The following is a 113,171-nucleotide window of genomic DNA, read 5'->3' on the forward strand; positions in this document are numbered from 1 at the left end:
CTTTGCCAAGCATGGCGATATCGCCCCTTTTCTTTTTAGTATACGACCCTTCGGGGCGCTTGCCTACAAAAAAACTGCCGAGAAAGGAGACTTTCTCGACAGCCTGAAGAAGGCTTTCCATTTCGGAAAGCCTTCTCTGTTTATACTTCTTTGTTACGGCCGGCTCCCATACCGGCTCCCACCTGCAGAACGGATACAATCATTAAAATAAGCAGCGCAGGCATCCATGTTTCCCAGGCATCAAAGGAAGCACCTACCAGAATCGGCCCAAGGGCAGCCATAAAATAACCCACCGACTGGGCCATGCCCGATAAATCTGCTGCCCGCTGCGGAGTGGAAGCACGGATGCTCAACAAAGCAAGCGCCAGGCTGATGCTTCCGCCCTGTGCAAGGCCGATGAACAGTACCGCAATCGTAAGCATAAACGGCGCTGTGTTTGTCATAAGCAGTACCAGGCCGAGCACCGCCACCACACCGATCACGGCAATAATACCCTGCTGATTACGGAATCTGCCGGCAAGAATTGGCGTTAAAAAGGTAGCCGGAAGACTTGCGACCTGCATAAGTGCCACAAGCCATCCCGCAGCTGCAAGCGGCATGTTTCCAAGATTATTTAAAATATCCGGCAGCCAGGTGATAGTCACGTAAAATCCGATGGACTGCAGGCCCATAAATAACGTTACCTGCCAGGCGAGCGGAGACTTCCAAATTGAGCCTTCGGGCCTGCTTCGCTCCACCGCTCTCACGCGGCCCGGCAGCTGCAGCTGCCTGTTTTTCAGCACAAATCCCCAGCACAATACTGCTGCTGCCGCGGGAACGACCCAGAACAGGAGCGACCACTGCCATCCCAGGCCGGCGCTGGCCGCAAGCGGCACCGAAACTCCTGAACCGACTGCCGCCATTAATACCATCGTAGTCGTATAAATACTGGTCATCACGCCGACATTATGAGGAAAGGACTCTTTAATGACACCCGGGAGGAGCACATTGAGCATCGCAATGCCCGCTCCGACAAGCAGACTGCCGGCAAACAAAAACAGGGCTTCGGGGACGTAGCGCATAACAATGCCCACAATGAGTACGATAACACCAACCATTAAAGCCCGCTGGTGCCCGATTTTTGCTCCGATTTTTGGCGCCACCGGCGAAACTGCCGCAAACGTCAGCAGTGACAGAGTTGTAATCAAACCAGCCGTCCCTCTTGTCAGCGAAATATCTTCCCGGATTAACGGAATTAACGGACCGACGCTTGTTAACGCCGGCCGGAGATTGACTGCGAGCATGATGATTCCGGCAAACAGCAGGGCAAGCTGTGCTGTTGATAGATGCTGCCCCCGCTGCCGCAGCCTTTCTCCTGTCTGTTTATTCTGCATACTTCTCTCTCCTACGATCGCTTTTCATATTGGTTTACTCTACATTCTTTTTCATTGTACAACAACCTTTCTCTGCTTTTCTTCCTGCTGTCACTTTGATTCTCAATTTCAGAACAAGGGAGTCTTTAGGTTAAAAATAGCGCCGGATGTCTTCCCAGTGATCAACTCTTGTATGAGCCGTATCATAAACGTTGTGAGGAGCGGTATATAAAATTCCTTTGCCGGCAAAGCGTTCAAAGTGTCTGGCATTATCATCTATCAAATAATCTGCATGAATAATGCTTTTATCGCCACAGAATACAAAATTCATGTCTCCCAAAAAAGATAAATTGTCTTTCAGCCACTCGTATTTTGCCGCAAACGAGGGCGGGAATTCCATAGCTGCTGTTGTAATAAACACTTCATATTGTTTGGCAAGCTGCCCGATTACCTCCGGCGCACCGTCCATGACCTGCAGATGACGAAAAAAAGACGGCTCGTAGAAATAAGCTTTAATCTCATCATGAAGCTCCGGGTGCAGAGCCTCCAGCTTCATCCCTCTAAGATTCTCAGCTGTAACACTGTATCCGTAATCACTGTTAAACCTATGTAGCAGCGTTGGCAGCGTATTTACCGTGACTTCATCCATATCAATCGCTATCCGTTCCATGTGAAACCTCCCTTTTTACATTAAGAAGAAGCCGCGCAAATATGCGCAGCTTCCATCTGCTATTCAAATGTAATTACTGGTTTGATCGTTTTGCCCGCTTTCATATCTTCAAGGGCCTGCTCCAGATCTTCAAATGGATACATGGTAATCAATTTATCAAAAGGAAATTTGCCCTGCTTGTAATATTCCACAAGCATCGGAATAAACAGCTTCGGCACGACGTCTCCCTCTACGACACCTGACATAGTGGCGTTTGGCACGATGAAGTTCTGATGCACGTGAAATTCGGTATCTGCGCCAGCACCGACGACGGCCGACTCCCCTTTATAACGGAGCACCTCCATCGCCTGTTTTGCCAGGGCCGCCACTCCGGTGGATTCAAGCGCATAATCGGCCCCGCCATCGGTCCATCCCTTCACTTTTTCAACCACATCTTCCTTTTTACCATTGATCGTATGCGTAGCTCCGAGTTCTTTCGCAAGCTCCAGACGCTCTTCATTAACGTCGACAGCGATGACCTGCAGGGCGCCGGCGAGGTGGGCCGCCATAACGGCACTCATGCCGACTCCTCCGCAGCCAAAAACGACGATCGTATCGCCAACGCCTACGTTCAAACGGCTGAGAACTGTGCCTGCACCAGTCTGAACCCCGCAGGCTAAAGGACCGAGCAGACGGATATCTACGTCTCGACGGACTTTTACTACATTATTGACAGGTGTCACAGCGTAGGTGGCAAGTGACCCCTGGCCGAACAAAGAAGACACTTCACTGTCTTCACTGTGAAGACGCCGGGTGCCGTCGTTCATGGTGCCGCCAAAATTCAGGGCATTAAAATTTTCACATGCCCCTGGATGTCCTTCCAGGCAGTTACGGCACGTTCCGCAGTGCGAAAATGTGATAACCACATGATCGCCGGGCTCTACATCCTCGACCCCATCGCCGACCTTCTCCACCACACCTGCTCCTTCATGCCCTAAAGCAATCGGAAGCGGCGTCGGAATCTCCTGCTGCTGCACGCCGAGGTCGGTATGACAAATACCGGCTGCAGCAATTTTCACTCTCACTTCTCCTGTTTTCGGTTCATCGAGTTCTGCTTCTGTATGCTGAATGGCGCCAGCTTGTTCACTGACTACCGCTGCTTGAATTTTCATTGTTATCCCTCCTGCTTGGTTCTTCCCGATAGAACGCAAAGGAAAACCGAGTCTAGAAGTGAACATTCATCCAATTTTTACCTTCCAAATACCTTGCTACAAGCATACTTGAAACGTTATCACCCGCAACGTTTACAGTTGTCGCAGGAGGATCAACAACAATCCCGATAGCAGTAATAATAGGCAGGGCTTCAATAGGCAGGCCGTAGAGCGTAATAATCATAATTTCTCCAATAAACCCTCCGCCGGGCACCCCGCTCATCACCATTCCACTGAGCAGCGCAATGCCGATCGCAGTTAAATATGTATCTAACCCGGTAAATTCCATTTGAAAAACACCGAATACAAAAGCTATTTTTAATATAGCTGATAAGCAGGAACCATCCATATGTATAGTAGCTCCGATAGGAAGTATCGTTTCTCTTATATCTTTAGGTACTCCGGCATTTCTGGCTGCGTTTAAGTTCACCGGCAGAGATGCTACGCTGCTGGCTGTACCAAGTGAAGTTACCGCCGGTGCAAAGATATTTTTCCAAAAGCGGCTGAATCCCTGCTTTCCTCCGGCCACCCAGGCATAAAAAGAAAAACCAAGAATAAAATACAAAATAGCTACCGGGTAATAAACTGCTACTGCTTTAGCGTATTCTCCGATCAATTGTGGGCCGTATTCCCCTACCAGAGCTGCAAAATAAGCACCTAGCCCAATTGGGGCGTAATAAAGAACCAGAGCCACTATTTTCATAAATACTTCCGACCCGCTCTGTAAAAACCGTGCAAAGGGCTTTCCAGCTTCCCCCGATAAACCTGTAGCTACGCCGACAAGCATCGCAAAAACAATAAGAGCGAGCATATTTTCAGTTGAAAAGATGTCTATAAAATCAGAAACTGTGAATGTCTCTACAAGCTGATCAGCAAACGAACCCTCTTCCTCCTGCTGAGATGGCTGCTCTTCGCTTACACTTACGTTTTCTGCAGGCGGAAAAACTACAACAGCCGCCAGCATAAGGCAGGAAGAAATAATGCCGGTTATTATAAAAACAATCATCATTGAACCCAGAATACGACCAAGCCGCTTCACCGAATCCATGACCGCTACGGCTGAAGCAATAGAAAAAAACACCAATGGTACTACAATAGTAAACATCATATTTAAAAATAAATCACCGAGAGGCTGAACCACCATGGCGTCTTCGCCCCAAATAAAACCCGCTATGCTTCCAATGATAATAGCAATAAGCATAATTACCGGAAACCGATATGCTTTCCAGGATCCCATGCTTTCACTTCCTTTCCTTTTAAACTTTAAGATAATAAATAATATTATTTATTATACGGAAAGCTGAAGTGGAAAACTATGGAACTTTAAACATTTTTTATTTTTTTAAAAAACAAACCATCCAGTGCTCGTCATCGTATCCTTCTTCTGTTTTCATCGCTTCTTTTTCTGTCGAAAAAACAGAAAATCCGCAGGCTTCGTACAGGCGGACCGCAGGCTTATTTTTACTCACTACGGTTAACTGCACCTGTTCCACCCCGTCTTTATCTGCCTGCTTCAAAGCAGCCTCTACGAGCCTGCCTCCAAACCCGTATCCCCTGAACACTGGCTTTACATACATAGCGAGAATCGTCGCTTTATGCTGAAGCTTCTGCATTTGCATCGGGAGCAGAGTGATGACACCCGCAAGCTCGCTTCCGACCTCTATGCCCCATGTAAAAGACCGGCTTTCTTCCAGCCTTTCTTTATATTTTCTGACCAGGTCCGGGTTCTGTCTTTCCTCTTCCAGGGTGGAAGCAAAGGCCTCCGGGCTCTCCTCCAGAGCCTTCATCCGAAGCTCTGCGTATGCTTCAGCGTCTCCGCCTCCTAAGGCCTTCAATTCTGCTTCCTGCACTCGTCTCACCTCCCGTTCTCTTTTCCGAAGTCCTTCGCTGTAAAGTCTCCTCCTTTTTTCGGATGGCCCCCTGCCTCTACTTCACCAGCGTAGTCTTCTGCATTCTCCCGTGGCTCGTAGCCAATCTCTTTTGCCCGTTTGTTTTCAAACCTTGCCCGGGTGTTATTTGAAATGCCGTAAACAATCAGATACTCAGGCACTGAGCACGTGAGCGCTGCTTCAAATAATCGCTCTGCATCACGGGGGCTGAACCAGTTTTCCAAATCGTGTTCGGATGCCGGCCGGTCCTGAAAATTACAGATGCGCACTCCAATGCCTTTTAAACCAAATTTGTCGTGATAATAACGACCGAGCGCTTCCCCGTAAGCCTTACTAACCCCGTAAAGTGTGTCAGGGCGCACTGGTGAGGCTTCGTCCACCCATTCATCCGCCGGATAAAAGCCGACTGCATGGATACTGCTTGCAAAAATCAACCGTTCCACGCCGGCCTCCGCCGCCGCCTCCATCACATGAAACGTACCTTTTATATTCGCCTGCTCAATGGATTCAAAGTCCACCTCAACTGGTACGCCTCCCAGATGGATGACCGCATCCACCCCCTGCATCAGATCGCGGACCTCTGCTTTATTCGTAAAATCCGCTTCCATGAATGTTTCTTCGCTTGTTAAATCCTCCGGAGTTTTCATGTCTGTCAGTACAAGATCAAAACGCTTTGACAGGTAGTTTCTCAGCACAGTGCCGATTGTACCCGCAGCTCCCGTAAGCAATACCTTCTTCATATGTAAGTCTCCCCTTTCATGTCATATTCTTTTATAAACCTTTTCCTTTTATTTGAAACCTATGGCAGGCACTTTTTTTGCTTTTCCTTTGTTTATTTTTTATCCTCAAGGAAAGACTTTATATAAAGAAGGGATACGTTATGGCTATCGAACACTTCCATTTAACGGCGGAGTGGCCCGGCGGCCGCAATGCCGTCGGCTCTATTGATGCCGGCCAATTGAAAACGAATATTTCCATTCCCGAAGAAATGGACGGACCGGGCGTTGGCACTAATCCAGATGAAATGCTCCTGGGCGCCGCAGCTACATGCTACATCATCACACTCGGTGCCATGCTTGAACGGGCAGAGCTTCCGGTCGACTCCATGGCGCATACGAGCGAAGGCCGCGTAGATGTCACAAACGGCGTGTTTACGTATAAAGAAATTATCCATCGCCCGGTGATCACCCTCGAAGCCGGCGCTTCCGACAAACAGATGGAAAAAGCGCAGAAGCTGATTGAAAAAGCAGAAGCAGGCTGTATGATTTCCCGGGCCATCCAGGGGAACGTGGAGCTTACGCTCGAACCAACGCTCCGCCGCACAGATAAAGCCCGTACCTGAAAAGGCACGGGCTTTTTTATGCGAGCTCTCAGCACTGCTCGAGCAGATTGGTGAGTTCGTATACGACCAGCCGCTGATAGTCTGCGTCATCGCCGTATCTGGAAAAAATACTTTCGTATGCTGCCGAGCGTTCATCTGCGTACGTTTCATCATTTTCTGTCAGTCCGAGACTTTTGAAATGCTTCATCGGCTCCTGAATAAAAGCGGGCCTCGGTCCCCAGCTGAAATAAACCTTTCCGTGTTCATCAGAAACTACCACTTTTGGCACTGACGTGCCGCCAAGCGTCCGGAATTGATCTATAAAATCCGGGTGTTCCTCCTGAATAAACACTTCCACCGGAATACCTGCTTTCCGCATCACTTCCACGATTACCGGAAAGTTCCGGTGCACATCCCCGCACCAGTCGGATACAAGAATAGCACAGTGCAGATCATCCCGTGACTGCAGGGCGAGCAGCTTATCCTCCGGGTGATGCTTCCAAGAAAAAGCAGCCTGCCACGGCTCCATTTTCTCCCGGTACGTGGGGCGCATGTGTTCAACAAAATCATCTACGGCCAAACCACGGCCTGTTTTATCTGAAATATCAAATGCGGATGGCATAATTATCGTCCTCCTTGATAGTTCTCTACCTCAGCCGCCGTTTCTTTAAACAAATGTATTCTGGATGTAATTCATGCTTATCTGCACACTTTCAAGCGGCTTACGCCTCGAAGCATCCTGCTCCACGATCTGCCAGGAAGCCCCGGCTTCCTCTGCTTTTTTCATAATTGCTTCAATATCCATTTTCCCTTCGCCCAGCTCAGCAAAAAACTCCTCGCCGTCTGCCGTCATATCTTTAATATGCACAAGCGAAAGCCGCTCCCTCAGCTGTTCCATCCAGGCAAAAGGGTCTTCCCCCGCCTTCTGCACCCAGTATGTATCAAGCTCTACCTGCACGTGCTCCGGTTTCATTTCCTCCAGCATCACTTCAAACGGCAGTCGCCCTTCGAGCGGAAGCAGTTCAAAATCATGGTTATGATACGAAAATGTGATTCCTTCCTTCCGGCATGCTTTTCCGATCCTGTTCAGCTCCTTTGCCGTCTGCTTATAAGCTTTCAGACTCGAACGTTTTTCTTCTTCGAGATATGGACACACAATGTGGCGGCACCCAAGCGCCAGGTGCTTTTGTATTACGCCGTCCAGGTCATCCTGCAGCTGTTCGAGCGGTACATGGCTCGAGACTATCTGAAGGCCAATATTCTTCATTGTCCCAGCGAGCTCCTCCGTACCGAAGCCGCCGCTTTGACCGGCCAGCTCCACCGCTTTGTATCCCATGGTTCTCACCTGCTGAAGCGTTCCGATAAAATCCTCTTCAAGCTCATTTCGAAGCGTGTAAAGCTGCAGTGCAATGTTCATAGATTCATCTCCTTTTGGTAAACGTTTACATATAGTATATACGGTTTTGCCGCTCTATACAAAAAAGCCTCCGGAACAGAGTCCGGAGACCTTTCTCATTACGCTTTTTTTGCTTTCGATAAACCGTTTCTAAGGCCTGTCTTTTCACAGAACGACTCGTATTCCGTATTCCAGGCAGTATGCTCATTCGGAGAAAAAGCGTTTACCTTCACTGCTTCACGGATATACTTCCGCGCTTCGTGGCGGTCCTTGATTTTTCCGGCAGCGGTCAGCTGCACGGTAACATTACCGAGGGCACTTGCTTCCTTCGGCCCGGCCCACACGTTACGCCCAAGCGCATTTGCTGTAAACTGGGACAGATGTGTATTTTTAATGCCGCCTCCTACCATGTGAAGCCCGGAAAAAGACTGGCCGGAAAGCTGTTCCGTACGTTCGAGCACGTAACGGTATTTCATGGCCAGACTCTCCATAATGCACCGAACAATTTCTCCCTTCGTTTCAGGGATTTCTTGGCCGGTCTCCCGGCAGTAATGCTGGATTTGGGAAGGCATGTCTGCCGGATGCAAAAACTGGAGATCATCCGGATCGATAAATGACTGAAAGGCCGGGGCTTCTTCCATTTGGGCAAGCAGTGCTTCATGGGAAACATCATCGCCGCGCCAGACACGCCGGCATTCTTCGAAAATCCACAGCCCCATAATGTTTTTCAGCAGCCGGAAGGTCCGCTCCACGCCGCCTTCGTTGGTGAAATTCCATTCAAACGCTTCCGGAGTCGTAGCAGGCTCTTCAATCTCGGTGCCCATCAGCGACCATGTGCCGCAGCTCAAATAGGCAAAGGAGGAGGATTCAGCCGGAACTCCGGCTACCGCTGCCCCCGTATCATGTTCGGCGCTTGTGTAGACAGGTATTGCCGGCACCTGCAGCTCCTGCTGCAGATCCTCACGCAGCTCTCCCACCCGGGTACCCGGCATCACTACATCAGGCATCCACTCCTGCGGCACGCCGATAGCCTTTAACAGCTCCTCGTCCCAGTCCATTTTCCGGGGGTTAAACAGCTGGGTCGTGGTCGCATTTGTAAATTCACTTTTCATTTCTCCCGTTAAAAAGTAGCGAAGCAGGTCAGGGATCATTAAGAGCGTCCGCGTTTCCTTTAAAACTGGGGAATCGGTCTTCACCATCGCTTCAAGCTGATAAATAGTGTTAAATGGCAGAAACTGAATGCCGGTGCGTTCAAAAATAAATTTTTTGCCGAGACGCTCCGTTACCTGCTCCATTACTCCGTCTGTATGAGGATCGCGGTAATGATACGGGTGGCGCAAAAGTTCCCCGTCCTTTCCTACACAACCGAAGTCGACCGCCCAGCTGTCGATGGCGATGCTTTCAATGTCCTGGCGCTCCTCGTAAGCAGCACGAATGCCTTCTTTTAATTCATGAAAAATGCGGTAAATATCCCAGTGAAAACGGCCATTCACCCGCACCGGTTCATTTTTAAAGCGGTGCACATCCATGGTTTCAAGCCGTCCGGCTTCGATCCAGCCAAGCACAGCTCTTCCGCTGCCTGCCCCTAAATCGAACGCGAGTACACTCACCAGCTGGCACCACCTTTGCCGCGGGAGAGAATTTTTTCCCCATAGCCGCTGGCGTGATAAGCATCCATCGGCTTTACCGAAGCTCCCGCTTCTTCGCGAAACGCTTCGAGCAGTGGTGTAACGTCGGCTTCAAAGGCAGACCGGATCGCGCGTTCAGCACCGAGAACGTCCTGCTTCTCCTGGGCTTTTCTCAGCTCCTCCAAATTAACCAGGCACGCCTTGGCATACATCGTCTGAACGTTCTCAATCGAACGGATCATGGCCGGGATTTTTGGTTCCAGGTTATGGCACTGGTCGAGCATATACGCGATGTTCTCTGCGTTTTGACGAACCGCCGGATCCGGGTCCTCCTCAGCCTGCACAATCTGCTGTAGAATTAAAAATACTTCATACGGGTCATGCGCGCCGACAATAAGATCATCATCTGCATACTTGCGGCTGTTAAAGTGAAAGCCGCCCAGCTTCTGTTCGTCGAGCAGGTACGCCACAATGTGCTCGATATTAGTAGCCTGCGGATGGTGTCCGGTGTCCACCAGCACTTCCGCTTTGCTGCCAAGCTTGTTGGCTGCGTTAAATGCCATGCCCCAGTCTGCAAAATCAGTGTGATAAAATCCCGGTTCGAAAAATTTGTATTCAATCAGCATACGCATCGAATCGTCCAGTGCATCATACGTGCTTTTCAGTCCTTCAAGCATCCAGTTTTTCCGCTTTCGAAAGTCCGCCTGCCCCGGGTAGTTGGTACCATCGGCAAACCAGAGGCTTAACACATTGGAATTTACTTCCCGGGCAATGTCAATGCATTCAAGCAGATGATCGAGCGCCTTCCGGCGGATCGCCGGGTCCGTATTGGTTAAGCTGCCGAATTTATAATCGTCATCCTGAAACAGATTCGGATTCACAGCTCCAATACTCACGCCAAGACCTTCTGCGTGCGCTTTCAATTCCTTGTAATTATCTACTTTATCCCACGGAATATGAATCGCAACTGAAGGGCTTGAACCGGTGTGCTTGTGCACCTGAGCGGCGTCCTCTAATTTTTCAAAAGGATCTCTCGGTATGCCTTCCTGCTGAAATACTTTAAAACGGGTGCCGGAATCTCCAAAGCCCCAGGAAGGAGTTTCGACCTGCAGCTTCTGCAGCTTCTTTTTCACCGCTTCGAGGTCAATGCCTCTTGCCTGCTGCTGTTCTTCGAATAATGTATAATGACGATCACTCATGTGTCATCCTCCTATCTCTATTTCAAAAGCGGGCCGCACTGATGCCGTACCGCTGTCTGTCTGCTTTATTCAGGAGGGGCACGCCCGCCGGGGAGCGGCAGGCAGCTCCTTTTTTTCGTTTAGCGTGTAAAGGCCGCTGGCACACCGCCGTCTACGGTTAGCATGCATCCAGTCGTTTTTTCTGATTTTGATGAAGCGAAGAAAGCAATCGCCTCTGCAATATCCTCCGGATAAATATTAACCAGCAGCGTTGTACGTTTACGGTAGTGTTCATCCAGTTCGTCAGCTTCAATACCGTAGGCCGCCGCCCGTTCCTCCTTCCACGAAGAGGTCCAGATTTTCGATCCCTGCAGCACTGCGTCCGGCAGAACAGAGTTCACACGGATGCCGTACTCGCCGCCTTCTGCTGCAATGCAGCGTGCAAGGTGGGTTTCAAGCGCTTTTGCCGAGCTGTATGCTGCCACATTCTTTCCGGCGTATACCGAGTTTTTAGAGCCAACAAAGACCATGTTTCCTCCAGCTCCCTGCGCTTTCATCTGAGTGAACGCTTCACGGGCCACCAGGAAGTAGCCGGTACCGAGCACGTCCATATTCAGCTGCCATTGCTTCAGCGTCGTTTCGTCGAGCGGGCTTGAAGAAGCCAGGCCGGCGTTGTTCACGATGATATCCACGCCCCCGTACTGCAGAGCCGCTTCTTTAAAGGAAGCCGCGACAGCTTCTTCAGAAGTAACATCCATCGCCACGGCGCAGGCTCTTTCTTCTCCGTATGCCTGCGTATATTCCTCCGCTTTTTCCTGCGCGCCCTCGGCGTTTAAGTCGGCAATCACTACATGGGCGCCGTCGCCGAGCAGTTCTCTGCAGGCTGCTGATCCGATACCGCCGGCTCCTCCGGTAATAAATGCCACCTGTCTCGAGAACTCTGCTTCCGGCGGAGCGAGAGAAAGCTTATACAGCTCAAGCGGCCAGTACTCCACGTTATAGGATTCATTTTCCGACAGGGAAACGAAAGAACCGAGAGCGGTGCTTCCTTTCATTACAGCAATCGCCCGGTGGTAAAGTGCTCCACTTACGTTGGCCATCCGCTTATCCTTGCCGGTATTAACCATACCTACGCCCGGAATTAAAATGACGCGCGGCGCCGGCTCAAACATCGTGTCGCCTTCATTTTTGTTTCTTTCAAAGTACTTGGTGTATTCCTGCTTGTATGTCTCGATGCCTGCTTTTACTTTTTCAACCAGAGCATCTTGTCCCTCGGATGGCTTCCAGTCAACAAACAGAGGTGTGCGTTTCGTGTGCACGAGGTGGTCCGGGCAGGCAGCTCCCACCTGGGAAAGCTCAGGCGCGTCTTTACTGTTCACGAATTCAAGCACTGCTTCGTCATCGGAGTAAGAAAGGATCATTTTTTTATGGCCGCTCACTGCTCCGCGGATAACCGGCATGACTCCGGCAAGCAGTTCTTTGCGTTCTTCTTCCGGCAGCGCTTTTGTATGTTCGCCTCCAAACACCGTTTGCTGATTTTCCTGAGTTTTTACAATGTAGTCCTCTGCTTTCTGAATTACTTCGATGGTCTGATCGTAGCTTTCTTTCGATGTTTCTCCCCATGTGACCAAACCGTGTTTTTCCATCAGTACCATTTCTGCCTTCGGATTATTTTGTACGCCTTCGGCGATCATTTTGGATAGTGTAAAGCCCGGACGTACATACGGCACCCAGACAAACCGGTCCCCGAATATTTCCCGGGCAATATCCTTGCCATTGTCTGCGCAGCAGATACTGATAATGGCATCCGGATGCGTATGATCCACATGCTTAAAAGGCAGAAAAGCGTGGAGAAGCGTTTCAATGGATGAACGCGGATGGCCCGGGTCGATCATGCAGTGACGCAGGTAGGCTACCATTTCCTCGTCAGGCATTTCTTCGCGCTCCATTAACGGACGGATATCTTCCATACTCAAAGCGGTAAAGTGTTTTTCTTCCATGGTCGCAAGGTCCGAGCCGCTTCCCTTTACCCACATTACTTCAATGTCCCGGCCCCGGAAATCTTTTTCCGTGGTCTTCAAAGACGTATTTCCTCCGCCCCAGTTACATACCGAACGGTCCTGCCCCAACAGGTTGGAACGATAGCGAAGCTGTTCTACGCCGGTCTTGAACCTGGATGCTTCATTTTCATTCCAGAGGTTTTTCACCTTTTTAACGTTTGTAATCATTCTTCACCCTCCATTAATCTTCTTTAAGCGTTTTCATACACCTATCCTATCACAAACTACGGCAAAAACAAACATAAAACAAAATAAAACAAATAAAATTCACTATAATTTTCGTCGTTTTCACTTTCAATTTTTAAAACTTATTTTATTAGTAAAGCAGCCCTGCTTTACGCAGAACTGCTTTACACACCGTCACTCAACCAGGCCGAACAGCCTTGGCAGGAACAAACTGATTTCTGGAATAAATGCCACTAAGACCAGTGCTGCCACAAGCGGCACATAGAACATCATCAGCTTTGGTATAATCTTTTCAATTGATACTTTGCTGACACTGCTGCCGATAAATAGTACAGTTCCGATTGGAGGCGTCGTAACCCCGATCGCAAGTGCCATTGCCATAATCATTCCAAAGTGTACCGGATGAATCCCCATCTCTGTGGCCACCGGGAACATAATTGGGGTGAAAATCAGCAGGGCTGGAGCGACGTCCATAAACGTGCCGACAACTAACAAAATTAAAAGCATAATAAGTAATAAAATAATGGTGTTATTGGTAACCGACAGCATCGCATTAGTGATCGACTGTGGAATTTCCGCATACGCAAGCACCCAGCTCATCGCCGTCGATGCACCGATCAAAAGCAGAATAATGCCCGAATAGGAAACAGTCTCTTTCAAAATCTTTGGAAAATCAGAAAGTGAAAGACTTCGGTAAATCAGGCAAAGCAGAAGTGCATAAAATACTGCTACCGCCGCACCTTCCGTTGCTGTGAATATTCCGCCGGCAATACCACCGATGACGACTACAATCAGAAACAGACTAGGAACAGCCTGCCAAATAATTTTTAACGCTTCCCCGCCCCCTGTTTTCTCAGCGACAGGGTATTTCGCCCGCTTGGCAAGAATGTAGGCAACAATTATTAACAGTCCGACCATCAGGAGCCCCGGCAGATACCCGGCGATAAACAAAGCTCCGATCGACGTTCCGCCAGTTAACAGCGAATAAATAATCGGCATACCACTTGGCGGGATAATCAACCCAGTCGGTGCCGAAGCAATGTTAACCGCCGCAGAATAAGAAGAAGAATAGCCTTCTTTTTCCTGCTGGGGATGCATGATTCTTCCCATCGAGGCAGCAGCAGCGATCGCTGAGCCCGAAATAGCGCCAAACAGTGTGTTACCGATAATGTTCGTATGCGCAAGCGATCCGGACATCCTCCCGCCGATCAGCTTTGCCAGGTTAATCAGCCTAAGAGCAATACCACCATTGTTCATAATGCTTCCCGCAAGCATAAAGAATACAAGCGCGAGAAGCACGGTGCTGTCCACCCCGGTAATTAACTGCTGGGACACCGCAAGAAGCGACGCGTCCACGGATAAAATCAGCAGAGCCGCTGCGAATGTTGCGGCTGCGATACTTACCGCGATTGGTACGCCAATAAATAAGAATAGGAAAAACAATCCAAATAGTATAACGCCAGTCCAAACAGCTACATCCATTTATGATCCCCCTTTTCTTCAATACGGGGCGTGTCCACTTCCCGGCGGTTCATCATGTTGTAAATTTGATAGAAAATAACGATGACCCCGCTTACCGGAAGTATGCCGTAAATCAATCCCATTGGAATTCTCAAAATAGGTGAAAGCTCGGCCATAGTCGCGCTTGCGATCGTATAGCCGCCAATCACCAGAACAAACAATGCAAAACCGATGACAATCAGATCAATCAGCCACCGGAGCCCCAGGTGGGCTTTTCCGGTGATTTTGTCTCTTAAAAAGGAGATGGCTAAATGCTCGTCCTGACCAAATGCATATGCTCCTCCTAAAAAAGCGATCCAGATTAATGAAAAACGCAGTACTTCTTCTGTAATAATACTCGGATCTCCAAGTACAAATCTCGTAAATACCTGCCATATCGCTGCTACAGTCAGAAATATAACCAGGACACTTGTAATAACTAAAAGCACCATGTCGATACTCTTTTTTACTGCCTGCATGTTCCTCACCCCTTACCTGTCCACTTATTCTTCCATTGCTTCAATTTCACTGATCACGTTATCAACGTCCGGATTTTCCGATCGTCGTTCCTCAATAAGAGGCTCCACCTTTTCCCGGAATGGTTCCTGATCAGGATAAGAGAACTCCACGCCCATTTCCTCTTCCGCCTGCTGCATGCTTTCTTCAATCATGTCATCCCAGCGTTCGTTGTGCGTTTCCGTCGTTTCCTCCCCGGCTTCCTGAATGGCTGTACGTTCTTCCTCGCTTAACTCCTGCCATGTCTCATCACTCATAATGAGAAAGTCTGGTATACGTGTATGCTCATCAAACGAAAACTGTTTTGCCACTTCACCGTGATTGGCGTCGGTCAGGGCAATCGGACTGCTTTCTGCTCCGTCGATGACCCCTTGCTGCAGGGAAGTGTAAACTTCAGTTGCTGCTAATGGTGTCGGTGACGCACCGAGCATTTCCATCGTTTCAATCGAAGTAACGTTCGTCATCGTCCGGATTTTCAGCCCCTGGAGGTCCTCCGGGCTTTCTACTTTCGTATTCCGCGTATAAAAGCTCCGTGCCCCTGCATCGTAATAAGTGATGCCGCGAAGCTGGGCTTCCGATAAATCATTGTACATTTCATCAATTGTATCCGTTTCCATAAATGAGCGGAATTGTTCGTTACTCGAAAATATATACGGCAGACTGAAAACAGAGAACTGCTGATCAAAGCTTTCGACGACCCCACCGTTCACCTTGGCGAAATCAATCACTCCGTTCTGCACCAGCTCCATTACCTTCGTTTCCCCGCCAAGAACGCCCTCTGCGTAAATATCCACCTGTACGCTTCCGTCAGTCTTTTCTTCCACTTTATCGGCAAAGTCTTCAAGGCTTTGGTATACAGGACTTGCATCGTTGTGAATGTGTGCAAGTGTTAATGTTTGTGTTTCTTCTGCATTCGCTTCTGTTGCTTCTGAGGAATTACTTCCACTTCCACCGCAGCCCGCGAGTGTCAGCAGTGCCGAAGAAGTTAATGCTATCGTTCCGGCCCGTGCCCATTTCCACTTTTTCATATAAGAAACCCCTTTCTATTTTGTCAGCAAGGAAACATCTGATCTCTACTACTTTGTTATTATTTTAAGCGCTTTCAAACTATAAGTCTTATTAAATTAAGAAATTCACTCCCGATTTCAGAACAAAACAAAGTAAGTATGCTTAAATTCATTAAAAAACAACTCTAATAGAGTTGTTTTTTCTTGGTTATTATATGTGCAATCGAAAGGTCGTAGAACTTTGAAATTGTTTTTCTGCCTTCAGATATGCAGTCGGTTTTCCTAAATGAGCAAAATCCACCGGCAGCTGCTGGGTCTCGATGCAAATCCCGCGGTGCTTTTCTTTAGGTCCCGCTTCAAAATCCTGTTCAGGCACGTTGTTTGATGTATACACGACAGCTCCAGGGGCGCTTGTAATAATATCAAGCCGCCGTCCTGAAGCCTCATCCCATAGGCTTGCCTGCGGTTCTTTTTCTTCTTTGAGAATGAAGAAATGGTCAATGCCGCCAGCTACATCACGCACCTGCTCATGGGAGCTGTCGATATATTCGCCAAGCGGCTTACTTCCGTTTAGTTCAAAGGGCGTTCCTGCCGTTGGCAGCAGTTCCCCTGTAGGAATCAGCTCACTGTCAAGCTCCAGCACATCCGATGCGTGAACCTCAGCATACTGTTCTGTGACCGGAAGCTTGTTATTTCCACTCAGATTTATGTACATATGCTGGGTCGGACTGAACCAGGTATCGGTATCTGACTCTCCCTCGTATTCGACGGTAAAATCGCCGCCGGCCTCCACAGTATATGTGACAGATGCTTTCACGTTCCCGGGGTAGCCATCGGTGCTGTCTGTTCTGCTAATCGAAAGACGCACCCATGCCTGCTGTTCATTTTCGCCGGTGTCTGCTTCCCAGTAAACATTGCCAAAGCCGCCGTCTCCTCCGTGCAGATGATGCCTGCCTTCATTTCTAGTCAGGGCGTGCTTTCTGTCCGCTGCAGTCATCTGCCCTTCCTTGACGCGTCCGGCAACCGGACCGACGACTGCGCCAAGAAAAATACTGTCCCGCTCGTACTGTTCCGGTCCTGCATAGCTGAGCAGAATATTTTCTTCGATGCCGTTACGGTCCTTCGCCCATATTCGTTGAATTCTTGCTCCGAAGTTCAGCAATTCGACCCGTGGGCTTTTTCCTTTTTGGATTATCCATTTCCGCATTTTCTGGTGCTCTAGCTCTTCTTCCTGAATCATGCTTTTGTCCCCCTTATATAATGCATATTCAATACGGATAGCGGATGGGGTTAATGCTCATCATTTTCTTTCCCCGTGCCCAGGAGGCTGGAGTTTCCCCTGGAAGCTTCCGCTCAGCGTAGCAGGTTTCAAGCACCTCTGCGAGTCCCGGAACATACGTTAAACCGAGGGAGACGTCTACCTGTTTATCCTCCTCCGCAAATGCATAGCTTTCCGGAAATGCCTGATGCACGCTTTCGATGGTCAGCAGATGAGAGTAAGAGGCCTCCAGGCCGCAGCGGATATCCTGGGAATCTCCAAGCACCGCATCGATACACACATCAAGTTTATGCATATGCTCACTCTCAGGATCATTATAGCTTTTTTCTGCCCCGCTGTGCCACAATGCTTTCATCGGGCTGCCCCATTCATAGGAAACTACCGCCTCCTCAAACTCCATATAAAAAGAGGGGTTCACTTCTTTTTCAACCGCATGTGAAGCGAAGAATGTCAGATCTACATCTTCATCAGTTACCGCCCGTAGTGCACAAGTATCAAATGTCTCAATCGGGTTGGCACGGTACACTTCCATCTCCAGCGTGTTTATTTTTGCGCTTTCGTTTTTCGTACTCCCAAGCACGTAAAATAAATTGTGCATAAAGTGAGCTGTCGCGTTATTTGCCACGCTGTCAAAAATCGGGGCGCCGCCTCCGCCAAGCTTTTTCCCCGCCCAGCTGGAGCGGCCGTAATAGGCATCGTTCCGCGGCCAGAGCACCAGGGCGCTTCCGTGCAGCGGCCGGCCGAATTTACCCGTCTGAATATCTTCCTTGAACTCGAGCACAGCGTCACTAAACGACCAGTTAAAGCCGACTGCTAAAAATTTTCCGGTTTCGTCGCGCACCCGGCGCATTTCTTCCGCTTCCTCCCAAGACGCCGACGCCGGTTTTTCGCAGAGTACGTGACTTCCCGCCCTCATTGCTGTCACTGCCTGGCCGGCATGAAGATGAATAGGTGTCGCAATTACTGCCAGTTCAGCTTCCTTTTCGGCGTAAAAAGCCTCAAGTGATTCATACACCGGTATGCCTGCTGCCTGAATATCCGGATAAAAGGAGCTGTTTTCCGGAAAAATGTCGACCACGCCTACGAGCCAGGAAAGGCGGTTTTGTTCTTTTAATGTCTGCAAATATAATTCCCCGTATCCTGCTGTTCCTGCCAGGACAATCCGGCATGACTGTTTCATTTTTACCACTCTCCTGCTACCGCTTAATCTGTACTGCCTGCTTTTGTGCCTTCAGGCTTAGCTCCGCCGCTTTAAACGCATGTTCCTGCGGCATGGCTGTAGCTGTTCCGCGCACAACGTCCTTTGCCAGCCGGAAAAAGTAAGGAAATCCCACTTTTCCTTCTACATCGTATTTTCTTTCACCGCCCTGATTAACCAGGTACAGCCGCTCGCCACGCGAGCTGTCTGTAAGGTCCACGTATTTTCTGAGCTCTATATACCCTTCTGTGCCCAGAATAATTGTCCGTCCATCCCCCCAGTTGCTCAGGCCGTCCGGGGTAAACCAGTCCACTCGAAAATAGTGTACCGCTCCGTTATCTCCCCGGAAATGGGCGTCGCCGTAATCCTCAAATTCCGGATGCTCCGGGTGCGCCATATTCGCTGCTGTACTGCTGAGCACCTCTGCGTCACGGGCACCGCTAAACCAGAGAAACTGTTCAATTTGGTGGCTCCCAATGTCGCATACAATGCCTCCGGTCGGCTCTTTCTGAAAAAACCATTCCGGGCGTGAATTTATATTCAACCGGTGCGGCCCAGTGCCAAGTACCTGAATGACTTTCCCGATCGCCCCACTTTCAATCAGCTGTTCGGCAAAGCCGGCGCATTCCACCTGCAGCCGTTCGCTGTAAAAAACGGCCCAGTTTAGCCCTGTGGCTTTCGTTTTCTCCTCCGCCTGCTGCAGCTGTTCGAGGGTCGTAAACGGGGCCTTAGCGGAAAAGTAATGTTTGCCGTGATCCATCACCTTGAGGCCAAACGGTCCTCTTTCTGCAGGAATGGCGGCGCTTGCCACCAGATGCACCTCCCCGTCCTCCAGAATCTGTGAAAGTGATTCTGCAATTTTGACTTCCGGAAAACTCTGTTGAAATACACGTACCTTTTCCGGGTCATTGTCCCAGACCCATTTGATTTCCGCACCAGCGCTTTTCATTCCATGGCACATGGCATAAATATGACCGTGCTCAAGACCAGCAGCGGCCATCGTCAACGCTCCTTCTTCCACAGCACTCTCTTCGTGGTGCATCGGCTCAAAATTCGTGTGTTCAGACGGCTTCGACATTAAAATATCTCTCCTTCTACGCTGTAACATACGACAATAGCGGCAAGCCTTACGGCCCCGCTATTATCGGTTTAAACATAGATATGATAAGCTTCTTTCATCTGCTTTAAGGTTTGCTCCCCGGGCTGGTCCCAGATGGCCTGATTAATAATTTCCACTTCTATCGGTCCATTGTAGCCCTGTTTTTCAACCGCCTTGCGGATGCGCGGAATATCAATGACGCCTTCCCCCATCATACTGCGGCCCTTGAACATATCCGGCAGTGGCACACTCCAGTCCGACACGTGAAAGCCCAAAATAGTTTCACCGGCGCGTTCAATTTCACCGTACAAAAATGGATCCCACCAGACGTGGAATACGTCTACGACGACGCCAAGATGGCTGCTGCCCACCTGCCGTTGCAGCTGATGGGCCTCGCCAAGGGTAGTAATTACCGAACGGTCTGCCGCATACATAGGATGGAGCGGTTCAATACCAAGCTTTACCCCGTACTGCTCTGCAACTGGAAGGACTGCTTCAATTCCTTCGCGCACCCATTCCCTGCTCTGGATAAGATCTTTATCCGGAGAGGGCCCGCATACGAGAACCAATACGTCAGTTCCGAGTTCGGCAGCCTCTTCCACCGCCCGTTTATTGTCATCGATGCGCCGACTGCGTTCTTCCTTATCAGCGGCTGGAAACATTCCACCCCGGCAAACGCTTGAGACCTGCAGGCCATTGGCGTCGATAATTTTTTTACTTTCCTTTAAGCCTATTTCCTGTATTTTGTGCCGCCATACGGAAATCCAGGGGATGTCCTGACTGGCGCATCCTTCGGCGGCCTCCTTCAGCGACCAGTTTTCCGTAGTGATCTGATTCAGGCTTAGACGATTCATATCAGGAGATGCCATTATTTATAAACCTCCTTTGCCTGAAGCCCGGCAAGCTCAAGTACCGGCTTCATGCGTGCTGCAGCAAGCTCCGGATCCCGGAAGACCCTGGCTTCGTCGGCCAGGCGGAATAATTCGCTGAAATGAAACACGGAGCGGGCACTTTCAGCACCGGCAATCATACGGAAGTGCGGCTGATGGCCATTCAAATAAGCCAGGAACACCACGCCGGTTTTATACGCAAATGTCGGGTGCTGAAAAATGTGACGGGCAAGCGGAACAGTCGGATCCATAATTTCGTGATATTTCTTCATATTACCTGCATCGAGTTCCTTCAGTGCAGACGCTGCTGCCGGTGCGATCGCATCAAAAATACCAAGCAGCGCATGGCTGTATCCCTGCTCGTCTCCTTCAATCAGACTCGGATAATTAAAGTCATCACCAGTATACATTCTAACGCTTTCCGGCAGCCTCCGACGCATCTCGATTTCTTTTTGATCATCCAGAAGCGAAATTTTGATGCCTTCGATTTTGTCTGCATGCGTATGAAGCACACGCAAGCACACTTCCATTGCTTCATCGACATTGTCTGAGCCCCAGTAGCCAGCAAGATTCGGATCAAACATATCTCCGAGCCAGTGCAATATTACCGGTTCCTTTACCTGCCCCAGAATTTTACCGTAGACGTATTCATAATCCTCTGCTGACGAGGCCGCTCTGGCAAGAGCCCGGCTGGCCATCATAATAATTTTGCTTCCGGCCTGCTCCACAAAGGAGCACTGCTCTTCGTATGCTTTCACCACGTCGTCAATGGTAACATCCGGCCCGGGCTCCAGATGATCGGTTCCGGCTCCGCTGGCCATGTTCCCGCCCACACTCTTAGCTTCCCGGACCGAGCGGGTGATCAGTTCTTTAGCGTCTTCCCAGACCAGACCCATGCCCCTTTGAGCGGTGTCCATCGCTTCTGCCACCGATAGACCGAGAGACCAAAGGTAATGGCGGTATTCCATCGTTTTATCCCAGTCAATTGCAGGATGGCGGACCGGATCGCTGCTTCCAAACGGATCCGCTGTTACGTGCACGGCGGAGTAAGCTACTCTGGAAGTGAATTCGTTTTTCGAAGGAGCCGGCAGCGCTTCTGTCTGCCTCAATTCATACCGATACGTACTACCGTCTGCCTTCGGTAAATAAATATAGTTAGTCATCAGCTGCGCCTCCTTATATATTCAGCTCCGGTACATCCAGCCAGCGTCGCTCTTGAGATGACTGCAGGCCAAGATCGGCCAGCTGCATCCCTTTCGCTCCTTCAAGAAGATCCCACGGGAAAGCTTCGTCCTGATGAACGTGCTTTAAAAACATTTCCCACTGGATTTTAAACGCATTTTCAAACAGCTGGTTGTCCGGTACTTCTTCCCACTGATTCTGAAAATCGATCGTGTTTTCAAGGTCAGGATTCCATACAGGCTTTGGTGTATTCACCCGGTGCTGGGTCTTACAGTTTCTAAGACCGGCTACAGCGCTGCCTTCGGTCCCATCCACCTGAATTGTCAGCAGGTCATCACGGTCGACCCGCACTGCCCACGAGGAGTTGATTTGAGCTGTGATGCCGCCTTCAAGCTCCATCGTTGCATAGGCAGCGTCATCCGCCGTTGCTTTATACGTATTACCTTCCTCATCCACACGCTCCGGAATATGCGTTTTAACCGAAGCAGAAACCGATTGTACCGAGCCGAATAATTCATCAAGCACGTAGCGCCAGTGCGGGAACATGTCTACTACGATACCGCCGTCTTCTTCTTTTTTATAGTTCCAGGACGGGCGCTGGGACTCCTGCCAGCCGCCTTCAAATACCCAGTAGCCGAACTCCATGCGGACCGAGAGTATTTCCCCGAAAAATCCGGAATCGATCAGCCTTTTCAGCTTCAATACGCCCGGCAGAAAGAGCTTGTCCTGCACGACCCCGTTTTTAACTCCTGCTTCTTTAGCCAGACGAGCCAATTCAAGTGCACCTTCCATCGAAGTGGCTGTCGGTTTTTCACAGTAAATGTGTTTGCCGGCCTCAATCGCCCGTTTAATGCCTTCAGCACGTCTGGAAGTCGTCTGCGAATCAAAGTAAATAACATTATGTTCGTCTGCAAGTGCTTCATCCAGGCTGGTCGTCCATCGTGCAATACCATGCTCTTCCGCAAGCGCTTTCAATTTTTCTTCGTTTCTGCCTACTAAAATAGGGTCCGGCATGATGTATTCACCCTTATCAATCTCGACGCCTCCCTGTGCGCGGATAGCTGCAATCGAGCGGATAAGGTGCTGCCTCGTCCCCATTCTTCCGGTTACCCCGTTCATAATAATCCCAATAGTATGTTCTGCCATCTTGATCCTGCTCCTCTCTTAACTGATTACTACCCAGTCTAGAGAGAAATGTATGCGCTGTCTTATTAGTTGCAGACGTTCATTCTCAGATTCGGAAATGATTTAATCTTTATGAAGAAGTGTTTTTGCGATTTTTTTGTGTCGCCCTATACATATTCGGCGGGACGCCAACATGTTTTTTGAATAAACGATAGAACGTGGATAACGATTCGAACCCTACTTCAAAGCAGATTGATACTATGTCTTTATCGCTTTCCACAAGCAGCTGTTTGACCAGTCCGAGGCGGACCTCGGTCAAATACTGCATTGGTGTCCGTTCGTAGTACTCTTTGAAAATTGTCTGCATATACCGCTTACTCATTCCCATACGTAAAGCTATATCTTCCGCGCTTTCAATATCATAATAACGAGTCTCAATATATTGTCGAAGACGATCAACCCTCAGTTTATTCGTATCCCCCGGCCCATCTTCCTGATTGGAGCGGGCAAGCGTGCATAGGAGTTCAGCAATATGGATTTTAAGCGCCATCTTCCATAGCTGATCGCCGTGCGACTGCTCGTAAAGCATTTTTCGCATAATCTGCCGGAGCTCACTGCTGTCAATAGCGCTGAAGGACTGCACGCGGGCCTTCCCAAAAACGCTTGGAATCAGCTGCATACGCACGTCCTGGCTGAGTCCCCCGGCATCGAATTCGAGCACTAGCACTGTCATATGTGAATCCGCCCGGATAGAATGTTTTATACGCGGAGGAATAATAAGAAAGGAATCTGCTGTAATATCATATACCTCTCCATCCAGTTCACAAGCGCCATCACCATCGAGTACGTATAAAAGTTGATATGTTTCATGAGCATGAGTAGCGACCGTGTCTTTTTCTTTGTGCTTACTTTCATATAATGAAATTACTGCGTCTTTGTTTCCATTTTGCACACTTATCCCCATCCTATAAATTAATTAAGGAATAACATTTTACCTATATACTTTTTATCATATCACAACGATTCCAAGCTTGACCCTTTCATTCTTTCACAGTTTAAGCTTTAACTATTTAATTTACTTATTTTACACTAATAATTGAATTATGCATTTTCAAAACAAAAAACTTACTTGTATTAAAATTTTATAAAATCCGATTTTAATTATTTTAGAAAGAATTCACAAAGTTTTATCGTTTAAATAGCGCTCAATTTTAAGCATAAAAATACACCCTCACTGCTATAGTCAATCTAGCAGCCAGGGTGTAAAGATTACTTTTATTTTTGACTTTATACTCAATCGTATATAAGTGAAGGTAAATATGTCGACATTCCTGGCGTGAAGGTAATTACAAGCAACGCTATTATCATTACTATAATAAAAGGAAAAGTTCCATTTATAACAGTAGTAAGCGGCGTTTTTCCTACTCCAGCTGCCACGAATAAATTTAACCCAAAAGGTGGCGTAAGCATGCCGATCGCCAAATTAACGATCATTATGATACCAAAGTGAACGGGGTCTACTCCCAATTCCATTACTATCGGAAGGAAAAGTGGAGCCATTATAAGCACAGCTGCACTTGGGTCCATAAACATACCTACAATTAACAACACAGCAATAATAATTAACATAAGCATGATAGGATTTGAAGCAAAATTAAGTGCTTGGCTTGCAATTTGGTTAGGAATTTGTTCTATTGTCAGATACCAGCTGAAAACTTGGGCGCTTGCTATTACCAGCATTACCATTGAAGCAGTAATAACCGAACGTCTTGTAACCTGAAACAAAACGCGGATATTAAGTTCTCTGTATACAAAAAATCCTATAGCCATACTGTATACAATTGCCACTGCAGCTGCTTCGGTGGGGGTGAAAACTCCAAAGTATATGCCCCCGAGTACAATGATAGGCATGATTAGTCCCCAGAAAGCATCTATCGAAGCTTTTGCCACTTCTTTAAATGGAGCACGAGCATCTGGCACATGACCTTGATATTTAGCTATGATAAAGCTTACAATAATTAACACAAATCCAATGAATATCCCGGGTATAACCCCAGCAATAAATAATTCACTAATCGATACTTCTGCTATCACTCCATATACAAGAAGCGTAATACTTGGAGGTATGATAATACCAAGTGAGCCTGCTGCACAAATCAATCCAACTGCAAATTTAGTAGAATAATTTGCTTCTTTTAGAGAAGGAATCATAATCCCGCCTACCGCAGCCACCGTAGCTGGACTGGAGCCGGAAAGAGCAGCAAAAAACATCGAAGAAATCACGCCCGCAATAGGCAGTCCCCCAGTGGTCCAACCTACAATCTTTCTGGCCATATTGATGAGCCGTTTCGAGGTTCCTCCAGAGAGCATTAAATCGCCGGCAAAGATAAAGAAAGGAATCGCCATTAGAGTAAATGAATCTAGACCAGCAAACATATTACGGGCCACATTATCAAGGGATCCCCCAGAATCAATAATGGCATAAATGCTTGTTAAACCCAGCGCAGCTGCAATCGGCGTGCTGAGAAGCAGAAGAACTACAAAGAGAATAATCCCGATCATTTCGCGTCCTCCTGCCTCTGTTCGACATTTGTCCATCCCTTATGCAAGCGCTTGCCATCCCACCATATGTTTTGAGAGAATCTAATAATCATCAAAGAAGCTCCGACCGGGATTGCTAAGTAAGGAATGTACATGGGAATCTGCAGTGCCGGAGTGTAATTCGAAAATTGTATTACATTTTGTATTGTTTGCACACCTGAAATTAAAATTAATACACAAAAAACTATAGCCATTAGTGAAGCTGCGATTTCTAAAATTTTTTTAGCACGGAAAGGGACATAAGAAGTCAATACATCTACTTTAGCATGCGCTCTTTCACGAACAGCCATGCTGCTTCCCACAAAAATAAACCAAATGATTAAATACCTGGCCATTTCCTCCGACCACATAATTGAATAATTAAACACATAACGCATTACTACTTGAATAAAAATAAGAGCAGTTGCTATTAAAAGTGAGAAGAAACCAAAATATTCTTCTAAATGGTTAAGAGCCTTGTTAATTTTATTCATGAATCGCCCACCCTCACACATGACTTCAATACGATTATGAAGGAGAGACAGATCTCTCCTTCACTTTTTATTATTCTTCGACAGCATCCAATATTTCTTCGCCGCCTTCTACGGTTTCTACGTATTCATCATAAACGCCTTCGCTGGCTTCAATGAATTCTTCTTTTTCTGATTCTGTTAATTCTGAAATTTCAATGTCCGCTTCTTCCAGCGTTTGGCTATATTCTTCCTCCAGCTTTTCTGACTGTTCCCACTGCCATTCGGTAGTTTCTTGAGCTACTTCTTCTACTGTCTTCTGTAAATCTTCAGGTAACTCCTGAAAATATTGCTCGCTGATTACAAGTGGATAACTCATGTAACCATGCGAACTATAAGTCATGTAATCCTGCACTTCATAAAATTTTTGCGAAACGATATTTGATAACGGATTTTCCTGTCCATCCACTGTGCCCTGCTGTAAAGCTGGGTATAATTCAGAAAAGTCTACCGAAGTACCACCGGCTCCCCAGGCTTCAAACTGCGATTCTAAGAGGGGACTCTGAGAAACCCTCATAGACAGCCCGTCCATATCATCCAAACTTTCAATTGGACGCCTTGAATTCGTGAAGTGTTTGAATCCACCATCCCAGTATCCAAGAGCCCTTAAATCTGCTTCCTTCAGAGATTCGTTTAGTTTATCTGCTAACTCTCCGTTCACTTGAGCTTTCGCATCATCCCTATCTGAAAATAAGTACGGTAAATCAAATACTTGAAATTCTGGAGCAAAGGAAGGCAAAACTCCTGTGAATGGTGCGTTCATCTGTAAAGTACCTGATTGCATCTGCTCAATTATTTCCCGGTCGCTTCCGAGCTGGGAATCTGGATGAATTTCTACTGCCATCCGTCCATCAGTTTCTTCTTCAAGCAATTCGCCGAAATGCTCAGCAGCCTCGCCCTTCGCCGTAGATGGACTAACCACGTGTGCAAATTCAATTACATATTCTGCATCTTCACTGGAAGAATTCTCATTTTCATTTCCCTCACTTCCACTATTACCGTTGTCACCACTGCTTTCTTCACTGCTTAAGCCACAACCTCCTGCCACCAGCACTGTACTTAACACAATTGAACTCATCCACCACTTTTTCATTTTTTTGCCCCCCCCTATTTATATCCCGATTCAATTTAAACTTTATTTCTTGTATTCACCATAATCGAAGCGCTTACATTTTTCTTCTCAATTCAAGTTTTTTATTCTCATTTTCAGAATAAGAAAGATTAGAATAACTCTTCACAATTATATTTAAAATAAAAGTTCCAGAGAGCTTTATCCACTCCCTGGAACTTTTCTACAGCACGTACTTACTCAGTGCACGCTGGACATCGAAAATATTATCATCGTTTCGAAAGGTCTTGGCTACGGGCTCTGCAGTGCTGCCCACCCATATTTTTAATTCACTGTCCAAATCAAACGTGCCGGCAGTTTCTACGCTGTAGTGGGTGATGCTCCGGTAAGGAACCGTGTGGTATTCCACCTTTTTCCCGGTGACTCCCTGCTTGTCGATCATAATCAGACGTTTGTTTGTAAATACCATTAAATCCCGATACAGTTTAAAAGCACTTTCTACCTGTTCGCCTGCCGTTAACCATTCCCGAAGTTCTTCCTCTACCTTTTTTGAATCCGCTTCAGAGGCGTTTCCCATCAGTGCATCAAACAATCCCATAGTACGATCGTCTCCTTTTCCAGTATGCATAAGATGAATAGATGCTGCACCTTTAGTGTATCACTTTCTGCGGGCAAGTTCCCGTGCCTGCCTGACCCTTCTGCTAAATGAATCGCCGCTGTAAACGAGGACACTTCCACGGTAAAGACGAACGCTGAACCAGGCCGCCGCTGCCACCAGAGCAAGAGTGAGGCCGATGCTCAGGCCCATCTGCCACCACGGAACGTCTAACGCATTCGTTCTCACAAACATTGTAAACGGAGTGAAAAAAGGAATGAAGGAACTCGCAGTCACGAAAATATTCCCCGGAGCAGCGAGTCCGAAGTTTGACAGAACAAATGCCCCTACGAGCAGGAATGTCAGCGGCTGACTGAAGTTCTGGACTTCTTCCGTTTTGGCTGCCATCGACCCGACCATTGCGTACAGCGTTCCGTAAAGGACGATGCCAAGAAGCAGGAACACGACGGCATATATCCATGTGGAAACAGCGGCTCCGCCAGCCGAGCTGATAAGCGAAGTGATATCATCGAGCCCGGCCGCGTTCACATAAATCACGGCTGTTACCGCCACGAGAGCCATTTGGAAAAGCCAGATGGCTGATACTCCGAATGCCCGGCCGAACAAATGCTGAACCGGCGACGCACTCGAAATAAGAATTTCCATCACGCGCTGCTCTTTATCCTTGGCAATCTGCATAGCGATCATAATTCCGCACATCAGCGAATAAATATAAATGATAAAAACAACCGCGTAGGACAGAAGATTAAACCCTTCTCCGGAGGAAGACCCCCCGCTCCCCTCTGTGCTTTCTGCAATCTGCACAGGTGCGGTAATATTTTGGACCTCTTCCCCTGTGATACCGAGTTCTTCTGCGTATTGAGAGACATGCGCCTGCTGAATTCCGGCGGAAAGGGCGCGAGCAGTGTCCCCCGTCTCTTCATCGGTATACAAATTTCCATTATATCCGTTTCCGCTGTTTTCAAAGATCAGGTAGCCATCTGTTTCCCCGTTTTCCCATGCATTTTCTGCCTGCGCTTCCTGTTCATAAGGCAGAAGCTCTATACCAGCCGCTTCCCCCGGAACCTGAAGAGAGTCACTGTCATTGACGACAGCCAGGCTGCTGATATCAGCTTCCCCGTCTCCAAAAAAGTCGATAATTCTGGGCAGACTCAGGGCAATAAGCACAACAAAGAGCATAACCGCCGTTGATACAATAAATGATTTGGCGCCTGCCCGTACCCGGAATGTATGAGCAAAGATTCTCCACGTATTACGCATCGCTTTCACCTATTTTCTCTTTGAAAATCTCTTCGAGCGACGGGGGCTCCATCCGGAAGATGCGTACGTCTCCATATGTAAAAAGCTGCTGTAGAATATCCTGGGATCTTGCTTTTGAGTCCGTATAAATGTGCATTTTTTCCCCGGCGGCACGCACCTCCCGGACCCCTTCCCACATCCTGACCTCTTCCAGCGGGCAGGAAGCTTCAGCGACAATCCGGTTATGATCCATGCGTTCCTTGATTTCCCCGAGGTGTCCGCTCAAAACATCTCTGCCTTTTTTAAGCATAACGAGCTTGTCGCAGATCTCTTCCACGTGCTCCATGCGATGACTCGAAAAAATGATAGTTACTCCGTCCCGGCGCAGGTTCTGAATGGCTTCCTTTAAGATATCTGTATTCACCGGATCGAGCCCGCTGAACGGTTCATCAAGGATAAGAAAATCTGGGCGGTGGACGAGTGCAGCGATCAGTTGAATTTTTTGCTGATTGCCCTTCGAGAGCGTGTTTAATTTCTGTTTCTTTTCCTTTTCAAGCTCAAACACTTCGAGCCAGTATGCCATCGAAGTCTTTGCTTCCTTCTTATTCATGTTTTTCAGGCCAGCCAGAAACTGCAGCTGCTGCTCCACCTGTTCTTCCGCAAACAACCCCCGCTCTTCCGGCAGGTAGCCGACCTGCTCAAGCGGCAGATGATGGACTTTTTTGCCATTCCATTCCATTGTTCCGTCTGTACGCTCCATCAGACCGAGCAGCATACGGAACGTAGTCGTTTTTCCAGCTCCGTTCTGACCAATCAAACCGAGACTTTCTCCGGGCTGAATGGAAAAAGAAAGCTCATCAACAGCCTGCTTTTCTAAAAACCGCTTCGATAAATGATTTACTTCAAGCATATACGACCTCCTCCGGGGTATGAAAACTTCTCTTCCATGATAAACAATATAACATCCATTTTATACCACAAATTCCCAAATAATCTTTTTCGAAGACAGACCCTCGCATTAAAAGGTTCGACAAAAAAAGCCTGTTCCCTTGTCCCTGTTTATTGAAATTAAAGGTAAGCGCTTATCTTTCAGATGGAATTGGTTTATGATGGAAGCAGCTGTTTTTTACGCAAATGATTGATTTTTTACATAAGGATGATACCTATGACCATTACAAAGCGCGATCACGCGCTGTTTTTAACTGCGGTTTTTTGTTTCTGGTTCGCGACCTATGTATACGTACCGGTATTTAGCCTGTATTTGGAAAACAGCAATTTCACCTACACGGCTATCGGTATTATTCTCGGTGCCTACGGGGCAACGCAGGTGCTGTTACGCTATCCACTCGGCATTCTTTCTGATGCTCTAAAGGGGCTGTTGAAAAAACTGCTGATTGTTGGATTTGTCAGCGGATTCGTCAGCGGCGTGCTACTCGTCTTATCTGATTCTTTTGCAGCAGTTTTTACCGCCCGGCTGCTTGCCGGGGTGACCGCCTCGATGTGGGTAATGGCGACAATTATGTATTCCCGTTACTTTTCTCCTGACCAGTCTTCGAGAGCGATGGGCATCCTGCAGCTTTTAACGGTTTTCACCCAGTTTATCAGCATGATGTTCAGCGGGTACCTGGCTGATTTATTCGGGTTTACAGCGCTGTTCTGGATTGCTGCAGTTTTTTCTCTTATCGGCATTGGATTTACGCTGTTCACAAAAGAAATTCCGGTACAAAGCAAAACCGGGCCGTTGAAAATTCGTTCTTTAATCAGCCGTACTCTTCGTCTGCATGACCTGCGCTGGATTACGTGCGCGAGCTTTATCGGTCATTCTATTATTTTCATGACCATTTTCGGCTTCACCCCGCTGTATGCTTCTTCGATAGGCGCTACCGAGCGGACGCTGGTTATTATTTTTATCGCCTTTTTTGTTCCACACCTTTTAGCTTCTCTGTTTTTATCTTTTTACACCGTGTCGGTCCGTATGCACAAGCCGCTCCTTTACGGCTCCTTTCTCACAGGGGCAGCAGCGCTTGTGTGGATGCCGTCGACCGCGTCTTTATGGGAGCTTAGCATGAACCAGGCAGTGCTTGGACTCGCCCTTGGAATTGTGCTTCCCCTGCTTTTGGGAATGGTTGTCCAGGTGAGCCCCGGTCCGCTGAAAGCGAGCGCGATGGGATTCTACCAGTCGTTTTACGCTGCCGGAATTCTGCTCGGTCCGGTTGTCGCAGGCTCTGTCGCCGAACAGCTCTCCCTTTCGAGTGTTTTTTATTTCGGGGCACTGCTTGCACTCGCTGGGCTTTTCATTACCCGATTGATCCGTTTTCATGTTCAGACAGACGGGGAAGGTTCCCCGGAATGAATAAAAAGCCGTTTCCTGCCCGGGAAACGGTTTTTTTCACCCTAAGAAATACCCGGCCACCGCCGCCAAAATCCCCAGCGCATAGCTTCCAACTCCGTACAATAAAGCATTTCTTCCTTCGCCCGCTTCTATTTTTTGAATGATTTCCATATTAAAGGTGGAAAACGTCGTAAAGGCGCCTAAAAAACCGATGCCAATGCCCGCTGTTTCTGTAATCCCGGCTTCACGGGCAACGATCAGGCCGAGAACAAACGACCCCGATACGTTCACAAACATCGTGCCAAATGGGACTACCCGGTGCCACCCGTTTTCTTTGGACCATGAAACTAGAGCGGCGCGGGCAGCCGCTCCAAAAGCTCCTCCAAGAGCGACAAGCAGCCATGTCATCAGCTTTTCCTCCTTCCTGCGCGGTAACCAATACCTGCAGTTACAAGTCCGCCTGCGGCACTGACCAAAACGTAAATTCCTGCTGCAAGCAACGCATCGTTTTCGATTAACTGAATGGTTTCCACACTGAACGTCGAAAAGGTGGTAAAAGCACCAATAACCCCCGTACCTACTACAGCCTCCCACATAGACGGCCATGCTTTCTGCTGTATAATTCTTGAGGTAAACCATCCAAGTAAAAAGCAGCCGGTAATGTTTGCAGCCATTGTTCCCCACGGAAATACACCGGGAGCCGCTGCAAACAACCGGTCTACAAGGTAACGCAGCAGGCTGCCAACAGCCCCGCCAACGGCCATCCATACGTACAGTCTCATCTCTTTTCCCCCTTATTAACGCAAAAAATCCTGTCTGCGCACGTATCCCGTGGACAGACAGGAGTCATCAGCCCTTTTCAGAGCGGTTTCGGCGAACTCCATCGCCATCATTTCTGCACCAGTATACCATAATCTTACACTCAGGATTGATATTTTTATGAACAGGGAAAACAAAAATCAGGGGGCGTGGTCGCTATGTTTATTGTTTTTCAGTTTATTTTAGTTTTTCCTTTTCTGCTGCTGCTGTTCGTTGCTCTGATGATCGGTTTGAAAGAAGACATCCGTACCTTAACCTTTACCAGGCAGCAGGTAGAAGAAGACACCTCCGGCATCATGTTCGTCTTCCATGCATTCGAAAAAAGGGTATACGAATGGACAAACTCCCTATCCCCTCTCTGGCAGAACATTGTCCGCCGTCTCGTTTTTCTCGTCCTCGCTCTTCTTTGTGCAGGGTGCATCTATCTCATTTTATTTTAATACAGAAAGGATACTTATCATGAAACGATGGCTTCTTGCAGCAATTCTTCTTCCTGCCGGCATTCTGCATTTTACCTCACCGGAAAAATTCGAACGTATTCTGCCGCCAAAAGCCCCCTGGAGAAGGGCCGTAGTATATGGATCCGGAGCAGCAGAACTAGTTTTAGGCACAGCTTTTACAGTGCGGAAATGGAGTAAATACGCCGGCAGACCAGCAGCCATCTTTTTTATACTTATTTTTCCGGCTAATGTGTATATGGCTGTCAACAAGATTCCTCTGCGTCCAAACGGCAGAGCCTATCCGCTTTTATACTGGCTGCGTCTTCCTTTGCAGCTGCCGTTGGTTCAATGGGCACTTGCATGCAGCAGAAATGAACGCTGATATAAAGAAGAAGCCACCGTCTCCCAAAAGAAGAACGGCGGCTTTTCGTTTACAGTTTTTTAGCCGTCGCCGAGCGGTCCCTCGGAGCAATGGCAGGTGGGAGTATCGGTTTGTTCTGCTTTCTTCGCATACGCCGGTAATACTTAAATATGGCGTAGCCTATCATCGCACCGATCGTATTCAAGATGATCGAATCAATATCAGCCACTCTCGTCGGGTAACCGATAATTAAGTTAATGCCAAACTCCATCAGCTGTATGGAAAAGGATAAAAGCGTACCAATGGCAAAAGCCCAGATAAAGTGAATGTCATCACTGATCAGTATGCCAAAAAAGATTGGCAGCAGCAGGTACAGCAAAATCTGCCCTCCTATTACCCCTAACCATGTGCCTTCCTGAAACGACTCTACAATCGTATAGAATGGTAGAAACTGATAATATTCCCCCAGCTGAAGGCCGGGGCCGAGCGTTCCTTCATAAGGTGCCGGAATCAATGTAAAACGAACAATCGTTGCCAGGTAGATCATAAATACCGCAGCCAGAATTTTTCTTCCTATCGGGTCATGGCTGCGCCGGAACCAGAAAAACAAAAATGTTATTACAATCAAAATCAAACCAATGGTGATCCATAAAAACGGATCAATAAACAGTCCTGTCATTCTTTCACTCCCCTCGTCTGACGTACAAAGAAATCCTTTTTATCCAATACCCGTAATTCGTCTGATATATGAGAAAACAACTAAATTTTTTCTTTGCATATCCATGACAATTCGGTGAACCGATTATTCTTCAAACAGCGGCTTGGTCTGCTCTACCACATATTCACTGCCGCCACGGGCCTCAACGTTTTGAATCATCGAAGTAATTAATAAGTCCTCCTCTTCATTATCGTACGCCACAAACCAGCCGTTTTCCGTTCCTTCCTCTTCACCGGCCTGCTTCAGCTCCGCCGTGCCGGTTTTGCCTGAAATCGAAATATTTTCATTCACAGGCTCATACGCAGAGCCACGATCATCCTCCACGACGCCTTCAAGCCCTTCCTGAATCGTTGAAATGCCGCTTTCAGGTACAACGTTTTCCTCCCAGACTTCCCGCTCAGAAGAAGCGAGCAGCTGCGGGGCAAGCATGTCTCCCTCGTTCGTAAAGGCTGTAAATGCCGAAGCCAGATGAACCGGAGACATCTGCATCTGCCCCTGGCCGTAGCCGGTGTCAGCAAGCAGCACTTCAGAATCGAGACCGTCCGAAGCAATCGTCGACTCCCCTATTGGAAAATCATATGGAATCTCCTGATTAAAACCGAACCCTTCCAAACCAGTGGTGAAATCTTCTGCTCCAGTATTCAACGCTGTGCGCGCAAAATAAATATTATCCGACGTAATTAACGCCTCGCGCAGGTTCACCTCACTCAATGCATCGTCCACCCGGGTCACTGAATAGCCGCCCCAGGAGCTGTCAGGCTGCCATTCAAGGCCTTCGATTGTCATTTCTTCATCCGGGGTAATAGCTTCATTACTCAGACCAACCGAAGCGGTAATAGGCTTCACCGTTGAACCAGGAGCGTACGTGCTGTTGAATTTAGCAGCACGCGGACGGTTCTCGCTGTCATTGAAATCATTCAGCTCATCTTCCGGCCAGCCGTAAATGTAATTGTTTGGGTTGTAGGAAGGGGCGCTGACCAGTGCCAGCGTATCGCCGTTCTGCGGATTTAGTGCTGCCGTAGCTCCCACATCCTCCTCTATCTGCTCGTAGGCACGCTCCTGCAGCGACGTATCGATGGTCGTCTCCACATCTTCCCCGGCGACCGCTTCTTCCTCTGCAATCACGTCGTCCTCCGAAGTAGAGATCAGCATGCCCGGCTCACCGCGCAGCCGGTCTTCATACACATATTCAAGCCCGGCCTTGCCAATTTCGGACGACTGTGTATACGTGCCGCCCCGTTCTTCAAGCTCTTCTCCTGAGATATTTCCAGTATAGCCTGTTAAATGAGCAGCGGCCTCCTGTTCCGGATAATACCGCTGGTTTCCGACTTCAGAAAGCTGGACCCCTGGAAGATCCTCCACTGCTGACGCTGCTTCTTCATCATCAGGAGAGAGGGTCTTTACCGGCACCGAGCTCTCGTCTGAAACCCAGTCCTGCTCGAGCGCCCCGGTAATATCCTCTTCCGGCATATCCAGTTCTTCTGCAATAGTGGAAATGGTATCATCCTGCTCTTCTCCCATACTGCCAGGCACCAGACTTACTCTGGTCGTTTCCACATTCGTTGCAAGCGGATCACCGCCTTCCGCCAGAATTTCTCCGCGTTCCGGCTCCGTCCGTTCTACATTTACCGTTTCTTCCCATCCCAGTTCTTCAAATATGTACGAAGGAGACCAGTCCAGCTGCCATTCCTCTCCGTCGTCCTCTGTCTCTTCAAGCACCCAGGAAGCTTCCTTTTCAAAGGCAACATCGCCTGCACTCGTCGTCATGCTTACGGAGAAAGGGAGCGTTGTTTCTTCTTCCCCCTCAGCGTCTTCACCGGCCTCGCCGTTCTGAATATTCAGTTCTTCAGCATTTGTATCCTCGTAAATTGTTTCGTGCCGGTTAATAAACGTTTCCTCGTCAATCTGCTCGCGAGCCTCTGAGCTTAAATACCCGTACATTTCTTCGAAATTTTGGTTGTTCCATGCGTCTGTAAATTCCTGCATTTTGTCCTCCGCACTCTCGCGGTTATTGCAGGCACTGAGCCCTCCAAGGAGGACTATAGCGCCCGCTGCTGCAGCCGTCTTTTTCATCTTTCCCCTCCGTTCTCCGTTTCTACAGCCATATTTTAACATAAGTCAGTTTCAGGCGCCGGGTTCGGCTACAGCTTATAGGAACGACTCCCTTTCCGAACACGGACAGCCCGTGCACCCTGCTTTCCGGCATACTCTTTTCTCTGTTTTCTCACTCTGGTTACATGAACCTGGTGAGCTAGAGCTATGACCGGACGAATAAACATCTGAAGGCTCCCGATCACAAACAGCCAGGTACCGTAAAATGTGGTCGTCTCTGAGAAAAATAAAAAGCTGCCGACTAAAAAAACGAGGGCAAGCAGCAGGTCATTGATATGATAAATCAGCTGATATACTTTCGTCACACGCAGCTCATAGCCGCCAAATACAAGATCAATATTTTTTCCCAACGTTTTTCACTCCTTTTTTACTCCTTCTGATTCCCTCCCTCCCGCCTCCATAACATAAAAATCACCCGCCACAGCGCAGGTGATTAAATATAGAGCGAGAAAAACCATATAAAAGCAAGAAAACCTGTCAGTATAAATCCGTTACGAATAATTTTTGCCTGGCGTGCATTTTTATTTTCACTTCTGCTGAACCTTCCTCGTCGATGCACCCAGAAAAGCGTCAGATAAAAGATCAGACAGAAAATAACAACCGCTGGCATTAGTATGGACCGAAAGAAAAACTCTGCTTCCATTCCCAGTTCCTCCATGTGTGCCTTTTCTCTTACTATACTGCTAATACAGGGGCGGAAACAACCATGTACAGGCTGCAGGAAACTGGGAAATGAAATACTTTCTGTCATGCATAGCCTTCGGTTTTATATGGAGCGCCACCTGATTTTCAAGCTGCTTTCGGAGAAGTTCATACATCATCTGCGTTCTCGGCACCATGTAGGGTTCAATAAGCGGCTGCCCGCTTCCTTCCCACTCTCCCACATACAGATATACGTAATGGCGCAGGGTAAGAGAGAGTCTATCTTTAATAAAAGACCCCATCCCTTCATACCAGAGCGAAGCAGAAATCAGGCCAACCTTTTGGAACACGTGGGGATACAGATCGGCAATATAAATTGACACAAGCCCTCCAAGTGAAGCTCCAATCAACCCGGTATGTGAAGCCTCTGTTCTCACCCGGTATTTTTCGTTAATATACGGACGGATGCCATTAGTCAGTATGTATGCGTATTCTGTACCGAGACCCTTAAAATCCGGATGGTGCAGAGAGAGGGCCTTTGAAGGCCACGGTGTGTATTCATGAATACGGCTTTTCGGTTCCACACCGACCATTACTACCGGCTGCATATATCCCGCTTCCATCAGAGCTTCCCACACACTGCCCGACTCCCGGAATAAATATGCCCCGTCCTGAACATAAATAACAGGATAACGCTTCTGTTTGTTCCGGTGGTAATCCGGAGGCAGGTATACATATACATCGCGGTCCATAATCTGATGGTGAGTGATTGTTCCTCTCATGACCTGCCCCCTTTCTGCTGCATTTTTCCAATTACTTCTTTTTTACCGGTGTCTTTTATCTCATTAGCAATAGGTTAATTGAAAAAGATTATCATTGTCAAATAAAGCGCACAGAGTTTACCACGCAGGCAAAAAGGGTATTTTATTTTATCTTGTATATTTAGCCAGTGAAGGAGGATTTGCTTAGAATGGGACATTATGTAGCTGTAGAAGAAGATGTGCATATCTATGTGGAGGATATCGGTGAAGGAACGCCGGTTGTTTTTATACACGGCTGGCCGGTCAATCACAAAATGTACGAATACCAGATCAATGAGCTGCCGAAGCACGGATACCGGTTTATCGGCATCGACCTCCGGGGATACGGCCAGTCCGACAAGCCGTGGAACGGGTATGATTACAATCAGATGGCTGATGATGTTAAGGGAGTCATTGACGCCATGGGGCTCGATAGCTTTGTCCTGGCCGGTTTTTCCATGGGAGGCCCGATAGCCCTTCGCTACATGGCCCGGCATCAGCAGCAGGGAGTTTCTAAGCTGCTTCTGCTTGCGCCGGCGGCTCCAAGCTTCACGCAGCGGGAAAACTTTCCGTACGGCATGGAGAAAAAAGACGTGGATGGCATTATTGATAACCTGAACACCGACCGGCCGAAAATGCTCGAGGATTTCGGAGGTATGTTCTTTGGCAGTGACGATGTTTCTGATGTATTTAAAACCTGGTTCCACGGCCTGGGGATGGAAGCCGGCAGTTATTCGACGATCCATTCAGCAGAAGCCCTGCGGGATGAAGATTCCTTTGAGGATCTTTCTTCCATCACGATCCCTGCCGAAAGCTTTCACGGAAAAAACGACCAGATCTGCCCGTATGAATTTTCCAGCGAGCTTCAGAAAGGAATCAAAGACCTGAAGGTCGTTCCTTTCGAAAACAGCGGCCATGGCCTTTTCGTAGATGAAAAAGAAAAGTTCAACCAGGAGCTGCTCCGTTTTCTCAAAGAGTAGTACAACGATCAAAGGACACGCAGGCAGCGTGTCCTTTTTCTATAATAAGTGACGCTCGAGGTATGACCGCAGCATTTCCGGAGGCTTTCCGGTGAGTCTCTCCACATCCGAAGTAACCTCTCCCATTAATCCCATCGAAGCCGCTTCATACAGAGAAGCGTTCACACTTCCAAAGCCGGAGCCGTCATCGTATGTCCGGGCAAATTCCTGAACCTCCATTGGTTCATAACGAATGCGTTCTCCTGTAATGTTAGAAAGCAGCTCACACAACTCCTCCATCGTATACGCCTGTATCCCGGTCAGCGTATAAACACCTTCGTGTCTTTCAGGTGCTGCAGCTGCAGCAGCTATAGCCTTAGCCAGATCCCTTCTCGAAATAAAGGAAATAGCTCCTCTTCCTGCAGGATAAGGCAGCCTTTTGGTCCGAACCAGTTCCTCCGTGTAAGAAATCAGCGGGTCGGCATACACTCCATTGCGAATAATCGTTCCGGCCATTCGGCTCATCGCAATACGCCGCACAGCATAGCCGAAAAATGGGCTCATATGGAAGGGGTTGTTCCAATGGTCTGCCGTGAATCCGATAAACACAAACTGCTTTACTCCAGCCTGTTCCGCCGCTTCAACAGAAGTCTGAAATTCTTTGATCCGCTGTTCGGATGGGTGCGTAATGCTCGGGATATAAAGCACAACATCCGCATTGTGAAAAGCCGCCGCCTGTTCGTCAAACGAATAGTAATCCATTTTTTCTATGTTAATATTCTGCTCTCTGAACACCCCTGCTTTTTCGGGACTCCGCACTCCCAGAGTCACCTGTTCCTTTGGGACAAGTTCAAGCAGTTCTTCCGTTACTTTTTCCCCGAGGTGTCCCGTGGCTCCCGTAATAACGTATTTCATACCTTCACCCTCTCAGCCGATTTTTTCTCCGGTCTTCGTTTCGTGATCTGTTTGCAGAAGAGTCACCCCTTCGTCCGTATAAACGCCCAAAATTAAGCATTCTGAAGTGAATGAAGCAATTTTCATTGGAGGAAGATTCACAATACCAATCACTTTTTTCCCTTCCAGGTCATTTATTTCATATAAATCTGTAATTTGAGCACTGGACTGCTTCACTCCCACTTCTTCTCCAAAGTCCACCCATGCCTTATACGCCGGCTTTTTCGCCTCTGGAAATTCTTTTATCTGTACAATCTTTCCTACTCTGATATCCAGGTCGTGAAAATTTTCAATAGAAGCCATCGAAATACCCTTCCTTTCTTTACTTTGATTATGTATCATCGTATCATAAGCGGTTATATTATTTGTAATATCCTGGTACATTTTCGGCCGGGAAACTCATTCGAGGTGAATTGACGTGCGGCGTTTTCTAACATTTTTGCTCGGAATTATTTTAGGTGCCGCCATGAATATACCTATTATCAGCATTGCCCGTTTTTCTGCTGAGTTATTTATCGGGCAGGGGTACTGGCTGATCGGCATCGGGGCATCGATTGTCCTGTGGCTTGTATTTAATCTTCCATTCATTCAATGGTTCGCTGCTTTTGCTGTGCGCTGGAGGTGGATGAACCGTATCGGCATTGGCCTGCTGATGATCGGTGTAGTCACTATGTTCCAGCTGAATAGCGGTGAACTGTTCTGGTATTACATAGAAATTGGAGTCATCATGGCCGCTTCCCTCTGTCTTTTGGTACAGATTATTTTCACTCCGAAGAAAAGACCCCCACATGTGAAGTCGTAAGCTTCCGGCAGATAGCCGGGAGTTTTTTAATGCTCGAACAGAGAACCAAAAAATTGTCCGGAAGAGCCCCCGGGATTTCCCTGTCATGAACGTCTCACAATATATTTTTGCCTTCTTAGAAAAAATTGGATGATTGAATCCACACACAACGGGTATCATATATTCCGATGCCACTTATCATTTTAAAGTAACTAACGTTATGGCAGAAACAGCTTATAGAAAAAAGGAGCGATACACGTCATGACAGAACTTCAAGGTAAAACGTTTATTATTACAGGAGCAAGCAGCGGCATCGGCAGAGCAACTGCTAAAAAGCTCGTCGAAAACGGCGCTAACGTAGCACTTGCCGCCCGCCGTCTCGAACGCTTAAACGAAATTAAAGAAGAGCTTTCCGATCAGCCTGGCGAAATCATCGTCAAAGAGACTGATGTTACTTCCCGTGAACAGATGGAAGAGCTCGGACGTGAAGCAGTAAATCACTTTGGCAAAGTATACGGCCTCTTTAACAACGCCGGCCTAATGCCGCTTTCTTTATTGAAAAACCAAAAAGTGGATGAGTGGGACCAGATGGTGGATGTAAACATTAAAGGTGTCCTTTACGGCATCAATGCTATCCTTCCACACATGATTGAAAATAATGACGGCCACATTATTTCCACATCCTCTGTAGCTGCCCACCAAATCTTCCCTGGCAGCTCCGTCTACAGTGGTACGAAGTTTGCCGTGAAGGCTATCATGATGGGCTTAGAACAGGAAGTAGCCCAAACTAACATTCGTACGACTGCCATCTCTCCAGGCGTGGTTAATACAGAGCTGACTGAAACTATTACGGATAAAGAAGTAATGGAACAGTTCGATTCAGTACTGAACGTGCAGCAGCTGAATTCAGAAGATATTGCAGAAGCAGTATACTATGCACTTACCCAGCCGGCTCACGTGGACGTCAATGAAATTGTCGTTCGCCCGGTCGATCAGCCGTAAAATCATGAACGTATTTAAGCCTCTGCTCCGTATTCGGAAGCAGAGGCTTATTTTTTTCGCAGTCTTGCGGCTCCCACGCTCACGCCGGGGCTGACCATCACATGAGCAGGACGGCCGTCTGACTTCCCGAACCCACCGGCTATAAGCAGTCCGTTTTCTTCTTCCATATACTCCCCGCGATACAGCTCCCACGGCTCGTGCACGACGTCCCCGTACCATACCTGTCTGTTTTTGGCCGTGTAAAAACGGTACCTCTCAGCAAGCCAATTTTCGAGCGAGCCAGCTGCAGCCGGCAGCTGTTCTCCTGTCGCCCGGTACCTGGCACGAAAGCGGACGTTTCCCGATCTCCGGTGGTGATTCCAGTACGTCCAGCTTTGATGACGGCGGATCGAAAAGCGTGCCTGGTAGTACGGTATAGCAAAATTCCGTCGTGCTATCCAAACACCGAGCGGAGAGGCAGCATCTAAATTATAAAAGTAAATGCCCGGGACCCCGTCTACACGTACATACGTACGCAGGTTTAATTCCGGGAAGTTCAGGCCAGTCCGGCCTGGCAGAAAAAACGGGCGGATATCGTGCATTGAAAACGAAACCACCCCTACATACGCCTTCCCCCGAAACGTATCTACGTCCATACGATCCGGCAGAGTGCGGGCCACTTCACCGGGGTCTTTTTCCCAATGTGCAAACAGGGCGTCTCTCCATTTCATCCGTATCAGCTGCGGCTCTTTCATCTCTTCCCCTCTCTCTTCCTTTTCGTTTTATTCCACCCAATATACTACGGTTTGCCGCTGCTTTAAACATAAGTGGCTTCAGCTGTACTTTTTTTCCTGCTTCTTATTTTCCTCTCCAACAGGGTTTATGATACATTGAAGGAAGTTTATTCTTCGTAAAGGAGCTTATATATGGAAGACGCCAGAATGAAAATGTTCAGCAGCATGCTTTTAGCCATTTCTGCATTACTTGTTATCACCACTGATATTCTTCTGATTGTTACAGCCATCGTAGTGAGCGGCGGTATTTCGTTATACGTTTATGCCGGCCTTGTTATTACCGCTCTATGGGGCGTTGGCCTGGCGGCTCATTTTAAAGCCCAGAGCCGGATAAGCTTTCTTATCTTTTTTATTTTAACGGTGCTTCTGCTGATTAATCTGTTCAGCGGCATTTTAACGGGGCCGGCAGTAGAATTTTCATAATAAAAAAAGGCCGTTCGCGCGGCCTTTTTTTATTTCCCGGGAAATATTATTTTCTTCTTTTTTTAATGCCCCATAATGCTGCTAATATAAGCGAGACCACCGATACCGCGGTCATCCACCAGAAATAAGGCGGGTAGTACGTGAGAGAAAGGTTGTTTTCCCCTTCTTCAAGCGGAACAGCAGTAAACGCCCCGTTTGCTTTTTCAATTGGCACGCCTTCTCCGTTTACTTTAGCTCTCCAACCTTTTTCATAAGGAATTGGCATCACAGCGTACGCATCTCCTGTATCGTTTTCAATAACTGCGTCAACTTCATTACCGTTCACGTCTACATCCCGGGCGTTCTCCTCTGCCTGGGCGTTGGCCTCATTTAATTGTTCATACGTTTCTCCATAAACGGCGAGGTCTTCAAGATGATATTCTCCTTCAGGCATCCGGATCTCTATGACGTTGTCCTCAGGATTTTCCACGCGAATCGTTAAATCATTTTCATCGGTGCGGTACAGCGAATCTCTTGCCTTGCGGGAGGTTTCAAATTCGTTGACGTTCATCCGGAAAAAACCAACGCCGGGCTCCTGGCGGAGGAGAAAATCCACGTAGTAATCCTCCACGTTTTCATCCTCCGGCACTGTAATATTGAGTCCGCCCTCTTCCCCGGTAACCGTAAGCATTTCGTTCTCGTAGGTGCCATTTACAGCTTCAACATTTTCACTGGCAATGACAGACTCTTCCCTCGGAAATTCGGCCGCTTCGTCCGGTTCCTCGAGGATCACGCCGTTCAGCATGGCATGCTCTTTTTCAAGCGGTGCCGCTTCTTCCGCGTCTTCATAGGCGTATACCTGTCCCGTGGTCCGCACAAACGGCAGCACATTTTCATTCTGGTAAATAATATAGTCATCATTTTCTACAAACGGAGTAAACCCGTACGGTACATTTTCGTCCCCGTCCTTTTCAAACATCGCGTATTCCCCGCGCAGCAGGCTGTAAATGTTGGCCCTTCGCCCGAAGTCCGAATAACGGCTGATGCTCTCCCGGCCAAGATCGATCTGAAGGTCATTGTAATAAAACATGAGTATTTCTTCATTTAAAATACTTGAGTATGCCCCCGCCCCGAAAAAATCCAGATAAAGCGGCGTATTCGTGCGCTGTGGGTCCTTGATCCATGTAGTTCGGGACAGAGCGTCCGAGTCCTCCTGCGAGGCTTCATCCAGCAGTTCGATTTGATCTGCGTCCATGTACTCCTCACTCATGAGAAATTCCTGCGTCGTGCCGCTCATGCTTCCGCGTTCAAACAGTTTTTCGTACTGGTACTGGTTCGCGACCACCACGCTCGTAATAATGGCAAAAACGGCAGTAATGATTCTTTTGCCGCGTACATCCGTAATTGTTGTTACGATAAATGCCACCAGGGAAATGATGATCATACCAGGCGTCAGCCATCCGCTCCAGTGATCGATGGAAAAATCGGCATCCAATAAATAAAACAACACGTACATGCCTGTCGCAAAAATAAGCGAAGGCACGAGCTCCCGCCAGTCGAGCTTGCGGATATGCTGAATACCTGCTGCCACTGCCCCGGCAAGTAAAAACGCAGCGATATACTCAAACCGGTTCCGCGGCGCGGAAAAACCGTTAAATACGCTACCTATCAGCGGACTGTAATGAAATACGATAAATACAAGCGAAAGAACCGTAAACAGCACAAACCGCGGATCCTTATACAGCTGTTTCCAGACTGCAAACACTAAAAAGATGGTCGGCACAATGAGAAAACGACTGTCGAGCAGAATATTGCTTGTATTATCAAACAATACGATCTCCTGTTCAAAGTCCGGCCGGTAATTGTTAAAGTAGCCGTAAATGCCGGCGAAAAAGCCGGTCAGACCGATGCCGAATCCAAGCAGAGAGCTGCCCCCGAAATAAAGTATCTGTTTACCTATTTTTGTTTCTCCAGGTGTAAGGCGGATCAGCCACCTGGCCAATATATAAATACCGATAAAAATGAGTACGATATAGGAAAAGTAGAAGTTCGAAAAGACGGTAGCTGCGAGGGCAAAAATAAACAGCAGCGGTTTTTTCTCCCGAATAATTTTTTCCACGCCAAATATGAGCAGCGGGAGCCAGATAAAAGCATCCGCAAAAAATTCCCAAAATGCCGTGTGACGGAAATACATTACACACGTGGCATACAACAGAGCCCCTGTCAGGGCAGGTAGACGGTCGAGCTTCATATAACGGAAGCAGGCGTACGCTAAAAAGGAAACGAGTGTCATCCGGGCTATGCTGATAAAAATGACGGCCTCCGTCCAAAAAGCGGCGTCCGGCTCACGAATCAGCCCGACCAGCTCCAGCATATACACCACGGCCATCTGAAAATAAAAGAACAGGTTCGTTGAATAATAGTAACCGAGCTGGGTAAACATACTGCCGCCAAGTCCAAGCTGAAAGGAATAAAAAAATTCACCGCTCGTGTAATGATCATACAGCAGCTGCTTAAACGGGCCCATCTGGTTCAGGCCGTCATTCGGCCCGGCCATGTACGTATCGTTGGTCCATTGGTATAAGAAAAACGCATGCGCCGCGATGACTGCCAGAATCACCGCTGCTATAACCCCCCATATATGCTTGTGCTTCAACATTCTCTCCCCACGCTATCTTTTTAGTATTTTCCCTGTGACAATGAAAGTGATTGGTATAGTAAAAATCACCGCTCCCAACGGGGCGATAGTACTGTTAATACTCAGCCATTCCACAAATATATATGCAAAAACGGATGAAGCCCCTACGTTTACTATCTGGGTCAGCGGAAATTGAAAAAACTTCTTCCATGTCGGCCTGACTTTGTAAGTAAAGTATGTATTTAAAAAGAAAGAAATGACAAAGCTGATAAAAAACCCGGTAATATGGGCGATCATATATGGTACCGAAAGCACCACGTGAAGCAGTAAGTAGGCGGCATAGTAGTTTAACGTATTCATACCGCCCACTAAAACAAATCTGGTAAACTCATTATTCAACTGTTTCATGCATCTCGCCTTTTCGTATTAGATTCCTGCACCAAATAGTGCGGGCGCCTTTTCGTTTCATAGTAAATGCGTCCGATATACTCCCCGAGCACGCCAAGGCTCATTAGCTGCACTCCCCCTAAAAACAGTATAGCGGAAATAGTCGTAAAATAACCCGGCACTTCTATTCCCATCCTCAGAATCTGCACAAACGTAATACCGATATAAACCAGCGCAAGCAGCATCACGACCAGGCCGGTATACAAACAGACACGCAGCGGACGGTTATTAAAGGAAATCATGCCGTCAACGCCGTAATTCAGCAGGCTCGAAAACGACCATTTGGTTTCGCCCTCCTGGCGCTGGACATTTTCGTAGTAAACCGTTTTGGACGGAAAGCCGATCCATGAAAAAAGCCCCTTCGAAAAACGGTTGGCTTCACTCAGGGATAGCAGGGCGTCCAACGCCCGCCGGCTTAAGAGGCGGAAATCACCGACGCCGTCTTCAAGCTTCACATCCACCATTCTGTTAATAAATTTATAATACATCGATGCCATACCGGAACGGAACTTGGAATCTCCTTCCCGGTTCCGTTTTGCAATCACCTGATCATAGCCTTCTTCGTATCCTTCAATCAGTTCGAGAATCACTTCGGACGGATGCTGCAGGTCAGCGTCAATGATTACTACAGCGTCCCCGTCCGCATGATGCAGTCCGGCAATCAATGCTGCTTCTTTTCCAAAATTACGGGTAAAAGAAACGTAGCTTACATTTTCATGCATCCCGGCAAGCTCTCTCATCTTTGTCAGTGTCCGGTCCGAGCTTCCATCATCTACATAAAGTGCCTCTATTTCATAGGGCAGATGCCCTAAATGGTTCTGCAGTGATTCATATACAGATACAATGTTGTCCTCTTCATTAAACGAAGGAATTACAATTGATATCTTTTTCATTCCATTTCCTCCCTGGCCCCTTCATCTCCCACTGTTTACACAGTACTTTCATATCGTACCCTTCTCTGTATCTTTTGTATCACTGTAGAGGGCTAAAAAAATCTCAAAAATTATGTGATGGACGCATATATTCTGCTTTCCGGGCGTAAAAAATAACATCCGGCCCGCCGCGTCCGGCATCCACCTCCTCTATCCATACACTATCAAAAACCGCTTTCAGACTGTTTTCAAAAGCCCTGGAATAAGAAGCACTCCAAAAAGCAGCAACTCCTCCGCGCCGGAGCGCGGCGTAAACCGTTTGAAGTCCTCCCGCCTCGTACATGTGATGGTTGTCTTCCCGGACAAGCCAGTCAGGGCCGTTATCTGTATCCATGCAAACAGCGTCCCAACGGTTGTTTGTGCCTTTCTCCAGAAACACCTGAAGGTCTTCCTCTACGATTTGTGCTTTACTGTTTTCAAGAGCCCCTCCGTTCCATTCCAGAAAATACAGGCGGTTCCATTCAATAATGTTTTTCTCCAGTTCCACAACGGTTACATGAACCGTTTCTGCATGCTGCACCGCTTCGTGGAGTGAAAAACCGACACCAAGGCCTCCAATCAGCACCGACTCTGCTGAATAAGCATGATTCAGCGCTCCTTGCACCATCCGCCGCTCCGACTCTCCGTTGTGTGTCGCCATCAAAAATGTGCCGTTACTTATGACTTCATAATGCCGACCGCGGCGCTGCAGCTGCAATTCTCCGCTTTGCCCCTGAACGTTTGCTATTATTTCTCTATTACTGTTCATTCAAGCTTACTCCTTTCCCGCCCGGCAAGTATATTTCATATTTGCAAAACCAGAAAAAAAAGGTACGATTAAAAAGTATGCAGAATTTTATCACCTATGAAATTTTCATTTATTTTTGAATGATCTGTTTACTATTTCAGCAAAAGACCAGGAGGTTGTTTGTATGCTCGGCGCCATTGAAGCAGGAGGAACAAAATTTGTCTGTGCGGTCAGTGAAAACGGCCGTGACATAAAAGAACGCATTTCCATCCCGACTACGACACCTGATGAAACTATGCAGCAGGTGTACGATTTTTTCCGTGTTTTTTCTATCGAAGCTGTTGGTATTGGTTCTTTTGGTCCGATTGATATTAATACAAAAAATGATACATACGGCTATATCACCACAACGCCAAAAACAGCATGGCAAAACTTTAACATTCTCGGAGATGTACAAAAACACCTTGCTGTGCCGGCAGGCTTCACCACCGATGTTAATGCGGCGGCGCTCGGTGAATGGAAGCACGGTGCCGGCGCTGGAAAGACGAGCTGTCTGTATATGACAGTCGGCACCGGCATCGGTGTTGGTGCGGTTATTAACAACAATATTCTTGAAGGCCTGAACCATCCGGAAGCCGGGCACATTATGGTCCGCCGGCATCCTGAGGACCATTTCACCGGCACGTGCCCTTACCACAGTGACTGCCTTGAGGGACTTGCTTCAGGGCCCGCCGTGGAACAGCGCTGGGGAGAAAAGGGCAGCGCACTCACCTCCCGCCCGGAAGTATGGGACCTTGAAGCTTATTATCTTGCTCAGGCAATGATGAATTACATTCTGATTCTCACCCCCGAGCGGATTATTATCGGCGGCGGCGTGAGCAAACAGCCTTCCCTGCTCACAAAAGTACAGGAACAGACGCAGCAGCTTCTGCAGGGATACGTTCAGGACCCAATGATTACTCATAATATCGATCAATATATTGTTACTCCGGGGCTCCAGGACGGTGCGGGCATCACCGGCGGATTTGTGCTTGCTGCTCAGGCGCTCGAAGACGCCCCCAGCTAAAGGCAGACAGTTCCAGGACACAAATACTCGTTTATACTTCCTGTACGCAGGTGGAAAAAGAAAGGAAATCAACTGAGTGAAAAGACATGTCTTGCTACTGATTACCGGTTTACTCCTCATTCTGGTTGTACTCGGATGGAACAGCAGGCAAAATCCTCTTCCCGAGGTGGAAGCAAGCGAAGTCGTCGAACAGAACAGCCTTCACCCTGTTGTGGAGGAGCGAAAAAATGAATGGATCCAGCGTGCAGAACAGCAGGGGATCGAAGTTGTCGTAACGGACGAATACCGTTCGGTGGAAGAGCAGGATGCTTTATATGCCCAGGGCCGGACTTCACAGGGAGAAATTGTCACGCAGGCCCGGGGCGGAGAATCATATCATAATTACGGCCTTGCCGTTGATTTTGCTTTGCGTACACCGGACGGAGAGCTTGCCTGGGATATGGAACGCGATGACAACGGTAACGGAGAGGCAGACTGGACGGAAGCTGTGGAGATCGCTAAGGAGCTCGGCTTCAGCTGGGGCGGGGACTGGCCTGGTTTTAAAGACTACCCCCACCTTGAAATGACCTTCGGCCTGAGTCTAGAAGAGCTTCGTGCCGCTGAACAGCAGAATACGTAATTACCATCGTCCGGCTCGTTGGCCGGACGATTTTTCTGGTTGGACAGGTTAAGTTTCTGCCAATTTGTGGTATACAGCTGTATTACCCTATATCCTGAAAGGAGCCCTCTGTAATGACTAAAACCGCCCTGATCGTAGGAGCGACCGGCATCATAGGCAGCAGTATTTTAAAACATATTTCATCGCTCGAAGACTGGACCGCTGTAGGCATTTCCCGGCACCAGCCTGAAGACATCCACGGGGCCGATTATTACGTGGAGGCTGATCTCTTAAAGGAAGAAGAAATAATGCAGGCACTTCAGGATGTGCCTGCCGTCACTCATATTTTTTACGCAGCCTACCAGGATTATGCTCCACTCTCCAAAGAACAGATCACAGTTAATACCAATATGCTCCAAAGCACCGTCCAGGCCGTGGAAGCGACGTCCGACCGGCTCCAGCGTGTCGTATTGATGCAGGGAGCCAAAGTGTACGGTGCGCACATCAGCGCTTTTAAAACCCCGGCACGGGAAAACGACCCGCGTCATATGCCGCCGAACTTTTATTACAATCAGGAGGATTACCTGCGAAACCGCCAGAAAGGAAAAAGCTGGTCGTGGACAATTTTGCGTCCCGACGTTGTATGTGGCTATTCGGTAGGCACTCCCATGAATTTAAGCATGGTTATTGCTGTTTATGCCTCTATTTCTAAAGAACTCGGCCTCCCCCTTCGTTTTCCGGGAAAGGATGTTACCTACCGATCACTTGCCCAGGTGACCGACGCCGGCCTGCTCGCCCGCTGTTCCGTATGGGCTGCGCTGCATGAACCGTGTGCATTTGAGACGTTCAATATTACCAATGGTGACTTCTTTCGGTGGGAGCACATGTGGCCGGTCATCGCCGAGGAATTCCAAATGAACACCGGGCCCGTGCAAACAATTACACTTTCTGATTTCATGCCGCTGCAGCAGGATCTATGGGAGGAAATGCAGGAAAAATACAGTCTGCAGAATATTCCATTTGAGAAACTGGCCGCCTGGCCATTCGGTGATTTCATTTTCAATGTAGAGTATGATGTGATGTCTGATACTAATAAAGTAAAACAGTTTGGTTTTACTGAAGTCGTGAACAGTGATGACATGCTCCGGCAGCTGCTTCGTGAATTTCAGGAGCAGCGGCTGATCCCGGACTTCTCAGACTAAACTGCCGCTTGCCTGAAACCCCCATCCGGCAGAAGCTGGATGGGGGTTTCATCATTTGCCAATATGCTTGTGTACAAACGCCCTCATGTAATGCATCGCTTCCTGCCCGTCTTCCTCGAGCGGAAACTGATTGATAAATCCGTGAATGGTACCATCCACCCTGTGGTGATGCACCTCTGCATTTGCCTCTTTCAGCTGACGCGCCAGTTCCTCGCCTTCATCCCGAAGCACATCATATTCTGCCGTTATAATAAGAGTAGGAGGGTTTTCCCGCTTATCTTCATCCCGCATCGGTACAGCGAGCGGATCTCTGCGTTCATCCCAGGCCGCTAAGTAATGCGCCCAAAAGTCGCCTATATTTTTGGCCGTCAGGCCGTATCCCTCACTAAAACGATGATACGATACGTACGCCGGATCCTCCTCCCGGTTGTAAAAATCAGCGACAGGATACAGAAGCATCTGTCCTTCAAGGTATGTCTGCTCTCTTCGGAGCAGCGTAGAGGCTGCATAGACAATATTTCCTCCAGCGCTGTCACCGCACAGGTAAAACCGGTCCTCTGTATTCGGCCATTCCCGGTACTCGGAAAGCACCCAGCGAACAGCGTCCAGGCAGTCGTATACTCCTGACGGAAACGGGTGCTTCGGCGCAAGCCTGTAGTCCACCGCTACAACATACGCCTCCAGTTCGTTGGCAAGCACCCGGCAGAAGGTGTCATGAGTTTCAAGGCTCCCTACGGCAAATCCGCCGCCATGAAAAAAAATCACTACAGGAAGCGGCTCTTCAGATGCTGGTTTATATCTGCGCACGGTCAGGGTCCGTCCTTCTAAATCAATATCTTTATCCAAGACTTCAGCTACAGCAGGCCGTTCCGACGGAGCTAAGGTCATTTCGTTTCTTCGTCTGCGTTCATCGACTACTTCCTCCACCGTTTCCACCTCGAAAGAATTGTTCTGCTCCAAATATTTCTTTACATGGTCTCGAAGTTCCATGATTTCTGCCCCCTTCTTTCTATACAACCAATACCCTGAATTTTGATTACCTACCCCTTCTTCATTTTCGTATCCATTGACGATAACTGCCTGAAGTTATATAGTTACGCTAACATAATGACTATGGCTAAAGTAGGGGTAAATGTATGGAGCCTATTATTCAAGTGCACGATCTGCGAAAATCATTCAAAGACATGGAAGCAGTCAAAGGCATTCATTTTGATGTCGCGCAGGGCGAGATATTCGGCTTTCTCGGCCCGAACGGTGCAGGAAAAAGCACGACTATCAACATGATCTGCACGATGCTCGCTCCCACTTCCGGAAGCGTTACCATTAATGGATATGACGCATTTAAACAAAAAGCAAAAGTCCGTGAAAGCATTGGCATCATTTTTCAGGAAAATACACTCGACGAAAAATTAAGTGCTCTTGAAAACTTAAAGCTTCACTGCCGGTTTTACCGTGTGCCTAAAAATAAACGGGCAGAACGTATTCAGGAAGTGCTTGAAATTGTAGATCTGGTCGACAATCAAAAGAAAAAAGTAGAAGAATTCTCCGGCGGGATGAAACGAAGGCTTGAAATTGCCCGCGGCCTGCTGCACTATCCGAAGGTTCTTTTTTTGGACGAACCCACTGTCGGTCTTGACCCCCAGACGCGGGCCCATATTTGGGAGTATATTCTCCGCCTGAAGGAAAAGGAAAATATTACGATATTTCTTACCACCCATTACCTCGATGAGGCAGAAATCAGTCACCGTATCGCTATTATGGATAAAGGAACTATCATCGCCCTTGATACGCCGGAGCGCTTAAAGAAGCAGGTTGGCGGAGACGTCATTGAACTCGGCACCGAGGATAATGACACTGTCGCTAAGCAGCTGCAGGCAGCTATGCCGGAAGCCGAAATAAAACAGGAAGCAGGTATTCTGCGTATCCAGGTACCAAGCAGCGACCAGTTTATATCCACTTTTCTGCAGCAGATCCCCGTCCCTATTACGAGCCTGAACATACGCCGGCCCACGCTTAACGACGTATTTTTGTCTTATACAGGGCGAGATATTAAAGCCGGCCCCGCCTAAGAAAGGAGATCATACATATGGAAGGTATTTTTGCCATCTGGCAGCGGGATTTAATGAAATTCATCCGGGATCGCCCCCGTCTGCTTGGATCTTTTGCGATGCCTATTTTATTTTTAATTATTTTTGGCGGGGGCTTCAGCGGAACGATGGAAAATCTGGTGATGAATCAAACCTCTGAAATCGAAGATTTTAATTACCTTACGTTTATTTTTCCCGGGATTGTCGCCATGACCCTTTTAATGACTTCAATTTTCTCTTCTTTATCAGTTATCCAGGATAAAGAATTCGGCTATATGAAAGAAATTCTCGTGTCCCCGGTCTCCCGGGTGAACATTGCCATCGGTAAAATGCTCGGGGCCTCTACGGTTGCGTTTATGCAGGGCGTGCTGATGTTTATTTTAATCCCTGTTCTAGGCGTAACCTACGAATGGAGCAACGTACTGGCTGTGCTGCCAATTATGTTTCTGCTTTCCTGCACGCTCGCTTCCCTTGGCCTGCTGATAGCAAGCCTGCTTCGCTCAACGCAGGGGTTCCAGCTGATTGTGCAGGTACTCGTGTTTCCAATGGTGTTTCTTTCCGGAGCATTGTTTCCAGTAACGAATATGCCAGCCTGGATGGATATCCTTGTTAAGGTTAATCCTGTCACCTACGGCGTAGACGCTATGAAAAAAGTAATGACCGGCGCCGGAGATCTCCCGGTCGCCGCCCAGGATGCACTCGGACTGAGCCTGCAGCTGTTCGGGCGTACAGTAACAGTGGCAGAGGAACTGCTCTTTTTAATTATTTTCACTTCTATTCTGATCGCGCTTGCCACCATCAGCTTCCGCAGAGCCAATGCCTGAGCGGCGGCTTCACGTCTGTTCTATAAATTCCGTCACCAGCCGCTCTACAATATCCGGCTGCTCATGAACTACCCAATGCGTGGCATCGGATACAAAAATCAGCTCTCCGGCACGGCAGTATTCAAGACTTGTCCGGGCAGAGGCCTTCGATAAAAAGGCGTCTCCCACACCCCAGATAATCCGTACTGGCGGAGTCACGTGACTTGATTCCACAATATCCTTTGGCCCTTTTCTCATCCCTCTGTACCAGTTGATCATGGTTGTGGCCGCATTCGGCTGCGACCATGCTTCTTTATATTTTTCCAGATCCTCCCCGGTAAAAGCTCCGGGCCTGCTCGTTTTTACGAGTCCGTTGGCAAACTCCTCAAAGTCATTATAGGCAAGCAGCTTTTCCGGCAGTCTCGGAAGCTGAAAAAAAAGCATATACGAGCTTCTCAAAAGCTGCGTGGGATCTTTTTTCATGCTCGCCGGCATAGCAGGCAGGTGTGGAATATTGATAGCAATAAATTTCTCCACGTATTCCGGCCCTGAGGCTGCCGTGTACCACCCGACCGCTCCGCCCCAGTCGTGGCCGACGATCACTGCTTTTTCCCGTCCCAGTGCTTTGATGAGCTCTGTCACGTCATCACGCAGCTCGTCCAGGGCATAAGCTTCAATTTCAAGCGGCTTGCTGCTTTGATTGTATCCGCGCTGATCCGGCGCCGCCACCCGGTATCCACGTGCTGCAAGCGGTCCGATTAAATGTCTCCACTCATACCAAAACTCCGGAAAGCCATGCAGAAGCACCACAAGCGGTCCCTCCTCCGGCCCAGCCAGTGCCGTGTGTAAAGAAACGCCGTTTACCGTTATTGTCTCAAAGCTGATATTCTGCATACGTACTGCCCCTTAGTTGTTTTTCCTGAATAAAGCTTTTGATGAACTGCGTAACGAGCTCCGGTTGTTCATGATGTACCCAGTGCGTCGCTTCTTCAATAAAAACCCCGTTTCCATCGCTGCAGTATTTCAGGCTCTCTTTAGCAGCAGCGGTGCCCAAAAACCAATCATGCATACCCCAGATCATACGCACGGGCACATTGATAGTTTCTGTACTCATCGCTTCTGCCGGCCCGAATGGGATTGCCCGAAACCAATTGAACATGGCCGTTACGCTGCCGGGCTGAGACCAGGCAAATTGGTATGCGTCCAGGCCCCGCTCTGAAAACGCTCCGGGACAGCTCGTCACAGTCAGGTGAGCTTTCAATGCAGCGTATTGGAACATGGCAGCCGCTTTGTCAGGGAGGGCGGGAAGCTGGAAGGCCGCCATGTAATACCCTTTGAGCAAGTCCATTGGACGGGTGAGCATTGTCCTTGGCATAGCTGTTAAATGCGGCATATTAACAGGGATAAACAACGAAATGTATTCCGGACGGGTAAGTGCCATATACCAGCCTATTGCCCCGCCCCAGTCATGCCCGGCTATTACGGCTTTTTCTCTTTTGAAGTGAAAAATGAGGCCGATGATATCATCCCGGAGAGCGTCCATTGTGTAGGATGCTGTTCCGGAGGGCTTGGCGCTCAGGTGATAGCCCCGCTGATCAGGTACCACAACAAAATAGCCCTCCTCCGCCAGGGCGAGCATCTGCTTTTCCCAGGCTCTCCAAAATTCCGGGAAGCCGTGCAGAAGGATAACCATTTCTCCGTCCTTTGGGCCCGCAGCAGCGACATGAAGACGAATGCCGTTCACATGTACATATTTAAATGATAGTTCTGCCATCAAAAACCTCCTTCACTCTATGAGTTTCTTTACCCGTAAACGCTTTGTTTCAATGGTGAAATTCTATATGCCGCTATAAATGACAACAGCACCTGTCCGTGTAGACAGGTGCCGTTGTTTTTACATTTGGGCAGTTGGACGTACGACAATTTCATTAACCGATACTTCCGCCGGTTCTTCAATCGCATACCGAATGGTGCGGGCAATGCTTTCTGAAGAGATCGCGTTTTTATACAGCTCATCTACGCGTTCTTTCACCTGATTATCCGATATCGTTTCAGTAAGCTCCGATTCCACAGCCCCAGGTGAAATAATGGTAGAGCGGATGTTGTTTTCCGGCGATTCTTCTTTACGAAGCCCCTCCGAAATAGCGCGCACAGCGTATTTCGTTCCGCTATAGACGGCACCACCCGGAGATACCTGATGGCCAGCTACTGAGGAAACATTAATAATGTGGCCTTCTTTTCTTTCTCTCATGTAGGGCAGCACGGCACCAATACCGTAAAGTACGCCTTTAATATTCACATCGATCATCTGATTCCAGTCTTCAAACTGCCGGTTCCGGAGCATCGAAAGCGGCATCAGCCCCGCATTGTTTACTATAACGTCAATTTGGCCGTACGTTTCATTGGCAAACCGGGCAAGTTCGTCCATCTGCTCCTGGGAGGTGACATCCACTACTTTATAGGCTGCAGTACCGCCGTTCTGTTCGATATCTTTCTGAAGCTGCTGGAGACGTTCCTCGCGGCGGGCAGCCAGCACTACTTTAGCTCCCTTAGCGGCTAATTCCTTAGTCGCTGCTTCACCGATACCGCTTGAAGCACCTGTCAGTATAACTACTTTTCCTTCAACCTCTGCCATGTTATTTCCTCCAATGCTTTTCTGAATTGATCACCTACTCTGTATACCCGCCGCACTATAATCGTAACCTTTACCGTTACCTCTTAACTGCAGACATTATATGCGAGACGATTTCTCTTCATTTGGTCCATCAAAAAAAGCCCCCGTTTCCGGGAGCTTTTTCAGTTCCATTATTCTGCATGCCAGCGGACTAATAAAGCTGATTGTGCCAGACCGCCGCCAAATCCATAGATAAGCACGAGGTCACCTTTCTTCAGTCGGCCGTCCTTCTGTGCTTCCCGGAGAGACAACGGAATCGTAGCAGATGAGGTATTGCCGTAATATTCGAGGCTCGTCAGCGTCTTTTCCACTGGAATACCGGTACGTTCGCAAATCGACTCGATCATTCTCATGTTCGCGCTGTGCGGGGCAAACCAGTCGATGTCCTCAATCGTCACTCCTGCATCACTAAGAAGCTTGTCGATACCTTGAGGCACTGTCTTAACCGCCCATTTGTAAACTTCCCGTCCGTTCTGGACCACATAACCATCCGGATCCACTTCGTGGCCGCCAATCTGGTTGGACAAATCGGTGCAGTACAGGTACTCTCCTTTTTTTCCGTCCGAATCCGTGAGGGCCGCAAGAAAGGAGGGGCTGCTTTCGTCCGCTTCCACAAGAGCGGCACCGGCGCCGTCCCCGAACAAAATACATGTGGCACGGTCCGTGTAGTCTGTAATTTTGGAAAGTGTTTCAGCGCCGATCACCAGCACTTTACGGTGAAGACCGGAGGTAATCATACCATCTGCCACGTGCAGTCCGTAGGAAAAGCCCGCACAAGCAGCGTTTAAATCAAAAGCGCCTGCGCCGGAAATGCCAAGGCCGGCCTGCACGAGAGAGGCAACACTCGGCGTTTTATGGTCCGGCGTCAACGTGCACACAATAATCAAATCCACGTCGTCAATCGTCTTGCCGCTCACCTGCTGCAGCTCTTCCGCTGCTTTCAAACAGATCGTGCTGGTGAATTCGTCCTCTTCCGTGATTCTGCGTTCTTTGATGCCGGTGCGGGACGTAATCCACTCGTCGTTTGTTTCCACCATTTTTTCCAGATCATCATTCGTCAGTCGTTTTTCCGGAACAAAAGATCCTAATGCTGTAATTGAAGCTTTTGATTGTACCATCGGTATGTAACCCCCGTTTTATGTATAATTATCGCCAATTCGCTTTGATTTTCGTTGAATCCCATACTTAATTTATATTATCACAAAACCAAGGCTTATGCCTCCTTTCCTTTGTTCGCATCATGAGCCCATAACAGGAAAAACCCCTCCTTTTTTATAAGGAAGGGTTATCAGGCTATTTTTTCACTTCTGCCTGCTCGTGTTTTTGAATCAGATCTGCTGTCAGCTGTCCGGACAGTGTCACCATTGGTACACCACCGCCGGGATGCGTGGACCCTCCGGCAAAATACAAATTGTCATATATTCTGCTTTTCGCCGGCACTTTGAACCCGCCGTTCACTTTTTGATCAGAGGCTACGCCGTAAATCGAGCCTCCATTAGCGCCGTAGAGTTCTTCAAGGCCTTCCGGAGTGAAACGGTATTCAAACTCGATCGACTCCCGCAGGCCGTCCAGTCCGTTTCGCTCTAATTTATTCAAAATTGTCTCCTGGTACTTATCCCAGTCAAAGGATTTTTTCTGCTTGGCATCCATCGGAGGTACATGCGTCAGGACGAACAGATTGTCTTTTCCTTCCGGCGCCTGGGTCTCATCCGACCGGGCGGAGATACCAATATACACTGTCGGGTCATCAGCTGGAACCTTTTCTTCGAATACCTGCTTGAATTCAAGCTCAGGATCCTCTGAAAAAAAGAAATTGTGATGGTGCAGACCGTCGAATTTTTTATTCACCCCGAGAAGCAGCACGACACCGGAAACAGTAGGAATAAACGTTTTGCTTAGCTTTTTGGATTCTTTTTTTGCCTTCGTTTCCGAAGGAGCAATCGTATTGTAGGCCGGAATTGCTTCAAGGTTCGAAACGACAATATCCGCCTCATACTTGTCTCCATCCTCTGTTTCCACACCAGTCACCCGGTCGTTTTCCACCAGCAGCTGGCTGACCGGGCTGTTCAGATGAATATCAACCCGGAGCTCCTGCATCAGGCGTTCCATACCCTCGGCAATTTTGTACATGCCGCCCTTCACATAATGGATGCCGAGCCCAAGCTGAACATAGACAAGCTGGTTTAAAATAGCTGGCGCTGCGTATGGATTGGATCCGACATACATAATGAAGAAGTTGAACATCTGCTCGAGGTATTTGTTGTCAAACTGTTTATGCGTCGCTTTGGCCACCGTATTCAACGGATCCATCTTCATTAAGTCACCCAGCGTGTGGTGACTTTTCAAATCCTTTAAATCTTCGATGCTGTATTTATAAAAGCTTTTCATGCATAATTCATACATTTCTTCTGTATAGGATAAAAATTCTGTTATTTTACGGCTAGGCTGATCCGTTACTTTCGCTGCCTCTTCAATCATGCCGGGCAGATCGCTCGTAACATTCAGTGATGTTCCGTCCTCGAAAAATGTTTTCCACTGCGGTTCAACCCGTTCTACCTGTATGTAGTCATCAAGGTAGCGGTTCGCGCTGTGGAACAGCTGTTCAAGCACCCATGGCATCGTCAGGATGGACGGGCCGGTGTCAAAGGTGAATCCTTTGCCGCTGCGGCGGTTTAATTTGCCGCCAAGATTTTCATTTTTCTCCAGTAACGTTACCTCATATCCATCCGTCTGCAGCCGGATAGCTGCGGACATGCCTCCAAGGCCTCCGCCAATGACAATTGCTTTTTTCTTCAAATAGCACACCTCCGTGAATTAGTACAAAAATGGAATTAGCCGGTTTCTCTGCCGGCACCATAAACGATACGTATCGCCGTGCGTTTGACGCAGCATTTCTTCTTCAATACGGATTCGGTAAAGAAGTGCCGGCACCATGACTCCTGTACTTATGACTGCTGCTCCGGGGCTATTCATGAATAAGCAAAAGCCAAGTACAATGAAAAATAAAGCGGTATAAAGCGGATGGCACAAACGACGGTACGGACCGCTGCTTACCAGGCGGTCCCCGTTTCTGACAGAAACGTCTCTGCTGAACTGGTCCCGCAAATGAAGAATTCCCCAATACCGAAGGCCAATACCGGCTCCGTAGAGACAAAGCCCGGCAGCCTGCAGCCAAACTGAGGAGAGGCTGAGAAAACCAGTCTCGCCAAATACCACTGCGGTCCCCATCGACAGAATAATAGCCGCAAGTATCCAGCGGAACGAGCGTCGTTCAGTAAGCTCCGGCTCTTTTGAGGGAGCCTTCTGCCTGAATAAAAAAAATTCGGCGATCCAGAAAAAGGTGGCAACCACAAATATTGTATCAATCAGCACCATGGTTTTACCTTCTCCCTTCACGCCTCAGTTTCTTTTTACACTCGTTACCATTTCCCCCTTCTGTGCTGCCGCTAAACCAAAAGGCCCTTCCAGTTGTTCATTTACTTTTACGCCTGCACCGCCTTTTTAGTTACCGGCTTAGCTTTCATCAGCAGATCGACAATATGCAACGTATCAATTTCTTCTTCGAGACCTTCACGCTGTACCCCCAATTTCATCTGGAGCATACAGCCCGGGTTGGTCGTGACAATTCCCTCTGGGCGCTGCCGCTTAACGTCTTCCATTTTCACATCCAGAATATCCATTGCATCTTCGTGCTGCGTAATGTTATAGATGCCTGCCGAACCACAACAGAAGTCAGGCCGGTCGAGCTCTTTAAGCGTTACCCCCGGCACTGAGCGGAGCAGCTGCAGCGGTGGTTCTTTTACCTTCTGCACATTCGTCATATGACAGGAAGGCTGATACGTATAGGTTTCCTCGACCTTTTCGGTAAACTCCAGGCCGTCAAGCTCCACCAGTACTTCTGTAATGTCTCTCACCTTCTCGGAGAAAGCTTTCGCCCGCTGCTCCCACTCCGGGTCGCCGGCGAACAGTTCCCCGTATTTATGGAGCTGGGCTCCGCAGCCCCCGGCGTTGTTTACGATATAATCAACTGGCTTTTCTTCAAAGGCCTGTATATTTTCCCTGGCAAGCGTGACAGCTTCAGGCTCTTTACCTGCATGGGCGTGCAGCGCTCCGCAGCAGGTCTGCGCCTCCGGAAGCTGCACTTCCGCTCCAGAAAGCCGGAGCAGCTCCATCGTTTTTTCATTTTGCTTAAAAAATACGCTGTCCATTACACACCCGGTGAAAAATGCGACCACTGCCTTCGCCGGGCCATCCGGGTGCAGGCGATTTTTCCTTGCATGCCTCTCTTTAGGCGAGGGGGCCGATGGCAGCACCTGCTCAAATTTACCGAGATGAAACGGTGCCGCAGACATTAAATTCAGCCCCCGGGCCGCTTTTTGCAGACCACTCACCTGGTACAGCCATGTTGCATTTCCAAGCTGATCCATCCATGCTCCAGAAGGAAAGAAGGAGTGAAATAAAAAATTTTCGGTCTTTTGCTGTATGAACGTTTTTTCTTCATATTCATCGATCACATGCTTCGCACTTTCAAACAGCTGGCCGTACTGTACATCAGTCGGGCAGACGGTCGTACACGCCATGCATCCCAGGCATTTGTCGATTGGCTGTTTTAAATCCTCCACTGCCGCTTTTCCTTCTGCAACCATTTTGATTAAATTAATACGGCCGCGCGGGGAATGCGTCTCGCGCTCCATTGTTTCGTATGTCGGGCAGACAGGAAGACAGTAGCCGCACTGCACACAGTCAAAGGTCAAATCGTAGCGCAGCATGTCTTTTAGTGTATCAGCCATCACGCAGCACCAGCTTCTGCCCTTTTTCTGCGAATATTTTCCCCGGGTTCATAATGTTGTTTGGATCCCAGGCTTCTTTGATCCGTTTTAGCATTGATACCCCCGCCTCTCCCATTTCCTGTTCCATAAAGGGGGCTTTCATCGTGCCAATACCGTGTTCTCCGGAAAGCGTGCCTCCAAGCTCCAGGGCTGCCCGGAAGATTTCCGCCACCGCTTTTTCAGCGCGTATCATTTCTTCTTCATCACGCTGGTCGCACATAATATCCGGATGCAGGTTGCCGTCCCCGATATGTCCAAACACGACGAGCTCCACCTGATAATCCTCTTTGATTTGCTTCAGCCGTTCCATCATTTCCGGGATCCGGCTTCTTGGCACTGTAGCATCTTCGGAAATTTTTGTCGGTTTGATCGTCGCAATTGCCGGCGACACAAGCTTTCTTGCACTCCACAGCTTCTGTGCTTCTTCGTCGCTTTCGGCTGTAATGATTGGATCTGCTTTTAACTCCTCGAGAATGTGCTTCACCTGTTTGGCTTCTAATTTAATTGTCTCAGGATGGCCGTCGAGTTCGATCAAAAGCAGTGCTTCCGAGGCAGTGGGCAGGCCTGACGGGCGGTACCGCTCAACGGCTTCAATACAGGCCCGGTCCATAAATTCCATTTTTGCCGGAAGCACTCCTGAGGTGAGCGTTTTGGAGATAGCCTTCCCGGCTGTTGCCATGTCTGTAAAGGCGGCCATCATCGTTTGTACGGCCGGAGGCTTTGGCACCAGCTTGAGCGTCGCTTTTGTAATTACTCCAAGCGTCCCTTCGGAGCCGACGAGCAGCTTGGTTAAATCGTAACCGGTTACATTTTTAATAGTACGACCGCCTGTGTGCATCACCTCGCCCTCCGGGGTAACGATTTCAAGACCAATTACAAAATCCTTGGTTACTCCATACTTCAGCCCTCTCGGACCCCCGGAATTCTCAGCCAGATTCCCACCAATTGTTGATACGTGGGCACTGCTTGGATCAGGCGGGTACATTAAACCGTAATTTTCGGCGGCCGTATGAATATCAGCCGTCAGCACACTCGGGGTGACGACCGCAATCAAGTCATCAGCGAAAACGTCAATTTCCCGGGGCCATTGCGCCATATCCAGCAGGATTCCCCCCTTAACCGGCAGCGGACCTCCGCTCAGACAGGTGCCCTGCCCCCTGGGCGTTACAGCCAGTCCGAACCGGTTGGCAATTTTCATGATCGTCTGTACTTCTTCGGTCGTTTTAGGCTGTACAACCACTTCCGGCAGATGCTCGCCAAAAGAGGCATCAAAGCTGTAGCTATAACGGTCGGCAAGCTCTGTAAATACCCGTTTATCACTTAAAAGAGCACGCAGCTGTTCTTCCCATTCATGCAATACAAGCAGCTCCTTTCTCCCTTCTCTTTAACAACTTATCATTATCGTACTCCCCCGCCCGGGTGAATGCAATATTCTGACAAAAGAAGGCCGGGACTGCCCGCAAGCAGTCTCCAGCCTTCACAGTTTCCCATTCAAGAACTGAGCTTCTCCCAGTCCGAAGCTCCAGTCCGCTTCTGTGTTATCAGTGATTGACACCATCACGTCCTCCGGATCTATAGAACAGCGGTCCTGCAGGTTATTGGCAATTTCTTTATACAGCTGTTTTTTCTGCTCTGCTGTACGTGTTTTACTGATCACCTGAATAACTACAATATTATTTGTCCGTTCAAAGCCGAGCCCGGTATCTTCAATATACATTTCATACGGCTTATGCTGATTAATTATCTGATAGCGGTCTCGTTCCGGAACTTCAAAGCTTTCTACGACTGCATCATGTATGGCGTCTGCGACCAATTTTAATTCTTCTTCCGTGCGTCCCTCGATAACATCCATTCGTATTAACGGCATCGTAACCCTCCTTCAGGAAATTTCATTTTATTTTGACTTCAGAAGCTTTGCCTGCGCTGCCAAAAATATTCCTATGCTTTAAAACGTTCGCTTTGGCTCCCTTCATCTCGCCCTAATGCAGGTCAAATAGTTTTGATAGACTCTCTTCGAGGTGCACGTATCGTTTACCTGCACCGTTATCTTATTGAATGTCGATGCTCACTTTTTCGTTTGTGCAGCTGATACCGCTTTCACAAAATTATAAAAATATAGTTAAGCGCTTAACTAATTATAAACACATTCAACTGGCTATTCAATACTTCCCTGCATATAAAAAGACTCCGAAGGGGATCTTCGGAGTCCAGGCATTATTCTCTTGCCGATTTGTTAATATCTTCATCCATGTTTCCGGTAGATCCGATCGTTGGAAGATCGCTGTCGCTGTACTTGGAAGCATCGGTAGCGCTCTGATACTCTTTTGTTTTAGTATCATTATTATCGTCAGAACCTGCAACTTCGTCTTTAGCTTCTTTTACCTGGCTGCCGGCTTCTTTTAATTCTTCCCCGGCATCCTTTGCCGTGTCGCCTACGCCTTTCAACTCTTCGCCAGCTTCTTTCGCTGTCGATACTACTTCTTCTGAGTCATCCTTCACTTTTTGCACCTGGGCGATCAGATCTTTGCCGTAATTATTATATACCTCCTGAAGCTGGGTACCAATTGTTTTTGCCAGCTCTGTAGCGTTCTGGATACGTTCCATGAAGTCATCCTTATTCACTGCATCACTGTTTTTGGCATTTTCCTTGTACTGACTGGCCGTTTCTTTTGCCTCTGAAGACTTTTCCTTCACCGTGTCACGGGCTGAACGATTTAGAAATACTGCCCCGATCCCTGCAATGATTACAGAAGCTATAATAATTGGTAATTTACTGTTTTGCTGCTCTGGCATATGTTTCTCCCCTTTATTCTCAGTATCCTTCGTTAATAGAACCTATCTATTCCTTACCTTTATCTTTTCTTTAGTAAACGTGAATTTCTGCGGAAATGTACACTTATTCATACGCCCTGAGAAATGTTTAGCTTTTGGTTACAGGTGAAATATGAAAGAGTGTGCTGAAATTACAAAGGAGTGACGTTTAAATGGCAATGAATCGTGTAACACTTGGAAAATCTGAAGTCACTGTAAACCCTCTTGGCCTTGGAACCAACGCAGTAGGTGGACATAATATTTATCCTGACATGCTCGATGAGGAGCAGGGAAAAGCGTTAACCGCGACTGCCATCGATAACGGCGTGGATCTCCTGGATACAGCTTTTATTTACGGACCGCGCCGTTCAGAAGAACTTGTCGGTGAAGTAGTAAAAGAAAAAAACGCCCGTGAAAAAGTAGTTATCGCGACAAAAGCAGCCCATAAATTTCTCGATAATGGGGACACTGTGATGGACAACTCTCCGGAATTTTTAAAACAATCCGTAGATGACGCACTCCGCCGCCTTCAAACGGATTATATTGATTTATTTTATATTCATTTTCCGGATGAAGATACACCGAAAGATGAAGCCGTCGGTGCTCTGCAGGAAATGAAGGAAGCCGGAAAAATCCGTTCCATCGGCGTATCAAATTTCACTCTGGACCAGCTGAAGGAAGCAAATAAGAATGGGTATGTGGACGTAGTACAGTCCGAATATAACCTATTGAACCGTGAAGTGGAAAAAGACATTCTTCCATACACTGCAGAAAACAACATCACCTTCGTTCCTTATTTTCCACTTGAATCCGGGCTGTTAGCCGGAAAATATGATGAAAATACGACATTTAACGATATCCGTGCCCAAAAGCCTAATTTCCAGGGAGAAACATTCAAAGAAAATCTCCGTAAAGTCAATGAAGTGAAAAAAATCGCTGATCAAAAAGGCGAAGAAACAGCCCACGTCGTTCTCGCCTGGTATCTGCATCAGCCTTCGGTTGACGTTTTGATTCCAGGAGCCAAAACCTCTGATCAAGTAGTCAATAACCTGAAAACCTCCGATGTGGAACTGACGAAAGAAGAAGTAGAACACATCAGCAGTATTTTTTCCTAAAAAAAGAAGCTGGAGCCAAAATGGCCCCAGCTTCTTTTTTTCATCAGGAAAGCTTTTCGAGAGTCGCCTCTCCGGCCACCCCGTCTGCAGTTAGTTCTTCATACTTCTGGAAAGCTTTCACCGACGAGGTGGTGACTGAACCGTAAACCCCGTCTGTTTTCCCGCTGTGAAACCCTTCCTGCTGGAGAGCCTCCTGAAGCTCCTCCACCTCTTCTCCCCGGTCTCCTGGATGCAGCGTTTCACTCCCCAGAGAGGCATCGGCCTGTGCAGGTACAAATAATAATAAAGCAGCGAGCATGAACGCTGATATTCCTCTTTTCATTACAATCCCACGCTTTCTATCGTCTGATCCTATTTTATTGTAAGCACGGGGCCCGGACAGAACAATGGCTATTACAGAGTTGTAAACAATACGTAACCCTCTGTTCATACGTGTAATTTTATAAACTTTCCCTGCCGGACTGACTTAGAGCACACCGTTTCTGCTGAACGGTGTGCTCTAAGTATAATTTAGAAGCTCCCGGCCCCGATGTAGCGCGGAGCCCAGTATGAATTACTCATGCTGCTGATGGTGACGCCTGTCGAGGATCCTGCGTGAATGAATTGATTATTTCCAATATATATTCCATTGTGCGAGGCTCCCGCTTTGTAGGTAGTGAAAAATACCATGTCGCCTACCTGCGGGCTTGACACTTTTTTACTCGCAGCATACTGCTGGGCCACCGTACGTGGAAGGCTCGTTCCATTTTGCCTGTATACATACTGGGTGAATCCGCTGCAATCGAACCCCCTTGTCGTCGTACCTCCCCATACATAAGGCACACCTATAAACTGTTTCGCTGCATTTATCAGTCCCGATACACTGCCTGAAGAGCCTGAGCTTACTTTTTCCGGAGAGGAGCTCGTGCCGCTTTTCACCGAAGAATCGCTTAATGCTTTCCATGTATTAGAACCAACGATGCCATCAGCGCTCAAACCAGCTGCCCGCTGCAGGGCCTTTACTGCCCCTGCTGTCTGCGGACCAAACTGGCCGTCCGCTGTGCCCGAAAGAAATCCTTTGCTTTTAAGCGTCTGCTGCATACTTTTTACATTGCTTCCCGTATCTCCCTGACGGAGCGTTTTAGATGAGGTGCCGGAAGAAGATGTATCCGGTTTGGCAGCACTTGAATTATTATTTTTATCCGAGGCTTTAAAGCTGCTTAACGCTTTGAACGTATTCGGGCCGGCTACACCGTCAACGCCGATCCCGGCTGCCTTTTGAAACGCAATGACTGAAGACTTCGTGGCCGGGCCGAACTCTCCGTCGAGCGATCCAGCATGAAAGCCTTTACTTTTCAATTTTGTCTGGAGATCCCGGACATCGCTTCCTGAAGCACCTGCCTTTAATACACTTGAAGATGAACTGGAGGAACTGCCAGTATCTTTCGAGCTTTTTTCGGGCGAAGCTTGGTTTTTGTTTAAGCTCATTTTGGAAAATGTATTCGATCCGGCTATACCATCAGAGGTGATACCCGCTGAACGCTGAAAGGCCTGCACGGATCCTGCGGTCGCCGGTCCGTATATCCCATCCACCGAACCGTTATGATAGCCATTTCCCTTTAACCAGTCCTGCAGTTCTTTAACTTCCGAACCCTTCGAGCCCTGACGTAGTGTTTGATCACCTAACGCAGCATCTGCTGCAGTCGGAGCTGCAAAAACTACTGTTGCCGCAGCAACAATCGCTGCTGGATATGCATATTTTTTCATACATTTTCGCTATAAACTTTTGTACCGCTGCTCTGAATAAGCGCAATGCGAAAAGCCCGAGCGAATCCACCCCCCATTTGATCATGTGCTGCGATGCCTGACTCTACTGTTGTGTATAAAGTAGTATATAAGTGCCAGGGGGCATAGACAATATACTCAATACATTTGTATTGAAACTGTAACATTGGGATAAATAATCATAATATGGAAATTTAAAGTGTCTTTAGTATCAAAATTAGTTAACTATCAAGGAATTTCATGATTAGCATGCTGCGAAGGCACATTTGAATTATTATTAAGTGCCTATTAGTTAATTCCTATTTTTCTTTTTCTGATGTTAAATATTCTTCCACTGCTTTTACTACCTCTTCCGTAGAAGCCCTGCCTCCAAGATCTTTCGTAACCGTTCCTTCTTTGATGACATATTCCATAGCGTTCATTAATGTTTGCGCTGCCTTGTTTTCTCCGAGATGCTCAAGCATCATTTGAGCTGTCCACAGCTGGCCGATTGGATTTGCCAGTCCCTGCCCTTCAATATCCGGGGCGGATCCATGCACCGGCTCAAACATAGATGGATATTTTCCATTTATATTAATATTGGCGGCCGGCGCAATACCAATGCTCCCCATCAAAGCGGCGCCAATGTCTGTCAAAATATCTCCGAATAAGTTGCTTCCGACAATAACATCCATTGTCTCCGGCTTGGTAACAAAGGCTGCTGCCAGAGCGTCAATGTGCTCTGCCCTGGTCTTTATTTCAGGATGGCTTTCCTTCACCTCGTTAAACACTTCATCCCAAAATGGCATCGAAAACACAATCCCATTGGATTTCGTTGCAGAAGTTACATGCCCGCTGCGGTCTTTTGCCAGCTGAAAGGCATATTTCATGGCTGCCTTTACTGCTTTTTTGGAAAATACGTTGTTTTGAATCGCAATTTCGTCTTCCCCTCTGTACATTCGTCCTCCGACTTCGCTGTACTCACCCTCGCTGTTCTCTCTGACCACCATTAGATTGAACTGGTTCGGATTCGCAAGCGGAGAAGCAAGCCCTTCAAACTGGCGGGACGGCCGGACATTGATCTGCTGCTCGAAGCCGCGGCGAATATTAATTAAAAGCCCCCACAGAGAAATATGATCCGGAACGAGATCCGGATGACCGACCGCTCCTAAAAACACGGCGTCAAAAACTTCAAGCTGCTCCAGCCCATCCTCTGGCATCATTCTTCCATGCTCAATATAGTAATCGCAGCTCCATGGAAATTCTGTGACACGAAGCTCAAAGTCTCCCTGCACTCTCTCAAGCGTTTTTAACACTCTCCATGCAGCCGGTACAACTTCTTTGCCTATTCCATCTCCTGCAATTGACGCAATCGTATATGTATTCATTTCTTCATCTCCTTTTTAGTGTATGCACTTTCATTTTTCCATTTCTTTATACGTTTGTCATCTTTTCTTTCTATGTCTACTTATGCTTTTAGTAGCAAATGCCTTTTTTGATTAAAAACAAACTTCTAATTTAGAAATTATTTCTAAATTCAGAAACGACATTCCTCCTATTACTTACATAGGACTTTTCAGCCATTCAAACGTAAAAAAGAGCCTTTTATCAGGCTCTTTCACGTACAAGATGAATAACATCTTTCCATGCTGCAGCGGCTGCTCCTGTTGGAGAGGACGCGCCTCCGGAAACGAGGAGCCTTCCCATCGTATCTGTGGAAAAAAGCACTGCTTTCTCGGCACCGTCAACGTTGAAAAAAGGATGCTCCACTGGAAGCAGCCTGGGTTCGATGGAAACCGTGGCTCCATCCGCTGTCTTTTGCGCTTTCCCAACTAGTTTCCACTTTGATTTCCCCTGCTCCGCCTGCTTCCATTCAGCCTCGGAGAGCTGGTCCAGACCACGCACCGCAATACTTTTCCAGGTTACTTCCTTCGCAAGGCAGGCTTTGGTCAGAAAATACATCTTCAGCGCCGTATCTTTTCCCCCGATGTCCTCAGAGGGGTCTGCCTCGGCTTTACCTTCCTTTTTTGCTGTTTCCCACGCCTCCTGCAGCGTAATATTTTCAGCCGCGATCCTTGTCGCAATCATATTGCTGGTTCCGTTCAGCAGTCCTTCGATTGTATGTATTTCCGCTCCGGCTAAGCTGTACAGAGCTGTGTCCACAGTCGGGAGAGCAGCAGCTGCCGCTCCGCTGTATTTTATTGATCTTCCGGACGCTTCAGCAAGCTCGTGCAGATCGTCCCAGGCATAGGCAAGCGCTCCTTTACTGACGCAGACCACGTCCACCCCATGCTTTAACGATGACTGTATGAGCGGCAGGCCCGATCCTCCGGTTAATATATCTGTTTCTGCTGCATCAATGAATATATCAGCCTGGCTGTCCGCCCACAGCTGGTCTACATTTCTTGGCGGCAGCGAGCCGTCATCCACACGGCCGGTTTCCTCTTTTACTTCCAGCAGTTGTTTTAGATCCAGTCCGCCGCTATGCACTACAGCCCCGCTTCGGTCGAGCACAGCAGTAATTTTTATATGTACCCCGTACATGCGCTCCCATTCTTTTTCTTTATTCATCAATACACGGACCGCTGCTTGTCCAACAGCCCCAAACCCGGATAAAACAATATTCATGCATTTTCGCCCTCCCCCTGGCTTTAAAGCCCAGATGACTTTATTATACTAGAGAATTTTTCAGTAATGAGCACCTTTTTTGAATAACAATACGCAGGAGGCGTATAATTTTCTATGACCCAATTACCAGCAGGACGTGTCATATAAAGGAGAGATTTTCATGCCAGCATTTAAAGATATGCCTCTTTCAGTATTAAATTTATCCCCGGTAAACGAAGGGGAAACAGCGGGAGATTCATTTGCAAAAAGCCTCGAACTGACTCAGCATGCCGAAAAACTCGGCTACAACCGCTTATGGGTCGCTGAGCACCATAACATGGAAGGGATCGCGAGCTCGGCTACTTCTGTACTACTCAGCTACCTGGCCGGAGGAACGTCAAGCATCCGTCTTGGCTCGGGAGGTATTATGCTTCCGAACCACGCCCCGCTCGCGATTGCTGAACAGTTCGGCACACTCGAAAGCCTGTATCCGGGACGCATTGATTTAGGTCTCGGACGGGCGCCGGGGACAGATCAAACGACAGCTGCAGCCCTCCGCCGTCATGTAAACAGCGGAGAAGACTTTCCAGCCCGTCTTGAAGAGCTGCAGAGGTATTTCCAGGATCCAGCTAATATGGCCATCCCTCCGCAGGTAAAAGCCGTGCCGGGCGCAGGCCTGGATATTCCAATCTGGCTGCTTGGCTCCAGCGGATTCAGTGCCCAGCTTGCCGGACAGTTGGGGCTTCCGTATGCATTCGCCGGCCACTTTGCAGCCGAGAATATGAAAGCAGCCCTGCAGCTGTATTTGGATTCTTTCCAGCCGTCTGAGGTACTGGATGAACCCTATGCCATGACCGGGATCAATGTGATCGCCGGGGAAACAGATGAGGAAGCCGACTACCTTGGTACTACAATGAAACAGCAGTTTCTCAGCTTAATACGCAATCGTCCGGGGAAAATACAGCCACCGGTAGAAGATATGGACGCACTCTGGACGTCCCAGGAAAAAGCGATGATGGCACGCTGGGACGCCGGCACGATCCAGGGCGGACCAGAATCCGTACGCCAGCAGCTCGAAGATTTTTCTTCGAGCGTTCCGGTTCATGAAATTATGATCAGCGGCAGTGTGTACGATCAGACGAAACGCCTTCGTTCCTATGAGCTCATTAAAGAGGTACAAAAACAATCAACCGCCACTACAGCTTCGATTTAATAAAAAAGGCCGCGCCTGTTCGCTTTACGGCAACAGGCGCGGCCTTTTTTTATTTCGGGCGTTCAAGCGTAAACAATTCCCCAAGCTTGGAATAATCATTTCCTGCCAGACGTGCGACCGGCTTCAGCTTATCGGGAAGAATATAATTGTGTTCACTGTCATATACGCCCTCGGAAACATGGATACATATAATTTCTGCAAATATGACATCCTGAGTAATTTTTCCTTCAGCATTTTGAAGCGGTACGTGCTTATGCAGCCGGCATTCAAAGCGGATATTTGCTTCTTCGATACCCGGTACTTCCACCATTCTGCTCGGCACCGTATGTAGAACAGTGTGCTCGAGTTCATTTTCCTCCGGCGGGAGCGTGGCTGCTGTAATGTTTAAATCCTCTACAATACCTTCATCGCTTATGTGTACCACCAATTCCCCGCGATCTAAAATATTTTTTGCACTGTCCTTTGGTTTCCCTTCTTTTCTCGTAATAGATATCATTAATACCGGCGGGTCCGGACTTACCGCATTAAAAAAGCTGAACGGTGCTGCGTTTAATGTTTCGTCTTCTGCCATTGTGGTGACAAAGGCTATCGGGCGGGGGATGACCGAACCGGTCAATAGCTTATACACTTCTTTTACCGGCAGATCATCTGGATGCAGTTCATGCATAGTATACAGTCTCCTTTTTTCGAATATTTTATACGTATTCCCCGCCAGAGTCCATTTCAAAAGAACTGCCGGAAATAATTTCCCTTGGAATTTTGCATGCAGTTGGTATAATAAAACAGTGCGTCTAAAGGAGAGTATAAACATGATAGGAAAAATTGCCTCTACGGCTGTATATGTAGAAGATCAGCAGCGGGCAAAAGAATTTTGGACAGAAAAAATAGGATTTGAGGTCCGGCGCGAAGACCCGCTTGGGCCAAACGCGTACCGGCTCGAGGTAGCAGCCCCTGGAGCGGAAACAGCACTGGCTATCTACCCTAAATCCTACGTTATGAACTGGCAGGAGCTGAAGCCATCAATTGTTTTTGAATGCGACAACGTGCACGCCTCCTACCAGTGGATGAAAGCCCAAAATATTGTTTTTGATGAAGAACCAACAGAGATAAATGGAATTACTTATGCAAGCTTTCGCGATGAAGACGATAATGTGTTTCTGTTAAAAAGCTGACAAGCGCTGCCGATACGGCAGTGCTTGTTTTATGCTTCCTTCCAGTCATCAGCAGTCATACCGTACACATCGACATCCTCGTAGCGGCTCCATTTCCAGACGTCCTGGCGCAGCGTGCCTTCATAACGCATGCCGATTCGCTTTAACACTCCGGCCGAAGCCTGATTTTTACTCATAACAGGAGCTGTCAGCCGGTTCGTTTTTAATGTGTGGAAGCTGAAGTCGCGTACCAGCGCCGCTGCTTCACTCATATAACCGTTCCCCCAGTAATCCGCCCCGAGCCAGTACCCAAGCTCGCCGCGGCGGTATTCAGGCTGCACGCGCACCGTAATGTTTCCCATTAATTCATCTTCATCTTTTTTAGTAACAGCAAACGGGAAACGGGAGCCTTCTTCCATCCAGGCTGGATGATGTCCGATCCACCACCGTGCATCTTCCTCTGTATACGGGTAGGGGAGCTCCAGGGTCGTTTTTGCAATACGGTAGTTGTTGGCAAGCTCTGCTAATACATCTATATCTTTTTCCGAAAAAGGCCTTAAAAGCAGCCGGCTGCTTTCTAGCTGCACGATGGTCCCTCCCTCTATGATTTTCTCATGGTCATCTCAGCCTGGCCCCGGTCAAAACGAAGGTTTGCAAATGCCCCGTTAATAAACGTCCACTGCGGGGGCATGTGGCCAATATCAGCGTCATACCAGACAGGAAGGCGGCCGCCGAACAGCTCCTTCAGGCTGTCCTCCATGGTAAAACCTTCTGTATCATTGTATCCTTCGGCCCGGCCTATAAGTAAGCCGGCAGCGTTATCCAGCCACCCGGCCTGCTGCAGCTGCCACAGGGAGCGGTGCATTTCTGCTGCGTCCATGCCTGTAGATTCCAGGTACCAAATGACTTTTTCTGAACGCCACTCCTGTATCCGGTCCAGAGGAGTGCCGACAAGACGCGGAAGCGTATTCAGGCAACCGCCGAGTAGACGACCACTCAATTCATCCGTATTCGCCCCTTCAAGATGCTTCCAGGACGTCTTTTTATCGAGCACAAATCCTGAGCCGGGCTGCTCAAATGCCTTCTCCCAGGACGACTGATAATACGAGCTTGAGTGCTGATAAATGGCTTCGCCCAGCGGAGCTTTTAAAGCCCGTTCCCATTTTTTTGTCACGTCGTCCCAGATAGGCGCAGCCAGATCAAACAGATTCGTGCCATGAGCCGAAGCCGTTCCGGTCATCATCGTGTAGGCAAAGGCAAGTGTACTCGTATCAGAGTATCCGAGAATCCAGGTGGGCGGCAGTTCACGAAGCCATTCCCATTCCAGCAGGGGCAGAATATCTACAATTCTTTCCCCTCCCCACGGAGGCATAACTACTTGTACCTCCGGGTCTGCCAGTGCCATCATCAACTCCTCAGCTCTTTGAAAACGATCTGTACTTGCTGCCTTTTGCTGCGTCCAGGCCGTTTCTCCCACCCGTACGTTAAACCCTCTCGTACGGACTTTTTCTACTGCCTGCTGAAGCACCCCGTGTAAAGACACAGGTACTCCGCTCGACGGAGCTGTTACATAAATTGTATCTCCCTTTTTTAGAGCTTCAGGGTACTTCATACTCCACCTGCTTTCTTTACCTGATTTTTTTCATAAGCACAGTGTGCCGCCATTTTTATTCAACAGAATATTGGGAAAAATTTTTAGCTGTGGTACAATAACCAAATATTGTATCGAAGGTGGTCCTCATAAATGAAAGCTATTTTGCTGGGCCTTACAGCAGCCCTCTTTTTTTCTGTCACGTTTGTTTTGAACCGTTCGATGGAGCTTTCCGGCGGCCATTGGGCCTGGAGTGCGTCGCTTCGTTATTTTTTTATGCTGCCCATGCTTATCGCAATCGTCGGAGCACAGAAACGGCTTCGCCCCGTCTTTCATCATCTCCGCGCCCGGCCTTCCGAGTGGCTTCTTTGGAGCACAGTCGGCTTTGGACTCTTTTACGCCCCCATAGCCTTTTCCACCGTCTATGGTCCTGGCTGGCTTGTCGCCGCCACTTTTCAAATTACTATCATTGCCGGGTCGCTGCTTGTGCCTTTTTTAAATAAAACACCCGGACCTAAGCAGCGCATCCCGCTCCAGAGTGTACTAATCTCTTTAGTAATTCTTGCGGGAGTGTTTATTATGCAGGCTGAACATGCTTCAGCGGTGCCGCTACTGAATGTCTGGCTTTGTGTTCTTCCCCTTCTGCTGGCTGCCTTTGCCTATCCGCTTGGCAACCGGAAAATGATGCACGTGGCCGGAAACGGACTCACTACTTTCCAGCGGGTGCTTGGAATGACTATTGCGAGCATGCCCTTTTGGATTATTTTAGCATTGTATGGAGCTTCCGTACACGGACTTCCCGGCAGGTCTCAGATTTCCCAGTCCTTCATCGTTGCTGTTTCCTCCGGAATCATTGCTACTGTCCTGTTTTTTTACGCCACAGAACTGGTGAAAAACGATACTGCTAAATTAGCTGGAGTCGAAGCGACTCAGTCCGGGGAAGTGCTGTTTGCCCTTATCGGTGAAATGCTTCTGCTTCATACAGCAGCACCTTCGGCCTTGACGTTCTCCGGCATTGCGCTCGTGCTCGCAGGCATGATTCTTCACAGCCTCCGCGCCGCCTTGGCAGCGAGGAAAATGAAAACTGCAGATATATAAGAAGCTCCGCCTGTTTCCAGGTGAAGCTTCTTTGTTTAATACAGCCTGATTTTTTTCAGATCAAAGGAAGGGATTAATTCTTCTTCCATCGCCCGTCCGAGCAGGGTTTCCACAGCAGCGTATCCGTCCTCACCAAGCTTGCGGGTGAATTCGTTAACATACAGCTCGATGTGGGACTGAGCCACCTCCGGTGACATCTCCTGAGCGTTTTCCATGACAAAATCACTTGATGCCTCCGGGTGCTCCCAGGCGTATTCCACAGAGCGCTGGGCATTATCTGCGAGCGCCTGCGTATCTAAATGGCGGCGGGCAATGATCGCTCCAAGCGGAATTGGGAATCCCGTGTCCCTTTCCCACCAGCTGCCCATATCCTCTACAAGCGACAGGCCATAATTATGGTACGTGAATCTGGCTTCATGAATGACAAGGCCGGCATCTATTTCGCCGTCCCGGACTGCCGGCATAATATCATCGAAGGGCATCACTTTAATTTCTCCAACACCTTCAGGAATCACTTTGGATGCCCATAAACGAAACAGCAGATAAGCTGTGGACCGTTCACTCGGAACCGCTACCGTTTTTCCGATCAAATGGTCGGGCGTTTTTTCGCCTTTTGTTAATACTAAAGGGCCGCAGCCGTACCCAAGGGCACCACCGCTCGGAAGAAGAGCATAATCTTCAAGCACCCACGGAAGAGCCGCGTAGGAAATTTTCATCACTTCCGATCCTTCTTTGTTTGCAGCCCAATGGTTAGTGATATCAATGTCTGCAAATGTGACCTCTGGAGCTTCTGTATCTTTTAACAATCCATGCGTCCAGGCATGGAATACGAACGTGTCGTTCGGACACGGGGAAAAAGCTATTTTCATGATGATGTAACCTCCTGCAATATAATTACAGCCGATCGCAGAGAATCCAGTGCTCCCGGTATGTTCCAGGCGTCCCTGTCTCTTGGCCCGACTTCATTTGATATGGCGCGTAATTCCATTACCGGAATTCCGAAATAGCTGGCGGCCACTGCCACGCCGTAGCCTTCCATTGCTTCTGCCGCAGCATCTTCATATAAAAACGCCCGCTGATTCACCGTTGCCTGTGTACCGGTTACGGTTGACACAGAAAGCACCGGGGCTTCAACAGCTGAAATCCCCTGTTCCGCAAGACGCCGGACTAACTCAGGAGTGTATTTTTTTTCTGCCGGAAAACGTGTCGGCCCCAGCCCAAGCTTTTCCAGCGGAGCAAATCCTTCCTCTGTTTCTGCCCCCATATCCGCGGCGACGATTTCGCTGGCTGCCACAATATCACCCAGCCAGGCTTTATCCGGAAATGCACCCGCAATACCGGCGTTTATAACTAGATCATAGTCTTGTTCAGCAAGCAGCAGTGATGTCCGGACACTCATCTGTGCTGCTCCGACACCGCCTACCTGCACCTCCCAGGCGTCTTCTGCCTCCACTGCTGCCTGCAGGGCTTCTTTTTCTGCCTCTACAGAAACCATTACCAGTACAGATGGTTTTTTCTCCATGCGCTTCCCTCCAAGCCGTAATCAAGCATCTGCTGCCCGCCTATAAAAAAGACACGAGCGCAGATGGCTCCTGTCATTTTATTATGAACCTTTTACCGCGAAATTTCCAGAAATGCGGTAACCACCGGCAGGGGAATTAACGCAGCTTCTCCCACTCCTCTTCGAGCATGCTCATCTCCACAAGAGACCAATAGGTGTTTCCTACAAGACGAAGATCCCGTTTTACCCCCTCGCGCTGAAAGCCGGCACGCTCATAGCAGCGCAAAGCGGAAGCGTTAAAATCAAAAACTCCGAGCGCCACCCGGTGCAGCTGCAATTCGTCAAAAGCGATCCGGCATACCTCCCGGACCATCCACTGCCCGAGACCCACACCGCGCATCGTTTCCTCTCCCACGAGCACCTTGCCTATCCGCCCGGAACGATCGTGGTAGTTAATGGCCCCAAGCGATATGTGACCGACGGGGACACCCGTCGTTTGATGCAGGGCAGTATAGACAAGCCGTTTAGGGTTATCTCCCTCCTGCTGTCTGCGGTAATCATCGAGCTGCTTTGCATTCAGCGGGTATGTAAAAGCTTCTCCGCTCCACTGCTTTAAAAAATCGGCCGACGGCACCCACTCGATTAACCTGTCATAATGCTCCCGCTTAAAGGGTACCAGTTTCACCTCAGCAATCGCGTTATTCAATCCAGACACCTGCCCTGTGTTAATATTGTCTGTCTATCATATGCGATACAGATAACCGCCCGCAACCGTCTTCAAACAAAAAAACCGGCGCAGACAGCGCCGGTTTCACTTAAGATGCTTCTTCTTTATTTAAGGAGGCGAATACGTCTATCCCTTTAGCTTCGAGATATTCGATCGCTTTTCGCACAGGCAGCTTTCCGAGTCCGAATTCATGCTGAACCACTTCTTCGATTTCTTCAATCGACTGCAGATCTCTTTTTTCCGTAGTTCCGTCTGGATGATAAATGCGCATCCGGTTATTTTTCAGCGTAATGTTTCGCGTTGGCTGCCACATCTGCAGTCTCAACAGCGACATAAACATAGCGTCTTCCCGGTGGGAATGCTCTACCATATCGTTAAGATATTTCTGGCTTCTCGGCTGGTCAGCGTTAAATACCCACTGATCTTTTGTCAGCGTCCCTTTTATATATCGTTTAAATTCATACAACTGGTTTTCTTTATCCACCGGACTGATGACAATTTTTTCATCATGATACATATAAATATTCCGGTCGGACCTCTCCAGGCGCACCGGTGAAAAAATCGGTGCCGAAACGGCACAGTCCACGAGAATACGCTCGCCCCGCAGCCTGACAACAGTCGCAATGTGTTCCGGACCCATGTTAATGTTGTAAGCATCAAAGCCTAAATCCTGAAGTATAGCCGCCACCTTCTGATTAACGGTAAAACACGTTCCGCCGAACTTGTATTTTTCGAAATTATCGACAAAGCTCTGTGTGTCCGGCGTGTAATTTTTCCAGGAATTTTCCCGGTGGTATATTAGTTTGCTCGCATTTTCAAATGGAAAAGTAAACAAGTGAGCGTTCATAATTTTGGCCAGATAAGAAAAAGAAGGTTCCTCCACCGTCAAACGTAGGGATTTCAAATAGCGCTTCGTACTGCTTTTAACCATGTTCACCACTCCTATTTATCTGGATTATCTAAATATATCTTTTATTGTGTTCCTGCTTGGACTTTTATCATATCATTATTTTCTGAAAATTTCGAGTAATTAGAGGGTGATATAGAAATTACTTTGTCATATTTTCTATCATTACCCTTTCTTGTTTATGTTATTCCTACGTATTTTTTCGATAAAACCTATTCAGAAGAAAAAATATGTTAAATAAATTCACATAAAATGAAAAAGAAGCCGTTTAACGACTTCTTTACTGCTTTGGCACACGTATTCCTAAAGCTGTTACAAAACTGACAGTGTAAATCAAAGCGAGAACACCGAAGGCCCATTCGACAGACACAGCCTGGCTTACTGCGGTGCTGAGCACCGGCCCGATACTGGCACCGATAAATAAAATAAATGTATACAGCGACGTTGCCACCCCTCTCACTTCAGCACCCACCTGGTTGATGAGCGCAATAATCGCAGGAACGATTAAACCAGCTCCGACCGTAAACAGCACGCTCCATGTTACAAGCAGCCATAAGCTGTCGGTCACGAGCATCAGCAAAAGCGAGAGCGCTCCGATACCGAGACCGGCGCGAAGGATAAACGGACTGCCGACATACCTGCTCCATTTCCCTGTGAAAAAAGCAACACTGATGCCTAGCAGCCCCGCGGCCCGGACATACAAAATGTCGCCCTGGCTTAGTTGGAATGCGCCCTGCAGGTACTGCCCGAGTGAAGAATACATCCCCACAAAAACCATCAGCACCGAAAAAGTGACGATAAAGCAGAGCAGCAGGCTCTTATTTCTGGCCGCCGTCTGCAGCTGCGAAAAAAAAGACGGCTTACTGCCAGTTTTTCCTTTCGACGGATCTACCGGAAGCAGACGCCACATTAAAATAAAGGTGAGCACATACACAACACCGAGCAGCAAAAAGGCCCAGTGCCAGCTGGCCACCTGAATGGCGGCACTGCTCCACGTCTGCCCGAAAATTCCGGCAATTAAAAAGCCGGCGCTGATAAACCCGATAACCGAACCTCTCTTAGCCGGTGCAAACATATCTCCAATGTAAGCGAGAGCCACTGGAGAAAATGAAGCCGCCGCGAGTCCCTGGAGAGCCCGGCCGATAAGCAGTGCAGAAAAGGTCGGCACCCAACCGATCAGCAGGGTGACAACAGCGAGCACAAGCAGACCCGTTACGATCGTACGTTTTCTCCCCGCCCGTTCCGATAACGGTCCGTACAGCAGGCACCCAGCTGCAAAAAAGATGGAAAAAACACTCCCTGCCCAGGCAGCTTCCCCGGCAGAAATGCGAAATGCTTCCGAAAAAGTTGGTATCAGCGGTATTGTCATGTACAAACTCGACATCACAATCAGTCCTGACCAGAACAAAAGCCCGGTCGTCAATCGTTCGGAGCGGAATTCACTTGTTTCGTACTGCATATGCTTTTCCTTCTTTCAAGTGAGATTTTTCCATTTTGGAATTTCGTTTCATTTCTTCCGGCAAAAGGAATAGAAACGAAGAAATTAAAGGAGGTAAATACTATGTATGACGCGATCGTAATCGGGAGCGGTTCGGCGGGCATGACCGCTGCAGGAAACTTAAACGGAGCCGGATGGAATACAGCAATAGTGGATGAACGTCCCTACGGCGGCACCTGCGCCCTGCGTGGATGCGACCCGAAGAAGGTGCTCCTCCATGCTTCAGAGGTTCTCGACCAGGCCCAGCGCCTGCAAGGCCTTGGTCTTGAAGGCAATTTATCCATCCACTGGGAAGATTTAATGAATTTCAAGCGCACGTTCGTCCAGGGCGTGCCGGAAACTATCGAACAAAGCTTAAAAGACAGCGGCATCGACACCCTGCACGGACGCGCCCGTTTTATCGACCGGGAAACGATAGAAGTAGATGGCCGCCATATTAAGAGTAAAAAATTCGTGCTCGCCACCGGCGCAAGCCCTGCCACTCTTCCGATTAAAGGATCTGAACATATGCTCAGCAGCGATGATTTTCTCGAACTCGATCAGCTGCCATCAAGCATTGTTTTTATCGGGGGCGGTTATATTTCCTTTGAATTTGCCCACCTTGCCAAACGGGCGGGAGCCGATGTTCATATTCTACAGCGCGGAGATCGTGCATTGAAAGGATTTGATACTGAGCTTGTCCAAAAGCTCATTGACTACTCCGAATCGATCGGTGTGCATGTACACCTGCATACCGAAGCAGACGAAATTCGTCCCGAGAGTCAAGGCTATCAGGTTTATACGAATACAGAATACACCTTTTATGGCGATATTATCGTTCATGGCAGTGGCCGTACACCGAACGTACAAACGCTGGATCTGGAAAAAGCAGACGCTGCCTATAATAAAAAGCAGGGTGTGACTGTAAATGAATATCTGCAGAGCACGACCAATGAAAATATTTATGCTGCCGGCGACTGCGCCGATACAGCCGGCAGCCCGTTAACTCCATTAGCTGGCTTTGAGGCAGGCTGCGCATCCACCAACCTGCTCGAAAACAACAGTACGCCCATTCAATACGGACCGATCGCTTCTGCAGCATTCACCGTGCCCGGGTTAACAGCGGTAGGTCTGACAGGCGATGCTGCCTCCGCCCGCGGACTTTCTACAGTTACTGAAGACGTCAGCTCGTGGTTTACGTACAAGCATAAAAATGAAAAAACAGCTTTTGTAAAATTAATTATTGATAAAGAAAAAGATACCGTTGTTGGTGCCCACGCATTAAACAGCGATGCTGCCTCGTTCATTAACTATATGACGCTTGTCATCCAGCACGAAATCCCGGCGAGCTCTTTATCCCGGACGATGTTTGCTTACCCGACCAATGCTTCGGATCTTCAGTATTTCGTTTAGCTTTTCCTGGAAAAAAATACATGTCGGGCTTCAAAATGGTCATGACTGAGGTCGAGCAGCCCGTATGAGAACATCGCCGCTTTACGCTTATCTGTCGGTGACCCCGGGTTAAACATCAATGTTTTTCCAGCATACCGCAGGTAAGGAATATGGGAATGACCGAAAATAATAATATCCTTTTGGCCGGGGGCAAACGCTTCTACGGCCCTTTTTTCAGTTGTCCCTTTTTCGCCGTGCCCGTGCACGATACCTATACGCCACCCTTCAAGCACGACTTCCTCCTTTTCATTCACGATATCTTTCATATCGTTTCCGTCCACATTTCCATATACTCCCGTAAGCGGAGCATACTGTCTTAAATCTTCCCACACGCCCGGGTCCTGCCAGTCTCCGGCATGAATAATATAATCAGCCTCTGCAAATTCCTTATAAAGCTCCTCCGGCCACTTTTTTGCCTTTTTCGGCATATGGGTATCGGCAATCACCAGTATTCTCATCCAATCCTCCTCATAAAAAAGAGCTCCGAGTTTCTCGGAGCCCCGTCTCTGTTATTCCGGATATTCCTGTGCCTCTGTGGAATTATCGGCTGGCGTATCCGGCTTGCGCACAATTGCCATAATGCCTGCCACCACGAGCAGGATAAAATGAACAATTGCAAACAAGCTGACTGCTATAAAGCCCGCAATCGCCGCAAGGAAAAACAAAATACCGGAAGCGACAGAGCGTTTATTGCGCTTCAACAGAAAGACGCCTATCACCGCCAGGATTGTTGCGACCGCTGAAAAGATAATCAGACTGATTCCCAGATTCGTAGCCTGAGCAGCCACTTCCTGAGCATTCAGCGTCTCTCCTGTTCCTTCCTCCTGAATCATCTGATTTGCTTCCTCTATCGCAGAGACGTCCACAAATAGAAAAATAATTCCTAAAACGATGCCGAGGCCGCTTAAAACAGCCGCAATAATTCCAAGCACTTTTTCTGCCGTACGTTTCACCATAGGCGCACACTCCTCTTCATTTACTTTCAGTTATTTTGTTCCCTGTCTATGCCGGGATTCAAACAACCTTCGTTAACCGGTTACGCTGATTTCTCTTTTTTTGAACATCCACACCGCAAACCCCATAAAAATCAGCCAGTACACAATCAGGACGACAACGGAAAAACCAAGCGTCATGCTCTCCACCGGCGGTCCACCACTTGTAAAGTACTGATTCAGGTTCGTGTTTGCAAACAGCAGGTACTTCGGCCAGTCGTAGGCAATAGCCAAAGTACTTGTTACACCGGCGCCCACTACGTATAACAGAACACTGATGGCAATCGCCATCGCTTCACTCCGGAAAATGGCTGAAATGGCAAAAGCCAGTGTCGCAAGCATGACAAAATTCACTGAGCCGGTCAGGTAATCGATCGCAAGGGCAAGCACCTGCGGCCGTTGTTCGACCTCTCCGTCCGTGTAGATTAACTGTGTGGAAGGCTCACCAAATCCAAAGAAAAGAGCTCCCAGGATAAATGAGGCCCCGAAAAGCAGAGCGAGCATTGCAATAGCATAAAGGATCACTGTGAGATATTTGGACGTTAGTATCTTAATCCTGGACGGCGGGCGGACCAGCAGCAGCTTAATAGTCCCGCTTTTAAACTCAGAGGAAATGATCGTAGCCGCTACAATAATAACAAAAATACTCAGCAGATCGAGCAGCCCTGCGTTCGTGCTCATGAACGACCAGACGCTTTCCCCTGTCGCGCTCTGCGGCGGGAGATCATTTTGAATACGGTATTCGTCTTCCGCAATTCTCTGCTCGTAGAACTCCGCTGCAGCCCCGCTGTCCTCGAGCGCCTGCTGATCTTCTTCAATCCGTTGCTCCAGCTGAGCTTTCCACTGCTCTTCCGACGGTAGCTCTTCCGTTGACGGCTGATTAGTGAGGGAATAAATAAGAACACCTACCACTCCGAGCAGCAGAATCGCCGTCATCACCCATGTGCTGATACGCCAGAACAGCTTCATCCATTCGTTTTGAATCAGGCGGATCATGAGGAGCCCTCCTTCGACGTTGCCTGAAGAAACCGGTCTTCGAGCGTTTGTTTGTCTTCTTTTGCTTCGTAAAGGTCAAATCCGGCTTCTATGACATAGCGCAGCAGGGCAGGGACATTCTCTTTTTCTATGTAGATCGTCAGCCGCTGGTCTGTTTCTTCTATTTTCAGATCCGGATAAGCTTCTTTCACCACCTGCATGGCAGCCTCCAGCTTCTGCGGACCTACATCAATCTGGTACGGAAGCTGGCGCCCTTCTTCTTCTGAGACGCGCTGATCCTCAATATTAATCAGCTTACCGTCCTGGATAATTGCGAAACGGTCGCACATCAGCTCCATTTCTGAGAGCAAATGGCTCGAAACAAGCACAGCAAGCCCTTCCTCCTCGGCAAGCCGGCGCAGGTAAGCCCGAACCATTCGAATCCCTTCCGGGTCCAGGCCGTTAGTTGGCTCATCCAGAATCAGCAGCTTCGGCCGGTGCAAAAGCGCCTGGGCGATACCGAGCCGCTGCTTCATTCCTAACGAAAACGTCCGCACTTTTTTCTTTTTCACATGCTCCAGCTTTACAAGTCCGAGCAGTTCGTCAATGCGTTCGTGATCCACCTTGCCATTCATCCTGGCAAAATGGATCAGGTTCTTTTCTGCTGTTAGATGATTGTACATTTCCGGGTTTTCCACGATGGCTCCAACCTGTTTAATCGCCTTCGCGTATGATTTTTGGATGCTGTACCCATCGATAAGAATATCTCCGGACGAAATAGGGGCTAGTCCGACCATCATACGGATCGTCGTCGTTTTTCCCGCGCCGTTCGGTCCAAGAAAGCCAAAAACCTCTCCCGGCTCGACAGAGAATTTCAGATCTTGAATGATCTGTTTACCGTGAATACGCTTATGTACATCATTCACTTCTAAAATCGATGACATGGTTTCCTCTCCTTACTTATAGGCATTCAACCCGTTCATTTTCCTATTTTTGGAATGCAGATGTCAATGTTTTCTTTCGTTTTTACGTAATACATATCCTGGCGTTTCAAAAAGCCGGCGTCCGCTGTATACGGTACCGGCTTTACGGGAAGCTTTCTTATTTACTGAATGTCAGCTGTTTTTTCCATCTGCGGCTGATCAGCTTGAAATTTTGATACCACTTCCGCGCTTCCTGCTCCTCGAGGTCCCATTCAGCCCCCGCTGCAAGAAACAGCTCAACTGCATCCTTCCAGCTGCTCCATCCTGCAGCATCGCTGTGAAAAAGCAGATAACCATCCGGCCGTACGAGCATAGATTCCCCCGGCCCAATTAATTGCCTGAATTCCCTGCTTAAATGCCTTTCACTCCAGCATAAAATATCATCAGGCTGCCCCATCGTCGGTGTCGGCGCGACTAACGCAGGCTGTACCATGCTGCCAAAATACGGCGCGGACTTACGAATCCACCTCTTAATAAACGCATATTCCTTATCAATCCGGCTGCCGCTTGTGCGCATCACAAATAAAAATTTTCCTTCCTGCAAATGCTCATATAACCTGGTTTTACGGTTCTCAAAATCCGTTAATGCTGCATCAGGCACTCTGTCTCCTGGATGCAGTACGCCTTCACGCCTGAGCTCTTCCTTCAACGGCGGTGCCGACGCCCGGTATCTCACAGACAAATGCGACAGTCGGCGGATAAAGGCCTCCGGGAGCTGTTCAATCATCTCCACCATTTTCAGCGTTCGGTTTCTTGCCTGCACAGCAATCGGCTTTTGCACAGTCAGGCTTCGAACCGTCCAATCCGTCGTCCGGTTAACTTTTCTTGCGACTGGAAGCCGTTCAGTCTCATATGACTTAAGCAGTGTTTCCGGGCAGGCCCTTGCACATACCATTCCAAGCTTCCAGCTTAAATTAATGCTGTCCTGGATGCCTAGATTCACACTCTGGCTTGTCATCGGGTGATGAGCATGTGCCGCTTCACCGACTAAAAATACGTCCCCTGCCCGAAACTCTTTTGCCTGATGAAACACAGCCTGCTTCGACTGCACCGTCACCGCCTTTTGCATTGACAACGGGCGGCCAGTGATTTTTTGATAGAGCCCCCGCAGAGAAGCTTCCGTATTTTTAAGGCGGGTGTTTGGGTTGTCGCGGTCGATCATCATGATTCTTGCCTGGTGACCGGGAAGGTCTGCGGCAAACATAATTCCTTTTTTATTAAACATCATGGACGGAGCATTGTTTGTCATCCGCTGCTCTGTATTAATATCTGCCATTATTAATTCAGAGCCGCCCTCCATTTTGCATTTAATGGAAGCAAGCTCCCTGACAACACTTTCAATCCCGTCGGCCCCGACGACATAATCAGCAATTATCCGCTCCTCCATATTATTTTTTTCGATTAACGCTTCTGTTTTTAAACCATTCTGCTTAAGCTGCGTAATACGCGTGCCCCATTCCACAGATGTTTTCACTAACGCACGCTGCAGGACACGCTGTACATCACAGTTAGCGAGCGACAATACATATGGATACAAAGATTCTTCTTTCAAAAAATCGAAGGAGGGAGTAAAAATCTTTTTTCCTTCGTAATTGAATTCCAGTGAATGATAGGGTATGCCTATCTCCAGCAATGGCTTCGTCAGTTTAATGCTTTCTAGCATTTCCAGCGTCCGCGCATATAGAAGCAGTGCTTTTGGTTCGTGGGCAGGGGACTTTTTAGCTTCAAGCAGCCGGACATTTACATCATAGCGTTCCAAAGCCCGTGCCAGCACAAGTCCTTCGATGCTTGTACCGGCGATAATAATATTCGTATGACTCGTAACCATCTCTCCAGCCCCCATCCTCTTAAAGCTCTTTATGCACTGTAACCCGTCTTGGTTCATACCCGATTTTTTTATAGAAGGCTTCTGCTATATAATTCTGTGCCAAATAGTCCAGCTCAAGCCTATCTGCCCCGTAGTCCCGCGCAGCATATTCCGCCTCTTTCATTAAAAAAGCTCCAACGCCCTGGCCCTGGTGTTGATCCTTCACTACAATCTGGTAAATGTAGCCGTAGTGCGAGGGACGTTTAAAATCGCTGCCTTTTTCTTTGCGAAGCTCAAGCCAGACGTACCCCAGCGGCTCTTCGTCTTCGACAGCGATAAAAAACATGTGGCAGTCGTCAGCGAGCTTTTTTTCAAAATATGATTGAGCCGACGGCTGATCGTAAGGGAAGAAAAGTTCAGGATGAAGGTTTACGTGCCATTCGTGCAGTGACTGATTTAACTGGCTGAGCAGCACCGGGTCCTCTGTTCTTTTAATGTACATAACCACGCCCCCTATTCAATATCCTGCGCATTCTTTTTCCTTTGCTACCTTCTTGTCTTACTTTTCCATATCCTTCTACGGCCATTAAAAAGATTCTCCGGACATGAGCAATCCAGGATTTTTATACATCTTCCGAACGAAGCTGTATAATCATGTTACCATTATTATACAAATTTTTGTGCGTAATTTCGTTGTTCACGATATTTTATGTTAAAGTATAAAAGGTTTATGCTTTTAACCTCGTCTAGTAATGGGAGGACACAACATGTTTTCAATGGTCGCAATTGACTTGGACGGCACTCTTTTAAACAGCGACAACCAATTAGATGGCAAAACGATACAAACACTTGAAACAGCGGCCGGAAATGGCCTTGATATCGTTATTGCTACAGGCAGAGCCCACTTTGACGTATGGAACATACTTAAAAACACTTCTCTTCACCCGTGGGTGATTTCTGCGAACGGGGCTGCTGTTCATTCTCCCGCCCAAGAGTTGTATATCTCTGTGCCACTTCCAAAGGAGACAGGGATGGAAGTACTTTCATGGCTGCATCAGCACGAATTCTATTATGAAGCGTTTACAGAAAAAGCAATCTACACTCCCCACAACAGCCGGGAGCTGCTTCAAATCGAGCAGGACCGTATCAAAAGCGCCAATCCTCATGCAGATACAGCTTCCATGCAGAAGGCAGCGGAACGGCAGTACAGCCAAACTGGATTTTCTTTTATTGAAAGCTATCTCGATCTGCATGAAATGAACGTTTCCCTGTACAATATTTTGGCGGTCTCTTTCATCGAAGAAAAGCGCCAGACAGGCATTGACCACTTTAAAAACCGGGAAGATTTAACCCTCGTTACTTCAGGTGATCATAATTTTGAGGTTGAACATACGGGAGCTTCGAAGGGGCTTGCGCTTGAAAGACTTGCTACAGAGCTTGCTGTACCGTTAAAAGATACTGCCGCCATCGGAGACAATTACAATGATATCAGTATGCTAAAAACAGCCGGCTATGCCGTCGCTATCGGAAACGCTGTGGATGAAGTCAAATCCATTAGCGACCATATTGTTGGCACCAACGACGAACACGGCGTTGCGGAAGCTATTACATACATGCTGAATTCTTAAACGATGCATTTTTTCATCTGTCTTTATCATACCACGTGCTGAAACATTTTCGTCTGTCTTTTCAAAATATAAATAGAGGTGCTGAAACTTCACTGCACAAGCCGGTTTCCGAATAATTTCTTTGGATTCCGGCTTTTTTCATAAAAAAATCCCGTGCCTGAAAAGGCACGGGTGCAAGTTGTGAGTGGATGATGCATAAAATTAAAATTGGTGATTGCGCAAACGGTGGTACTGCTTACGCTTCTTCTTGCGGTACTTTATAGCCAAGTCCTTCTGCAATGCGGCGTCCGTAATCCGGATCCGCTTTGTAGAAGATTTCTAATTGACGTTTAATAATTTCATCCTTGCGGACTGGTTTCATGTGGCCCACAAATGCATCAACGAGACGCTGCTTTTCGTCCTCGCTCATCATGCGGTAGAGGTCGCCTGCCTGCGTGTAGTGATCGTCGTCAGGATAAGGTGTGCTTGCAACCTTGCCTTCTACATCAAACGGGCTGATTTCTGCTGCCGCGTCTTCAGTAGGACCACCGTAGCTGTTCGGTTCATAGTTTTTCGAACCGCCGCCGTTGTTATCTGTACGCATAAAGCCGTCACGCTGATAGTTGTTTGTCCCGCTTACTGGTTTGTTAACCGGAATCTGCTCATGGTTCGCCCCTACGCGGTAACGGTGAGCGTCGGAGTAAGAGAACAGACGTCCCTGCAGCATTTTATCTGGAGAAGCCTCAATGCCAGGTACGAAGTGTCCCGGAGAAAACGCAGCCTGCTCTACTTCTGCGAAGTAGTTCTCAGGATTTTTGTTTAATGTCATACGGCCGACTTCAATACGTGGATAGTCTTCCTTCGACCAGATTTTAGTTACATCAAACGGATCCCATTTGTACGTGAGTGCTTCTTCGTAAGGCATGATCTGTACATACAGTGTCCAGGAAGGATAATCTCCTGCTTCAATAGCATTGAATAGATCTTCTGTATGATAGTCCGGGTTTTCCCCAGCTATTTGATTTGCTGTTGGCTCGTCAAGGTTTTTAACGCCCTGATCACTGACAAAGTGGTATTTTACCCAGAATGCTTCTCCCTGGTCGTTGACCCACTTAAACGTGTGACTGCCGTAGCCATTCATGTGGCGCCATGTTGCCGGAATACCACGGTCACCGTGCAAATACGTGATCTGGTGCAGCGATTCTGGAGAAAGGGACCAGAAATCAAATGCCATATCCGGGTCTTTCAGGTGCGTCTGCGGGTCACGTTTTTGTGTGTGGATGAAATCCGGGAATTTAATAGCGTCACGAATAAAGAAGATTGGCGTATTGTTACCTACGAGATCGTAGTTGCCTTCTTCTGTATAGAATTTCACGGAGAAACCGCGCGGGTCACGTACTGTGTCCGCTGAACCGGATTCGCCCGCCACTGTGGAAAAGCGGATGAACATTGGTGTTTCTTTGCCTTTTTCGCTTAAGAAATCAGCTTTGGTATATTTAGAAATTTCATCGTTTGTCACTTCAAATACACCATGAGCACCGCCGCCTTTTGCGTGAACGACACGCTCAGGAATGCGCTCGCGGTTAAAGTGAGCAAGTTTTTCTAAAAGGTGTACGTCCTGAATAAGAGTGGGACCTCTGGTGCCTGCTGTCAACGAGTTCTGGTTATCTCCTACTGGAGCACCTGAACCGGTTGTTTGTACATTTTTACGATCAGCCATGCTTTCATCACCTCTTAATTATTTTCATATTCCATATGATAACATATCCCACATAAAAATCAATATTATTTTATAACAATTTTAATCTGGGAAATAGCTTTTCAAACCTTTCACACCATAAAAACAGCTTAAACCCTTCAAAAACCATTATTTCTATCGACTCAATTGAATATCTGCCTCTTCAATTGAAAATCACAGCGGCTCTCCGGCGTTCTGAGCAAAAGAGCAGGCCGATTCGTTTAGTAAACGTGCTCTTGCTCTTTTTATCGGCTTTATTTCAAAAATTCTCTGACTTCTTCTACGAATCGTTCATGCTCTTCAACGTTTATGCCGTGACCCGAATGTTCATATTCCACAAACCGGCACGAAGGAATCAGATCAGCTATTTCCCTCCCGTATTCCGGCGGATTCAGGCCGTCGTATTTTCCGCTGATCACAAGTGAGTCCGCTTCTACAAAAGGAAGCTGGTCCCGGAAGTCAAACCCCTTTAAAGCATCAGACGCTGCCTGCTCTTCTTCGGCATTCAGCTCGACAGCACGGTCTTCGATCTGCTTTGACCAATCCTGTACCTTGCCAATATCATGATAGATATACATCGAGGCTTTATTTAGTTTTTCACGGTGGGAAAGACCGCTCAGCTCGGCTTCATGCTCAGCAAACAAGCGCGCCGTGGAAGACGTTTTTCCATGTGCTTTCGGTGCTGTTAACACAAGTTTCGCCACTCTTTTTGGAGCTTCAACAGCTACACCCTGAGCTATATAGCTCCCCATTGAAACACCGACCAGGTGAGCTGATTCAATACTGAGCTCATCCATCATGTGCAGTACGTCCTGTATATGATCTTCCAATGTATATGCTTCAGGCTTGTCTGACCTGCCGTGCCCTCTCATATCAAGTGCTATAACGCGAAATTGGTCTTTCAACTGATCCATTTCACGTTCAAACATCGTGTGATCTCCAGTCAGTCCGTGCAGAAAAATAACAGGATATCCCTGGCCCGCTTCTTTATAATACAAAGTGACTTTGTCCGCACTGCTCATCGTCGACATCTCTTCCATCCCTTCTAAATATCACATTGGGAAAATTGTACCATAAGATATTTCCGGGGTGTTAGTTGAACGTTGCTCTAGTCAATCCTCGCTTGTGAAATACCCCTCATTTAACGCTTCATGCCACCAATGAGCAAAAATTTCTTCTGCAGCAGGGCTGCTGTTTTTCCATGTCTGTGCCCGGTTCTCCACGTCCTGCGGCCGGACACCGTTTTTTCTCCAGGAAGCTCCGTTGGTAAAAATATTCTGTCCCATAGCCTGCATCCGGTCAAGCGAACGGGCAAAGTCTGCCTCGGTACTCTTTTCCTTTTCAAATTCACACCATCTTTCCATGTAACAACGCCCGAGCTCAGTCGGAAGCCTGCTTTTTATCTTTTCCGCTGCCTGCCATTCCCTTTCTTCCTGATCTTTTTTACCCTCTTCGTTATACGCAAACGTATCGCCGGCATATATTTCTACCAGGTCGTGTATCAACAGCATTTCCACTACTTTCGCAATGTCCATATCCGGATCAACCTCCCGGTACAAAAGCAGGGCATACATGCATAAATGCCAGCTGTGCTCTGCGTCGTTCTCCCGGTCGCCATCCTTCTTTAATGAAGCACGCTGAATGGATTTCATTTCGTCAAACAGTTCCAGTGTTTCTAAAATAGAAAATAGCCTGGCATTCACGGCCCAACCTCCTTATACAACCTGTTTTCTTTCTTCAAACTATTGTACACTAACATTAGATGGAAAAAGATACATTAAGGAAAGCGGGGAATGATCATTATGAATCCCAGGCAGCTGTCAGCTTTGCTTACTGCACCCCGAAAAACGTACCGGCAATTAAGCGATCATCCAAAGCTTCACTCCACCGCCCTTTGGATCGTTATCATTGCCGGAATGTCTCAGGCCTTTGCACAAAACGCCCGGGAAACGGCACCGCTTGAAACGGACTCCGCTTTTTTTACGTTTCTGGCAGCAACCGGTATTATCGCCGCGTTCCTTATATTTCAAATTGTCACTTTTTACTTGAATGGACTGATCCTAAAGCTCGTTATTTTGATATTCCAGGGCAGTATGAACGCCCGGGAAGCCCGGACTATTTACGGACTCTCCCTTTTTCCGCAGGCTATCATTTTCCCCCTCATTTGTTTACTATACATCGGACAACTTGCGGTCAATGATGACACGGCTACGATGCTTACAGCCATCGCCGGGGTTCTCACAGCCGCTGCTTCTATTTGGACTATTGTCACCCAGGTGAATTTAATTTCCGCCGCTGCCGGCTTCTCCGGCGGTAAAGCGTTCGGGGCATTTGTAGTGTTTGCCCTGTTACTGACGCTTCTCATTTTTATTATAGTTCTGCTTTTAGCTTTGATAGCTATTTTCTTCTCCGGCGTCTTCTCCAGTTAATCCACTAAAACAGCTGCGTTTTAAAATAGACGCAGCTGTTCGTAATTAATTGTTTTGTAAACCTTGCCACGACCTCCCGTTACTTCTCCCGGACCGTAAAATTCCGAAGCTGTAACTCCCAGAAGCCGGACAGGATCTCCCCCGGAGACCCCTTCCTCGAGTAAAAGACGCAGAGCCTCGAGGAGCTCCGCACGATCATTGCTCGGGTGCTCGAGCGTGGACCGGCGGGTTATCTGTTGAAAATCAGCAAATTTTATTTTCAGCACAATACATTTGGCTCTTATGCCGTCTTTTTTCAGCCTGGCCAGCACCTGATCAAGCAGCTCTTCAATGACTGGAAGCATATCCTGCACAAGCAGAAGGTCCTGCGAAAGCGTCGTCTCTTTTCCGAGCGATTTCCGCTCCCTTTCCGGATTCACCAGACGTTCGTCGATTCCCCGGGCCTGACGGTAAAAAACATGACCCTGCTTATGAAACAATTCCACGAGCCTTGCTTCGCTCAGCTGCTGCAGGTCTTCCCCGGTTGCGATGCCGAGTGAATCAAATTTTCGTTTGGTTACCTTTCCCACTCCGCGAAAATCACCAATGGAAAGAGCCTTTACGAAAGCATCCGCCCGGTCTGGAGTAATAACTGTCAGACCATCCGGCTTATCATAATCCGAAGCCGTCTTTGCAAGAAATTTATTATATGAAACACCGGCAGAGGCAGTGAGACCGGTCTTTTGATAAATTCTTTTCCGTATCTCTTTAGCTGCGAGCGTAGCGGACGGGAGGTTCCAGTGGTTTTCTGTCACATCGAGATAAGCCTCATCCAGGGAAAGAGGCTCCACCAAATCTGTGCAGTCATGAAAGATGGCCATAATTTCACGCGAAACCTCCCTGTATTTCTCCATGTTCCCTTTAATAAAAATAGCTTCCGGGCACCTTCGGTAGGCTTCGTAGGAAGACATAGCGGAATGAATACCGTACGGCCTCGCTTCGTAGGAGCATGTAGCCACGACACCTCTTGACCAGGGAGAACCTCCGACTACCAGAGGCTTGTTCCGCAAATGGGGCTGGTCGCGCTGTTCAATGGCTGCAAAAAAAGCGTCCATATCAATATGAATAATCTTCCGGAGCTTTTGTTCCTCCTGCTTCATTTCCTACGCCCCCTTATACGCGCAGTTTTCTGTTCCTTCTATTATAGCGGACAATACTTCTTTTCACAAACGTACGTTCTTATTCAATAGTATTCTACGGCCTGGCCCTCTGTCCTCTCCATTGCGTTCTCCGGCACTTTGGTATACTATCATAATCGTATAAATACAAAGACGCCGCGGTACACCCACACCCGATTGGAGGAATATATATGAATTATGAAGTTCAGATTTTTACCCAGCCAAACTGCTCCTCCTGTGCTAAAGTAAAAGGCTGGTTTCAGGAAAACCGTATTTCTTTTATTGAAAAAGATATCGTCAATGACCCACAGGCGAACCAGGAGTTCGGTGCATTAAACGAAAAATTCGTTCCCATTACTATTATTGTTACGGACGACAAAAGATATCAGGTCGTCGGTCCAAATCTGAAAAAAATAAAAACGCTTGTTACTACCGTCGGAATATCCGGCCAAAGCAATTAATGCTAACGGCATTCAGCACTGGTTTTAAGCCAGTGCTTTTTTATATTTATTGAACAAGATCCTTTAGGCCCCGCTGTTCAAATAAAGATGCTTGCGGTTATGCCTCCCGGGGTAAATACCTATAACAGCAGGAATTTGCAGCGAAGGGAGGAAGATTCGTGCCTACAGTGCTTTTTATCGTAACGATAATTATTGCCGGAATGGTTTTAGCTTCTATTGGGTTCTATTTCCTTCGTAAATTTTACGACAAATTATGAAGAAGGACCGTTCACCGCGTGAACCGTCCTTCTTTTGGCATTTCAATATTTTTGTTTTTCGCAGCCAGTTTCTCCAGAAACAATGCTTCGTCTTTCGGTGCAATATGCTGATGACGATTTCCCTCCTGGTAAATCACCTTCAGCCTTTCCGGGGTTGCCCCCTTAATCCATCCGGGCACCTCTTCTACCCGTTGAATAGAGTCATAAGGAATACGCAGCCGGATTAAAAGAGAGGCGTGGACTGCCAGATGCTCTTCGTGCAATTCATATTTTGTGAAAAATACAATTTGAGTTACTAAAATGATAATAACCGCATCAATTACAGCTCTCAGGATGGTCCCCGGCCCTCCATCATACATAAACAGAGCCTGAAAAATAGAATACCCCAGCAGCACAATAGCTATGACCGCAAAGGCGGACAGCAGTCTGCTTCCTTTCGCTCGAAACACCATTATCCGGTCTCCTCTAGTTTTTTTTATCAGAACCGTTTGGTTTCAACCCGTACTTATAAACAATAGGCATAAGAACCATTAAAAGCATCGAATTCGTAAACAGCGGAAGAAAGATTTCGTGAGCTTCCATTACGACCCCGATAAATGAAACAATCAATACCGGCGCCGTTGCCACCAGTATGGTAATTAGTTCGCGTTTTGCACTCCACAGCTGTCTGCTGTCCGCTATTGATAAAATGAGCATCCAGTACACCATGAACGCAAGCGGCATCATGGCATCGATAAGAGGCTGATCCAGCACAAAAAAGAAGACCAGACGCACAGCCGATAGTATAGCTAAAATAACAATAATTAATTGACGAAATGACGACTCCAAGATGTATTCGCTCCCTATTCCCTGCTTTTTGCCGTTCTCGGCTTTACTGTAAACAACGCAAACCCCAGAATCATCCCTATTACATATTTCATCATGCTGTTCTTCCTTCCATTAAGGACGGAATTCCAGATAGACACCGTTTGGATCCTGCACAGTCTCCGTCTCTTCCGCTCCCTGAATAACTACTTTTTCAAGTTCGAAGGCACGCTTTTCCTCCCAGGCAGGCACTAGCGCTTCTGCACCCAGAACGGTCAGCCAGTCGTGTGAATCATAAGGCTCGGGACTGGTAATGAGGACAGACTGCACCTTCTCTTTTCCTCCAATAGGAAGCTCTTCCGCCCAATCAAGCTGAATCTTCGGCCCGGTAGGCGGCTGTAGGAAGGTTCTTCTTTCTTTTTTGTTGATCCCCCATCCATGTTCCTTTGCACGCCGAAGAATACCGGCATGTTCTTCCCCATTTACACGATAGCCAAAGTAGCCGAACGTATCCATTCTTCCTGCGCCAAAGGTGACCCTCACCTGGCCGAGACTCATTTCTATCATCCGGAACGTTAACCCTTTATGACGGAAGTCATCCCACCCAATCGGCGGATCATACCGTTTAATACGATAATCTTCCAGGGCAAAGCGCCCTACTACTTCAAATCCATGACTGCTGTAAAAAGCTTCTGTTTCTTCTACCTCTGTTGTCCAAAAATGGTAATGGAATAGTTCCACATTGTTCACCTCTACTGCCCTTCTGCAGGCTGACTGCACTCGTGCCGAAAATAGCAATTGTGTTCTGCTTCTATGGCTGGTTTGCTTTTTTGGGCGTCCCCTGATGGAAAACAAGCTCCCAGCTGGAGGCCGTCTTCCGCCATATGGAGCTGCGCAGCGAAGTCCCCAGCTCGCTCGTTACGGTATAGGTTGCCAGGTATAAATGCTCCGAAAGCGGTTTTGTTTTATAGTCAGCCACCGTTCTATTGACGGGGCGCTCCTCCTCTAAACCACAAATCACATCTTCCCGGGTAAAAATCCGGCCGGATGCTCCGATTTCCTGGAAATCCTCTGCCAGCAGCCGGCTCACTTCCACAGCCGACCGCCGGATACTTGGCTTTAGCAGGTCTTCCTCGAGCTGGCGTATGTCTTCCATCAGTCTTCACCCTCCTTATGTATGCGACCTGACCATACGTAAAAACCCGTATCTACATCAAATGATACGGGTTTTTCCACAGGTTTTTCAACTTTTATTCATTAAATTTCTAATTTACTTTATTTTGCGATTCTACTTTATCATGCAATTGGGAATTAGGTCCGGCTTGAAGCATATAACTGCCTCCATCATGACCTATTATATTCTTCACTTCTTTGGCAGTCTGAATAATTTTTTCAAGGTTGATACCAGTTGCTATCCCCATCTCCTCCAGCATATGCACTACATCCTCTGTAGGGACATTTCCAGTAGCTCCCGGCGCATAGGGACATCCCCCCAGCCCTGCTATTGAGCTGTCAAAACGACGTATTCCCTGCTCCATGCCCGCAGCCATATTAGCTAACGCAAGCCCTCTTGTGTTGTGCAAGTGCATCGAAAATGTCATATCGGGAAAAGCAGCCTGCAAATCCTGAAGCATATGATGTACCTGTTTAGGATTTGCCATACCGGTTGTATCTGCCAGGGACACTTCCTGAACATTCATTTGTTGATACCTCTTGAGTATTGGATATAATTGCTTTTCAGTTACTCTTCCTTCATACGGACAGCCAAAAGCTACTGAAATCGATCCACCAACGGTTACTTTTTCTTTTTCTGCCAGCTCTGCGATTGGTTCCAATTTTTTTTGAGCTTCTTCCACCGTAGCATTTGCATTCGACAAGCTATGGGAATCCGTCGCTGACAGCATCAGCTTCAACTTTTTAATGCCTGCGCCAATGGCTCGTTCTGCCCCTTTTACATTAGGCACTAATGCCCTCATTTTCATCGTGGATATGTCCTGGACAGCCTGTACCACCTCTTCAGCGTCTTTTAATTGTGGAATCGCTTTAGGATGCACAAAAGAGGTCACTTCCATGGAGGAAACCCCCGTTTCGGCTAACTTACGGATTATCTCTATTTTTTTCTCTGTAGGAATCCATTCATCTTCGGCCTGAAAACCATCCCGGGGAGCAACTTCACACAGTTCGATTGAGTCAGGGTATCTGGTCTCTGCCATTTAAATCACTCCTTCTTCTTTTAAGCTTTGAATATCCTCTTCAGACAACCCAAGACCTTCTCCCAGAATTTCTTCATTGTGCTCTCCCAAATCCGGGGCCCGGTGACGAATACTGCCAGGCGTTTTCGAAAATTTCGGTACTACTCCTGGAATCTTAACGCTGCCGAGGCGTGGATGTTCAATCTCCACAATATTTTCCCGGGCTTGATAGTGGGGGTCGTTGAAAATGTCTTCTATTGTATAAATAGGACTGACCGGCACACCATATTCATCCAACTTATCCATTAACTCTTTTTGGGTATGAATTTTTATCCAGCCCGAAACAATTTTTTGCACCTCATCGTCATGCTCGAGACGCACTGCGTTAGTATAATAACGATCATCCTCCAGCATATCTTTTCTGCCCATCGCTTCTGCAAGTCGGTCGAACGTAGAATCTGTGCTGCATACCAATACGACAAATTTATCGTCTTTGGTACCATACGTCCCTGCTGGGCTGGAATGACCGGACAGCCCCGGGCTGCGCTCGCGCACTTTATTATTCTGATCATACTCAGCTACCAGAAATTCCAGCATACGAAACATTGACTCGTATAAGCCCATATCAATCGACTGTCCTTCTCCGTCTTCGTTAACATCACGGTGGTAGAGAGCGCTTACAGTTGCCAGAGCAATATAAATCCCAGTAATGTAATCAAGCAGGGAATATGCAGGGCTTACCGGTGGACGGTCTGGGAAACCGGAAATGCCTGTATGTCCGCTGAAGGCCGTTCCTGGTGTTCCAAAACCAGCCTTTGAGCTGTAAGGGCCGGTCTGGCCGTATCCCGAAACCCGGGACAAAATAATTTCAGGGTTTTGCTTCTTCATTTCCTCGTAGCCAATCCCCCATTTTTCCAGCGTACCGGGACGGAAATTTTCTATAACTACATCGGATTTAGCAATTAACTTTTTTAATACTTCTTTTCCTTTTTCCGTACGGATATCAAGTGTTAATGATTTCTTATTCCGTGCAAGACCCGGCCAGCGCAGAGGTTCCTCGTCTTTCCAAGGCCCAACTGTACGAAGAGTGTCCCCTTTGCCAGGGATCTCCACCTTTGTCACTTCTGCACCAAAGTCAGCCAGCAGCGTAGCACCGAAAGGCGCCGCAATCATCGTTGATAAATCCAAAATTTTAATTCCTTCTAATGGCCCACTCATGTTCATTTTTAACTCCTCCTATTAGATCGATCTAATAAATTAAAAAAAATATAACCTAATTTTCCTTAATATTTATTTTCAGGTACTGCAAATGATTCCGCATGGATTTTTCGGCTTTTTTTCCTTCTCCATTTTTTATATGACGGAATATTTCTTCGTGTTCTTGTTGGGCTTGTTTATATCTTTCTTTATCTTCCATCATTTTACTGCGCATCTTATAGATCATTTCTAAATTCGATTTCATCATTGTTACAAAAACAAAGTTTCCAGAGGCTTCTGCTATCGAAAGATGAAAGCTTTTATCCACATTAGTGTCTATTTGAATCGATTTCATGTTTTTCTCTATTTCCTCAAGCTGTTCTAATGTCGCTCTTTCACTGGCTAACCGGGCAATATTAGGCTCAAGTGTTTCTCTTGCCTCAATGAAATGCAGAATCGCTGTTTGTTCCATTGCTTTTACAGGATCATAATTGAAGTCCTGCTGCTGATAAATACTTTGTAAATATCGGCCTCCCCCTATTCGGGAAACGATAATACCCTTTGATTCAAGAACGCGAAAAGCTTCTCTCAGAGACGTCCTGCTGCAGCACAGTCTTTCGGCAAGCATCCTTTCAGCCGGCAGTTTGTCGCCTGGAACCATAGTTCCTTCTTCTATCAGCCGCAACAGTTCTTCTTCAATAAACTCATACTTTCTTTTTTTAGTTTGGTTTTCGATTCTAACTCATACTCCCCGGAAAATATAATATTGGGCTAACCAATTCACTTAATTGTAAACGTTATCTTTTTATTAGTCAATAAAAACCGGCTTTCGCCGGTTCATTTATTTATTAGACTTCAAAGGAGCTTCCATACTTTTAATCAATTCAATTGACACCTGACCTGGAGCTGAACTTCCCTTCCCAATGCCGAAAGTAAATAAAGAGCCTGTTTTCCATCCGGCGAGTCTGGTTATTGCTCCGTCAGAGCCCATAGCCATAGTAATCACCGGAATAGCAAGTTCATCATTTGTTTTCTCTGTCACCTGCAAAACAGCTAAGACGTCAGTCATATTATTGGGCATCACTGCCAGCTTAGCTATGTCTGCTTTGTTATTACTCGCTTTATGAAGCTTAGCCAGCATTTCCTCTTCATTAGGAGTTTGATGAAAGTTGTGAAAAGATAATATTAATTTCACATTGTTTTTCGCCGCATTTTTTTGAACCTCTTCGATATACTCCTGATTATTTTCTAATTCATAATCTATGAAATCTATGTGGCGGGTAGCACAGACTTTTTTCATCAACTCAATTTTATCATTTTCATTTAATTCAATTTTTTGTCCACCCTCGTGTATAGAACGAATCGTGAACAACAAAGGAACCTCTCCAATTTCTTTTCTTACCTGTTCAAGGACCTCTAATACTTTTTTAAAGTCACCAATATCTTCAAAAAAATCTGCCCGCCATTCAATCAGATCTGGTTCTTTTTGAATAATGTGCTTTGTTTCGTCAAGCAGCTCGTTTTCACTTATTCCTATAAGCGGAACACATACACATGGACGTTCGTTTGTTAACAACGTATTTCTCACTTTTAATTCTTTCACCATAGAAACCCCCTTCTTCTATTGTCCATTGTAGCCGATTGTAATTTTCATTACTATCAATGCCCGCACAATTTAAACAAGCCGGAGTGTCTGCTAGCTGCACTCCGGCTGAATTATTAACCCGGGAATCACTCTGTACCATTCCCTGCATATTAGCTTTCGCCGCTAAAAACAGTATTTTTGACGTATTGTTTAGCAGTTTGCAAGCATTTTTTTGCGTGATTTTCATACCCCAATTCTTTTGCCCGCCGGCTATGGGGAATTTCCAGAGAATACGGTACATTGGGCGTATTCCGGAGCAGCCCGGAAATATCTGCGGCACCTTCACCAACATACGGTCTTTCTTCCCGGAGAATCCTTGTCATTTCCTCTTGAGAAGAAGGCTCGACTCCCGGTGCATCACATAAATGCATGTAATGGAACCACTCTCTTGGCAAACCGCTTAATTCTTCCGCTTTATCTCCTGCTCTATAAAAGTGATGGGCATCAATCATCAGACCCGCATTTTTCTTATCTGCTTTTTTTAATATCTCTACCGTTTCTGAAAGGTTCGTTATGCTGGCTATCGGAACATATTCCAAATCTACAGTTAAATTGTACTGATTTGCGAGGTCACATATCTTTGAAAACTGCTCTAGGGCAAAGTCTTCGTCATCTACCCATATACTGCTTAATACATGCTTGCCACCAAGTTCAGCTGCGACTTCAAAGGCCGGTTCGTAATTTTTATAATCAATGCCTTTATCCACTTTCGCCAATTCGATATCCAACAGTTCGAGGCCTGTTTCCTGTAAAGCTTTTTTAGTCTTTTTGTCCATTTCCCGATTGTTGGCTAAATCGTAGTTTTTCTCATCGGGCAGCCCCATATAGATAGGACGCATACTAACATAATCAAAACCGGCTTTTGCAGCTAAATATGTCAGTTCTGGCGGGCTATATTCTAAAGCTGTTAAATGTGCTAAAGAGAACTTCGGCTCCATATTATGCCTCCTACATTAAATTAGATCGATCTAATTTATAGTTCAAACACCCTCATGGTGAACTTTTTTTCCAGGCGAATAGATATCCATGATGTTCCAGTGTCCATCTGTCGGTACCGGCTCGTTAATCATAGCAACATCAATGACTATAGGCTTTTCACTGGCCAAAGCTTCCTCCAGAGCCGGTTTGAATTCTTCCGCTTTTTCAATTTTAATTCCTTCTATCCCGTATCCCCGGGCTATTGCTGCATAATCCGGCGTGTAGCTTTCGCCATCCCGCTCGAAAACGGTTCCGTAGGTAGTGCCAAAGTGTGCCTTTTCCAATCCTGCTATCGTTCCGTATGAAGAATTGTTCATTACTACCCATACCACCGGAATATTCTCTTCCACTGCTGTAGCCATAAGTGCAGGGTTTTGACCAAATCCTCCGTCTCCTACGAGAGAAATAACTTTTTTATCCGGAGCTGCCACCTTCGCTCCTAACGCTGCTGGTGCACCGAAGCCCATCGTGGCGTAACCTCCTGGGGTTAATACCGAACCTGCTTCATAAATTGGGAACTGTTGGCCCATGCCGTTTTTGTTCCAGCCTACATCTGTAGTAATATAAGCATCTTTAGGTACCACGTTTCTCACTTCAGCTAAAATCCGCTGAGGGACCATTGGGAAACGATCATCCTCTACGAGCTTTTGATTAGCTTCGTTAAACGAACGTTTATACTCTTTAATCTCTTTTTTCAATTCGGCGTTTTCTTTACCTTCCGGCAGTTCTTCCTTCGCTGCTTTAATTAATGCCTGCAATGCTTGTTTGAGATCAGCTACTGCCCCAATCTCCACCGGGTAGTTGCGACCGATTTCTGAAGAATCAATATCGATGTGTATCAATTTTGTTGGAGGAAACTGGAACGTATACTCTCCCTCCCAGGAACTGCTGTCAGCTTCAGCAAACCTTGTGCCAAGAGCCATTATCCAATCTGCATTTCTAGTTTTCTCATTAATAAATTGTGTTCCCCAGAATCCGGTCATGCCAAGTGTTAAATCGTCATCGTCTGACATAGCGCCTTTACCCATCAAAGAATGAGAAACTGGCAGGCCTAAATGATTGGCAAACTCCCGGAGTTCATCTGAGGCATCGGCTAGCATGATGCCGCCGCCAACGTGGAGCAACGGCTGTTCTGCCTGGATTAGCTTCTGCACAATTTCTCTTGCTGTATCTTCATCCAAAGAAGGCTTCTGGAGTTTTTTCGTATGGCGTTTTTGCTGTTCAAATAAAGACTCCTCAATTTCTTTAGAAAACATATCCATCGGTACAGACACTAAAACCGGACCAGGATTGCCGCTTTCTGCCAATTGGAAAGCTTTTTCCATAATTTCCGGGAGCAGATCCTCGCGATCTACTCTCCAGGCTCTTTTAACAAATGGACGGTAAACTTCATATTGAGAAGCATCGGCATGCATATTCATTTCCTGGTGCGGATGCTTACCATAGTAATGAGAAGGTACATCTCCTGCAATAACAACCATTGGAATCGAATCCAGAGCAGCATTTGCTACTCCGGTAGAGGCGTTGGTAAGTCCTGGCCCTACGTGGCTTAATAAAACAGAAGTCTCGTTCTTCGCACGGGCATAGCCGTCTGCCATATGAGCAGCAATTTGTTCATGGCGAACATTCACGAATTTCACCGACGTTTTCTCGAGTTCAGCCAGTACTGCGATATTTGTATGTCCGCATAAGCCAAATACGTGTTCAACTCCGCGGGTTTCCAGATATTTAGCTAACAGATTAGAAACTAATTTTTTCATTTTATTTTTCCTCCCCGAATTGAAGAATTATTTTCCCTTGTTTTCCTGAAAGAGCTTCGTCATAAGCCTGCTGATAGTCATGAAAAGGAAATATTTTAGAAATCACCGGTTCTACGTTCAAGGCTGAGGCTTTGAGATACTCCATCGTTTGCGTAAAATCATCAGGCACATTATAAATAATGGAGCCGTACAGGGTTATTTCTTTACGCACAAGTGTTGTAACGGACAATTGTGCTTCAGGAGTCATGCCTACGCAAACGATCTCACCCCCCGGCTTAACAATATCTATGCTTTGTTCAAACGACGACTTCGTCCCTGCCGCTTCGATAACAATATCGAAATAACTGTTTTTAACCTCTTCGGGATAGTTTACTTTTACCGATTCATAATTACTTTTTACTTTCCGAAGCTTGTCTTCGTTTATGTCAACAGCACTGACATTTCCGCCCAGATAATCAGCTAAAGCAAGTGCGAGCATTCCTTCTGTTCCACAGCCTATGACAGCTACCTTTTTCTTTTCATTTACTGTCACTTTTTTTAAAGCATGAACAATTACTGCCAGAGGCTCAATCAGTATCGCCCGTTTATCAGTAATGCCGGGGTCTACAGGCATGACATATTTACTGTCAATGACTACTTCCTCCGCAAATCCACCGTCCGCATTGATTCCAAGAGATTTTTTATATGGGCAGATATTGGTTTTCCCCTGCAGACAATATTCGCATTCTCCGCAATACGTATTAGGCTGTACGATTACACGTTCTCCTGTGGAGTAAGGACTTGTCGTTCCTGTTTCTTCAATAATTCCTAAAATTTCGTGCCCGGGGCGAACCGGATAATCAGCGTGCGGTAGTTTACCGTTATACACACTAAGATCCGAACCACAGATACCTCCGTAAATAATTTTCAGGCGCACATCATTTTCATTTAAAATCTCTTGATCATTTTCTACTATTTTTAGCCGGGAAGGACTCTCCAGTGTTAAACCATTCATATTTGCACCTCCACTCCATATCTTCTTTATTCATTGGCAGGCAGACGCAGGACCACCATCTTCATTTCAGTCATTTCTTCTATGGCAAACCTTGGGCCTTCTCTTCCAATACCACTGTTTTTCACGCCGCCGTATGGCCAGTGATCCAGCCGGAAGTTCGAGGTCCCATTGATAATTACGCCGCCCGCTTCAATTTGATGGGCCACTTTATAAGCAAGATCGATATTTTTAGTAAACACCCCTGTTTGAAGACCAAATTCAGAGTCGTTAGACCAGGTGATCGCTTCATCGATATCGTCATAAGGAATAACGCTTATGAGCGGTCCGAAAACTTCTTCACACACCACTTTATCTTCATGCTTAGGATTCAACAGCACAGTTGGAGTGATCGTAGCCCCGTCCTGCACTCCCCCTGTTAAAAGTTCAGCCCCTCCATCTACAGCTTCATCTATCCAGGATTTCACCCGGTTTGCTGCATTTTCATCTACAAGAGAGCCTATATCAGTGGCAGCGTCCAAAGGATCCCCTAATTGAAGCTGTTCCACGTTCGTTTTTAGTGCTTCTGAAAATTCATTCATTGCCGAACGGTGCACATAAATACGCTGCACTGAAATACAGCTTTGACCCGAGTTACTATTACCGGTTTTAGCACTCATTTTTGCGGCTTCCTGAATGTCAGCGTCATGATGGACTATCGTAGCAGCATTGCCTCCAAGTTCAAGTAGAACCTTTTTCATTCCCGCTGTATCACAAATATTTCTACTCGCTTTGGTCCCTCCCGTGAAGGAAATAACATTCACCCGATTATCCTGCACAATTTTCTGCCCAATTTCGACGCCGCCTAAAAGCATATGAACCGCATTTCCCGGAAGCCCCGCCCGCAGCATCAAATCTAACAACGCTGTAGCGATCAACGCTGTCTGGGGAGCGGGCTTTAAAATAGTGACATTTCCCCCGGCGAACGCTGGGCCAATTTTATGACAGACGAGGTTGAGCGGAGCGTTAAATGGCGTAATAGCGGCGATGACTCCTACCGGAACCCGGTACGTGGATGCCATGGCCGTCGTTCCACGTTCTGATGCGTCCCCTGGTATAGTTTCCCCGTGTAGCCGTTTCGCTTCTTCCCCTGAAAGTTCCAGCGTTTCAATCGAGCGGGAAACTTCATCTCTAGTATTTTTAAGAGGCTTGCCCAGTTCTTCAGCAATTAGTTTGGCGAACGTTTCCTTCTCTTCTTCAAGCAGTAGTGCAGCTGCTTTTAAAATTTTCGCCCGCTTACCAGAAGGAATAGACTCAATTGCTTTTTTGTCTTTATAAGCTGCCTGGAGAGCTTTTTCAACATCTTCGAGGCTTGCGGTATATTGGCTTCCAATACTTTTTCCATTGTAAGGGTTATAAATCGTTTCTTTTGTAGTTTCATTCTTCAACCAATGGTTTTCAATAAAAGGCTGAGCTAATAATTCCTGCATCCCTTTCACCTCGTTTTATTAGATCGATCTAATAAACATTCATTTAAAAACAGCTTTCGCTGTTAGTATAGATCGATCTAAAATTATAATTTGTAAACGTTATCATTATGATACGATAGATATATTAAAACATCAACCATTTTTTTAGCTTAAAAGGGGATCTACTCATGCGCCTTGTCATTTATTCACTATTAGTGATTCTTCATATTGCCTTTCAATTTGTTGATATACCGGGCGAAGTTATTATTTTAGGCGTTCTTGCCAATATTGTTATTTTGCTTTCATTTTTCTATGCCCGAGGTTTATTTTTTTATTCCGGACTCATTTTCTACACTATTGGTATACTGTTGTTTATATTAAATGACCTCTCCTTAAATGCTTATTTTTCCTCATTTACGACGATGATGAGTATTCTCGCATTTTTTTACATGCTTCCTTTTTTAAATTCCTTGATACAGGTGGGCAAATACGATAGAAATCTCCGAAAATTTATTGAGCAGGGCGTTAAAAACATAAAGCATTTATATAAGCGGAGTTTCTTTGTTTGCCATGTGCTTGGATTATTTTTAAACATAGCTACTTTTTCTGTTTTGATGCGTACACTTGATGGCACTTTTAAAAATACCTCGAAACGTGTAAAAAGCAAGTTCTATACCCAAAACTTGCTGCGAGCTTACGCCTTGTGCCTGGCATGGAGCCCGCTGGAAATTATGGTGATTACAGCTTTAAACATAACTGGCCAGGAATATATTCATGTATTTCCAGCCATTGCTTCCATTGTGATGGTCGTAATCGTATTTGATATTGCTGCTTCATCTCTTAAATTTCCTTCTGTTACTTTTCCTCAGAACCAGGAAAGTTCTTCCTCCGCTTCTCTCATCAGGCGAAAAATTTTTAGTTTAATACTTTTGCTGGCTCTGTTGGTTTCCTGTGTAAGTATTACAAGCGGATGGACTGGTTATGATTACTTGTTTACTTTAGTTTTATTCATTGCTCCTGTATCTTTTTTTTGGTCAATGATTATTCGAAGGCTGCGAAGATATACCATTTTTGCCGTAAAACAATGGCAGAACCGCACCAAAGGCATGGCCAATTTCTTTTTTATGTTTTTAAGTGCCGGTTTATTTGTTCAGATGCTTGCAGAAACTCCTGTTTTTGATACGTTGCAGTACGCCTTTACCGCTCTGCATGACCAGGTATTTTATTTCTATTTGGCGATAGGCATTTATTTCATCGTTTCAAGCTTTGTAGGCTTTCACCCGCTGGTTTCGGTAATTCTCCTCTCAGAAATTATCGCCCCCTCCCTGCCGGATTTAAGCCCTGTACCTTTAGCTTTAGTATTAATAGTGAGCAGCTTAAGTCCGGTTATGTACAGTCCCTTTAATATTTCGGTTTCCCTGGTGGGAAACTATTTAAATGTGAACCCTTACCGATTAGGCCTGTGGAACCTGCCGTTTGCTTCGGGCTATATTCTTTTCACTATCGTCATCGCTTACTGCTTACAGCTGTTTATATGATATAGTTGTAAGTGACAGCAAACATGTATTATAATCGCGGTACATTTTAAAACGAATTCAATACAAATGAAAGAGTGCAGATATTATGACAGAGCGATCTTTACGAGAAAAAAGCATAGTGTTCATCGGCTTTATGGGAGTGGGTAAAACTACTGTCGGAAGACTAGTCGCTAAGAAGCTTTACAGAAGCTTTGTTGATATCGACGAAGAAATAGAAAAGGAATATGGCATGCCTGTTCCTGAAGTATTTAAATTAATCGGCGAACCCGCTTTTCGTGAGAAGGAAAAAGAGTTGGTCCGCAAGTATTCCACACAAAGCTTAAAGGTGATTTCTTTAGGCGGGGGTGCTTTCATGCAGGAAGAAATCCGCAACCTCTGCCTAAACAACTGCACTGTCTTTTATTTAGATATGTCCTGGGACTCCTGGAAGGAAAGGCTGCACCTCATAATGGGCAACCGGCCGGTTCTGCAGGGAAAGAGCATCGAGGAAATAGAAGAATTATTTTATAAGCGGCAGGGCACTTACGCCGATCATAATTCTAAAATCACCATCGATCAGCTGCCGGCGGAAGATGTAGCTGATTATTTAACAGACTCACTAAAAATGGCCTGGGATATGTACGATTAAACGACTTCTCCATGAGAAGCCGTTTTTTTATTTTGGGAGTGGAAATGTTGATTTTCTCACGATTAATTCTGGTTCAAGAATAATCCTTTTCCTGTCTCTTTCATCGCTTTCAAGCTGTTCTTTCAATAAGGCAGCTGCCCGGGCTCCTATTTCTTTTGGGTAGGAGGAAACTGTGGTTAAAGCAGGATAGGAAAGGGCCTCCGCTTCCGGCACGTCATCAAAACCTACTACTGCTACATCTTTACCTGGAGTTTTCCCCTGGTTCCTAAGTTCTTCAAGTACACCAAAAGCTACTGTGTCATTAAAGCAAAAAACCGCAGTAGGCTGTTTACCCTTATTGAATATGCTTTTAATTGCATGTACGCCTCCATTTCGATCTGTTGTTCCTGCTTCAATTAAAGAGGTATCAAGTTCTTTACCCCATTCTTTATAGGCTTTCATGTATCCATTTTCTCTATCCTTCCAGGCCAGTGACTCTGCTCCTCCCCCTACAAAAGCAATCTTTCTATGGCCTTCCTCGAGCAAATGTTTTGTAGCCAGGTAAGCCCCGCGCTCATAATCAACTCCAACGTAGTCGCTTACCAAACCATCAATTTCCCGAACTGCTAAAACCAACGGAAGCTGCCATTTATTCAGAGAATCGATATCAGTCATGGAAGTATCTGAAACCGGGCATAATATAACGCCTCCTACACGATTCTCCATCATTGTAGAAAGAAGCTTCCGCTGTTTTTCTTCAGAATCAAATGTTGTTCCAAGCAGGATTGTATATCCTTCTTTTTCCAGCGTTTCATGCACTCCTACTAAAAGCTCTGAATAAAATGGGTTTGAAATATCTGTAATAATTAAGCCTATAGTAGTTGACCGCTGCTCTCTTAAGTTTGCTGCTACCCGGTCGTAAACATAGCCTAATTCTTCCATGGATTGAAGAACTTTTTCTCTTGTTGGTTTAGATATACTCGGACTGTTCCGGACAATCAAAGAAGCCGTAGCCCGCGATACTCCCGCATGTTCTGCCACCTGCTTTAATGTGACTCGTTTTTTGTTCAATGCCTTCACCCTCTTACATCCGTCATTAACAATCTAACTATTATAATGAAGCAGGTGCTGAATACCTGTCAATTCAGCACCTGCTTCATTAGTAAAGGAAGGCAGGAAAACCTGCCTTCCTTTTACGATAAATACTCTTCTACGGCGTCCAGGGCTTTTTCTTTATCTTCACCTTCTGCTAAAAGATAAACTCTTTCCCCATTTTCCAAACGAGTTGACACAAGCCCTAAAAAGCTTTTCAAATTAATTTCCTGTACGTTACCTTCTGATGCTTTTCTTAAATAAACCTCCGCTTTGAACGGCTGCAGCAAATTACTTAATTCACTGATAGTCTGCTTGCTGTCAATGTTTACAATAACTTCTCTCATTATTTTGCTCCTTTACTCTCCGAGGAATACTGTGGTCAGCTGTGGAATAAAGATAATAATCATCAACGTTGCCAGCATGGCAACGAAAAACGGTAAGACCGCTTTGGATAATGACTGCATTGAAAGACCTGATATTCCTGAGCCTACAAATAAATTCACTCCTAAAGGCGGTGTAATAAAGCCAATCGCCAGATTGACGACCATAATAATACCGAAATGCACCGGATCGTAACCAATTTCTGTCGCGATAGGAAGCAATAGCGGGGTTAGTATAATGATGGCGGCCAGAGTATCCATGAAACAGCCAATAATCAATAAAATCAGGGTGATAAGTAAAATAATAACTATAGTGTTATTAGATATACCCAGTAAGAAGTCAGCGATCTGGCCTGGTATTTGTGCGATAGTCATCAATTGGCCAAAAGCAGTAGCTGCTCCTACAATGATCAACACTGTAGCTGTAGTCAAGGCTGCATCAGCCATTACTTTAGGCATGTCTTTGATTTTCAATTCTTTATATAAGAACATTCCTGCAATAATACCATAAATGGCAGCTACCGCTGCAGCTTCTGTGGGAGTGAAAATACCACCGTATATTCCTCCGAGTATAATGATTGGAATTAAAAGAGCCCACTTGGCATCCCAAACTGACCTGCCAAACTCTTTTATGTCAAAGGGAACACCATTCCCCACGTACCCTTGTTTTTTGGAATAGTAAAAGGCATAGACCATTAAACCGGCTGCTACCACAATGCCCGGGATAATCCCCCCTATAAATAAGTCTCCTACCGAAGCTCCACCAGTAACACCGTACATTACCATTGGGATACTTGGAGGGATGATTACCCCTAAAGAACCAGCTGCAGCTACTAACGCAGTAGCAAATTTTTTATCATATCCCATTCGTACCATTGAGGGGATCATGATTCCTCCAATAGCTGCTACAGTGGCAGGCCCCGAACCGGAAATAGCCGCAAAAAACATGCAGGTGATAATTGTGGCCATGGCAAAGCCACCGGTTTTATTACCAACAAGTGTTTCGGCTACATGAAAAAGCCGCGCAGACACACCGCCTTTACTCATAACCTCTCCGGCCAGGATAAAAAACGGAACTGCCATTATGGCAAAGGAATCCACAGAAGTTATTAGTGATTGAGCAAGAAATTCTGGAGGCAGCACCTGGGTGCTTATTAGCACAATCAATGAAGCAATCGCCAATGCTATTCCGATCGGTACACTTAACGCCAGCAGGACTGCAAAGCTTCCAAAAAGTACTGTAGCTGTCATACTCCCTCTCCTTTCTTTTTATACTGACCTGATGCGGATCGTTGCTCTGGCATTGCCTCTTCCTCTTCTATACCATAGTTATCCATCATACGGTCACTTATGATTTCTCTTTCGTCTACATTGTGTCCCTTCAGATACTTTATTTGTTTAATAATCTGCTGCATAATACGAACAGCCGTAAGCAGCATCCCTACAGGAGCAGCCAGATATACCGCTCCCATTGGAGCACCTAATGAAGGCGAGAGCTGCCCCCACCCAAATATTTGAAAGGAAATGCCTAAACCGTATACTGCAATACTTACTGCAAAAAGCAAAAAGATGATATTTGATACCATGTTGAGTACAACTTTTCCTTTTTCCTTTAACAACAGCAATACAACATCTACTTTAATATGACGCTGTTTCTTTACTCCATAGCTTACTCCTACAAAAACCAGCCATATGAAGCAATACCGCGCCAGTTCCTCCGACCAGCCAAGCGAACTCCCCAGGATAAACCTCATGAAAATTTGAACACCAATTATTCCAAGCATTACTGTACTTAGAACTATTAGTAGAACTTCTTCGATATGGCGGTCCAGCCATTTGACTATTTTCATCCTGCTTCACCTCCTGCTCTGTTAATTTCCAGCTTCTTCAGCCCGGTTTCTAATACGATCCAATTCTTCACTTCCGTGCTCTTCCGTAAAGGTGTCATATACCGGCTGGGCTGCTTCTGCAAAATTCTCTCTTTCACTATCCGATAATTCAGTCACCGTCACTCCCTGCTCTTCCAGAAAATCAATTCCTTCTTCGCTTTCTTCTTCATTCAAATCTCTTTGATATTCCTTTGCTTCGTCCGCCGCTTCCTCCACTATCGTTTTTTCTTCATCGGACAGTGAATCCCAAAAAGGCTTACTAAGGGCGAACAAGCTCGCATTATACACGTGATTAGTTTCCGTTAAATATGGCTGCACCTCATAAAAGTTGTCATTCACTACGTTTCCTACCGGGTTTTCCTGGCCATCTACCGTTCCCTGCTCCAGCCCTACGTAAAGCTCTGTGTAACTCATCGGTGTCGGATTCGCTCCGAGTTCACTCCAAAGCTGCAGGTGCAGATCATTTTCCAATGTCCGGATATCAAGCCCCTGTACATCTTCCAAAGAATCGATTTCGCGTTGACTGTTTGTTAATTGCCTGAAACCATTTTCCCAATAGTTAAGTCCAACGAGGTTCTGCTCCGGTAATTCTTCCAGTAGACCCTCCCCGATAGAACTATCCAGCGTTTCATGAGCTGTTTCACGGTCCTCGAATAAATAAGGCAGATCAAAAAGATTAAAAATAGGTGCAAACTGCGCTACCGGTCCAGTAGAGACCGTGGTTCCCTGAATTGTATTGAGCTGCATGCCCTCCAATACCTGCCGGTCGCCCCCAAGCACTCCACTCGGATAAACTTCAACGTCTATTTCGCCATTAGTTTCTTCTTCCACAATTTCTTGAAACTCATATAATCCCTGTGTTAACGATCTGTCTTCTGAAGTTGCTACAGCCAATCTCATTTTTTTTGGCTCATCACTTTGATTTCCAGAAACTTCTGGAGAACAGCCGGAAATTAAAAATGCTCCAGCGGCCACAGTTAAACCTAACCCCATTTTCTTCACATTTACGCCTCCCCATATTAGTAAGCGCATACATTATCGCCTTTTTATTAGATCGATCCAATAAGTAGATCGATCTAACTAATTAACAACAGTCTACAGGAAGCGCTTTCAAATTTCAATGCAAAATTTTATCAAATGTTTTTTCATATGTTTTGCAGCAATTAGAAAGATAAAAAACACCAACATCCTTAAATGCTGGTGTTTTCATATTATTCATCTGCATCAATCGTATTATCACGCTGCAGCTTCCACTCTTTAAAGTCATCGAGGTCTTTTTGTACCTGCTTGAACACAAACGAAATAACCGCTGCGTCATCAATCAGGCCGCCCGGGAGAAAGTCCGGAATCAAATCGATGGGAGAAACGAAATAGATCAGTCCTGCAATGATGGCTACAATCGATTTGTAGGGCGCATGCTGGTACTCTTTTTTCCACCAGGCACGAAGCATTTCAAGCATCAGCTGCAGCTCCTGCCACACGTTTTTCAGCGGACTCTGGTTTTCGTCCGCTTTTTCTCTTGCCTGCCGCAGCAGTTTTTCCGTTTCTTTTGGGTCTTTCGCATATTTTTTCGCCCGCGGATTCAGGCGCTTTAATCGGTCCTTCAACGTTGATTCGTCAATGTTTTTCTTCTTTAAAAAGCTCCGCCGCTTTTTATCTTTTGCCATGTGCCCAGCTCCTTTATTAATTAATACAGCTATGTACCGCTTCTCCGGAGAAAAACAGACGCCCCGGAAAAGCTTTCACGCAGGACAGGATCTGTTATTCCAGACGATCCCTGTCCCGCTGCTTGATTTCTTTTCGGTATTCTTCCATTTCTTCCTTCGACGGGAGTGTTCTTGCTTTCATGTTATATTCCATCCGAAGCTTCGGTGCGTTTTCGTCTTTTCCAAACGTGCGTTCTTCTGTACGCTGAACCTGCGACTTGTCCTGATTCTGCAGGTCCCGTACCAGCTGGCCGATGTCTTTAGACAGGTCACGGAAAATCACGTGCGTTCACCTCACTTTTCGGCTTTGTTTTTATTCTGTGCTGTAGCCTGCTGCTCTTCGCTTTCAGTCTGCTGCTTTTCTTCAAGCTGTTCCACCCGTTCAAGCAGCCGCTGATTTTCTTCTTCGAGCCCTTTTGCCTTGGACGAATAATGCGGGTCTGTTTCCCACCAGTCGATGCCCATTTCTTTTGCTTTATCTACCGAGGCAACGACCAGGCGGATTTTAATGGTCAGCAGTTCCACATCCGCAATATTTACTTTAATGTCTCCAGCAATGACGACACCTTTATCCAATACTGTCTCCAGAATGTCAACAAGGCCGCCGGACGGTCTCTCCATGTGATCGGGTGCTGATCGTTGTACAGGTTGTTCAGCCATAATATATTCCCTTCTTTCAAGCCTATTTTGAAGCTTACAGTAAGTTCCCTAAAGGTCCAAGATCAATGTTCAGATCTTCCGCTGTAAGGCCAAAGATTTCCTTCATTTCTTCCATTTTATCTTCCAGCTGCATGAGCGCTACACCAAGCTGCTCGACTTGTTCCTCTGTTAAATCTCCGCCTTCAACTCTGCGCATTGCCTGGCGTTCCACCAGCTCACGCAGCAGCTCCACCACCGTCATCACCAGCTGGGTGAGCCCTTCTTCTGCTTTGTCGGGATCCAGTGATATGCGTCCGGTCGGCTGCTGGGCTTGTGTTACTTGCGGGTTACTATTTTCCATCTGTGTTCGGCCTCCTTTATTCGACTTGGGAAGGTTCTGAAGAATTAGAAACAAATTCTTTCTGCGTCTTCAATTCCGACTGTCGCAGGGTTTCGACAGAAGCGATCAGTACGCGTAAATCCAAATAAACAAGATCTATCCCTGCAATGGATATCGTTACATCGCCCTGAAGTACGACCCCTTTATCTAGTACGGAGTCCAAGACATCGAGCAGGGAAACTTCCCGGTTTTTAAGAGTGTCCTGGGGCATTTTGCTCCCTCCTGTCTGTCAGGCCTGAGAAATGAAATGCCGGCCACGGGCCTGTACACTCTAAATCCATTCCGGTCTCTTCTGCTTCTTCTTTTGCCTGGCGCTGTTCAATTAATTGAATAAACGCCTCCCGGTCTTTCGAGTGAATCAGGTATACGGCGTTCCAAGCCATTTCTTTTTCCCGGTCTGTGACACGCTTTTCCCAATTCTTTTTTATTTCTGTGCCTTCGCTCCAGGCAGCTAACTCATCATGAAACGATTGGCAGTGCTTCTCAATTTGCTCGTCTGCCTGCGCTTCAATGAACTGGTCCATTTTCTTTTTCTCAAAAAAGCGCCGGCCAGCCGGCATCGCTTCAAGCTCTGCTTCTTTCGCCTGAATTTCCTCGCTGTTCTGCACGACGGCTTCAGTGAACAATTGCTGATCAGCGTAAGTTTTGACGTTCCATTCTTCTTTGCCTTCCAAATAAGAAAGCTGAGCCGTTACGCTCTCCTGGTATTTTTCAATCATTTCCGCAAGATTTGCTTCCTGCTCGAAAATCGTGCCGAATTTTAACGGGATCGTGGTATAGCGATCATGCAGCTGGTTCATCGTTTCATGATGGTGAAAGGCTTTAGCCTGCAGCCATTCCATTTTTTCTACATTCTTCTGCAGTTGTTCCTGGGAAAATTCTTCTTCCGGAACATGAGTAACTACTGCAGTGATACTGCCATGTTCAATAAAGCTGATATTATTGTCCGGCTCCATACCTTCCATCGGCTCCATAGGATCTTCCTCATATTCGCTGGTGGGAATCAAGGCATACAAATACAAAAGAGCCGGAGCGCCCGAGTTTGTCTGCACTGCCGGTTCACTCCTTTAATCCTTTTCCTCTAACTCTTCCCGTAATTCTTCCTGTTCAATCTGCTTCGCTCTGCGATACCGCTGCAGCAGCTCTTCCTCCTGCTCTGTGAAGGCATCCTCAGAAATTTCTTCCATTTCGTACATGATCTGCAGATTGGCCAGTTTCTTTTGAATCTGGCGGACGTCAAAATATTCCTTATCCGCCTCTTCCTTTACTTTTTTACCAGCCCAGACGACAGTATCAAGCGGCCAGGTAAATAATTTATGAATCATACGCTGTTCCCCGCTTTTATTTTCAGGTCAATAAAGTTGTAGGCCGGCCACGGGCCCGTATACTTGAAATCAGCGTGTTCATTCCATTCATTAAAAATCTCGTTTACTTTTGCATCAAAAGCTTCTTCGTTTTCCTTATCTATTAAAAAAGCGGCATTCAACAGCATCCGCTCATTGATTACTTCGTTACTTTTAGCTGCATTGGCAATCTCTGCGAGCGGCTGAAAAACCTCTTCCTCAAAGCGCTCGTGCAGCCTGATCATGAATTTTTGCGCTGATTCTCCGAGCTGCATACGCTCGTAATAGCTGGCGTTTTTGCCTTTCGTATCCGTTTTTTTGCGCAGGTCTTCCATTCCCGGTTCCTGGCGGATTTGTTCATTCAGCCATTCTTTCTTTCCGATGATTTTAAGTCCAACTTCCATTTTGCCGCGGATTTTCGGAAAAATTTCTTCAAACTGATCCTGCAGCTTTTCCATTAGAGCAAAGACTTCTTTCTGGTCCTCAAGGACGTTCCCAAAACTCATCGGAATGACATCGTATTCTTCCATTACTCTGGCCACTGTATCTTGATGAGCCCGCAGGTTTTTCCTCGTTGGATCATAAATCTGCATCGGAGCTTCCGCTACCACCATCGCTTCCTGCCCGCGCTGGAGGGTATAGATTTTTCGCTCTTTTCCCTCGAGTTCCACGGTGCCGAAGGTAGGCTTTTCAGTAGTTTCAATAACTCCAAACATATAAATTCCCACGGTTACTTGCCTCCTAGACCTTTTTCAACTCTTCCTTCATTCTTTTTTGTGCTTCGCTGACATCTTCTCCCTGAATATTTTCCAGGAAATAATGCCCCATCACATCAAAAAACAATTGTTGAAAATCGTCATTTTTTACATCTATTTTAACATCATGCTCCGAGCTTAACATCGCAGTCATAACAGCGAGCCGGAAGCTTGGGACATGCGTATCGTTTTCCCTGCTCGTGGATT

General features: G+C 47.2%; 122 protein-coding genes and 1 riboswitch (1 of these 123 running past the window's edge). Of the genes, 23 read left to right on the forward strand and 99 right to left on the reverse strand.

The annotated features are described in order from the left end of the window. Positions 1-140 precede the first annotated feature (140 nt). From ACTRXH_RS05605 to ACTRXH_RS05630, 6 genes are all read right to left on the reverse strand, one after another. Positions 141-1,373, reverse strand: coding sequence for a CynX/NimT family MFS transporter (locus ACTRXH_RS05605; RefSeq protein WP_474281118.1), 1,233 nt, complete (start codon positions 1,371-1,373; stop codon positions 141-143). Positions 1,374-1,503: 130 nt separating this feature from the next. After that, complete coding sequence (locus ACTRXH_RS05610; protein ID WP_474281120.1) at positions 1,504-2,022, reverse strand: 5' nucleotidase, NT5C type; 519 nt, start codon at positions 2,020-2,022, stop codon at positions 1,504-1,506. 59 nt (positions 2,023-2,081) lie between these two features. After that, the gene (locus ACTRXH_RS05615; protein ID WP_474281122.1) at positions 2,082-3,173 is read right to left on the reverse strand and encodes an NAD(P)-dependent alcohol dehydrogenase; all 1,092 of its coding nucleotides are present in this window, start codon (positions 3,171-3,173) and stop codon (positions 2,082-2,084) included. Positions 3,174-3,225: 52 nt separating this feature from the next. Further along, positions 3,226-4,449 carry a dicarboxylate/amino acid:cation symporter gene (locus tag ACTRXH_RS05620; RefSeq protein WP_474281124.1) on the reverse strand — a complete coding sequence of 408 codons (1,224 nt, stop codon included), beginning with the start codon at positions 4,447-4,449 and terminating at the stop codon, positions 3,226-3,228. A gap of 97 nt (positions 4,450-4,546) precedes the next feature. Beyond that, complete coding sequence (locus ACTRXH_RS05625) at positions 4,547-5,062, reverse strand: N-acetyltransferase family protein (RefSeq protein WP_474281126.1); 516 nt, start codon at positions 5,060-5,062, stop codon at positions 4,547-4,549. 5 nt (positions 5,063-5,067) lie between these two features. Beyond that, complete coding sequence (locus ACTRXH_RS05630) at positions 5,068-5,841, reverse strand: NAD-dependent epimerase/dehydratase family protein (RefSeq protein ID WP_474281129.1); 774 nt, start codon at positions 5,839-5,841, stop codon at positions 5,068-5,070. Between the two features lie 140 nt (positions 5,842-5,981). On the opposite strand from ACTRXH_RS05630, the gene ACTRXH_RS05635 reads away from it, so the two are divergent. Then, positions 5,982-6,443 (forward strand): OsmC family protein, encoded by a 462-nt coding sequence (locus ACTRXH_RS05635; protein ID WP_474261050.1) that lies wholly within the window; start codon positions 5,982-5,984, stop codon positions 6,441-6,443. 28 nt (positions 6,444-6,471) lie between these two features. Here ACTRXH_RS05635 and ACTRXH_RS05640 read toward each other — a convergent pair whose 3' ends face one another. The 21 genes from ACTRXH_RS05640 to ACTRXH_RS05740 all read right to left on the reverse strand — a co-directional run bounded on the left by ACTRXH_RS05640 (position 6,472) and on the right by ACTRXH_RS05740 (position 29,610). Further along, positions 6,472-7,044: a thioredoxin family protein gene (locus ACTRXH_RS05640; protein ID WP_474261049.1), complete on the reverse strand. Its 573-nt coding sequence runs from the start codon at positions 7,042-7,044 to the stop codon at positions 6,472-6,474. A gap of 45 nt (positions 7,045-7,089) precedes the next feature. Then, positions 7,090-7,839, reverse strand: a complete 750-nt coding sequence (locus tag ACTRXH_RS05645; RefSeq protein ID WP_474281131.1) for a sugar phosphate isomerase/epimerase family protein — start codon at positions 7,837-7,839, stop codon at positions 7,090-7,092. A gap of 98 nt (positions 7,840-7,937) precedes the next feature. Beyond that, a complete protein-coding gene (locus ACTRXH_RS05650) occupies positions 7,938-9,428 on the reverse strand; it encodes a rhamnulokinase (RefSeq protein ID WP_474281133.1) in 1,491 nt (496 codons plus the stop codon). Beyond that, complete coding sequence (gene rhaI, locus ACTRXH_RS05655; RefSeq protein ID WP_474281135.1) at positions 9,425-10,645, reverse strand: L-rhamnose isomerase; 1,221 nt, start codon at positions 10,643-10,645, stop codon at positions 9,425-9,427. Before rhaI ends, ACTRXH_RS05650 begins: the two co-directional genes overlap by 4 nt. A 119-nt stretch (positions 10,646-10,764) precedes the next feature. Then, positions 10,765-12,852, reverse strand: coding sequence for a bifunctional aldolase/short-chain dehydrogenase (locus ACTRXH_RS05660; RefSeq protein WP_474281137.1), 2,088 nt, complete (start codon positions 12,850-12,852; stop codon positions 10,765-10,767). Between the two features lie 192 nt (positions 12,853-13,044). Continuing rightward, positions 13,045-14,352 (reverse strand): TRAP transporter large permease, encoded by a 1,308-nt coding sequence (locus ACTRXH_RS05665; protein WP_474281139.1) that lies wholly within the window; start codon positions 14,350-14,352, stop codon positions 13,045-13,047. Further along, positions 14,343-14,849 carry a TRAP transporter small permease gene (locus ACTRXH_RS05670; RefSeq protein ID WP_474281141.1) on the reverse strand — a complete coding sequence of 169 codons (507 nt, stop codon included), beginning with the start codon at positions 14,847-14,849 and terminating at the stop codon, positions 14,343-14,345. Before ACTRXH_RS05670 ends, ACTRXH_RS05665 begins: the two co-directional genes overlap by 10 nt. A 24-nt stretch (positions 14,850-14,873) precedes the next feature. Next, positions 14,874-15,914 (reverse strand): TRAP transporter substrate-binding protein, encoded by a 1,041-nt coding sequence (locus ACTRXH_RS05675; protein ID WP_474261042.1) that lies wholly within the window; start codon positions 15,912-15,914, stop codon positions 14,874-14,876. A gap of 190 nt (positions 15,915-16,104) precedes the next feature. Then, positions 16,105-17,133, reverse strand: coding sequence for an aldose epimerase family protein (locus ACTRXH_RS05680; RefSeq protein WP_474281143.1), 1,029 nt, complete (start codon positions 17,131-17,133; stop codon positions 16,105-16,107). Positions 17,134-17,161: 28 nt separating this feature from the next. Next, positions 17,162-18,352, reverse strand: coding sequence for a Gfo/Idh/MocA family protein (locus ACTRXH_RS05685; RefSeq protein ID WP_474281146.1), 1,191 nt, complete (start codon positions 18,350-18,352; stop codon positions 17,162-17,164). A gap of 16 nt (positions 18,353-18,368) precedes the next feature. Beyond that, a complete protein-coding gene (locus ACTRXH_RS05690; protein ID WP_474261039.1) occupies positions 18,369-19,448 on the reverse strand; it encodes a Gfo/Idh/MocA family protein in 1,080 nt (359 codons plus the stop codon). 71 nt (positions 19,449-19,519) lie between these two features. Next, on the reverse strand, positions 19,520-20,338 hold the full coding sequence (locus ACTRXH_RS05695) for a sugar phosphate isomerase/epimerase family protein (protein ID WP_474281148.1): 819 nt from the start codon (positions 20,336-20,338) through the stop codon (positions 19,520-19,522). Continuing rightward, a complete protein-coding gene (locus ACTRXH_RS05700; protein WP_474281150.1) occupies positions 20,338-21,522 on the reverse strand; it encodes a dihydrodipicolinate synthase family protein in 1,185 nt (394 codons plus the stop codon). Before ACTRXH_RS05700 ends, ACTRXH_RS05695 begins: the two co-directional genes overlap by 1 nt. Positions 21,523-21,535: 13 nt before the next feature. After that, positions 21,536-22,687 carry a Gfo/Idh/MocA family protein gene (locus tag ACTRXH_RS05705; RefSeq protein ID WP_474261036.1) on the reverse strand — a complete coding sequence of 384 codons (1,152 nt, stop codon included), beginning with the start codon at positions 22,685-22,687 and terminating at the stop codon, positions 21,536-21,538. A gap of 109 nt (positions 22,688-22,796) precedes the next feature. Beyond that, a complete protein-coding gene (locus ACTRXH_RS05710) occupies positions 22,797-23,630 on the reverse strand; it encodes a helix-turn-helix domain-containing protein (RefSeq protein ID WP_474281152.1) in 834 nt (277 codons plus the stop codon). Positions 23,631-23,959: 329 nt separating this feature from the next. After that, positions 23,960-25,228, reverse strand: a complete 1,269-nt coding sequence (locus ACTRXH_RS05715) for a TRAP transporter large permease (protein WP_474261034.1) — start codon at positions 25,226-25,228, stop codon at positions 23,960-23,962. After that, positions 25,225-25,740: a TRAP transporter small permease gene (locus ACTRXH_RS05720; protein WP_474261033.1), complete on the reverse strand. Its 516-nt coding sequence runs from the start codon at positions 25,738-25,740 to the stop codon at positions 25,225-25,227. The genes ACTRXH_RS05715 and ACTRXH_RS05720 overlap by 4 nt, the downstream gene beginning before the upstream one ends. A gap of 70 nt (positions 25,741-25,810) precedes the next feature. After that, entirely contained in the window at positions 25,811-26,869 is a 1,059-nt protein-coding gene (locus ACTRXH_RS05725) for a TRAP transporter substrate-binding protein (protein ID WP_474281154.1), read from the reverse strand. A 199-nt stretch (positions 26,870-27,068) separates the two neighbouring features. Beyond that, positions 27,069-27,443 (reverse strand): PH domain-containing protein, encoded by a 375-nt coding sequence (locus ACTRXH_RS05730; RefSeq protein ID WP_462867147.1) that lies wholly within the window; start codon positions 27,441-27,443, stop codon positions 27,069-27,071. A 60-nt stretch (positions 27,444-27,503) separates the two neighbouring features. Next, complete coding sequence (locus tag ACTRXH_RS05735; protein WP_474281278.1) at positions 27,504-28,721, reverse strand: ABC transporter permease; 1,218 nt, start codon at positions 28,719-28,721, stop codon at positions 27,504-27,506. Continuing rightward, the gene (locus ACTRXH_RS05740) at positions 28,714-29,610 is read right to left on the reverse strand and encodes an ABC transporter ATP-binding protein (RefSeq protein ID WP_474281156.1); all 897 of its coding nucleotides are present in this window, start codon (positions 29,608-29,610) and stop codon (positions 28,714-28,716) included. The genes ACTRXH_RS05735 and ACTRXH_RS05740 overlap by 8 nt, the downstream gene beginning before the upstream one ends. 255 nt (positions 29,611-29,865) lie before the next feature. Here ACTRXH_RS05740 and ACTRXH_RS05745 point away from each other — a divergent pair, with 255 nt between their 5' ends. Beyond that, positions 29,866-31,053, forward strand: coding sequence for an MFS transporter (locus ACTRXH_RS05745; RefSeq protein ID WP_474261029.1), 1,188 nt, complete (start codon positions 29,866-29,868; stop codon positions 31,051-31,053). Between the two features lie 36 nt (positions 31,054-31,089). On the opposite strand, the gene ACTRXH_RS05750 is transcribed toward ACTRXH_RS05745, so the two are convergent. Beyond that, a complete protein-coding gene (locus ACTRXH_RS05750; RefSeq protein ID WP_474281158.1) occupies positions 31,090-31,440 on the reverse strand; it encodes a fluoride efflux transporter FluC in 351 nt (116 codons plus the stop codon). After that, positions 31,440-31,814, reverse strand: a complete 375-nt coding sequence (gene crcB, locus ACTRXH_RS05755; RefSeq protein ID WP_474281160.1) for a fluoride efflux transporter CrcB — start codon at positions 31,812-31,814, stop codon at positions 31,440-31,442. The genes ACTRXH_RS05750 and crcB overlap by 1 nt, the downstream gene beginning before the upstream one ends. A 51-nt stretch (positions 31,815-31,865) precedes the next feature. Next, positions 31,866-31,929: riboswitch (Fluoride riboswitch) on the reverse strand. Between the two features lie 80 nt (positions 31,930-32,009). On the opposite strand from crcB, the gene ACTRXH_RS05760 reads away from it, so the two are divergent. Continuing rightward, positions 32,010-32,291 carry a hypothetical protein gene (locus ACTRXH_RS05760; protein WP_474261026.1) on the forward strand — a complete coding sequence of 94 codons (282 nt, stop codon included), beginning with the start codon at positions 32,010-32,012 and terminating at the stop codon, positions 32,289-32,291. Positions 32,292-32,310: 19 nt separating this feature from the next. Further along, complete coding sequence (locus ACTRXH_RS05765) at positions 32,311-32,673, forward strand: DoxX family protein (RefSeq protein WP_474281162.1); 363 nt, start codon at positions 32,311-32,313, stop codon at positions 32,671-32,673. A gap of 49 nt (positions 32,674-32,722) precedes the next feature. Here ACTRXH_RS05765 and ACTRXH_RS05770 read toward each other — a convergent pair whose 3' ends face one another. From ACTRXH_RS05770 to ACTRXH_RS05785, 4 genes are all read right to left on the reverse strand, one after another. Next, the gene (locus tag ACTRXH_RS05770; RefSeq protein WP_474261023.1) at positions 32,723-33,331 is read right to left on the reverse strand and encodes a VanZ family protein; all 609 of its coding nucleotides are present in this window, start codon (positions 33,329-33,331) and stop codon (positions 32,723-32,725) included. A 123-nt stretch (positions 33,332-33,454) separates the two neighbouring features. After that, entirely contained in the window at positions 33,455-35,443 is a 1,989-nt protein-coding gene (locus tag ACTRXH_RS05775; protein WP_474281164.1) for a penicillin-binding transpeptidase domain-containing protein, read from the reverse strand. Between the two features lie 68 nt (positions 35,444-35,511). Next, positions 35,512-35,832 carry a YrhK family protein gene (locus ACTRXH_RS05780; RefSeq protein WP_474261021.1) on the reverse strand — a complete coding sequence of 107 codons (321 nt, stop codon included), beginning with the start codon at positions 35,830-35,832 and terminating at the stop codon, positions 35,512-35,514. A 333-nt stretch (positions 35,833-36,165) separates the two neighbouring features. After that, positions 36,166-36,906, reverse strand: a complete 741-nt coding sequence (locus tag ACTRXH_RS05785; RefSeq protein ID WP_474281166.1) for an alpha/beta hydrolase — start codon at positions 36,904-36,906, stop codon at positions 36,166-36,168. Positions 36,907-37,094: 188 nt separating this feature from the next. Here ACTRXH_RS05785 and ACTRXH_RS05790 point away from each other — a divergent pair, with 188 nt between their 5' ends. Next, positions 37,095-37,904: an alpha/beta fold hydrolase gene (locus ACTRXH_RS05790; protein WP_474281168.1), complete on the forward strand. Its 810-nt coding sequence runs from the start codon at positions 37,095-37,097 to the stop codon at positions 37,902-37,904. A gap of 39 nt (positions 37,905-37,943) precedes the next feature. Here the strand turns inward: ACTRXH_RS05790 and ACTRXH_RS05795 are convergent, their stop codons facing one another. After that, positions 37,944-38,798: an NmrA family NAD(P)-binding protein gene (locus ACTRXH_RS05795; RefSeq protein WP_474281170.1), complete on the reverse strand. Its 855-nt coding sequence runs from the start codon at positions 38,796-38,798 to the stop codon at positions 37,944-37,946. Positions 38,799-38,810: 12 nt separating this feature from the next. Then, on the reverse strand, positions 38,811-39,140 hold the full coding sequence (locus ACTRXH_RS05800) for a tRNA-binding protein (protein ID WP_474261017.1): 330 nt from the start codon (positions 39,138-39,140) through the stop codon (positions 38,811-38,813). Positions 39,141-39,255: 115 nt separating this feature from the next. Here ACTRXH_RS05800 and ACTRXH_RS05805 point away from each other — a divergent pair, with 115 nt between their 5' ends. Both ACTRXH_RS05805 and ACTRXH_RS05810 read left to right on the forward strand, forming a co-directional pair. Beyond that, positions 39,256-39,639 (forward strand): hypothetical protein, encoded by a 384-nt coding sequence (locus ACTRXH_RS05805; protein WP_091613831.1) that lies wholly within the window; start codon positions 39,256-39,258, stop codon positions 39,637-39,639. 240 nt (positions 39,640-39,879) lie between these two features. Then, the gene (locus ACTRXH_RS05810; protein ID WP_022793291.1) at positions 39,880-40,620 is read left to right on the forward strand and encodes an SDR family oxidoreductase; all 741 of its coding nucleotides are present in this window, start codon (positions 39,880-39,882) and stop codon (positions 40,618-40,620) included. Between the two features lie 47 nt (positions 40,621-40,667). On the opposite strand, the gene ACTRXH_RS05815 is transcribed toward ACTRXH_RS05810, so the two are convergent. Continuing rightward, on the reverse strand, positions 40,668-41,354 hold the full coding sequence (locus tag ACTRXH_RS05815) for a YqjF family protein (protein ID WP_474281172.1): 687 nt from the start codon (positions 41,352-41,354) through the stop codon (positions 40,668-40,670). 171 nt (positions 41,355-41,525) lie between these two features. On the opposite strand from ACTRXH_RS05815, the gene ACTRXH_RS05820 reads away from it, so the two are divergent. Then, positions 41,526-41,816 carry a hypothetical protein gene (locus tag ACTRXH_RS05820; protein WP_474261015.1) on the forward strand — a complete coding sequence of 97 codons (291 nt, stop codon included), beginning with the start codon at positions 41,526-41,528 and terminating at the stop codon, positions 41,814-41,816. Between the two features lie 46 nt (positions 41,817-41,862). Here ACTRXH_RS05820 and ACTRXH_RS05825 read toward each other — a convergent pair whose 3' ends face one another. From ACTRXH_RS05825 to ACTRXH_RS05840, 4 genes are all read right to left on the reverse strand, one after another. Continuing rightward, on the reverse strand, positions 41,863-44,451 hold the full coding sequence (locus ACTRXH_RS05825; RefSeq protein WP_474281174.1) for a YfhO family protein: 2,589 nt from the start codon (positions 44,449-44,451) through the stop codon (positions 41,863-41,865). A 15-nt stretch (positions 44,452-44,466) separates the two neighbouring features. Then, positions 44,467-44,841, reverse strand: a complete 375-nt coding sequence (locus ACTRXH_RS05830) for a GtrA family protein (protein WP_474261013.1) — start codon at positions 44,839-44,841, stop codon at positions 44,467-44,469. Continuing rightward, positions 44,838-45,773 carry a glycosyltransferase family 2 protein gene (locus tag ACTRXH_RS05835; protein ID WP_474261012.1) on the reverse strand — a complete coding sequence of 312 codons (936 nt, stop codon included), beginning with the start codon at positions 45,771-45,773 and terminating at the stop codon, positions 44,838-44,840. Before ACTRXH_RS05835 ends, ACTRXH_RS05830 begins: the two co-directional genes overlap by 4 nt. A 103-nt stretch (positions 45,774-45,876) precedes the next feature. Then, positions 45,877-46,560, reverse strand: a complete 684-nt coding sequence (locus tag ACTRXH_RS05840; RefSeq protein WP_474281176.1) for a spermidine synthase — start codon at positions 46,558-46,560, stop codon at positions 45,877-45,879. A gap of 163 nt (positions 46,561-46,723) precedes the next feature. Here ACTRXH_RS05840 and ACTRXH_RS05845 point away from each other — a divergent pair, with 163 nt between their 5' ends. From ACTRXH_RS05845 to ACTRXH_RS05855, 3 genes are all read left to right on the forward strand, one after another. Further along, entirely contained in the window at positions 46,724-47,605 is an 882-nt protein-coding gene (locus ACTRXH_RS05845; protein WP_474261010.1) for an ROK family protein, read from the forward strand. 76 nt (positions 47,606-47,681) lie between these two features. Next, complete coding sequence (locus ACTRXH_RS05850; protein WP_474281178.1) at positions 47,682-48,224, forward strand: M15 family metallopeptidase; 543 nt, start codon at positions 47,682-47,684, stop codon at positions 48,222-48,224. A gap of 113 nt (positions 48,225-48,337) precedes the next feature. Further along, positions 48,338-49,405 (forward strand): SDR family oxidoreductase, encoded by a 1,068-nt coding sequence (locus tag ACTRXH_RS05855; RefSeq protein ID WP_474281180.1) that lies wholly within the window; start codon positions 48,338-48,340, stop codon positions 49,403-49,405. 51 nt (positions 49,406-49,456) lie between these two features. Here the strand turns inward: ACTRXH_RS05855 and ACTRXH_RS05860 are convergent, their stop codons facing one another. Then, positions 49,457-50,395 carry an alpha/beta hydrolase gene (locus ACTRXH_RS05860; protein WP_474261007.1) on the reverse strand — a complete coding sequence of 313 codons (939 nt, stop codon included), beginning with the start codon at positions 50,393-50,395 and terminating at the stop codon, positions 49,457-49,459. Between the two features lie 146 nt (positions 50,396-50,541). On the opposite strand from ACTRXH_RS05860, the gene ACTRXH_RS05865 reads away from it, so the two are divergent. Continuing rightward, positions 50,542-51,474, forward strand: coding sequence for an ATP-binding cassette domain-containing protein (locus tag ACTRXH_RS05865; RefSeq protein WP_474261006.1), 933 nt, complete (start codon positions 50,542-50,544; stop codon positions 51,472-51,474). Positions 51,475-51,491: 17 nt separating this feature from the next. Beyond that, the gene (locus ACTRXH_RS05870; protein WP_474261005.1) at positions 51,492-52,316 is read left to right on the forward strand and encodes an ABC transporter permease; all 825 of its coding nucleotides are present in this window, start codon (positions 51,492-51,494) and stop codon (positions 52,314-52,316) included. A gap of 9 nt (positions 52,317-52,325) precedes the next feature. Here ACTRXH_RS05870 and ACTRXH_RS05875 read toward each other — a convergent pair whose 3' ends face one another. The 10 genes from ACTRXH_RS05875 to ACTRXH_RS05920 all read right to left on the reverse strand — a co-directional run bounded on the left by ACTRXH_RS05875 (position 52,326) and on the right by ACTRXH_RS05920 (position 62,591). Continuing rightward, entirely contained in the window at positions 52,326-53,189 is an 864-nt protein-coding gene (locus tag ACTRXH_RS05875; RefSeq protein WP_474281182.1) for an alpha/beta fold hydrolase, read from the reverse strand. After that, a complete protein-coding gene (locus ACTRXH_RS05880; RefSeq protein ID WP_474281184.1) occupies positions 53,170-54,069 on the reverse strand; it encodes an alpha/beta fold hydrolase in 900 nt (299 codons plus the stop codon). The genes ACTRXH_RS05875 and ACTRXH_RS05880 overlap by 20 nt, the downstream gene beginning before the upstream one ends. Positions 54,070-54,189: 120 nt before the next feature. Next, on the reverse strand, positions 54,190-54,930 hold the full coding sequence (locus ACTRXH_RS05885) for an SDR family oxidoreductase (RefSeq protein WP_474281186.1): 741 nt from the start codon (positions 54,928-54,930) through the stop codon (positions 54,190-54,192). Positions 54,931-55,100: 170 nt separating this feature from the next. Beyond that, positions 55,101-56,087 (reverse strand): beta-ketoacyl-ACP synthase 3, encoded by a 987-nt coding sequence (locus ACTRXH_RS05890; protein ID WP_474261001.1) that lies wholly within the window; start codon positions 56,085-56,087, stop codon positions 55,101-55,103. Positions 56,088-56,262: 175 nt separating this feature from the next. Next, the gene (locus ACTRXH_RS05895; RefSeq protein ID WP_474281188.1) at positions 56,263-57,765 is read right to left on the reverse strand and encodes a phytoene desaturase family protein; all 1,503 of its coding nucleotides are present in this window, start codon (positions 57,763-57,765) and stop codon (positions 56,263-56,265) included. Between the two features lie 18 nt (positions 57,766-57,783). After that, complete coding sequence (locus ACTRXH_RS05900) at positions 57,784-58,344, reverse strand: methyltransferase family protein (RefSeq protein WP_474260999.1); 561 nt, start codon at positions 58,342-58,344, stop codon at positions 57,784-57,786. A gap of 107 nt (positions 58,345-58,451) precedes the next feature. Further along, a complete protein-coding gene (locus ACTRXH_RS05905) occupies positions 58,452-59,759 on the reverse strand; it encodes a (Fe-S)-binding protein (RefSeq protein WP_474281190.1) in 1,308 nt (435 codons plus the stop codon). Further along, a complete protein-coding gene (locus ACTRXH_RS05910) occupies positions 59,752-61,155 on the reverse strand; it encodes an FAD-binding oxidoreductase (protein WP_474281192.1) in 1,404 nt (467 codons plus the stop codon). The genes ACTRXH_RS05905 and ACTRXH_RS05910 overlap by 8 nt, the downstream gene beginning before the upstream one ends. Before the next feature lie 120 nt (positions 61,156-61,275). After that, positions 61,276-61,665 carry a tautomerase family protein gene (locus ACTRXH_RS05915; protein ID WP_474281194.1) on the reverse strand — a complete coding sequence of 130 codons (390 nt, stop codon included), beginning with the start codon at positions 61,663-61,665 and terminating at the stop codon, positions 61,276-61,278. Between the two features lie 347 nt (positions 61,666-62,012). Further along, positions 62,013-62,591, reverse strand: a complete 579-nt coding sequence (locus ACTRXH_RS05920; protein ID WP_474260995.1) for a hypothetical protein — start codon at positions 62,589-62,591, stop codon at positions 62,013-62,015. 197 nt (positions 62,592-62,788) lie between these two features. Here ACTRXH_RS05920 and ACTRXH_RS05925 point away from each other — a divergent pair, with 197 nt between their 5' ends. After that, positions 62,789-63,724 carry an aldo/keto reductase gene (locus tag ACTRXH_RS05925; RefSeq protein WP_474281280.1) on the forward strand — a complete coding sequence of 312 codons (936 nt, stop codon included), beginning with the start codon at positions 62,789-62,791 and terminating at the stop codon, positions 63,722-63,724. 43 nt (positions 63,725-63,767) lie between these two features. Here ACTRXH_RS05925 and ACTRXH_RS05930 read toward each other — a convergent pair whose 3' ends face one another. The 4 genes from ACTRXH_RS05930 to ACTRXH_RS05945 all read right to left on the reverse strand — a co-directional run bounded on the left by ACTRXH_RS05930 (position 63,768) and on the right by ACTRXH_RS05945 (position 68,095). Beyond that, the gene (locus ACTRXH_RS05930; RefSeq protein WP_474260994.1) at positions 63,768-64,046 is read right to left on the reverse strand and encodes a peptidoglycan-binding domain-containing protein; all 279 of its coding nucleotides are present in this window, start codon (positions 64,044-64,046) and stop codon (positions 63,768-63,770) included. 188 nt (positions 64,047-64,234) lie between these two features. Next, positions 64,235-65,470 (reverse strand): C40 family peptidase, encoded by a 1,236-nt coding sequence (locus tag ACTRXH_RS05935; protein WP_474260993.1) that lies wholly within the window; start codon positions 65,468-65,470, stop codon positions 64,235-64,237. Between the two features lie 317 nt (positions 65,471-65,787). Further along, positions 65,788-66,855, reverse strand: coding sequence for a tartrate dehydrogenase (locus tag ACTRXH_RS05940; protein ID WP_474281196.1), 1,068 nt, complete (start codon positions 66,853-66,855; stop codon positions 65,788-65,790). Between the two features lie 220 nt (positions 66,856-67,075). Continuing rightward, the gene (locus ACTRXH_RS05945) at positions 67,076-68,095 is read right to left on the reverse strand and encodes a hypothetical protein (protein WP_474260991.1); all 1,020 of its coding nucleotides are present in this window, start codon (positions 68,093-68,095) and stop codon (positions 67,076-67,078) included. A gap of 160 nt (positions 68,096-68,255) precedes the next feature. On the opposite strand from ACTRXH_RS05945, the gene ACTRXH_RS05950 reads away from it, so the two are divergent. Further along, complete coding sequence (locus ACTRXH_RS05950) at positions 68,256-69,287, forward strand: LLM class flavin-dependent oxidoreductase (protein WP_474260990.1); 1,032 nt, start codon at positions 68,256-68,258, stop codon at positions 69,285-69,287. A gap of 49 nt (positions 69,288-69,336) precedes the next feature. On the opposite strand, the gene ACTRXH_RS05955 is transcribed toward ACTRXH_RS05950, so the two are convergent. Continuing rightward, positions 69,337-69,954 (reverse strand): flavin reductase family protein, encoded by a 618-nt coding sequence (locus tag ACTRXH_RS05955; RefSeq protein ID WP_474260989.1) that lies wholly within the window; start codon positions 69,952-69,954, stop codon positions 69,337-69,339. A gap of 142 nt (positions 69,955-70,096) precedes the next feature. Here ACTRXH_RS05955 and ACTRXH_RS05960 point away from each other — a divergent pair, with 142 nt between their 5' ends. After that, entirely contained in the window at positions 70,097-70,459 is a 363-nt protein-coding gene (locus tag ACTRXH_RS05960) for a VOC family protein (protein ID WP_474260988.1), read from the forward strand. A gap of 29 nt (positions 70,460-70,488) precedes the next feature. Here the strand turns inward: ACTRXH_RS05960 and ACTRXH_RS05965 are convergent, their stop codons facing one another. Then, a complete protein-coding gene (locus ACTRXH_RS05965; protein WP_474278262.1) occupies positions 70,489-71,025 on the reverse strand; it encodes a GNAT family N-acetyltransferase in 537 nt (178 codons plus the stop codon). A gap of 14 nt (positions 71,026-71,039) precedes the next feature. Further along, positions 71,040-72,050: a S66 family peptidase gene (locus ACTRXH_RS05970; protein ID WP_474281198.1), complete on the reverse strand. Its 1,011-nt coding sequence runs from the start codon at positions 72,048-72,050 to the stop codon at positions 71,040-71,042. 132 nt (positions 72,051-72,182) lie between these two features. On the opposite strand from ACTRXH_RS05970, the gene ACTRXH_RS05975 reads away from it, so the two are divergent. Continuing rightward, positions 72,183-73,127, forward strand: coding sequence for a DMT family transporter (locus ACTRXH_RS05975; protein ID WP_474281200.1), 945 nt, complete (start codon positions 72,183-72,185; stop codon positions 73,125-73,127). 35 nt (positions 73,128-73,162) lie between these two features. Here ACTRXH_RS05975 and ACTRXH_RS05980 read toward each other — a convergent pair whose 3' ends face one another. The 5 genes from ACTRXH_RS05980 to ACTRXH_RS06000 form a co-directional block, all read right to left on the reverse strand. Then, positions 73,163-73,996, reverse strand: coding sequence for a 1,4-dihydroxy-6-naphthoate synthase (locus tag ACTRXH_RS05980; protein ID WP_474281202.1), 834 nt, complete (start codon positions 73,994-73,996; stop codon positions 73,163-73,165). Next, complete coding sequence (locus ACTRXH_RS05985) at positions 73,993-74,649, reverse strand: futalosine hydrolase (protein WP_474281204.1); 657 nt, start codon at positions 74,647-74,649, stop codon at positions 73,993-73,995. Before ACTRXH_RS05985 ends, ACTRXH_RS05980 begins: the two co-directional genes overlap by 4 nt. A 136-nt stretch (positions 74,650-74,785) precedes the next feature. Then, complete coding sequence (locus ACTRXH_RS05990) at positions 74,786-75,334, reverse strand: GNAT family N-acetyltransferase (RefSeq protein ID WP_474281206.1); 549 nt, start codon at positions 75,332-75,334, stop codon at positions 74,786-74,788. A gap of 109 nt (positions 75,335-75,443) precedes the next feature. Continuing rightward, positions 75,444-76,286: an arylamine N-acetyltransferase gene (locus ACTRXH_RS05995; protein WP_474281208.1), complete on the reverse strand. Its 843-nt coding sequence runs from the start codon at positions 76,284-76,286 to the stop codon at positions 75,444-75,446. A gap of 256 nt (positions 76,287-76,542) precedes the next feature. Then, a complete protein-coding gene (locus ACTRXH_RS06000) occupies positions 76,543-77,721 on the reverse strand; it encodes an MFS transporter (protein WP_474281210.1) in 1,179 nt (392 codons plus the stop codon). 102 nt (positions 77,722-77,823) lie between these two features. Here ACTRXH_RS06000 and ACTRXH_RS06005 point away from each other — a divergent pair, with 102 nt between their 5' ends. Next, positions 77,824-79,152, forward strand: a complete 1,329-nt coding sequence (locus ACTRXH_RS06005; RefSeq protein ID WP_474281212.1) for a dihydrolipoyl dehydrogenase family protein — start codon at positions 77,824-77,826, stop codon at positions 79,150-79,152. Here the strand turns inward: ACTRXH_RS06005 and ACTRXH_RS06010 are convergent. The 6 genes from ACTRXH_RS06010 to ACTRXH_RS06035 form a co-directional block, all read right to left on the reverse strand. Then, positions 79,149-79,649 (reverse strand): metallophosphoesterase family protein, encoded by a 501-nt coding sequence (locus tag ACTRXH_RS06010; RefSeq protein ID WP_474281214.1) that lies wholly within the window; start codon positions 79,647-79,649, stop codon positions 79,149-79,151. The genes ACTRXH_RS06005 and ACTRXH_RS06010 overlap by 4 nt on opposite strands. Positions 79,650-79,700: 51 nt before the next feature. Continuing rightward, entirely contained in the window at positions 79,701-80,147 is a 447-nt protein-coding gene (locus tag ACTRXH_RS06015; protein WP_474281216.1) for a DUF4064 domain-containing protein, read from the reverse strand. Between the two features lie 72 nt (positions 80,148-80,219). Beyond that, entirely contained in the window at positions 80,220-81,179 is a 960-nt protein-coding gene (locus tag ACTRXH_RS06020) for an ABC transporter permease (RefSeq protein ID WP_474281218.1), read from the reverse strand. Then, the gene (locus tag ACTRXH_RS06025) at positions 81,176-82,102 is read right to left on the reverse strand and encodes an ABC transporter ATP-binding protein (protein ID WP_474281220.1); all 927 of its coding nucleotides are present in this window, start codon (positions 82,100-82,102) and stop codon (positions 81,176-81,178) included. Before ACTRXH_RS06025 ends, ACTRXH_RS06020 begins: the two co-directional genes overlap by 4 nt. Positions 82,103-82,259: 157 nt before the next feature. Beyond that, the gene (locus ACTRXH_RS06030) at positions 82,260-83,969 is read right to left on the reverse strand and encodes an FAD-dependent oxidoreductase (RefSeq protein WP_474281222.1); all 1,710 of its coding nucleotides are present in this window, start codon (positions 83,967-83,969) and stop codon (positions 82,260-82,262) included. Positions 83,970-83,988: 19 nt separating this feature from the next. Further along, positions 83,989-84,450: a GNAT family N-acetyltransferase gene (locus ACTRXH_RS06035; RefSeq protein ID WP_474281224.1), complete on the reverse strand. Its 462-nt coding sequence runs from the start codon at positions 84,448-84,450 to the stop codon at positions 83,989-83,991. 265 nt (positions 84,451-84,715) lie between these two features. Here ACTRXH_RS06035 and ACTRXH_RS06040 point away from each other — a divergent pair, with 265 nt between their 5' ends. Further along, positions 84,716-85,576 (forward strand): Cof-type HAD-IIB family hydrolase, encoded by an 861-nt coding sequence (locus tag ACTRXH_RS06040; RefSeq protein ID WP_474281226.1) that lies wholly within the window; start codon positions 84,716-84,718, stop codon positions 85,574-85,576. A 235-nt stretch (positions 85,577-85,811) separates the two neighbouring features. Here ACTRXH_RS06040 and ACTRXH_RS06045 read toward each other — a convergent pair whose 3' ends face one another. From ACTRXH_RS06045 to ACTRXH_RS06055, 3 genes are all read right to left on the reverse strand, one after another. Continuing rightward, positions 85,812-87,275 (reverse strand): catalase, encoded by a 1,464-nt coding sequence (locus ACTRXH_RS06045; RefSeq protein WP_474281228.1) that lies wholly within the window; start codon positions 87,273-87,275, stop codon positions 85,812-85,814. Between the two features lie 272 nt (positions 87,276-87,547). Further along, the gene (locus tag ACTRXH_RS06050) at positions 87,548-88,324 is read right to left on the reverse strand and encodes an alpha/beta fold hydrolase (protein WP_474260970.1); all 777 of its coding nucleotides are present in this window, start codon (positions 88,322-88,324) and stop codon (positions 87,548-87,550) included. Between the two features lie 81 nt (positions 88,325-88,405). Continuing rightward, entirely contained in the window at positions 88,406-88,996 is a 591-nt protein-coding gene (locus ACTRXH_RS06055) for an HD domain-containing protein (protein WP_474281230.1), read from the reverse strand. A 90-nt stretch (positions 88,997-89,086) separates the two neighbouring features. Between ACTRXH_RS06055 and ACTRXH_RS06060 the strand changes: the two genes are divergently transcribed. Then, complete coding sequence (locus ACTRXH_RS06060; RefSeq protein WP_474281232.1) at positions 89,087-89,722, forward strand: YIP1 family protein; 636 nt, start codon at positions 89,087-89,089, stop codon at positions 89,720-89,722. 20 nt (positions 89,723-89,742) lie between these two features. Here the strand turns inward: ACTRXH_RS06060 and dinB are convergent, their stop codons facing one another. Further along, on the reverse strand, positions 89,743-90,861 hold the full coding sequence (dinB, locus tag ACTRXH_RS06065; RefSeq protein WP_474281234.1) for a DNA polymerase IV: 1,119 nt from the start codon (positions 90,859-90,861) through the stop codon (positions 89,743-89,745). Between the two features lie 209 nt (positions 90,862-91,070). Here dinB and ACTRXH_RS06070 point away from each other — a divergent pair, with 209 nt between their 5' ends. Next, a complete protein-coding gene (locus ACTRXH_RS06070; RefSeq protein ID WP_474260966.1) occupies positions 91,071-91,340 on the forward strand; it encodes a glutaredoxin family protein in 270 nt (89 codons plus the stop codon). A gap of 268 nt (positions 91,341-91,608) precedes the next feature. On the opposite strand, the gene ACTRXH_RS06075 is transcribed toward ACTRXH_RS06070, so the two are convergent. The 12 genes from ACTRXH_RS06075 to ACTRXH_RS06130 form a co-directional block, all read right to left on the reverse strand. After that, on the reverse strand, positions 91,609-92,049 hold the full coding sequence (locus ACTRXH_RS06075; RefSeq protein WP_474260965.1) for a PH domain-containing protein: 441 nt from the start codon (positions 92,047-92,049) through the stop codon (positions 91,609-91,611). A 13-nt stretch (positions 92,050-92,062) separates the two neighbouring features. After that, positions 92,063-92,425: a hypothetical protein gene (locus ACTRXH_RS06080; RefSeq protein ID WP_474260964.1), complete on the reverse strand. Its 363-nt coding sequence runs from the start codon at positions 92,423-92,425 to the stop codon at positions 92,063-92,065. A 111-nt stretch (positions 92,426-92,536) separates the two neighbouring features. Continuing rightward, positions 92,537-93,151 carry a hypothetical protein gene (locus ACTRXH_RS06085; RefSeq protein ID WP_474260963.1) on the reverse strand — a complete coding sequence of 205 codons (615 nt, stop codon included), beginning with the start codon at positions 93,149-93,151 and terminating at the stop codon, positions 92,537-92,539. A gap of 61 nt (positions 93,152-93,212) precedes the next feature. After that, a complete protein-coding gene (locus ACTRXH_RS06090; RefSeq protein WP_474260961.1) occupies positions 93,213-93,557 on the reverse strand; it encodes a nuclear transport factor 2 family protein in 345 nt (114 codons plus the stop codon). Between the two features lie 109 nt (positions 93,558-93,666). Next, positions 93,667-94,614: a hydroxymethylglutaryl-CoA lyase gene (locus tag ACTRXH_RS06095; RefSeq protein WP_474260960.1), complete on the reverse strand. Its 948-nt coding sequence runs from the start codon at positions 94,612-94,614 to the stop codon at positions 93,667-93,669. Then, complete coding sequence (locus tag ACTRXH_RS06100) at positions 94,615-95,817, reverse strand: CaiB/BaiF CoA transferase family protein (RefSeq protein ID WP_474260959.1); 1,203 nt, start codon at positions 95,815-95,817, stop codon at positions 94,615-94,617. A gap of 49 nt (positions 95,818-95,866) precedes the next feature. Then, on the reverse strand, positions 95,867-96,526 hold the full coding sequence (locus tag ACTRXH_RS06105) for a FadR/GntR family transcriptional regulator (RefSeq protein WP_474281282.1): 660 nt from the start codon (positions 96,524-96,526) through the stop codon (positions 95,867-95,869). A gap of 105 nt (positions 96,527-96,631) precedes the next feature. Next, on the reverse strand, positions 96,632-97,396 hold the full coding sequence (aroD, locus tag ACTRXH_RS06110) for a type I 3-dehydroquinate dehydratase (RefSeq protein ID WP_474260958.1): 765 nt from the start codon (positions 97,394-97,396) through the stop codon (positions 96,632-96,634). A 149-nt stretch (positions 97,397-97,545) separates the two neighbouring features. Then, positions 97,546-98,373, reverse strand: a complete 828-nt coding sequence (locus tag ACTRXH_RS06115; protein ID WP_474260957.1) for a sugar phosphate isomerase/epimerase family protein — start codon at positions 98,371-98,373, stop codon at positions 97,546-97,548. Between the two features lie 42 nt (positions 98,374-98,415). After that, positions 98,416-100,173: a thiamine pyrophosphate-binding protein gene (locus ACTRXH_RS06120; RefSeq protein WP_474260956.1), complete on the reverse strand. Its 1,758-nt coding sequence runs from the start codon at positions 100,171-100,173 to the stop codon at positions 98,416-98,418. A gap of 1 nt (position 100,174) precedes the next feature. Next, on the reverse strand, positions 100,175-101,167 hold the full coding sequence (locus ACTRXH_RS06125; protein WP_474260955.1) for a zinc-dependent alcohol dehydrogenase: 993 nt from the start codon (positions 101,165-101,167) through the stop codon (positions 100,175-100,177). Between the two features lie 26 nt (positions 101,168-101,193). Then, entirely contained in the window at positions 101,194-102,633 is a 1,440-nt protein-coding gene (locus ACTRXH_RS06130; protein ID WP_474260954.1) for an aldehyde dehydrogenase family protein, read from the reverse strand. 167 nt (positions 102,634-102,800) lie between these two features. Between ACTRXH_RS06130 and ACTRXH_RS06135 the strand changes: the two genes are divergently transcribed. Together ACTRXH_RS06135 and ACTRXH_RS06140 are read left to right on the forward strand one after the other, a co-directional pair. Continuing rightward, on the forward strand, positions 102,801-104,150 hold the full coding sequence (locus ACTRXH_RS06135; protein ID WP_474260953.1) for a hypothetical protein: 1,350 nt from the start codon (positions 102,801-102,803) through the stop codon (positions 104,148-104,150). 85 nt (positions 104,151-104,235) lie between these two features. Continuing rightward, positions 104,236-104,778 (forward strand): shikimate kinase, encoded by a 543-nt coding sequence (locus ACTRXH_RS06140; RefSeq protein WP_322526678.1) that lies wholly within the window; start codon positions 104,236-104,238, stop codon positions 104,776-104,778. Positions 104,779-104,805: 27 nt separating this feature from the next. Here ACTRXH_RS06140 and ACTRXH_RS06145 read toward each other — a convergent pair whose 3' ends face one another. The 14 genes from ACTRXH_RS06145 to gvpN form a co-directional block, all read right to left on the reverse strand. After that, positions 104,806-105,837, reverse strand: a complete 1,032-nt coding sequence (locus ACTRXH_RS06145; protein WP_474260952.1) for a LacI family DNA-binding transcriptional regulator — start codon at positions 105,835-105,837, stop codon at positions 104,806-104,808. A gap of 113 nt (positions 105,838-105,950) precedes the next feature. Further along, on the reverse strand, positions 105,951-106,196 hold the full coding sequence (locus ACTRXH_RS06150; RefSeq protein ID WP_322526676.1) for an HPr family phosphocarrier protein: 246 nt from the start codon (positions 106,194-106,196) through the stop codon (positions 105,951-105,953). Between the two features lie 12 nt (positions 106,197-106,208). Further along, complete coding sequence (locus tag ACTRXH_RS06155; protein ID WP_474260951.1) at positions 106,209-107,483, reverse strand: TRAP transporter large permease; 1,275 nt, start codon at positions 107,481-107,483, stop codon at positions 106,209-106,211. After that, positions 107,480-108,082 (reverse strand): TRAP transporter small permease, encoded by a 603-nt coding sequence (locus ACTRXH_RS06160; protein WP_474260949.1) that lies wholly within the window; start codon positions 108,080-108,082, stop codon positions 107,480-107,482. Before ACTRXH_RS06160 ends, ACTRXH_RS06155 begins: the two co-directional genes overlap by 4 nt. 21 nt (positions 108,083-108,103) lie before the next feature. Then, positions 108,104-109,114: a TRAP transporter substrate-binding protein gene (locus ACTRXH_RS06165; RefSeq protein ID WP_474261140.1), complete on the reverse strand. Its 1,011-nt coding sequence runs from the start codon at positions 109,112-109,114 to the stop codon at positions 108,104-108,106. Positions 109,115-109,332: 218 nt separating this feature from the next. Beyond that, positions 109,333-109,788, reverse strand: a complete 456-nt coding sequence (locus tag ACTRXH_RS06170; RefSeq protein WP_462867864.1) for a YkvA family protein — start codon at positions 109,786-109,788, stop codon at positions 109,333-109,335. Positions 109,789-109,882: 94 nt separating this feature from the next. Continuing rightward, entirely contained in the window at positions 109,883-110,110 is a 228-nt protein-coding gene (locus ACTRXH_RS06175) for a hypothetical protein (protein WP_298784765.1), read from the reverse strand. An 11-nt stretch (positions 110,111-110,121) separates the two neighbouring features. Continuing rightward, the gene (locus ACTRXH_RS06180; protein WP_474261139.1) at positions 110,122-110,448 is read right to left on the reverse strand and encodes a gas vesicle protein; all 327 of its coding nucleotides are present in this window, start codon (positions 110,446-110,448) and stop codon (positions 110,122-110,124) included. A 73-nt stretch (positions 110,449-110,521) separates the two neighbouring features. Beyond that, positions 110,522-110,827, reverse strand: a complete 306-nt coding sequence (locus ACTRXH_RS06185) for a gas vesicle protein K (protein WP_474260948.1) — start codon at positions 110,825-110,827, stop codon at positions 110,522-110,524. Between the two features lie 16 nt (positions 110,828-110,843). Then, complete coding sequence (locus ACTRXH_RS06190) at positions 110,844-111,077, reverse strand: gas vesicle protein (protein WP_319630721.1); 234 nt, start codon at positions 111,075-111,077, stop codon at positions 110,844-110,846. Beyond that, positions 111,058-111,918 (reverse strand): GvpL/GvpF family gas vesicle protein, encoded by an 861-nt coding sequence (locus ACTRXH_RS06195; protein ID WP_474260947.1) that lies wholly within the window; start codon positions 111,916-111,918, stop codon positions 111,058-111,060. The genes ACTRXH_RS06190 and ACTRXH_RS06195 overlap by 20 nt, the downstream gene beginning before the upstream one ends. 15 nt (positions 111,919-111,933) lie before the next feature. Further along, positions 111,934-112,191, reverse strand: coding sequence for a gas vesicle protein GvpG (locus ACTRXH_RS06200; RefSeq protein WP_079475234.1), 258 nt, complete (start codon positions 112,189-112,191; stop codon positions 111,934-111,936). Then, positions 112,188-112,937, reverse strand: coding sequence for a GvpL/GvpF family gas vesicle protein (locus ACTRXH_RS06205; RefSeq protein ID WP_322526667.1), 750 nt, complete (start codon positions 112,935-112,937; stop codon positions 112,188-112,190). The genes ACTRXH_RS06200 and ACTRXH_RS06205 overlap by 4 nt, the downstream gene beginning before the upstream one ends. Before the next feature lie 13 nt (positions 112,938-112,950). Continuing rightward, on the reverse strand, positions 112,951-113,171 hold the 3' end of the coding sequence (gene gvpN / locus ACTRXH_RS06210) for a gas vesicle protein GvpN (protein WP_474278231.1). The gene runs 853 nt beyond the window's last position; only the last 221 of its 1,074 coding nucleotides appear in the window; its start codon lies off the right edge, out of view — the gene reads right to left on this strand; it ends in the stop codon at positions 112,951-112,953.

The organism is Marinococcus sp. LNHM5E3-2.1, assembly GCF_056034365.1.

Bases quoted from the DNA above. Each gene is read 5' to 3' on its own strand.
- ACTRXH_RS05985 (WP_474281204.1), bottom strand. From the start codon at position 74,649: ATGGAGAAAAAACCATCTGTACTGGTAATGGTTTCTGTAGAGGCAGAA.
- ACTRXH_RS05860 (WP_474261007.1), bottom strand. From the start codon at position 50,395: ATGGAACTTCGAGACCATGTAAAGAAATATTTGGAGCAGAACAATTCT.
- ACTRXH_RS06005 (WP_474281212.1), top strand. From the start codon at position 77,824: ATGTATGACGCGATCGTAATCGGGAGCGGTTCGGCGGGCATGACCGCT.
- ACTRXH_RS06140 (WP_322526678.1), top strand. From the start codon at position 104,236: ATGACAGAGCGATCTTTACGAGAAAAAAGCATAGTGTTCATCGGCTTT.
- ACTRXH_RS06185 (WP_474260948.1), bottom strand. From the start codon at position 110,827: ATGGAAAATAGTAACCCGCAAGTAACACAAGCCCAGCAGCCGACCGGA.
- ACTRXH_RS06030 (WP_474281222.1), bottom strand. From the start codon at position 83,969: ATGGTTACGAGTCATACGAATATTATTATCGCCGGTACAAGCATCGAA.
- ACTRXH_RS06075 (WP_474260965.1), bottom strand. From the start codon at position 92,049: ATGGTGTTTCGAGCGAAAGGAAGCAGACTGCTGTCCGCCTTTGCGGTC.
- ACTRXH_RS05945 (WP_474260991.1), bottom strand. From the start codon at position 68,095: ATGAATATTGTTTTATCCGGGTTTGGGGCTGTTGGACAAGCAGCGGTC.
- ACTRXH_RS05670 (WP_474281141.1), bottom strand. From the start codon at position 14,849: ATGCAGGCAGTAAAAAAGAGTATCGACATGGTGCTTTTAGTTATTACA.
- ACTRXH_RS05980 (WP_474281202.1), bottom strand. From the start codon at position 73,996: ATGAAAATAGCTTTTTCCCCGTGTCCGAACGACACGTTCGTATTCCAT.
- ACTRXH_RS05635 (WP_474261050.1), top strand. From the start codon at position 5,982: ATGGCTATCGAACACTTCCATTTAACGGCGGAGTGGCCCGGCGGCCGC.
- ACTRXH_RS06135 (WP_474260953.1), top strand. From the start codon at position 102,801: ATGCGCCTTGTCATTTATTCACTATTAGTGATTCTTCATATTGCCTTT.
- ACTRXH_RS05740 (WP_474281156.1), bottom strand. From the start codon at position 29,610: ATGCTTGAAGTAAATCATTTATCGAAGCGGTTTTTAGAAAAGCAGGCT.
- ACTRXH_RS06020 (WP_474281218.1), bottom strand. From the start codon at position 81,179: ATGATCCGCCTGATTCAAAACGAATGGATGAAGCTGTTCTGGCGTATC.
- ACTRXH_RS05620 (WP_474281124.1), bottom strand. From the start codon at position 4,449: ATGGGATCCTGGAAAGCATATCGGTTTCCGGTAATTATGCTTATTGCT.
- ACTRXH_RS06125 (WP_474260955.1), bottom strand. From the start codon at position 101,167: ATGAATGGTTTAACACTGGAGAGTCCTTCCCGGCTAAAAATAGTAGAA.
- ACTRXH_RS05790 (WP_474281168.1), top strand. From the start codon at position 37,095: ATGGGACATTATGTAGCTGTAGAAGAAGATGTGCATATCTATGTGGAG.
- ACTRXH_RS05890 (WP_474261001.1), bottom strand. From the start codon at position 56,087: ATGGTACAATCAAAAGCTTCAATTACAGCATTAGGATCTTTTGTTCCG.
- dinB (WP_474281234.1), bottom strand. From the start codon at position 90,861: ATGAAGCAGGAGGAACAAAAGCTCCGGAAGATTATTCATATTGATATG.
- ACTRXH_RS05730 (WP_462867147.1), bottom strand. From the start codon at position 27,443: ATGGGATTGTTTGATGCACTGATGGGAAACGCCTCTGAAGCGGATTCA.
- ACTRXH_RS05930 (WP_474260994.1), bottom strand. From the start codon at position 64,046: ATGAAAAGAGGAATATCAGCGTTCATGCTCGCTGCTTTATTATTATTT.
- ACTRXH_RS05705 (WP_474261036.1), bottom strand. From the start codon at position 22,687: ATGGCAGAACATACTATTGGGATTATTATGAACGGGGTAACCGGAAGA.
- ACTRXH_RS05680 (WP_474281143.1), bottom strand. From the start codon at position 17,133: ATGATTCAGGAAGAAGAGCTAGAGCACCAGAAAATGCGGAAATGGATA.
- ACTRXH_RS06170 (WP_462867864.1), bottom strand. From the start codon at position 109,788: ATGGCAAAAGATAAAAAGCGGCGGAGCTTTTTAAAGAAGAAAAACATT.
- ACTRXH_RS05995 (WP_474281208.1), bottom strand. From the start codon at position 76,286: ATGGTTAAAAGCAGTACGAAGCGCTATTTGAAATCCCTACGTTTGACG.
- ACTRXH_RS05785 (WP_474281166.1), bottom strand. From the start codon at position 36,906: ATGAGAGGAACAATCACTCACCATCAGATTATGGACCGCGATGTATAT.
- ACTRXH_RS05640 (WP_474261049.1), bottom strand. From the start codon at position 7,044: ATGCCATCCGCATTTGATATTTCAGATAAAACAGGCCGTGGTTTGGCC.
- ACTRXH_RS05900 (WP_474260999.1), bottom strand. From the start codon at position 58,344: ATGGTGCTGATTGATACAATATTTGTGGTTGCCACCTTTTTCTGGATC.
- ACTRXH_RS05610 (WP_474281120.1), bottom strand. From the start codon at position 2,022: ATGGAACGGATAGCGATTGATATGGATGAAGTCACGGTAAATACGCTG.
- aroD (WP_474260958.1), bottom strand. From the start codon at position 97,396: ATGGTGAAAGAATTAAAAGTGAGAAATACGTTGTTAACAAACGAACGT.
- ACTRXH_RS05970 (WP_474281198.1), bottom strand. From the start codon at position 72,050: ATGAAGTACCCTGAAGCTCTAAAAAAGGGAGATACAATTTATGTAACA.
- ACTRXH_RS06070 (WP_474260966.1), top strand. From the start codon at position 91,071: ATGAATTATGAAGTTCAGATTTTTACCCAGCCAAACTGCTCCTCCTGT.
- ACTRXH_RS05750 (WP_474281158.1), bottom strand. From the start codon at position 31,440: ATGACATGGCTGCTTGTCGCTCTTGGAGGAGCTTTTGGAGCGGCTGCC.
- ACTRXH_RS06035 (WP_474281224.1), bottom strand. From the start codon at position 84,450: ATGTACATTAAAAGAACAGAGGACCCGGTGCTGCTCAGCCAGTTAAAT.
- ACTRXH_RS05720 (WP_474261033.1), bottom strand. From the start codon at position 25,740: ATGAATAAAATTAACAAGGCTCTTAACCATTTAGAAGAATATTTTGGT.
- ACTRXH_RS06050 (WP_474260970.1), bottom strand. From the start codon at position 88,324: ATGTCGACGATGAGCAGTGCGGACAAAGTCACTTTGTATTATAAAGAA.
- crcB (WP_474281160.1), bottom strand. From the start codon at position 31,814: ATGAGACTGTACGTATGGATGGCCGTTGGCGGGGCTGTTGGCAGCCTG.
- ACTRXH_RS05765 (WP_474281162.1), top strand. From the start codon at position 32,311: ATGAAACGATGGCTTCTTGCAGCAATTCTTCTTCCTGCCGGCATTCTG.
- ACTRXH_RS05920 (WP_474260995.1), bottom strand. From the start codon at position 62,591: ATGCCAGAGCAGCAAAACAGTAAATTACCAATTATTATAGCTTCTGTA.
- ACTRXH_RS05865 (WP_474261006.1), top strand. From the start codon at position 50,542: ATGGAGCCTATTATTCAAGTGCACGATCTGCGAAAATCATTCAAAGAC.
- ACTRXH_RS06165 (WP_474261140.1), bottom strand. From the start codon at position 109,114: ATGGGGTTAGGTTTAACTGTGGCCGCTGGAGCATTTTTAATTTCCGGC.
- ACTRXH_RS06015 (WP_474281216.1), bottom strand. From the start codon at position 80,147: ATGGTGAAACGTACGGCAGAAAAAGTGCTTGGAATTATTGCGGCTGTT.
- ACTRXH_RS05775 (WP_474281164.1), bottom strand. From the start codon at position 35,443: ATGAAAAAGACGGCTGCAGCAGCGGGCGCTATAGTCCTCCTTGGAGGG.
- ACTRXH_RS06060 (WP_474281232.1), top strand. From the start codon at position 89,087: ATGATCATTATGAATCCCAGGCAGCTGTCAGCTTTGCTTACTGCACCC.
- ACTRXH_RS05715 (WP_474261034.1), bottom strand. From the start codon at position 25,228: ATGATCGGGATTATTCTCTTTGTAGTTCTTCTGCTTCTCAGCACGCCG.
- ACTRXH_RS05735 (WP_474281278.1), bottom strand. From the start codon at position 28,721: ATGCGTAATACGTGGAGAATCTTTGCTCATACATTCCGGGTACGGGCA.
- ACTRXH_RS05855 (WP_474281180.1), top strand. From the start codon at position 48,338: ATGACTAAAACCGCCCTGATCGTAGGAGCGACCGGCATCATAGGCAGC.
- ACTRXH_RS05815 (WP_474281172.1), bottom strand. From the start codon at position 41,354: ATGAAAGAGCCGCAGCTGATACGGATGAAATGGAGAGACGCCCTGTTT.
- ACTRXH_RS05695 (WP_474281148.1), bottom strand. From the start codon at position 20,338: ATGGCATCTCCTGATATGAATCGTCTAAGCCTGAATCAGATCACTACG.
- ACTRXH_RS06025 (WP_474281220.1), bottom strand. From the start codon at position 82,102: ATGTCATCGATTTTAGAAGTGAATGATGTACATAAGCGTATTCACGGT.
- ACTRXH_RS05605 (WP_474281118.1), bottom strand. From the start codon at position 1,373: ATGCAGAATAAACAGACAGGAGAAAGGCTGCGGCAGCGGGGGCAGCAT.
- ACTRXH_RS05645 (WP_474281131.1), bottom strand. From the start codon at position 7,839: ATGAACATTGCACTGCAGCTTTACACGCTTCGAAATGAGCTTGAAGAG.
- ACTRXH_RS05675 (WP_474261042.1), bottom strand. From the start codon at position 15,914: ATGAAAAAGTGGAAATGGGCACGGGCCGGAACGATAGCATTAACTTCT.
- ACTRXH_RS05710 (WP_474281152.1), bottom strand. From the start codon at position 23,630: ATGGGGATAAGTGTGCAAAATGGAAACAAAGACGCAGTAATTTCATTA.
- ACTRXH_RS05630 (WP_474281129.1), bottom strand. From the start codon at position 5,841: ATGAAGAAGGTATTGCTTACGGGAGCTGCGGGTACAATCGGCACTGTG.
- ACTRXH_RS05665 (WP_474281139.1), bottom strand. From the start codon at position 14,352: ATGGATGTAGCTGTTTGGACTGGCGTTATACTATTTGGATTGTTTTTC.
- ACTRXH_RS05960 (WP_474260988.1), top strand. From the start codon at position 70,097: ATGATAGGAAAAATTGCCTCTACGGCTGTATATGTAGAAGATCAGCAG.
- ACTRXH_RS05935 (WP_474260993.1), bottom strand. From the start codon at position 65,470: ATGAAAAAATATGCATATCCAGCAGCGATTGTTGCTGCGGCAACAGTA.
- ACTRXH_RS05700 (WP_474281150.1), bottom strand. From the start codon at position 21,522: ATGACTAACTATATTTATTTACCGAAGGCAGACGGTAGTACGTATCGG.
- ACTRXH_RS05845 (WP_474261010.1), top strand. From the start codon at position 46,724: ATGCTCGGCGCCATTGAAGCAGGAGGAACAAAATTTGTCTGTGCGGTC.
- ACTRXH_RS05875 (WP_474281182.1), bottom strand. From the start codon at position 53,189: ATGCAGAATATCAGCTTTGAGACAATAACGGTAAACGGCGTTTCTTTA.
- ACTRXH_RS05840 (WP_474281176.1), bottom strand. From the start codon at position 46,560: ATGAACAGTAATAGAGAAATAATAGCAAACGTTCAGGGGCAAAGCGGA.
- ACTRXH_RS05905 (WP_474281190.1), bottom strand. From the start codon at position 59,759: ATGGCTGATACACTAAAAGACATGCTGCGCTACGATTTGACCTTTGAC.
- ACTRXH_RS06000 (WP_474281210.1), bottom strand. From the start codon at position 77,721: ATGCAGTACGAAACAAGTGAATTCCGCTCCGAACGATTGACGACCGGG.
- ACTRXH_RS06010 (WP_474281214.1), bottom strand. From the start codon at position 79,649: ATGAGAATACTGGTGATTGCCGATACCCATATGCCGAAAAAGGCAAAA.
- ACTRXH_RS05870 (WP_474261005.1), top strand. From the start codon at position 51,492: ATGGAAGGTATTTTTGCCATCTGGCAGCGGGATTTAATGAAATTCATC.
- ACTRXH_RS05835 (WP_474261012.1), bottom strand. From the start codon at position 45,773: ATGAAAAAGATATCAATTGTAATTCCTTCGTTTAATGAAGAGGACAAC.
- ACTRXH_RS05615 (WP_474281122.1), bottom strand. From the start codon at position 3,173: ATGAAAATTCAAGCAGCGGTAGTCAGTGAACAAGCTGGCGCCATTCAG.
- ACTRXH_RS05795 (WP_474281170.1), bottom strand. From the start codon at position 38,798: ATGAAATACGTTATTACGGGAGCCACGGGACACCTCGGGGAAAAAGTA.
- ACTRXH_RS06100 (WP_474260959.1), bottom strand. From the start codon at position 95,817: ATGAACATGAGTGGGCCATTAGAAGGAATTAAAATTTTGGATTTATCA.
- ACTRXH_RS05810 (WP_022793291.1), top strand. From the start codon at position 39,880: ATGACAGAACTTCAAGGTAAAACGTTTATTATTACAGGAGCAAGCAGC.
- ACTRXH_RS06150 (WP_322526676.1), bottom strand. From the start codon at position 106,196: ATGAGAGAAGTTATTGTAAACATTGACAGCAAGCAGACTATCAGTGAA.
- ACTRXH_RS05760 (WP_474261026.1), top strand. From the start codon at position 32,010: ATGTTTATTGTTTTTCAGTTTATTTTAGTTTTTCCTTTTCTGCTGCTG.
- ACTRXH_RS05725 (WP_474281154.1), bottom strand. From the start codon at position 26,869: ATGAAAAAGTGGTGGATGAGTTCAATTGTGTTAAGTACAGTGCTGGTG.
- ACTRXH_RS06040 (WP_474281226.1), top strand. From the start codon at position 84,716: ATGTTTTCAATGGTCGCAATTGACTTGGACGGCACTCTTTTAAACAGC.
- ACTRXH_RS05955 (WP_474260989.1), bottom strand. From the start codon at position 69,954: ATGCATGAACTGCATCCAGATGATCTGCCGGTAAAAGAAGTGTATAAG.
- ACTRXH_RS05915 (WP_474281194.1), bottom strand. From the start codon at position 61,665: ATGCCGTTAATACGAATGGATGTTATCGAGGGACGCACGGAAGAAGAA.
- ACTRXH_RS06045 (WP_474281228.1), bottom strand. From the start codon at position 87,275: ATGGCTGATCGTAAAAATGTACAAACAACCGGTTCAGGTGCTCCAGTA.
- ACTRXH_RS05830 (WP_474261013.1), bottom strand. From the start codon at position 44,841: ATGAAACAGTTGAATAATGAGTTTACCAGATTTGTTTTAGTGGGCGGT.
- ACTRXH_RS05950 (WP_474260990.1), top strand. From the start codon at position 68,256: ATGCCAGCATTTAAAGATATGCCTCTTTCAGTATTAAATTTATCCCCG.
- ACTRXH_RS06120 (WP_474260956.1), bottom strand. From the start codon at position 100,173: ATGAAAAAATTAGTTTCTAATCTGTTAGCTAAATATCTGGAAACCCGC.
- ACTRXH_RS05690 (WP_474261039.1), bottom strand. From the start codon at position 19,448: ATGTCGAAGCCGTCTGAACACACGAATTTTGAGCCGATGCACCACGAA.
- ACTRXH_RS05925 (WP_474281280.1), top strand. From the start codon at position 62,789: ATGAATCGTGTAACACTTGGAAAATCTGAAGTCACTGTAAACCCTCTT.
- ACTRXH_RS05660 (WP_474281137.1), bottom strand. From the start codon at position 12,852: ATGATTACAAACGTTAAAAAGGTGAAAAACCTCTGGAATGAAAATGAA.
- ACTRXH_RS05770 (WP_474261023.1), bottom strand. From the start codon at position 33,331: ATGACAGGACTGTTTATTGATCCGTTTTTATGGATCACCATTGGTTTG.
- ACTRXH_RS06190 (WP_319630721.1), bottom strand. From the start codon at position 111,077: ATGCCCCAGGACACTCTTAAAAACCGGGAAGTTTCCCTGCTCGATGTC.
- ACTRXH_RS06130 (WP_474260954.1), bottom strand. From the start codon at position 102,633: ATGCAGGAATTATTAGCTCAGCCTTTTATTGAAAACCATTGGTTGAAG.
- ACTRXH_RS05800 (WP_474261017.1), bottom strand. From the start codon at position 39,140: ATGGCTTCTATTGAAAATTTTCACGACCTGGATATCAGAGTAGGAAAG.
- ACTRXH_RS05685 (WP_474281146.1), bottom strand. From the start codon at position 18,352: ATGAAACAGTCATGCCGGATTGTCCTGGCAGGAACAGCAGGATACGGG.
- ACTRXH_RS06155 (WP_474260951.1), bottom strand. From the start codon at position 107,483: ATGACAGCTACAGTACTTTTTGGAAGCTTTGCAGTCCTGCTGGCGTTA.
- ACTRXH_RS05820 (WP_474261015.1), top strand. From the start codon at position 41,526: ATGGAAGACGCCAGAATGAAAATGTTCAGCAGCATGCTTTTAGCCATT.
- ACTRXH_RS05940 (WP_474281196.1), bottom strand. From the start codon at position 66,855: ATGAATACATATACGATTGCGTCAATTGCAGGAGATGGAATAGGCAAA.
- ACTRXH_RS05975 (WP_474281200.1), top strand. From the start codon at position 72,183: ATGAAAGCTATTTTGCTGGGCCTTACAGCAGCCCTCTTTTTTTCTGTC.
- ACTRXH_RS06200 (WP_079475234.1), bottom strand. From the start codon at position 112,191: ATGATTCATAAATTATTTACCTGGCCGCTTGATACTGTCGTCTGGGCT.
- ACTRXH_RS05885 (WP_474281186.1), bottom strand. From the start codon at position 54,930: ATGGCAGAGGTTGAAGGAAAAGTAGTTATACTGACAGGTGCTTCAAGC.
- ACTRXH_RS06180 (WP_474261139.1), bottom strand. From the start codon at position 110,448: ATGGAGAGACCGTCCGGCGGCCTTGTTGACATTCTGGAGACAGTATTG.
- ACTRXH_RS06115 (WP_474260957.1), bottom strand. From the start codon at position 98,373: ATGGAGCCGAAGTTCTCTTTAGCACATTTAACAGCTTTAGAATATAGC.
- ACTRXH_RS06160 (WP_474260949.1), bottom strand. From the start codon at position 108,082: ATGAAAATAGTCAAATGGCTGGACCGCCATATCGAAGAAGTTCTACTA.
- ACTRXH_RS05745 (WP_474261029.1), top strand. From the start codon at position 29,866: ATGACCATTACAAAGCGCGATCACGCGCTGTTTTTAACTGCGGTTTTT.
- ACTRXH_RS05880 (WP_474281184.1), bottom strand. From the start codon at position 54,069: ATGGCAGAACTATCATTTAAATATGTACATGTGAACGGCATTCGTCTT.
- rhaI (WP_474281135.1), bottom strand. From the start codon at position 10,645: ATGAGTGATCGTCATTATACATTATTCGAAGAACAGCAGCAGGCAAGA.
- ACTRXH_RS06090 (WP_474260961.1), bottom strand. From the start codon at position 93,557: ATGGAAGACATACGCCAGCTCGAGGAAGACCTGCTAAAGCCAAGTATC.
- ACTRXH_RS06095 (WP_474260960.1), bottom strand. From the start codon at position 94,614: ATGGCAGAGACCAGATACCCTGACTCAATCGAACTGTGTGAAGTTGCT.